Origin of the sequence: Modestobacter sp. DSM 44400 (assembly GCF_900107175.1) — a bacterium.
Lineage (GTDB): Bacteria > Actinomycetota > Actinomycetes > Mycobacteriales > Geodermatophilaceae > Modestobacter.
Genome location: NZ_FNOZ01000008.1, coordinates 57,672 through 142,609 on the forward strand (window position 1 = coordinate 57,672; position 84,938 = coordinate 142,609).

General features: G+C 72.2%; 94 protein-coding genes and 1 pseudogene (1 of these 95 only partly in view). 36 read left to right on the top strand and 59 right to left on the bottom strand.

Going from position 1 to position 84,938, the window contains the following annotated elements; all coding sequences use genetic code 11:
- The 4 genes in view from BLW04_RS07505 to BLW04_RS07520 are tightly spaced (at most 44 nt apart) and all read left to right on the top strand, a layout consistent with a single transcriptional unit that may run on beyond the window.
- Positions 1 to 879, top strand: the end of a protein-coding gene (locus BLW04_RS07505) for a thioredoxin domain-containing protein (RefSeq protein ID WP_091538172.1). 1,128 nt of this gene lie to the left of the window's left edge; 879 of the gene's 2,007 nt are visible here — the last part of the coding sequence; the start codon falls outside the window, past its left edge; the stop codon is at positions 877 to 879.
- A gap of 44 nt (positions 880 to 923) precedes the next feature.
- Positions 924 to 1,508, top strand: coding sequence for a hypothetical protein (locus BLW04_RS07510; RefSeq protein ID WP_091538174.1), 585 nt, complete (start codon positions 924 to 926; stop codon positions 1,506 to 1,508).
- Between the two features lie 20 nt (positions 1,509 to 1,528).
- Positions 1,529 to 2,188, top strand: coding sequence for a maleylpyruvate isomerase N-terminal domain-containing protein (locus BLW04_RS07515; RefSeq protein ID WP_091538176.1), 660 nt, complete (start codon positions 1,529 to 1,531; stop codon positions 2,186 to 2,188).
- Positions 2,189 to 2,230: 42 nt separating this feature from the next.
- Positions 2,231 to 3,475 carry a geranylgeranyl reductase family protein gene (locus BLW04_RS07520; RefSeq protein WP_175483938.1) on the top strand — a complete coding sequence of 415 codons (1,245 nt, stop codon included), beginning with the start codon at positions 2,231 to 2,233 and terminating at the stop codon, positions 3,473 to 3,475.
- 148 nt (positions 3,476 to 3,623) lie between these two features.
- Here the strand turns inward: BLW04_RS07520 and BLW04_RS07525 are convergent, their stop codons facing one another.
- Complete coding sequence (locus BLW04_RS07525) at positions 3,624 to 4,454, bottom strand: PAQR family membrane homeostasis protein TrhA (protein ID WP_091538181.1); 831 nt, start codon at positions 4,452 to 4,454, stop codon at positions 3,624 to 3,626.
- 115 nt (positions 4,455 to 4,569) lie between these two features.
- Here BLW04_RS07525 and BLW04_RS07530 point away from each other — a divergent pair, with 115 nt between their 5' ends.
- The 8 genes from BLW04_RS07530 to BLW04_RS07555 all read left to right on the top strand — a co-directional run bounded on the left by BLW04_RS07530 (position 4,570) and on the right by BLW04_RS07555 (position 10,105).
- Positions 4,570 to 5,349, top strand: coding sequence for an isoprenyl transferase (locus BLW04_RS07530; RefSeq protein ID WP_091538183.1), 780 nt, complete (start codon positions 4,570 to 4,572; stop codon positions 5,347 to 5,349).
- A 79-nt stretch (positions 5,350 to 5,428) separates the two neighbouring features.
- Complete coding sequence (locus tag BLW04_RS07535) at positions 5,429 to 6,646, top strand: DUF885 domain-containing protein (RefSeq protein WP_091538186.1); 1,218 nt, start codon at positions 5,429 to 5,431, stop codon at positions 6,644 to 6,646.
- Positions 6,646 to 6,843, top strand: coding sequence for a hypothetical protein (locus tag BLW04_RS07540; protein ID WP_091538189.1), 198 nt, complete (start codon positions 6,646 to 6,648; stop codon positions 6,841 to 6,843). Before BLW04_RS07535 ends, BLW04_RS07540 begins: the two co-directional genes overlap by 1 nt.
- A 50-nt stretch (positions 6,844 to 6,893) precedes the next feature.
- Positions 6,894 to 7,292 carry an ATP-binding cassette domain-containing protein gene (locus BLW04_RS27400; RefSeq protein WP_217630894.1) on the top strand — a complete coding sequence of 133 codons (399 nt, stop codon included), beginning with the start codon at positions 6,894 to 6,896 and terminating at the stop codon, positions 7,290 to 7,292.
- 146 nt (positions 7,293 to 7,438) lie between these two features.
- A complete protein-coding gene (locus BLW04_RS27405; protein WP_217630895.1) occupies positions 7,439 to 7,870 on the top strand; it encodes an ATP-binding protein DrrA1-3 family domain-containing protein in 432 nt (143 codons plus the stop codon).
- Positions 7,867 to 8,070, top strand: coding sequence for a hypothetical protein (locus BLW04_RS27410; protein ID WP_217630896.1), 204 nt, complete (start codon positions 7,867 to 7,869; stop codon positions 8,068 to 8,070). Before BLW04_RS27405 ends, BLW04_RS27410 begins: the two co-directional genes overlap by 4 nt.
- Complete coding sequence (locus tag BLW04_RS07550) at positions 8,010 to 8,522, top strand: ABC transporter permease (protein WP_217630897.1); 513 nt, start codon at positions 8,010 to 8,012, stop codon at positions 8,520 to 8,522. The genes BLW04_RS27410 and BLW04_RS07550 overlap by 61 nt, the downstream gene beginning before the upstream one ends.
- 287 nt (positions 8,523 to 8,809) lie before the next feature.
- Positions 8,810 to 10,105, top strand: a complete 1,296-nt coding sequence (locus tag BLW04_RS07555; RefSeq protein ID WP_091538191.1) for a PhoH family protein — start codon at positions 8,810 to 8,812, stop codon at positions 10,103 to 10,105.
- 78 nt (positions 10,106 to 10,183) lie between these two features.
- Here BLW04_RS07555 and BLW04_RS07560 read toward each other — a convergent pair whose 3' ends face one another.
- The 31 genes from BLW04_RS07560 to BLW04_RS07710 form a co-directional block, all read right to left on the bottom strand.
- A complete protein-coding gene (locus tag BLW04_RS07560) occupies positions 10,184 to 11,107 on the bottom strand; it encodes a type IV toxin-antitoxin system AbiEi family antitoxin domain-containing protein (RefSeq protein WP_139306766.1) in 924 nt (307 codons plus the stop codon).
- Between the two features lie 139 nt (positions 11,108 to 11,246).
- Positions 11,247 to 11,486 carry a hypothetical protein gene (locus BLW04_RS07565; protein ID WP_091538194.1) on the bottom strand — a complete coding sequence of 80 codons (240 nt, stop codon included), beginning with the start codon at positions 11,484 to 11,486 and terminating at the stop codon, positions 11,247 to 11,249.
- A gap of 22 nt (positions 11,487 to 11,508) precedes the next feature.
- The gene (locus tag BLW04_RS26570) at positions 11,509 to 14,196 is read right to left on the bottom strand and encodes a hypothetical protein (protein ID WP_091538196.1); all 2,688 of its coding nucleotides are present in this window, start codon (positions 14,194 to 14,196) and stop codon (positions 11,509 to 11,511) included.
- Positions 14,177 to 16,255, bottom strand: coding sequence for a flagellar biosynthesis protein FlhA (gene flhA / locus BLW04_RS07575; RefSeq protein WP_254781159.1), 2,079 nt, complete (start codon positions 16,253 to 16,255; stop codon positions 14,177 to 14,179). Before flhA ends, BLW04_RS26570 begins: the two co-directional genes overlap by 20 nt.
- A gap of 148 nt (positions 16,256 to 16,403) precedes the next feature.
- Positions 16,404 to 17,543 carry an EscU/YscU/HrcU family type III secretion system export apparatus switch protein gene (locus BLW04_RS07580; RefSeq protein WP_091538200.1) on the bottom strand — a complete coding sequence of 380 codons (1,140 nt, stop codon included), beginning with the start codon at positions 17,541 to 17,543 and terminating at the stop codon, positions 16,404 to 16,406.
- Positions 17,544 to 17,571: 28 nt separating this feature from the next.
- Positions 17,572 to 18,336, bottom strand: a complete 765-nt coding sequence (fliR, locus tag BLW04_RS07585; RefSeq protein ID WP_091538202.1) for a flagellar biosynthetic protein FliR — start codon at positions 18,334 to 18,336, stop codon at positions 17,572 to 17,574.
- Positions 18,337 to 18,343: 7 nt separating this feature from the next.
- A complete protein-coding gene (gene fliQ, locus BLW04_RS07590) occupies positions 18,344 to 18,619 on the bottom strand; it encodes a flagellar biosynthesis protein FliQ (RefSeq protein WP_091538204.1) in 276 nt (91 codons plus the stop codon).
- On the bottom strand, positions 18,616 to 19,473 hold the full coding sequence (fliP, locus tag BLW04_RS07595; RefSeq protein ID WP_254781160.1) for a flagellar type III secretion system pore protein FliP: 858 nt from the start codon (positions 19,471 to 19,473) through the stop codon (positions 18,616 to 18,618). The genes fliQ and fliP overlap by 4 nt, the downstream gene beginning before the upstream one ends.
- Positions 19,470 to 19,907: a FliO/MopB family protein gene (locus BLW04_RS07600; RefSeq protein WP_091538206.1), complete on the bottom strand. Its 438-nt coding sequence runs from the start codon at positions 19,905 to 19,907 to the stop codon at positions 19,470 to 19,472. Before BLW04_RS07600 ends, fliP begins: the two co-directional genes overlap by 4 nt.
- Positions 19,904 to 20,650: a flagellar motor switch protein FliN gene (fliN, locus tag BLW04_RS07605; protein ID WP_091538208.1), complete on the bottom strand. Its 747-nt coding sequence runs from the start codon at positions 20,648 to 20,650 to the stop codon at positions 19,904 to 19,906. The genes BLW04_RS07600 and fliN overlap by 4 nt, the downstream gene beginning before the upstream one ends.
- Positions 20,647 to 21,612, bottom strand: a complete 966-nt coding sequence (locus tag BLW04_RS07610) for a flagellar motor switch protein FliM (protein ID WP_091538211.1) — start codon at positions 21,610 to 21,612, stop codon at positions 20,647 to 20,649. Before BLW04_RS07610 ends, fliN begins: the two co-directional genes overlap by 4 nt.
- Positions 21,613 to 21,720: 108 nt before the next feature.
- Complete coding sequence (gene fliL, locus BLW04_RS07615) at positions 21,721 to 22,173, bottom strand: flagellar basal body-associated FliL family protein (RefSeq protein ID WP_091538214.1); 453 nt, start codon at positions 22,171 to 22,173, stop codon at positions 21,721 to 21,723.
- Complete coding sequence (locus BLW04_RS07620; RefSeq protein ID WP_091538216.1) at positions 22,170 to 23,096, bottom strand: OmpA/MotB family protein; 927 nt, start codon at positions 23,094 to 23,096, stop codon at positions 22,170 to 22,172. The genes fliL and BLW04_RS07620 overlap by 4 nt, the downstream gene beginning before the upstream one ends.
- On the bottom strand, positions 23,093 to 23,863 hold the full coding sequence (locus tag BLW04_RS07625; RefSeq protein WP_091538218.1) for a flagellar motor protein: 771 nt from the start codon (positions 23,861 to 23,863) through the stop codon (positions 23,093 to 23,095). Before BLW04_RS07625 ends, BLW04_RS07620 begins: the two co-directional genes overlap by 4 nt.
- 3 nt (positions 23,864 to 23,866) lie before the next feature.
- On the bottom strand, positions 23,867 to 24,154 hold the full coding sequence (locus BLW04_RS07630; protein ID WP_091538220.1) for a flagellar FlbD family protein: 288 nt from the start codon (positions 24,152 to 24,154) through the stop codon (positions 23,867 to 23,869).
- 154 nt (positions 24,155 to 24,308) lie between these two features.
- Positions 24,309 to 25,556 (bottom strand): flagellar hook protein FlgE, encoded by a 1,248-nt coding sequence (locus BLW04_RS07635; protein ID WP_091538222.1) that lies wholly within the window; start codon positions 25,554 to 25,556, stop codon positions 24,309 to 24,311.
- Between the two features lie 56 nt (positions 25,557 to 25,612).
- Positions 25,613 to 26,038: a flagellar hook assembly protein FlgD gene (locus BLW04_RS07640; RefSeq protein ID WP_091538224.1), complete on the bottom strand. Its 426-nt coding sequence runs from the start codon at positions 26,036 to 26,038 to the stop codon at positions 25,613 to 25,615.
- Between the two features lie 19 nt (positions 26,039 to 26,057).
- Positions 26,058 to 27,422, bottom strand: a complete 1,365-nt coding sequence (locus tag BLW04_RS07645) for a flagellar hook-length control protein FliK (protein WP_139306767.1) — start codon at positions 27,420 to 27,422, stop codon at positions 26,058 to 26,060.
- Complete coding sequence (locus tag BLW04_RS07650) at positions 27,419 to 28,381, bottom strand: NlpC/P60 family protein (RefSeq protein ID WP_091538228.1); 963 nt, start codon at positions 28,379 to 28,381, stop codon at positions 27,419 to 27,421. The genes BLW04_RS07645 and BLW04_RS07650 overlap by 4 nt, the downstream gene beginning before the upstream one ends.
- Positions 28,369 to 28,824: a flagellar FliJ family protein gene (locus BLW04_RS07655; RefSeq protein ID WP_091538229.1), complete on the bottom strand. Its 456-nt coding sequence runs from the start codon at positions 28,822 to 28,824 to the stop codon at positions 28,369 to 28,371. The genes BLW04_RS07650 and BLW04_RS07655 overlap by 13 nt, the downstream gene beginning before the upstream one ends.
- Positions 28,825 to 28,834: 10 nt before the next feature.
- Positions 28,835 to 30,151, bottom strand: a complete 1,317-nt coding sequence (locus BLW04_RS07660; RefSeq protein ID WP_091538231.1) for a FliI/YscN family ATPase — start codon at positions 30,149 to 30,151, stop codon at positions 28,835 to 28,837.
- Positions 30,148 to 31,065 (bottom strand): FliH/SctL family protein, encoded by a 918-nt coding sequence (locus BLW04_RS07665; protein WP_091538234.1) that lies wholly within the window; start codon positions 31,063 to 31,065, stop codon positions 30,148 to 30,150. The genes BLW04_RS07660 and BLW04_RS07665 overlap by 4 nt, the downstream gene beginning before the upstream one ends.
- The gene (gene fliG, locus BLW04_RS07670; RefSeq protein ID WP_091538236.1) at positions 31,049 to 32,125 is read right to left on the bottom strand and encodes a flagellar motor switch protein FliG; all 1,077 of its coding nucleotides are present in this window, start codon (positions 32,123 to 32,125) and stop codon (positions 31,049 to 31,051) included. Before fliG ends, BLW04_RS07665 begins: the two co-directional genes overlap by 17 nt.
- A 196-nt stretch (positions 32,126 to 32,321) precedes the next feature.
- The gene (gene fliF, locus BLW04_RS07675) at positions 32,322 to 33,887 is read right to left on the bottom strand and encodes a flagellar basal-body MS-ring/collar protein FliF (RefSeq protein ID WP_091538238.1); all 1,566 of its coding nucleotides are present in this window, start codon (positions 33,885 to 33,887) and stop codon (positions 32,322 to 32,324) included.
- Positions 33,887 to 34,225, bottom strand: coding sequence for a flagellar hook-basal body complex protein FliE (gene fliE, locus BLW04_RS07680; protein WP_091538240.1), 339 nt, complete (start codon positions 34,223 to 34,225; stop codon positions 33,887 to 33,889). The genes fliF and fliE overlap by 1 nt, the downstream gene beginning before the upstream one ends.
- Positions 34,226 to 34,227: 2 nt before the next feature.
- The gene (flgC, locus tag BLW04_RS07685; protein ID WP_091538242.1) at positions 34,228 to 34,632 is read right to left on the bottom strand and encodes a flagellar basal body rod protein FlgC; all 405 of its coding nucleotides are present in this window, start codon (positions 34,630 to 34,632) and stop codon (positions 34,228 to 34,230) included.
- Positions 34,633 to 34,735: 103 nt separating this feature from the next.
- Positions 34,736 to 35,065, bottom strand: a complete 330-nt coding sequence (flgB, locus tag BLW04_RS07690) for a flagellar basal body rod protein FlgB (protein ID WP_091538356.1) — start codon at positions 35,063 to 35,065, stop codon at positions 34,736 to 34,738.
- 234 nt (positions 35,066 to 35,299) lie between these two features.
- On the bottom strand, positions 35,300 to 35,674 hold the full coding sequence (locus tag BLW04_RS07695; protein WP_254781161.1) for a hypothetical protein: 375 nt from the start codon (positions 35,672 to 35,674) through the stop codon (positions 35,300 to 35,302).
- On the bottom strand, positions 35,671 to 36,057 hold the full coding sequence (gene fliS, locus BLW04_RS07700) for a flagellar export chaperone FliS (RefSeq protein WP_091538244.1): 387 nt from the start codon (positions 36,055 to 36,057) through the stop codon (positions 35,671 to 35,673). The genes BLW04_RS07695 and fliS overlap by 4 nt, the downstream gene beginning before the upstream one ends.
- Before the next feature lie 26 nt (positions 36,058 to 36,083).
- Positions 36,084 to 37,478, bottom strand: a complete 1,395-nt coding sequence (fliD, locus tag BLW04_RS07705; RefSeq protein ID WP_091538245.1) for a flagellar filament capping protein FliD — start codon at positions 37,476 to 37,478, stop codon at positions 36,084 to 36,086.
- A 107-nt stretch (positions 37,479 to 37,585) separates the two neighbouring features.
- A complete protein-coding gene (locus BLW04_RS07710) occupies positions 37,586 to 38,413 on the bottom strand; it encodes a flagellin N-terminal helical domain-containing protein (RefSeq protein ID WP_091538247.1) in 828 nt (275 codons plus the stop codon).
- Between the two features lie 301 nt (positions 38,414 to 38,714).
- On the opposite strand from BLW04_RS07710, the gene BLW04_RS07715 reads away from it, so the two are divergent.
- Entirely contained in the window at positions 38,715 to 39,779 is a 1,065-nt protein-coding gene (locus tag BLW04_RS07715; protein ID WP_091538249.1) for a glycosyltransferase family protein, read from the top strand.
- A 190-nt stretch (positions 39,780 to 39,969) separates the two neighbouring features.
- On the opposite strand, the gene BLW04_RS07720 is transcribed toward BLW04_RS07715, so the two are convergent.
- Positions 39,970 to 40,899 (bottom strand): sigma-70 family RNA polymerase sigma factor, encoded by a 930-nt coding sequence (locus BLW04_RS07720; protein ID WP_254781162.1) that lies wholly within the window; start codon positions 40,897 to 40,899, stop codon positions 39,970 to 39,972.
- 194 nt (positions 40,900 to 41,093) lie between these two features.
- Between BLW04_RS07720 and BLW04_RS07725 the strand changes: the two genes are divergently transcribed.
- The 8 genes from BLW04_RS07725 (at position 41,094) to BLW04_RS07760 (ending at position 47,604) form a co-directional block, all read left to right on the top strand.
- On the top strand, positions 41,094 to 41,579 hold the full coding sequence (locus BLW04_RS07725) for a flagellar protein FlgN (RefSeq protein ID WP_091538254.1): 486 nt from the start codon (positions 41,094 to 41,096) through the stop codon (positions 41,577 to 41,579).
- Between the two features lie 73 nt (positions 41,580 to 41,652).
- On the top strand, positions 41,653 to 43,071 hold the full coding sequence (flgK, locus tag BLW04_RS07730; protein ID WP_091538255.1) for a flagellar hook-associated protein FlgK: 1,419 nt from the start codon (positions 41,653 to 41,655) through the stop codon (positions 43,069 to 43,071).
- A gap of 5 nt (positions 43,072 to 43,076) precedes the next feature.
- A complete protein-coding gene (locus tag BLW04_RS07735; RefSeq protein WP_091538257.1) occupies positions 43,077 to 43,979 on the top strand; it encodes a flagellin N-terminal helical domain-containing protein in 903 nt (300 codons plus the stop codon).
- A gap of 146 nt (positions 43,980 to 44,125) precedes the next feature.
- Entirely contained in the window at positions 44,126 to 44,368 is a 243-nt protein-coding gene (gene csrA / locus BLW04_RS29135) for a carbon storage regulator CsrA (RefSeq protein ID WP_091538258.1), read from the top strand.
- A gap of 145 nt (positions 44,369 to 44,513) precedes the next feature.
- Positions 44,514 to 45,110, top strand: coding sequence for a hypothetical protein (locus tag BLW04_RS26575; RefSeq protein ID WP_175483940.1), 597 nt, complete (start codon positions 44,514 to 44,516; stop codon positions 45,108 to 45,110).
- An 88-nt stretch (positions 45,111 to 45,198) separates the two neighbouring features.
- Entirely contained in the window at positions 45,199 to 46,311 is a 1,113-nt protein-coding gene (locus BLW04_RS07750) for a sigma-70 family RNA polymerase sigma factor (protein WP_254781163.1), read from the top strand.
- Between the two features lie 202 nt (positions 46,312 to 46,513).
- Positions 46,514 to 46,858, top strand: coding sequence for a hypothetical protein (locus BLW04_RS07755; RefSeq protein WP_175483941.1), 345 nt, complete (start codon positions 46,514 to 46,516; stop codon positions 46,856 to 46,858).
- Positions 46,858 to 47,604 (top strand): hypothetical protein, encoded by a 747-nt coding sequence (locus BLW04_RS07760; RefSeq protein WP_091538262.1) that lies wholly within the window; start codon positions 46,858 to 46,860, stop codon positions 47,602 to 47,604. Before BLW04_RS07755 ends, BLW04_RS07760 begins: the two co-directional genes overlap by 1 nt.
- Positions 47,605 to 47,625: 21 nt before the next feature.
- Here BLW04_RS07760 and BLW04_RS07765 read toward each other — a convergent pair whose 3' ends face one another.
- From BLW04_RS07765 to BLW04_RS07775, 3 genes are all read right to left on the bottom strand, one after another.
- On the bottom strand, positions 47,626 to 49,569 hold the full coding sequence (locus BLW04_RS07765; RefSeq protein WP_091538264.1) for an NlpC/P60 family protein: 1,944 nt from the start codon (positions 49,567 to 49,569) through the stop codon (positions 47,626 to 47,628).
- 264 nt (positions 49,570 to 49,833) lie between these two features.
- On the bottom strand, positions 49,834 to 51,135 hold the full coding sequence (locus BLW04_RS07770) for a citrate synthase (RefSeq protein WP_091538266.1): 1,302 nt from the start codon (positions 51,133 to 51,135) through the stop codon (positions 49,834 to 49,836).
- Between the two features lie 131 nt (positions 51,136 to 51,266).
- The gene (locus tag BLW04_RS07775) at positions 51,267 to 52,661 is read right to left on the bottom strand and encodes a class II fumarate hydratase (RefSeq protein ID WP_091538268.1); all 1,395 of its coding nucleotides are present in this window, start codon (positions 52,659 to 52,661) and stop codon (positions 51,267 to 51,269) included.
- A gap of 145 nt (positions 52,662 to 52,806) precedes the next feature.
- On the opposite strand from BLW04_RS07775, the gene BLW04_RS07780 reads away from it, so the two are divergent.
- Positions 52,807 to 53,193 (top strand): hypothetical protein, encoded by a 387-nt coding sequence (locus tag BLW04_RS07780; RefSeq protein WP_139306768.1) that lies wholly within the window; start codon positions 52,807 to 52,809, stop codon positions 53,191 to 53,193.
- Between the two features lie 25 nt (positions 53,194 to 53,218).
- On the opposite strand, the gene glpX is transcribed toward BLW04_RS07780, so the two are convergent.
- On the bottom strand, positions 53,219 to 54,181 hold the full coding sequence (gene glpX / locus BLW04_RS07785) for a class II fructose-bisphosphatase (protein WP_217630901.1): 963 nt from the start codon (positions 54,179 to 54,181) through the stop codon (positions 53,219 to 53,221).
- A gap of 167 nt (positions 54,182 to 54,348) precedes the next feature.
- On the opposite strand from glpX, the gene BLW04_RS07790 reads away from it, so the two are divergent.
- Positions 54,349 to 55,008 (top strand): DUF4245 domain-containing protein, encoded by a 660-nt coding sequence (locus BLW04_RS07790; protein ID WP_091538272.1) that lies wholly within the window; start codon positions 54,349 to 54,351, stop codon positions 55,006 to 55,008.
- 67 nt (positions 55,009 to 55,075) lie between these two features.
- On the opposite strand, the gene BLW04_RS07795 is transcribed toward BLW04_RS07790, so the two are convergent.
- From BLW04_RS07795 to BLW04_RS26580, 3 genes are read right to left on the bottom strand one after another with little or no spacing between them, the layout of a single operon-like run.
- Positions 55,076 to 55,297, bottom strand: coding sequence for an exodeoxyribonuclease VII small subunit (locus BLW04_RS07795; protein ID WP_091538275.1), 222 nt, complete (start codon positions 55,295 to 55,297; stop codon positions 55,076 to 55,078).
- Positions 55,272 to 56,519, bottom strand: a complete 1,248-nt coding sequence (gene xseA / locus BLW04_RS07800) for an exodeoxyribonuclease VII large subunit (RefSeq protein WP_091538276.1) — start codon at positions 56,517 to 56,519, stop codon at positions 55,272 to 55,274. The genes BLW04_RS07795 and xseA overlap by 26 nt, the downstream gene beginning before the upstream one ends.
- Positions 56,520 to 56,568: 49 nt before the next feature.
- Entirely contained in the window at positions 56,569 to 57,819 is a 1,251-nt protein-coding gene (locus BLW04_RS26580; RefSeq protein WP_091538278.1) for a hypothetical protein, read from the bottom strand.
- 143 nt (positions 57,820 to 57,962) lie between these two features.
- Between BLW04_RS26580 and BLW04_RS07810 the strand changes: the two genes are divergently transcribed.
- Positions 57,963 to 58,934, top strand: coding sequence for a 4-hydroxy-3-methylbut-2-enyl diphosphate reductase (locus BLW04_RS07810; protein ID WP_091538280.1), 972 nt, complete (start codon positions 57,963 to 57,965; stop codon positions 58,932 to 58,934).
- A gap of 126 nt (positions 58,935 to 59,060) precedes the next feature.
- On the opposite strand, the gene BLW04_RS07815 is transcribed toward BLW04_RS07810, so the two are convergent.
- The 4 genes from BLW04_RS07815 to BLW04_RS07830 form a co-directional block, all read right to left on the bottom strand.
- The gene (locus tag BLW04_RS07815) at positions 59,061 to 59,549 is read right to left on the bottom strand and encodes a DUF6542 domain-containing protein (protein ID WP_139306769.1); all 489 of its coding nucleotides are present in this window, start codon (positions 59,547 to 59,549) and stop codon (positions 59,061 to 59,063) included.
- Between the two features lie 490 nt (positions 59,550 to 60,039).
- A complete protein-coding gene (locus BLW04_RS07820; protein ID WP_091538363.1) occupies positions 60,040 to 61,173 on the bottom strand; it encodes a DNA recombination protein RmuC in 1,134 nt (377 codons plus the stop codon).
- Between the two features lie 117 nt (positions 61,174 to 61,290).
- Positions 61,291 to 61,833, bottom strand: coding sequence for a methylated-DNA--[protein]-cysteine S-methyltransferase (locus BLW04_RS07825; RefSeq protein ID WP_091538284.1), 543 nt, complete (start codon positions 61,831 to 61,833; stop codon positions 61,291 to 61,293).
- Positions 61,830 to 63,311: an Ada metal-binding domain-containing protein gene (locus BLW04_RS07830; protein ID WP_091538286.1), complete on the bottom strand. Its 1,482-nt coding sequence runs from the start codon at positions 63,309 to 63,311 to the stop codon at positions 61,830 to 61,832. Before BLW04_RS07830 ends, BLW04_RS07825 begins: the two co-directional genes overlap by 4 nt.
- Before the next feature lie 140 nt (positions 63,312 to 63,451).
- Between BLW04_RS07830 and BLW04_RS07835 the strand changes: the two genes are divergently transcribed.
- From BLW04_RS07835 to BLW04_RS07865, 7 genes are all read left to right on the top strand, one after another.
- Positions 63,452 to 64,363, top strand: a complete 912-nt coding sequence (locus BLW04_RS07835) for an ABC transporter ATP-binding protein (RefSeq protein ID WP_091538288.1) — start codon at positions 63,452 to 63,454, stop codon at positions 64,361 to 64,363.
- The gene (locus tag BLW04_RS07840) at positions 64,360 to 65,184 is read left to right on the top strand and encodes an ABC transporter permease (protein WP_091538290.1); all 825 of its coding nucleotides are present in this window, start codon (positions 64,360 to 64,362) and stop codon (positions 65,182 to 65,184) included. Before BLW04_RS07835 ends, BLW04_RS07840 begins: the two co-directional genes overlap by 4 nt.
- Complete coding sequence (locus BLW04_RS07845) at positions 65,181 to 66,428, top strand: sensor histidine kinase (RefSeq protein ID WP_254781166.1); 1,248 nt, start codon at positions 65,181 to 65,183, stop codon at positions 66,426 to 66,428. Before BLW04_RS07840 ends, BLW04_RS07845 begins: the two co-directional genes overlap by 4 nt.
- The gene (locus BLW04_RS07850; RefSeq protein ID WP_091538299.1) at positions 66,425 to 67,060 is read left to right on the top strand and encodes a response regulator; all 636 of its coding nucleotides are present in this window, start codon (positions 66,425 to 66,427) and stop codon (positions 67,058 to 67,060) included. Before BLW04_RS07845 ends, BLW04_RS07850 begins: the two co-directional genes overlap by 4 nt.
- A 76-nt stretch (positions 67,061 to 67,136) precedes the next feature.
- Entirely contained in the window at positions 67,137 to 67,364 is a 228-nt protein-coding gene (locus BLW04_RS07855; RefSeq protein ID WP_091538364.1) for a type II toxin-antitoxin system Phd/YefM family antitoxin, read from the top strand.
- Positions 67,352 to 67,759 carry a type II toxin-antitoxin system VapC family toxin gene (locus tag BLW04_RS07860; RefSeq protein ID WP_254781167.1) on the top strand — a complete coding sequence of 136 codons (408 nt, stop codon included), beginning with the start codon at positions 67,352 to 67,354 and terminating at the stop codon, positions 67,757 to 67,759. The genes BLW04_RS07855 and BLW04_RS07860 overlap by 13 nt, the downstream gene beginning before the upstream one ends.
- 39 nt (positions 67,760 to 67,798) lie before the next feature.
- Positions 67,799 to 68,365 (top strand): MOSC domain-containing protein, encoded by a 567-nt coding sequence (locus tag BLW04_RS07865; protein ID WP_091538304.1) that lies wholly within the window; start codon positions 67,799 to 67,801, stop codon positions 68,363 to 68,365.
- On the opposite strand, the gene BLW04_RS07870 is transcribed toward BLW04_RS07865, so the two are convergent.
- Positions 68,366 to 68,725, bottom strand: a complete 360-nt coding sequence (locus tag BLW04_RS07870) for a cupin domain-containing protein (protein ID WP_091538307.1) — start codon at positions 68,723 to 68,725, stop codon at positions 68,366 to 68,368.
- A gap of 55 nt (positions 68,726 to 68,780) precedes the next feature.
- Here BLW04_RS07870 and ychF point away from each other — a divergent pair, with 55 nt between their 5' ends.
- A complete protein-coding gene (gene ychF / locus BLW04_RS07875; protein WP_091538310.1) occupies positions 68,781 to 69,854 on the top strand; it encodes a redox-regulated ATPase YchF in 1,074 nt (357 codons plus the stop codon).
- 6 nt (positions 69,855 to 69,860) lie between these two features.
- On the opposite strand, the gene BLW04_RS07880 is transcribed toward ychF, so the two are convergent.
- The 9 genes from BLW04_RS07880 to nthB form a co-directional block, all read right to left on the bottom strand.
- Positions 69,861 to 70,994, bottom strand: coding sequence for a tyrosine-type recombinase/integrase (locus tag BLW04_RS07880; protein ID WP_091538312.1), 1,134 nt, complete (start codon positions 70,992 to 70,994; stop codon positions 69,861 to 69,863).
- 115 nt (positions 70,995 to 71,109) lie between these two features.
- The gene (locus tag BLW04_RS07885) at positions 71,110 to 71,307 is read right to left on the bottom strand and encodes a helix-turn-helix transcriptional regulator (protein WP_091538314.1); all 198 of its coding nucleotides are present in this window, start codon (positions 71,305 to 71,307) and stop codon (positions 71,110 to 71,112) included.
- 193 nt (positions 71,308 to 71,500) lie between these two features.
- Entirely contained in the window at positions 71,501 to 71,695 is a 195-nt protein-coding gene (locus BLW04_RS07890) for a hypothetical protein (RefSeq protein ID WP_139306770.1), read from the bottom strand.
- Positions 71,696 to 72,299: 604 nt separating this feature from the next.
- On the bottom strand, positions 72,300 to 73,061 hold the full coding sequence (locus BLW04_RS07895; protein ID WP_091538318.1) for a hypothetical protein: 762 nt from the start codon (positions 73,059 to 73,061) through the stop codon (positions 72,300 to 72,302).
- 42 nt (positions 73,062 to 73,103) lie between these two features.
- Positions 73,104 to 73,244 carry an IS3 family transposase gene (locus BLW04_RS25805; protein ID WP_139306771.1) on the bottom strand — a complete coding sequence of 47 codons (141 nt, stop codon included), beginning with the start codon at positions 73,242 to 73,244 and terminating at the stop codon, positions 73,104 to 73,106.
- Positions 73,245 to 73,671: 427 nt separating this feature from the next.
- Positions 73,672 to 74,577: a HoxN/HupN/NixA family nickel/cobalt transporter gene (locus BLW04_RS07900; RefSeq protein ID WP_217630899.1), complete on the bottom strand. Its 906-nt coding sequence runs from the start codon at positions 74,575 to 74,577 to the stop codon at positions 73,672 to 73,674.
- Positions 74,574 to 75,011 carry a nitrile hydratase accessory protein gene (locus BLW04_RS07905; RefSeq protein ID WP_091538320.1) on the bottom strand — a complete coding sequence of 146 codons (438 nt, stop codon included), beginning with the start codon at positions 75,009 to 75,011 and terminating at the stop codon, positions 74,574 to 74,576. Before BLW04_RS07905 ends, BLW04_RS07900 begins: the two co-directional genes overlap by 4 nt.
- Positions 75,008 to 75,658 (bottom strand): nitrile hydratase subunit alpha, encoded by a 651-nt coding sequence (gene nthA, locus BLW04_RS07910; RefSeq protein ID WP_091538322.1) that lies wholly within the window; start codon positions 75,656 to 75,658, stop codon positions 75,008 to 75,010. Before nthA ends, BLW04_RS07905 begins: the two co-directional genes overlap by 4 nt.
- A 42-nt stretch (positions 75,659 to 75,700) precedes the next feature.
- A complete protein-coding gene (nthB, locus tag BLW04_RS07915; protein ID WP_091538324.1) occupies positions 75,701 to 76,381 on the bottom strand; it encodes a nitrile hydratase subunit beta in 681 nt (226 codons plus the stop codon).
- Positions 76,382 to 76,671: 290 nt separating this feature from the next.
- On the opposite strand from nthB, the gene BLW04_RS07920 reads away from it, so the two are divergent.
- Together BLW04_RS07920 and BLW04_RS07925 are read left to right on the top strand one after the other, a co-directional pair.
- Positions 76,672 to 77,187, top strand: a complete 516-nt coding sequence (locus BLW04_RS07920; protein WP_091538326.1) for a hypothetical protein — start codon at positions 76,672 to 76,674, stop codon at positions 77,185 to 77,187.
- A 267-nt stretch (positions 77,188 to 77,454) separates the two neighbouring features.
- Entirely contained in the window at positions 77,455 to 78,306 is an 852-nt protein-coding gene (locus BLW04_RS07925) for a hypothetical protein (RefSeq protein WP_175483942.1), read from the top strand.
- Here BLW04_RS07925 and BLW04_RS07930 read toward each other — a convergent pair.
- From BLW04_RS07930 to BLW04_RS26585, 3 genes are read right to left on the bottom strand one after another with little or no spacing between them, the layout of a single operon-like run.
- The gene (locus BLW04_RS07930) at positions 78,282 to 80,399 is read right to left on the bottom strand and encodes an acetate--CoA ligase family protein (protein WP_217630900.1); all 2,118 of its coding nucleotides are present in this window, start codon (positions 80,397 to 80,399) and stop codon (positions 78,282 to 78,284) included. The genes BLW04_RS07925 and BLW04_RS07930 overlap by 25 nt on opposite strands.
- On the bottom strand, positions 80,396 to 81,202 hold the full coding sequence (locus tag BLW04_RS07935) for an enoyl-CoA hydratase/isomerase family protein (RefSeq protein ID WP_091538330.1): 807 nt from the start codon (positions 81,200 to 81,202) through the stop codon (positions 80,396 to 80,398). Before BLW04_RS07935 ends, BLW04_RS07930 begins: the two co-directional genes overlap by 4 nt.
- Before the next feature lie 30 nt (positions 81,203 to 81,232).
- On the bottom strand, positions 81,233 to 81,385 hold the full coding sequence (locus tag BLW04_RS26585) for a hypothetical protein (protein ID WP_175483943.1): 153 nt from the start codon (positions 81,383 to 81,385) through the stop codon (positions 81,233 to 81,235).
- Between the two features lie 537 nt (positions 81,386 to 81,922).
- On the opposite strand from BLW04_RS26585, the gene BLW04_RS07945 reads away from it, so the two are divergent.
- On the top strand, positions 81,923 to 83,425 hold the full coding sequence (locus BLW04_RS07945) for a PucR family transcriptional regulator (protein WP_175483944.1): 1,503 nt from the start codon (positions 81,923 to 81,925) through the stop codon (positions 83,423 to 83,425).
- A gap of 420 nt (positions 83,426 to 83,845) precedes the next feature.
- Here BLW04_RS07945 and BLW04_RS07950 read toward each other — a convergent pair whose 3' ends face one another.
- Positions 83,846 to 84,457, bottom strand: coding sequence for an IS5 family transposase (locus BLW04_RS07950; protein ID WP_091538334.1), 612 nt, complete (start codon positions 84,455 to 84,457; stop codon positions 83,846 to 83,848).
- On the opposite strand from BLW04_RS07950, the gene BLW04_RS29140 reads away from it, so the two are divergent.
- Positions 84,417 to 84,572, top strand: a complete 156-nt coding sequence (locus BLW04_RS29140) for a VOC family protein (RefSeq protein ID WP_256375470.1) — start codon at positions 84,417 to 84,419, stop codon at positions 84,570 to 84,572. The two genes, BLW04_RS07950 and BLW04_RS29140, sit on opposite strands and share 41 nt — an antisense overlap.
- 114 nt (positions 84,573 to 84,686) lie before the next feature.
- Here the strand turns inward: BLW04_RS29140 and BLW04_RS07960 are convergent.
- Positions 84,687 to 84,938 (bottom strand): annotated as a pseudogene (locus tag BLW04_RS07960) (ISAzo13 family transposase); the annotation flags it as partial.

Sequence of the window (84,938 nt, forward strand, 5' to 3'; positions counted from 1 at the left end):
CTCGCCCGCGTTCGGGCGGAGCTCGCCGCGGCCCGGGCCCGGCGCCCCCAGCCCGCCCGCGACGACAAGGTGGTCACCGCCTGGAACGGCCTGGCCATCGCGGCGCTGGCCGACTTCGGAGCGCTGACCGGCAACGCCGACGCGGTGGCGGCCGCGCGGGCGGCCGCCGAGCTGCTGCACGGCACCCACTGGGTCGACGGCCGGCTCCGCCGGGCCTCCCGGGACGGCGTCGTGGGCGCCCACGCGGGGGTCCTGGAGGACTACGGCGACCTGGCCGAGGGACTGCTCGCGCTGCATGCGGCGACGGGTGAAGGACGGTGGCTGTCCTGGGCCGGCGAGCTGCTGGACGTCGTCGCCGAGCAGTTCGTCGACGCCGACGGCCAGTGGTACGACACCGCCGCGGACGCCGAGGCGCTGATCCACCGCCCGTTCGACCCGGCCGACGGGCCGACGCCGGCCGGCATCGCCGCAGCGGCCGGTGCGCTGGTCGGGTACTCGGCGCTCGTCGGGTCGCCGGAGCACCGGGAACGAGGTGCTGCGGCGCTGGCCTCGCTGGCGCGGCTGGGGACGCAGGCGCCGCGGGCGGCCGGCTGGGCCGCCGCGGTGGGGGAAGCGTTGCTGGCCGGACCGCTGGAGGTGGCGGTGAGCGGGCCGGCCGGTCCGGAGCGGGACGCCCTGGCTGCCGCGGCCCGCGGCTCTACCAGCCCGGGCGCGGTCGTCGTCGTGGGGGAGCCGGACGCCCCCGGCGTCCCGTTGCTGGCCGACCGTCCGGTACGCGACGGCCGCCCGGCTGCCTACGTCTGCCGGGGCTTCGTCTGCGCCGTGCCGGTCGGCGACGCGTCCGCTCTCAGCGCGGCGATGGCGCCCCCTGGCAACTGATTACACGCTTACAGTGTGCGCATCGTCGTCCCGAGGAGGACACCATGCACGCACACGACCGTTTCCCATCCGAGGGCTTTCCGGGCCGGGGCCGCGCCCGAGGCCGTGCCGCGGAGGCGCCGCCCCCGGTCGACCGTGCCGAGGTGGCCGGCTGGTTCGCCGGCCGGCTGCCCGACGAGTGGTTCACCGGCCCGGTCGAACTGCTCATCGACCGGGACGAGATCACCGTGGTCGGGGCCGTCCCGGAGCCCGACGCCGGCGAGGGGGACGCGTCCGCGGCCCGGGCCGGCCGGATCGCCCGGTTCCGTGAGCAGACCCGTGAGCAGCGGATGGGCATCGCCGACGCGGCCCAGGCCCGGTACGGTCGCTCTGTCGCGTGGGGAGCCCGCTGCGGCGACACCCGGGAGCTGTTCACCACGCTGTCCGTGCCGGTGATGACCCGGCTGCGCCAGCCCGAGCGCCAGGTCCTCGACACCCTCGTGGACGCCGGCGTCGCCCGGTCCCGGTCGGAGGCGCTGGCCTGGTCGGTACGGCTGGTCGGCGAGCACACCGAGCAGTGGCTCACCCAGCTGCGGGACGCGATGGCCTCGGTCGAGGAGGTCCGCGCCCGGGGGCCGCAGCTCGATTGACCTGCGAGGGTGGTGGGGTGATGGACCGCCTGGCCCTGCTCGAGGGCGCCTACGTCCCGCTCTCCTCGGTGCTCGGCACACTGGACACCGAGGAGGGCTGGCGGCCCACCGGCTGCGCCGGCTGGGCGGTGCTCGACCTCATCCAGCACCTGCTCTTCGACACCCAGCGCGCCCTGGTCGCGCTGGCCACGCCGGCCGACGTCCCGGCCGACGCCGACGCGGTCGGGTACTGGCGCGCCTGGCAGCCGACCGACGCCGAGAACGCCGCGGACCTCTGGCGGACCCGGGTGACCGCGAGCGCCTCGCGCGGTCTGGCGGCGCTGACCGGCTCCTACGCCGAGGCCACGGCGGCCGTGCTGGTCGCGGCGTCCCGGCTGGACCCGGCGGCCCGGGTGCGCACCCAGGGCCACGTGCTGCGGGTGGGTGACCTGCTGTCCACCCTCGCCGTCGAGGCCGCCGTCCACCACTTGGACCTCGTCGTGTCGCTGGACCGGCCGGGACCGGGCGGGGAGCCACTCGCTGAGGTGCGGATGGTGCTCACGGAGCTCGCCGGCGGGTCGCTGCCGCGCCGCTGGGACGACGCCACCGCGGCCCGGCGCGGCACCGGCCGGTCGCCGTTGACCGCCGCTGACCGGCTGGAACTGGGCCCCGTTGCCGCGCGCTTCCCGCTGTTCGGCTGAGCCGCGACCGGCTGTCCGCGCCGACCAGGGACACTGGGCTCCGTGCCACCCCCACCCGAGCCCGCCAGCACCGACGTCCTGGTGGTCGGGGCCGGTCCGGCCGGTTCGGCGGCCGCGGCCTGGGCGGCGCGCAGCGGAACGGACGTCGTCCTGGCCGACGCCGCGGTCTTCCCCCGGGACAAGACCTGCGGCGACGGGCTGACCCCCCGCGCGATCGCCGAGCTCGACCAGCTGGGGCTGGGGGACTGGGTCCGCTCGCACGGGCGCAACCGCGGGCTGCGGGCGGCCGGCTTCGGGCAGGAACTGCTCCTGCCCTGGCCCGGTGGCTCGCTGCCCGACCACGGGGGCGCCGTGCCGCGCACCGAGCTGGACGCCCGGATCCGGCAGGCTGCGCTGGCCGACGGCGCGGTGCCGCTGGAGGGCGCGAAGGCCGTCGACGTCGAGCGGGACGGCGACCGGGTGGCCGGCGTGGTGTTCCGCCGTCCGGACGGGACGACGAGCACCGTGGCCTGCCGCCGGCTGGTCGTCGCCGACGGCGCCCGCTCCCCGCTGGGCCGGGTGCTCGGGCGGGAGTGGCACCGGGACACCGCCTACGGCGTGGCCGCGCGCGGCTACGTGAGCTCGGGCCGTAGCGACGACGAGTGGATCTCCTCGCACCTGGAGCTGCGCGGCGCGGACGGCGAGCTGCTGTCCGGCTACGGCTGGGTCTTCCCGCTCGGCCACGGCGAGGTCAACATCGGGGTCGGGACGCTGGCCACCGCCCGCCGTCCGGCGGGGGTGCAGCTGAGGTCCCTGCTGGACGTCTACGCCGGCCAGCGCCGCGCCGAATGGCAGCTCGACGGGGCGATCCGCGCGCCGGCCAGCGCGCTGCTGCCGATGGGCGGGGCGGTTTCCGGGGTCGCCGGGCGCAACTGGGCGCTGGTCGGGGACGCCGCCGGGTGTGTCAACCCGCTCAACGGCGAGGGCATCGACTACGGGCTGGAGACCGGCCGGATGCTGGCGGGCCTTCTCGACGAGCCCGACTGGTCGCCGGCCTGGCCGGCGATGCTGCGCGGGCACTACGGCGAGGCCTTCTCCATCGCGCGCCGGCTGGCCGCACTGCTCACCCTGCCGCGCTTCCTGCCCGCGGCCGGCCCGGTGGGCATGCGCTCGCGGACGCTGATGACCGTCGCCCTGCGGGTGATGGGCAACCTGGTCACCGAGGCCGACCGCGACCTCACCGCCCGCCTGTGGCGAGCCGCCGGCCGGCTGTCGGCGAAGCTGGACAAGCGCCCGCCGTTCAGCTGACCTACGGCTGAGTCGGGGACGGAGTCGCTGCGGCCCGGAGGGTCGCTGTGGGAGGCCGGTGCGGCGGCCGGAGGCTGGCCGCCGGCGGCCCACGACGCGGCTCAGCGCCCGTCGGGGACGGCTCCTGGCTGCGGTGCGATCCGAAGGATCACGATGCATACGGACTGTTGTAGAGCGCGAAGTAGACGGCGATGTAGTGGCAGGTCGCCGCGACGATCGTCATGGCATGAAAGAGCTCGTGGTAGCCGAACGTGCCGGGCCAGGGGTTCGGCTTCTTCACCGCGTAGGAGATCGCGCCCAGGCTGTAGAGCAGCCCGCCGGCGGCCAGGAGGACGATGACGGTCACCCCGACCGTCTGCAGGATGTCCACGATGATGAACACCGCCACCCAGCCCAGCGCCAGGTAGATGGGGACGCCGAGCCAGCGCGGGGCGGTCGGCCAGACCATCTTCAGCGCGATCCCGGCGGCCGCACCTGTCCAGACGATGCCGAGGATCCAGTAGCCGGTTGGTTCGGGCACGGCCAGCAGCGCGAACGGCGTGTAGGTGCCGGCGATGAACAGGAAGATCATCGAGTGATCGGCGCGCTTCATCAGCTTCCAGCCGCGCGGTGACCAGCGCCGCCGGTGGTAGAGCGCGCTGACGCCGAAGAGCCCCAGGATGGTCAGGGAGTAGAGGGCGACGGAGAACCCGGCCCGGGCGCCCTGCACCGCGGCCAGTGGGATGAGCACCGCGCCGGCCACGATCGCCCCGAAAAAGGCGAACAGGTGCAGCCAGCCGCGCATCCGGGGGCGGGTGTCGGGGTGGTCGTAGTCCCGGTCGCCGTACTCGGTCAGGGCCCATTCGCCCTGCCTCTCGACGGCCTCGACGTGCTCGCCCTCGGCGTGGACGGCGTCGACGGCCGCGCGCAGCGGTGCCTCGAGCTGGGCCCCGTCGGCGCTGACCCGGACGGAGCCCTCGCGGTCTGAGGAGTCGGTCATGCACCGAGGCTACGGAGGCGTAGGGAGGGCGTCATCCCGAGTGGACTGTGACCCTCGTCGGCCTCGGGGGCGCGGCAGTCGGCCCGGGGGAGACGGTGGTCCTAGGCTGGCCGACGTGGGGGTGCGCGCGAGGGTCCGCGACGTGCTCACCGTCCTGTACGAACGGCGGCTGGCACGGGCGCTGCTGGGCGCCGACATCCCCCGGCACGTCGGTGTGATCATCGACGGCAACCGGCGCTGGGCCCGGGCCATCGGCCTGGCGGACGTCAACGACGGGCACCGCCGCGGGGCGGACAAGATCGTCGACCTGCTCGGCTGGTGCGACGACGCCGGGGTCGAGGTGGTGACCCTGTTCCTGCTCTCGACCGACAACCTGCGCCGTCCCGAGCCCGAGCTCACCCCGCTGCTGCGGATCATCGAGGACGTCGCCGGCGACCTGGCCCGCCCGGGTCGCCGCTGGCAGCTACGCGCGATGGGTGCCCTCGAGCTGCTCCCGGCCGAGACGGTCACCGCACTCAAGCAGGCCGAGGAGGACAGTCGCGACCGGCCGGGCGCCACGGTCAACCTGGCGGTCGGCTACGGCGGGCGACAGGAGATCGCCGACGCCGTCCGGTCACTGCTGGCCGAGCACGCCGAGCGCGGGACGACGCTGGCGGAGCTGGTCGAGACGCTGGAGGTCGACCACATCGCCGAGCACCTCTACACCCGCGGGCAGCCCGACCCTGACCTGGTGATCCGCACCAGCGGTGAGCAGCGGCTGTCGGGTTTCCTGCTGTGGCAGACGGCCAACGCCGAGTTCCACTTCACCGACGTCTACTGGCCGGAATTCCGACGCGCGGACTTCCTGCGCGCGCTGCGCGACTACGCGGCTCGGCACCGCCGCTACGGCGGCTGACCTCTTGGCCGAAGTGGCCACTTCGGCCAAACCGGGGCGGGGCGCGGGCGGGGCGGTCCCGGCTGAGAGGATGCCGTCCATGGCAGCCGGCGCGGTCGACGTCCCTCTCGAGTACGTCCGGCTGGGCCTCCGCTTCGACCGGCTCGAGGCCGGCTTCGTCGACGCCTACACCGGTGACCCGCGGGTCCGGGCGCAGGTCGCCGACGAACCGGCTCCCACGCCGCACCAGCTCCGCGACCGGGCCCGCGACCTGCTCGCCGAGCTAGAGGTGAGTGGCCTGCCCGCCGACCGGAGCGCCTACCTGCGCGGTCAGCTCACCGGGCTGGAGTGCACGGCGCGCAAGTTCGGCGGTGAGCCGGTGGGTTTCGTCGCGGAGGTGGCCGCCTACTTCCAGGTCGACGTCGCCCTCGCCGACCCGGCGACGTACGCCGCCGCGCACACCGAGTTGGACCGCCTGCTGCCCGGCAGCGGCACCCTGGCCGAGCGCTACGCGGTGCACCGCCGCCGTGAGGAGTGCCCGCCGGACCGGCTGGAGGTCGCGGTGCACGCACTGTCCTCCGCGCTGCGCGACCGGGTGCGCGGTCAGTACGGCCTGCCCGAGGCGGAGACCGTGCGCTACGAGGTGGTCACGGACAAGCCGTGGTCGGGGTTCAACTACTACGAGGGTGCCTTCCGCTCCCGGGTGGCGATCAACGCCGACCTCCCGCACCGGCTGGGCCAGCTGCCGCACCTGGTCGCCCACGAGGCCTACCCCGGCCACCACACCGAGCACTGCCGCAAGGAGCGCGGGCTGGTCGAGCGGGCGGCGCGCCTGGAGCACACGGTCTTCCTGGTCAACACTCCCGAGTGCCTGATGGCCGAGGGGCTCGCCGATCTGGGCGTGGAGGCGGCGATCGGGGAGGGCTGGGGGCCGTGGGCCGCCGACGTCCTGGGCGACCTGGGGCTGCACTTCGACGGCGAGCTGGCCGAGCGGATCGCCGCCGCCGCGGCTCCGCTCAACCGGGTGCGCCAGGACGCCGCAATCCTGCTGCACGACCGCGGCGCCGACCCCGACGAGGTGATCGCCCACCTGAAGCGCTGGGGGCTGGTCAGCCACGACCGCGCCGTCCAGCAGTTGCGCTTCCTGACCGACCCGCTGTGGCGCGCCTACATTTCCACCTACGTCGAGGGCTACGACCTGCTCAGCTCCTGGCTGGCCGCCCGGCCGGCCGAGCAGCCGGTCGCCGACCGGTTCCTGCGGCTGCTCGACGAGCCGCTGACCCCGGCGGTGGTCGCCGCCGAGCTCGCCACGGCCTGATGCCGCGCCGCACCGCGCGCGACCGTCGCCTGCTGGGCCTGTGGACGGCGGGCTGGCTTGCGCTGCTGCTCCTCGCCGGGCTGCTGTGGGTGGGTGATCTGTCGTTGCAGTGGCCGGTGCTGCTCGTGCCGGTGATCTGGGCGCTGCTCGCCGTCCGGCCCCGCGCCGATCGGGGCCGACCTCGCCGCGAGGAGTGAGCCCGCCGGGTACTGGCTCGGGACCCGCCGGACCCGGGACACTCGCGGGCGTGATCCACGCCCGCGGCCTCGCCCGCACGTTCCGGAAGAAGAAGCAGACGGTGCACGCCGTCGCCGGCGTGGACCTCGACGTCGAGGCCGGGGAGATCGTCGGCTTCCTCGGACCGAAGGGGGTCGGCAAGACCACCACCCTGCGCATGCTCACCACTCTGCTCGAGCCCACCGCCGGCACCGCCACGGTCGCCGGGTGCGACCTGGTCCGTGACCCGGTCGGGGTGCGCCGGCGGATCGGCTACGTCTCGCAGAGCGGGGCCACGGCTCCCGAGGCGCGCGCCGGTGAGGAGGTGGTCGACCACGCGCGGCTGTACGGCATCAGCACCGCCGAGGCCACCGCCCGCGGCAAGCTGCTGTTCCGCGAGCTGGACCTGGACGGGCTCTGGGAGCGGTAGCCCAAGGCCATGTCCGGCGGACAGCGGCGGCGGCTGGACACCGCCGTGTTCCTGGTGCACGTGCCCGGCCTGGTCTTCCTCGACGAGCCCACCACCGGACTGGACCCGGACGGCCCTGCTGCAGGGACCCGCGCCGAGCTTGCGAGGTGCGGGGGGCAGCAGGGTCCTTCTACTTCCTCACCACCCACTACCTCGACGAGGCCGACGCGCTGTGCGACCGCATCCTGGTCATCGACGCCGGCCGGATCGTGGCCAGCGGCACGCCGGACCAGCTGAAATCCGAGGTCGGCGGCGACGTCCTCACCGTGACCGCGGAGCGTTCCGAGCAGGCCGGCGAGGTCGCCCGGCTGATCGGCGCACTGCCCGGCGCCGAGGTGCTGGGGTCCCAGGTCATCGGCCGGGTGCCCGCCGGCGGTTCCGCGCTGGTGGCGCTCGTGCGGAAGCTGGACGCCGCGGGAATCGCGGTCGCCGGCATCGAGAGCCGCCGGCCCAGCCTGCGCGACGTGTTCCTGGGGCTCACCGGCCGGTCGCTGCGCGAGACCGGCGCCCCCGTCCAGCCCGAGGAGGCCCTCCGATGAACACGCTGGCCCGCGACACCTACACCGTCTTCGCCCGGGCGATGCGGATGTCGTTGCGCATGCCGGCCTGGCTGGTCATCAGCCTGATGCAGCCGGTGCTCTACATCGTGCTGTTCGGCCCGCTGCTGAAGCCGCTGACGTGCCCGGCATCCTGGTGCAGCTGGGCATCTTCGGCGCGCTGTTCGTCGGCTTCGGCCTGATCGCCGAGTACCGCGCCGGGGTCATCGAGAGCCAGCGGGTCCCCCCGGCCAGCCGGACGGCGCTGCTGCTGGGGCGGGTGCTGCGCGACGTCGTCGTCCTGCTGGTGCAGGGCACGCTGCTCGTGCTGGTCTCCATCCCGCTGGGTCTGCGCGCGCCGGTGCTCGGCGTCGTCCTGGCGCTGGTGGTCATCGCCCTGCTCGGCGCGGCGTTCGCGTCGGTGTCCTACGCGCTGGCGCTCACGCTCAAGAGCGAGGACGCGTTCGCACCGCTGCTCAACGCCGTCGTCCTGCCCGTGCTGCTGCTGTCGGGGATCCTCCTGCCGATGACGCCGGCCCCGGGCTGGCTGCAGGCGATCAGCGACGTCAACCCGCTCAAGCCGTGGTCTCCGGGGCGCGCGCGTTCTTCGACGGCGACTACGGCAGCAGCACCGCGTGGTGGGGTGCCGGGCTGACCGTCGCGATGGGCGTGCTCGGCTGGTGGTTCGGGGTGCGACGTTTCCGGCAGGAGTCCAGCTGACGAACTGATCCCACCTGTCACTCGAAAGCGTGTCGATCGGGTGCTTTCGTCGGTGGCGCGGCCTAGCGTCCGCGGTGGAGGACGAGTTCCACCTCGTCGTCCACGGGAGGTCCGGTTGGTGCGACTTGGTTCGTCGACCAGAGGGGCCGCGTCCTGGCCCCTGCGCCGGGGCCCGGCCACCTTCGAGCCGGGGCGCGCTGTGCGCCCCACGGGAGCCGACTCGTGATCATTCGCCGCACGTACGTCCTCGACACCTCCGTCCTGCTGTCCGACCCGGGGGCCCTGCTCCGCTTCGCGGACAGCGACCTGGTGCTCCCGCTCGTCGTCATCGGGGAGCTCGAGGACAAGCGGGACCACCCCGAACTCGGGTGGTTCGCCCGGCAGACGCTGCGCATGCTCGACGACCTGCGGGTGCAGCACGGCCGGCTCGACGCGGCGATCCCGGTCGGTGACCAGGGGTGCACCCTGCACGTCGAGCTCAACCACAGCGACTCCTCCGTGCTGCCGGCCGGTTTCCGCAACGACAGCAACGACAGCCGGATCATGGTCGTGGCGCTCAACCTGCGCGCCGAGGGCAGGGACGTCTGCTTGGTCACCAAGGACGTGCCGCTGCGCGTGAAGGCGGCGGCCGTGGGGCTGGCCACCGACGAGTACCGCGGGCAGGGTGCGGTCGAGACCGGCTGGAGCGGGATGCGCGAGCTGTCGCTGGACGAGGCGGAGATCAGTGCCCTGTACGAGTCCGGGTCGGTGTTCCTCCCGGCGGCCGCGGAGCTGCCCACCCACACCGGGCTGGTTCTGCTGTCCACCCGCGGGTCGGCGCTGGGGCGGGTCACGCCGGACAAGCAGGTGCGTCTGGTGCGCGGAGACCGGGATGTCTTCGGGCTGCACGGTCGCTCGGCCGAGCAGCGGATCGCGCTGGAGCTTCTGCTGGACCCCGAGGTCGGCATCGTGTCGATGGGCGGGCGTGCGGGCACCGGTAAGTCGGCGCTCGCGCTGTGTGCCGGCCTGGAGTCGGTGATGGAGCGGCGGGCACACAAGAAGGTGGTCATCTTCCGCCCGCTGTACGCCGTCGGCGGCCAGGATTTGGGCTACCTGCCCGGCAGCGAGGGCGAGAAGATGGCGCCGTGGGCCCAGGCGGTGTTCGACACCCTCGGCGCGCTGGTCTCCCCGGCCGTGCTCGACGAGGTCATCGGCCGCGGCCTGATCGAGGTGCTGCCGCTGACCCACATCCGCGGGCGCTCGCTGCACGACTCGTTCGTGATCGTCGACGAGGCGCAGTCCCTCGAGCGCGGGGTCTTGCTGACCGTGCTGTCGCGGCTGGGCACCAACTCCCGCGTCGTCCTCACCCATGACGTCGCGCAGCGGGACAACCTGCGCGTCGGCCGGCACGACGGCGTCACCGCGGTGATCGAGGCGCTGAAGGGACACCCGCTGTTCGCGCACGTGACCCTGACCCGGTCGGAGCGCTCGCCGATCGCCGCCCTGGTCACCGAGATGCTGGAGGACCTCCCGCTCTGAGACCGGCTCTTGCGCCGTTCTGTCCGTTCTCGCGCCGTTGCACGACAGCGAGAGCGGCAGCAACGGCGCAAGAGCAGGTCAGCGTCGGCCCCCGCGGGCGAAGGCGCGCTCCAGCCGGTCCCGGATCACCTCTGGGGTGTCGAGTTCGGGCCACGTCCAGCGCGCCATCTGCCAGCCGAGGTCGCGCATCTCGTCCTCGCGCAGCTTCTCCTCGTACACGGCGTCACCCGCTGACTGCCCCGGCCGCAGCAGCCGCCCGTACTTGATGCGACCGTCGAACTCACCGAGGGTCGCGACGTCCTCCCAGCCGAAGTCGCCACGCCCCACGAGCGTGCTGTCCACCCGGCGGACCTCGACCTGGAGGGCCGGTGCGGGCAACCCCAGCCGCCGGAAGAGCACCCGGCTACGGCTCTCGCCGACACTGCCGCTGCGCCCGTCGGCGAACGCCAGGACGCGAGCGGCGCGCCGTGATCCGGGCACGGGGCCCATGCGGTCGAGGCAGGCGGCCAGCCGAGCCGGCGTCGTCGTCCGGCGGCCCAGCGCCGCGTCGGCCACGACGACCGCGGACTCGAACGGCACCGTGCGCGCCAGGTCGATCACGGTGCGCGTGACGTCGGTCAGGACGACGCCGTCCATCACACAGGTCTCCTCCAGCGAAAGCCGCGCCACGTGCAGGCGCAACCGCCTGCTGCCGGTGCCGGCGGACGGCGGCTCCCGGGTCACGTGCACCCGCTCGAAGGGGACCCGCCACAACGGCAGGTCGTGCAGCAGCGCCGCGGAACCGTGGCTGAGCACACCGGGGACCCGGAGTCCGGCAAGGGTGGCGAGGACGACCGCACGGTGGCGGAGGTCCGGCGTCGCGGCCGGCCCGGACAGGTACGCACCGCGCTGCAACCGCTCGAGGTCGTTGCGGCGGACCAACCGAGCGAGCTCTGCGTCGGTGTACCCCTCGGCCAACGCGGCAGCCCGAAGCAGGACGACAGGTGCTGGAGGCCGGGTCACCCGGCGAGCGTGGCCCGATGGTGGGGGTCGAGGAGTGCGGGGCAGCTCACTGCTGTGGACAGCGCGCCTGCTCTTGCGCTGACGCGTGCGCGTTTGCGCCGATGCGATACCGCAAACGCGGGCACAACGGCGCAAGAGCTCAGGAGGTGGCGGGCTCGTCGTCGGCCGGTTCGACCCGGGCCGGCCGCTCCCGCGGCGCCGGCTGCCGGGGTGCGCTGGCGAAGCGGACCAGGGCGACCGCCGCCCAGCCGGCGCCGAGGCACCAGACCAGGCGGGTGGCCACCTCGTCGGCGGTGAGGTCGCCACGCAGGCCCAGCAGGAGCACCGGCACGGCGAGCAGGAATCCGCAGATCAGCACGTCCCAGCGAAACGGACTCACGAAACCGCACCGCCTGTCTGCATCAGTGCATCTCCTCCAGCCGCTCGCACAGCAGGGAGGCCCAGCAGTGCGCGGTGGCGCGGGCGCCGTCGACGCGGGCCACCGGGGCGGTCACGTGGCTCAGCACGGCGGCGGGGTCGGCGGTGCAGTCGGCGTCCTGCACGACCACGGCGTCCAGGCGGGGCAGACCGTCCAGCCAGGGGACGACGTCCTCCAGCTTGCGGGTGGCGTCCACGACGCCCCACACCGCGACCGGCGCCCAGATCGTCAGCATCTGCGCCAGCCAGCCGCCGCCACCGGTGCGCAGCGGCGCGTCGACGGCGACGATGGTGACCGACCCGGCGTCGGCGCTGTGCTCGGCGCGCTGGACAGCGGTCTCCATCGTGGTGATCCGGCTGTGCTCCGGAGCGAGGTAGGCCGCGTCGCTGGGCGTGGCCCACTGCACCCGCGCCGGGTCCAGCCGCAGCGAGACGGCGAGCGACCGGGCGGCGGCGAGGGTCTCCGGACCGGGCCCGACCACCAGCAGCACGTCTCCGGGCTCGGCCGGCACCTCCGGCAGTGCGGGCAGCCGCGCACCCAGCGTCCGGGTCAGCGCCGCGTAGGTGCCCCGGACGGCGGCGTCGGCGGCGAAGTCGGGGGCGATCAGGAACTCGGGCAGGCCCAGGGCCAGCAGCCGGACCACCAGCTCGTCGTCCCGGCTGAGGTGATAGGGCGCCATTTCCTTCGACGTCGAGCGGACCAGCCGGGTGACCGTGGCCAGCCCGCGCTCGGTGTCGCGGGGGGCCGCGGGCAGGCCCAGGGGCAGCCGCAGGTCGCGGTGGGTGTCGGTCACGTCCAGCGCGGTGCTGTCGATCGAGCCACCGGCCGACGCCGGCACCGCCGGGCGGACGGCGGTCGGGCGGCTGCCCGTGCTCGGGCCCCGGTCCAGGGGACGGCGCGGCGGCGGCACCGCCGGGCGGCCCTTGAGCATGGGCGGCTGCCCACCGATGGAGCCCATCCGCTGCGGAGGCAGCAGCGACAGGGGCGGCAGGATCGTGGTGGCGTCCATCGGCATGGGCGCCGGGTCGCTCGCGGTCCGCGCCATCGGCCAGGCGGCCATCGACGGCGTCATGACCAGCGGCTCGCGGTGGGCGAGGACCTCGTGCGCCCGCAGGTCCATGCGGAACTCCTGGGTGCGGAAGTCGTGCGCGTGGACGTCGGGCGTGCGGATGTCGTGCACACGGACCTCCTCCCGGCGGACGTCGGCGATCCAGCCCTCGGTGGCCGTGACCTGGGCGACCGCCGGCACCTGCTCGAACGCGACGTGCTCGACCCCCACCGGCTCGGCCAGCGACCCGGTCCCGAACAGCCCGGCGTCGAACACGGAGTCGTCGAACATCGAGTCGTCGAACAGGTCGTCGTCGAACAGGTCGTCGTCGAGCAGCGCGGCGTCGAGCTCGACGGGTCCGGCGCAGGCCAGGTCGACCGGCGCCTCCTCCTGGACGGTCTCCTCGGCGGTGGTCGCGTCTGCGGCGATCGGGTGCTCCGTCTCGTGGTGCAGGGTCTCGTGGTGCGGGGTCTCGTGGTGCGGGGTCTCGTGGTGCGGGGTCTCGTGCTGCGCGGTCACGAGGGAGGTCCTCGACTCCGGGAAGCGGTGTCGGCCGGTGGCCGTCAGGTCGTCGTCCTCGGCCGCGGGGGCATCGCTTGCGAGGACCCGCTCCATGACGCCTTCGAGCAGGCGCTCGGCGCCGGGATCGGCGGTACCCGGGCCGGCCGCGGTGAGCACCGACTTCAGCGCCGACTGCAGCGAGTCACCCTGGTCCATCGGCTGCTCGGCGACGGTCGCGACGGCCTCCTCGACGAACGGCTCGAACGTCTCCTCGACCTCGACCTCGTCTTCGAACCGCGGCTGGCGCAGCACCGCCGGCTCGACGGGCGCCGGCTCGGCGGAGCGCTCGATGGCATCGTCCACCGCGGCCGAGACCTCGCGGTCGGCCGACATCCGCGCCAGGGCGGCGGTGAACGCAGAGGGGCCGGCGGGCGCGACGGGCGCGGCGGCGACCGGCTCCGGTGTCACGTCGTAGCCGTCCAGCGTGGGCCGGTGGCGCTTGGGTGCGAAAGTGGTCGCCTCCGCCTGGGCGGCGGCGCGCGCCTCGGCGACGGTACGGGCGCGCGGGGTGGCGCCCGCGGGGGCCGCCGTCCGGGACGTGGAACGGGACGGGCCCCCGCCCCAGGGAGAAGCAGCGCTGCGCTTGGGGGTCGCACCCCACGGCGACTCGGCCGGGGCGGTGCTGCTCTTCGGTGTCGCCCCCCACGGGGAGGCAGCCGGCCGGGCAGCAGCCGGCGCGGCGGCGCGGGGACGGCGCTGGGCGACGAGGTCCTCGATCGCCGGGGCCTGCGCGACACCGGTGGAGGAGTACAGCCCGAGCGGCATCTCAGCGGAGGCCGGGCCCAGCAGGTCGGCGAGCTCGACCATCCGGTCGTCCTCGGACGCCCGCGCCCGGGGGGCCCGACGGCCGCCCTCGGCGCCCGGCGCCTTGCGGGCGGGCTCCTCGGCGCGGGCCGCGGGAAGGTCCACCTCGGCGACGAAGCGCTCGTTGGAGAAGAAGCCCATCACCCCGCCCGAGCGGATCCGGCGGACGCCGATGATCTTCACCGACGGCCCGTACTCCTCGCGTGCGGCCGCGATGGCCTCCTCACGCGTGGCGGCCTCAACGGATTGCGACGGCACCGCTCACCACTCCCAGCGACTCGATCTGTGCTGTGCGGGACACCTCGCTGTAGGAGATGACCGACAGCCGGGGCAGGACCTGGCGGACCAGGCGGGACAGGGGGGCGCGCACCTGGGGAGAGCACACCAGGACGGGGGAGAGGCTCATCCGCTCGGCTTCGTCGAGCAGTTCGGTGCAGCCGCGGACCAGGACGTCGACCGTGTGGCCGTCCAGCGCCAGCACCTGGCCGTCGGCGCCCTGGCGGATCGACTCCAGCAGGCGCTGCTCGAAGCCGGGCTCCAGCGTGATGACGTGCAGCCGCTCGTCGGGGGTGACGTAGGGATGGCTGATCGCCGAGCCCAGGGCGGAGCGGGCGGCCTCGACCAGGCCGTCGAGGTCGGTGGAGGTCTTGGCCCGCAGCGACAGCGCCTCGAAGATCCGGACCAGGTCGCGGATGGAGACGTCCTCGTCCAGCAGCGCCTGCAGCACCCGCTGCACCTCGCCGGTGGTCAGCAGCGCCGGGGTCAGCTCGTCGACCACGACCGGGTGCGACCGGCGGACCATCTCGATGAGCAGCCGGACGTCCTCGCGGCCCAGCAGGGCCGACGCGTTCTGCCGCACGACCTCGGCCAGGTGCGTGGTGATGACCGAGGAGCGGTCGACCACGGTGGCTCCGGCCATCTCGGCCTGGCGCTGCAGCTCGGCGGGCACCCACTTGGCGGCAAGCCCGAACACCGGCTCCCGGGTGGGCTTGCCCGGCAGGCCGTCGAGGTGGTCGCCGATGGCCAGCACGGTGCCGGCCGGCGAGGTGCCCTTGGCCGCCGGGACGCCGTTGAGCCAGATGACGTACTGCGAGGCGGGCAGGTCCAGGTTGTCGCGGGTGCGCACCAGCGGGATGACCAGGCCGGTGTCCATGGCGACCTTGCGTCGCAGCGCCTTCACCCGGTCCAGCAGGTCGCCGCCGCGGGCGGTGTCGACCAGCTCCACCAGGTCGAAGGCGACCTCGAGCTCCAGCGGGTCGACCCGCATCCGTTCGGCGATCGCCTCGGGGGAGTCGGGCTGGGCCTCCAGTGCGGCGCCGGGTGCGGCGTCGTCCTCGGTCTCGTCGACGTCGGAGGTCTCGGTCATCTTGAAGGACAGGAGCAGGAACAGCCCGCCGACGAGCAGGAACGGCAGCTTGGGCAGACCAGGGATCAGGCAGAGCGCCAGCGCCGCGCCGCCGGCGATGCGCACCGGCATCCTGTTGCGGCCCAGCTGCTTGAGCAGGTCCTGGCCCATGTCGCCCTCGGACGCCGACCGGGTCACGATCAGGCCGGTGGCCGTGGAGAGCAGCAGGGCGGGGATCTGGGAGACCAGCCCGTCGCCGACGGTCAGCAGCGAGTAGGTGGAGACCGCCTCCCCCGGAGCCAGGCCGCGCTGTATGACGCCGATCGCGAAGCCGCCGATCAGGTTGATCAGGGTCACGATGATGCTGGCGATGGCGTCGCCCTTGACGAACTTGCTGGCGCCGTCCATCGAGCCGTAGAAGTCGGCCTCGGAGGTGACCTCCTGGCGGCGCTTGCGCGCCTGCTTCTCGTTGATCAGCCCGGCGTTGAGGTCGGCGTCGATGGCCATCTGCTTGCCGGGCATGGCGTCGAGGGTGAACCGGGCGCCAACCTCGGCCACGCGACCGGCACCGTTGGTGATGACGACGAACTGGATGATCGTGAGGATCACGAAGATCACCAGGCCGACGATCAGCGATCCGCCGATGACGAAGTGCCCGAAGGCCTCGATCACCTTGCCGGCGTAGCCGTCGCTGAGCACCAACCGGGTCGAGGAGACGTTGAGCGCCAGCCGCATCAGTGTGGCGATGAGCACCAGCGACGGGAAGACGGAGAACTCCAGCGGCCGGCGGATCTGCATGGAGACCAGGAGGATCAGCAGCGAGCCGGTGATGTTGAACCCGAGGAGCAGGTCCAGCACGGCTGCCGGCAGGGGCACCACCAGCATCAGGATGATCGAGACGACCCCGATGGGCACGGCGACCTTGGTCATCTTCTTCACCCGGTCCCCCTTCCTGCTGGACGGGACGGCCACCGAGTGGTGGCTGTCCGCAGGGGAGCCGGCACGCTCCCCACAGCCGTTCTCGGCAGTTGGGCAGGGGCGCGGTACCGATGGCGCGCGCGGTCGTCCCGCGAACCCCACCGGCTCCGGTCGTCCCGGGCGCCCGTCCTGGGACGGCCGCTCAGGCGGCTGCGCGCCGTCCGGCGCGTGGCAGGCCCTCGACGTCCGGGGCATCGAACCCGGGCCGGTGCACCCCGCCGCGCACGCCGCGGGAATTTAGCTGCATGACGAAGGCGAGCACCCGGGCGACCGCGGTGAACAGCTGCGCGGGCACCTCCTGGCCCAGCTCGCAGGAGGCGTGCAGGGCCCGGGCCAGGGGGATGTCCTGCACCATCGGCACCCGCGCCTCGGCAGCCAGGGCGCGCAGCTTGGTCGCCACCTCGCCGGCGCCCTTGGCGACCACGCGCGGCGCACCCCTGTCCGCCTGGTACTTCAGCGCGACAGCCACGTGGGTGGGGTTGATGAGCAGGACGTCGGCGTCCTTGACGTCGGACATCATTCGGTTGCGGGACATCGCCATCTGGGTCGACCGCCGCTGGGCCTTCATCTGCGGGTCGCCCTCGGACTGCTTGTACTCCTGCTTGATCTCGTACTGGCTCATCTTGAGCTGGGCCATCATCTTCTTCCGCACGACCAGGTAGTCGGCGATCGCGATGACCAGCCCGGTGACGCCGACGACGCGGAACATCAGCACCGCGGAGTCCGCGAACACGCTGGTGATCCGGGACAGCGGGAGGGCGCCGGAGGAGCTGACGAGCTCCTGGGCCTTGCTCGAGGTGGTGATGATGACCACGGCCAGCGCGATCGTCTTGATCAGTGCCTTGATCGCCTCCCGCAGGCCCTGCGTGCCGAACATCCGCTTGAAGCCGGAGAAGGGGTTGAGCTTCTTCAGCGTCGGCTTCATCGGCTTGCCCGACAGGCTGACGCCGCCCTGGGCGGCCGAGGCCAGGGTGCCCACGAGCATCATGCCCAGCGCCATCGGCAGCACGGTGCTGAGGAAGGCCATCAGCGCCTGGCCCATCAGCCGGGAGATCGTGGCCGGCTCGGGGTCGTTGGCCACCGCGCCGACCTGCATGAACAGCTCCTGGGCGGCGTCGTAGGCGTTGCCCACCAGCATCGGCAGCAGCACGCTCGCCGCAGCCGCACCCAGCCACGTGCCCAGCTCCTGGGTTCGAGGGATCTGCCCGTCCTTGCGGGCCTTCTTCAGCTTCTGGGGTGTCGGCTTCTCTGTCTTCTCACCGCCGGGCCCGTCCTTAGCCACGTGGTCGCTCCCCTCCGCGGGCCATGGTTCAGCGGCCCCGGAAGGCGGTCATCGCGTGGATCGCCGTGCTCACGAGCGCGTCCAGGGCGGTGGGCAGCAGCGGGAAGGTCAGTCCGAGCAGCGTCAGGGTCAGCATGATCTTGACCGGGAAGCCGAGGGAGAAGATGTTCAGCGACGGCGCGGCCTTCGACAGCAGCGCGAGCGCCACGTCGGCCAGCAGCAGCACGGCGACCATCGGCCCGGCGATCTGCAGTGCGGCGAGGAACATCATCGCCAGCGCCGTCATCATCGCCTGGCCCAGCTGGGCGGTGTCGATCATGCCGCCCAGCGGCAGCCCCTCGTAGGAGGTGACGAAACCGCGCACCAGCAGCAGGTGGCCGCCGCTGGTGAAGAGCAGAGTCGTGGCCAGCAGGTAGTGCAGCCGGCCGATCGAGGAGCTCATGGTCAGCGACATCGGGTCGTAGGCCGGCTGCAAGGAGAACCCCCCCGCCACGTCGATGATGTCGCCGGCCATCTGCACAGCGGCGAACAGCACCTGGACGACGAAGCCCAGCGCCGCCCCGATCACCGCCTCGGTGATCGCCGCGACCACCAGGAACCCGGGGGTGACCGCCGGCATGTCCGCGGTCAGATGCGGGAACACGACCAGCGCGAGGGCGAGTGCGAAGGTGCCCTTGACCGGCATCGGGATGCTGGCGTTGTTGAACGGCGGGGCGAGGACGACGAAGCCGGTCGCCCGCGCGGTGCCCAGCAGCAGCGCCGCCAGGGTCGCCGACGGGACCGACAGGTCCATCGCGGCCTCAGCTCCTGCCGAGCAACCGGGGCAGGTCGGCGAACAGGCCGTTGGTGAACGACACCAGCTCGGAGAGCACCCAGTTGCCGGTCACCAGCAGCGCGATCGCGACGGCGACCATCTTCGGCACGAACGACAGCGTCTGCTCCTGGATCTGCGTCGCCGCCTGGAACAGCGAGATCAGGAAGCCGACCAGCAGGGCGGTGAGCAGAATGGGCGCGGCGATCTTGGCGGCGAGCAGCATCGTGTGCATCGCGATCTCGGTGACGTCGGCGTCGCTCATGAGTACGACCCCACCAACGCGGTGGTGATCAGCGACCACCCGTCGACCACCACGAACAGCAGCAGCTTGAAGGGCAGGGACACGATCACCGGCGGCACCATCATCATGCCCATCGCCATCAATGAGGCGCTGACCAGCATGTCCAGCACCAGGAACGGGATGAAGATGACCAGCCCGATGATGAAGGCGCTCTTGAGCTCCGAGAGCACGAACGCTGGGACCAGGGTCAGCATGCTCACCGACTCGCGGTCGGCCGGCTTCTCCTCGCCCGACAGACCGATCATCAGCTTGAGCTCGTCGTCGCGGGTGTTGCTGAGCAGGAACGTCTTCAGCGGCGCCTCGCCGGCGTCGTAGGCCTGCGAGGCGGTGATCGTCCCGTCCAGGTAGGGCTGAACGGCGACCTCGTTGATGTCGCCGAACACCGGGCCCATCACGAAGATCGTGAGAAACAGGGCGATGCCGGTCAGCACCTGGTTGGGCGGGGAGGACTGCAGGCCCAGCGCGTTGCGGGTCAGCGACAGCACCACGAGCATCTTGGTGAACGAGGTGACCAGCAGCAGTGCGGACGGCGCGATCGACAGCACCGTGATCGCCAGGATCAGGGTCACTGCGGTGGACGGGTTGTCGCCGCCGATCGAGACGTTCAGCCCGCCGTCGTCGACCACGGGGGAGACCGGCGCGGTGGGCGGGGTCGGGGCGGTCGGTGCCGCCGAGGCGGGCCCGGCCAGCACGAACAGTGCCGCCACCGCGACGAGCAGGGTGAGCAGGACCAGCAGCGCGGCGCGCCGGGCCCGTGCGTTCCCGGGGGACACGACGAGGGCGGCGCCGTTCGCGGGGGAGGGGACCAGGGTCACCTGCGCACCGTCCGCTCCCGCAGTTCCGCCACGATCGACGTCCAGGCGCCGCGGTCGAGCACGGAACCGGCGAGCGCACCGGAGCCGCTGCGGGCGGCCAGCGCCGTCGGGGGCGCGAGGGCCGAGCCGTCGCCCGCCGCGGCGGCCAGGGCCACGGCCCGGGGCGAGGCGGCGAGCGCGGTCTGCACCTCCTCCTCCTCCTCGACCTCGGCGAGCAGGGTGACCTGCTCGTCGGTCGAGCCGACGACCAGCACGCGGCCGGCGACCCGGAGCACCGAGACGCTGCTGGCCCGGCCCATCCGCTGGCGGGCGACGACCTCGATCAGCCCGTTGCCACCACCGAGTCCGCGCTTCTTGGCCAGCCGGGAGGCGAAGGCGAGCACCGCGGCGATGAAGGCCAGCGAGAAGACCAGCCGGACGATCATCCACGTCATGACTGGGCGTGCCCGAAGTCAGCCGCGTCGGTCACAATCTCGCTGATCCGCAGCCCGAAGTCCTCGTCGACCACGACGATCTCGCCGCGGGCGATGAGCGTGCCGTTGACCAGCAGGTCGGCCGGGGCGCTGGCCGCGCGGTCGAGCTCGATGACCTCGCCGGGGTGCAGGGACAGCAGTTCCTGCACCGTCATGCGGGTCCGGCCGATCTCGACGGTGACCTCCATGGCCACGTTGCGCAGCAGGTCCAGGCTGCCGCGCTGCTCGCGCTGTACCGGCAGGGTCACCTGCAGGGCGAAGGTGGCCTCGACGACGCCGCCGGCGACCAGCGGCACCGCGAGGTACATGCCCTTGTCGCGCAGCCCGTCGAGGGCGGCGACGGCCTCCTCGACCCGCTCGGCGGATACCCGGACCCGGCCGAGGGTCGCCGCGGCGGCCTCGAGCGCGGGCCGCAGCGCGGCCGCGACGTCCATCCGGCCCACGGGGGAGTTGGCCAGGGCGGCGACGACCTCGGCGGAGACCACCAGGACGACGTCGCCACTGACCTCACCGGCCAGCCGGGCGGTCACCGCCGAGGCCCCCTCGGGGGGCAGCGGCGTGGCCTCCGGGTCGGCGATGGGCTCGCCGGCGCTGAGCGGGGCGGCGGCCGGCAGCAGGCCGGCCGCCGCCTGCGCCGCGGCGACGACGGCTGCGGCGATGGTCTCGGACTCGGGCGAGCGCTCGATGCCGAAGGCGGTGGTCATGAGGGGTCCTTTCCGCCGGTGGGGTCGGGGACGATCTCGGCGGCCAGTCGGCGCCGGTGGTTGCTGGCGATCGCGTGGGCGAACGTCACGTCGTTGGTGGTGACCTCCAGCGGGCTGTCCCGCGGATGGCGCAGAAGCAGCACGTCGCCGACGGCCAGGGTCAGCAGGTCCGCGGAGGGCACCTCGAGCGGGGCGAACCGGACGCTGACGTCCACCGGCACGTGGCTGAGCCGCTCGGTCAGCGCCTCGGTGGCCTTCTGCCGCTTGCGCAGCGCGGACTCCGACAGCTGCGGGGAGGCGGCGTTGATCAGCGCTCCGGCGAAGGAGGAGAACGGCAGCACCAGGGTGGCCCTGGGCTCCCGGCTGCCGATCCGCATCTCGTAGGTGGCCACCATGACCGTCTCCGAGCCGGAGGCGACCTGGGCGAGCTGCGGGTTGTACTCGAGGCCGGCGAGCGCGGGCTGCAACGGCGTGATGTGCGCGAAGGCGCTCGCCAGCTCGTTCAGCAGCCGCTCGAGGAGGTGACCGGTGATGGTCGACTCCATCGCCGTCATCGGCCGGTCCGGCTGCTCGCCGGCGCCGGAGCCGCCCAGCATGTGGTCGACGATGGCCATCGCGGCGTCCAGCGGGTAGGCGATGAGGCCCTTGCCCGGCAGCGGCTCCAGCGAGAAGGTCGCGATGAAGACCGGCGTGGGGAGCGTGGCGATGTAGTCGTCGTAGGAGAACTGCTCGATCCCGAGGAGCTCCATGCGGGCACCGGTGCGCAGCATCGAGGTCAGGATGGTGGTCGCCTGGCGGGCGAAGCCCTCCTGCGCGATCTGCAGGATCCGCACGTGCTCGCGGGAGAGCTTGGTCGGCCGGCGGAAGTCGTAGGTGCGCGGCTCGCTGCGGCGGCGGCCCGACCCGGCGGGAGGCCGGGGGGCGCTGCTGGGCGCTTCGGCAACGGTGTCGGGCAGGCTCACGACCCACTCATCGGCGGGGGTGGGGCCGGTCCTGACCGGCCAGCACCCGACGAGCACCCGCGAGGGGCGCACGCCGGGTTCTGTGGGTACGGGAGTGGACTGCTGTGACTACTGGGTGACGTACTCCGTGTAGTAGATCGACATCACGGTGTCGTGGTACGCGTGCGCGATCGACTCCTGCAGCGCGGCCTTCATGGCCTCGCGGTTGGTCTGCACGTCCCCGAGTGCGGCGCCGGAGAACTGGGCGATGGCCAGGTCCAGCGCCTTGGCCCCGTTCGGCTCGGATCCGTCTCCCGCCGACGCGTCGGCGGTGAACTGCAGGGCGATGCCGAGCTTGAGGTAGCTGCCGCCGGCCAGGTTGATGGCGACCGGGTCGATCTCCAGGACCGCACCGGGCTCGGGCTCGGCCGCCTCGGCGCTGCCGCCGGAGAAGACGAGGAAGTACGCCCCGGCCCCGATGACCAACACGGCGGCCAGCGCGATGACGAGCAGCTTCTTCTTGCCGCCCTTGGTGCCCTCCTCGTCGGTGGCGGCGTCCTTGTCCTTCGTCTTCCTGTTCACGGTTGGCTCCCTTCTGAAGTGGCGTCGATGCCGGGCAACAGTGCGTTGGCCTCGGCCGAGGCGGTGGACAGCACGACGATGTCGACGCGCCGGTTGACGGACAGGGCGTTCGGGTCGGAGTCGGGCACCAGCGGCCGGGTGTCGCTGTATCCGGTTGCCGACATCCGGCCCTCCGGGACGCCGTCGGAGTCGGTCAGGTGCAGCAACACGGTGGTGGCCCGGACGGCGGAGAGGTCCCAGTTCGACCGCCACGGTCCGCCCCGGGTCACCGGCAGTGAGTTCGCGTGGCCCTCGACGCGCAGCTGCTCCTCGAGGGTGGCGAGCGTGGGCCCGAGGGCGTCGAGGACCCGGCCGCCTTCGGGGCGGAGGTCGGCCTCCTCGGCGTCGAAGAGCACCTCGTCGGCGACGACGTGCACGACCAGGCCCCGCTCGTCGATCTTGAAGGTGGCCGCGTCCGGGTAACCGGCCTGGGCCAGGGCCGCGGCGAGTGCGTCCCGGGCGGCGGCCAGTCGGTCGTACGCGGCCTGCGCCTCGGCCGCTGTCTGCTGGGCCTCCTGCTTGGCCACCTCGGCGGCGGCCTTTGCCTCGGCGTCGGTCTGCGCGGTCCCGTCGATAGCGGCCTGGGACTGCACCTGCACCGGCTGGAGCGGGTCGGTCGTGTCGGTCTCCAGCGCAGCGCCGTCGTTGAGGATGGTGACCGGGGCGCCGAAGCCCTGCTGCAGCCCCTGCGAGAACGCGCTGAACTTGGTGACGTCGACCTGACTGAGCGCGTACAGCACGATGAACAGGCACATCAGCAGCGTCACCATGTCGGCGTAGGAGACGAGCCACCTCTCGTGGTTCTCGTGCTCCTCCTCCTCGTGCTTCTTGGCCCGGCGTCCGCCGTGGCCACCATGGGCGCCGGCGGGCTTCTTCCCGCTCATGCCGCCTCGCGTTGCTGTTCACCCGGCGGCACGAGCGAGGTGAGCTTCTGCCGGACGGTGCGCGGGCTGGTGCCGGCCTGGATCTCGGCGATCCCCTCGACGAGCAGCTCCATCTGGGCCGCCTGGAGGTCGCTGGTCCGGGTGATCTTGGCGCCCATGGGCAGCCAGAAGACGTTGGCCGACAGCACGCCCCACAGGGTGGCGACGAAGGCGCCGGCGATGAGCGGCCCGAGGCTGTCGGGGTTGGACAGGTTCTCCAGCACGTGGATGAGTCCGACGACGGTGCCGATGATGCCGATCGTGGGGGCGTAGCCGCCCATGGCGTTGAAGAACTTGGCGGCGACCTTGTCCTCGGCCTTCTTGGCCGCGATCTCGCCCTCCATGATGGCCCGCAGGTCCTCGGGGTCGGTGCCGTCGATGCTCATCTGCAGGCCGCGCTTGAGGAAGGGGTCGTCGATCGACTTGACCTCGGCCTCCAGGGCCAACAACCCCTCCTTGCGGGCCTTCTCGGCCAGCTTCACCAGGGTCTGGATCCGCTCGGTGACCGGGGGGATCGCCGGCGGCAGCGCGGCCATCTTGAACCAGCCGCCGATCTTCTTGACGTCGGTCATGGTCGAGCCGGCTATCGCGGCACCGAAGGTGCCGCCGAAGACGAGGAGCATCGGGGGTAGCAAGATGATGGCCATGGGGGACGAGCCCTCCATGATCATGGTGACCAGCAGGGCGACGGTCGCCAGACCGAAACCGATCAGGGTGGCCGGGTCCATGGGTCAGCGCTCCTCACGGGTGGGGAACGGCACCACGGAGGAGGACTCGTTGTCCCCCACCGCGGTGCGGGACGACGGGCGGTACTCACCGCGGTCCATCTGGAAGGCGACCGCCTGCACGCTCGCGCGGTAGTCGCGGATCTCCCGGAGCACGACGTCCACGCTCTCGGCGACGACGTACTTCGTGTCGTCGACCAGCGCGATGACGGTGTCGGGGTGTCCCTCGACGCGGGCGATCAGGTCGGGGTTGAGCGCGAAGTGCTCCCCGTTCAGGCGCGTCACTCGGATCACGGCGGGGGTCCTCCGGGGTGGGGTCAGGGTTCGGGTCCAGTTCGGGACCACGTCCCACGTCTGGTGCATCGGCCTCCGGCGGAGACCGCTTGAGCGGGGGCGGCGCGGCCACCACCCGAGGGGGTGACCGCGCCGCCCGGTCAGGCGCACGGGATCACTGCTTGAGGTTGACCAGTTCCTGGAGGACCTGGTCGGAGGTGGTGATCACGCGGCTGTTGGCCTGGAAGCCGCGCTGGGCGACGATCAGGTTGGTGAACTCCTCGGCCAGGTCCACGTTGGACATCTCCAGCGCGCCGGCCGACAGCGAACCGCGCCCGCCGGTGCCGGCCACCCCGATGAGGGCCAGGCCGGAGTTGTCCCCGGTCGTGTAGGAGCTGTTGCCGGCCTTGGCCAGGCCGCCCGGGTTGCTGAAGCTCGCCAGCGCCAGCTGGCCGATCGGCTGCCGGAGGCCGTTGGAGTAGACGCCGGTGATGGTGCCGTCGTTGCTCAGCGCGAACGACTGCAGGGTGCCCATGGCCGCGCCGTCCTGCTCGGTCGCGGTCACGGTCGTCTTGCCGCCGTACTGGGTTACCCCGGTCATGTCCAGCGTCACCGGGCCGGGCCAGTCCGCGTTCCGGGGGGTGAACCTCAGCGTCGCGTCCGTGGGCGGGTCGAACCGGCCCTGGGCGTCGAAGGAGAGCGACTTGGTAGTCGTCGGGACGCCAGACCCGTCGTCCAGGGTCAGCGGACCGGTGTCATCGGAGACCTGCATGTCCCAGCCGGTGGCGGTGCGGGTGTAGGTGTAGGTGATCGCCTGGGCGTTGCCCTGCGGGTCGTACATCTCGATCTGCGCCTGGATGGCGGTCGGCGGCGTGGTCACCTTCGCCTCGCTGTCCAGGTTGCCGGCGATCTTCGCGCTGGTGGTGGCCACCGGTGCCAGGCTCTCGCCGTAGGGCACCGAGAGCGGGCCGATGGGGCCGTTGGTGTTGACCACGCCGTCCGCGTTCGCCGTCCAGCCCTGCAGGACGCCGCCGTCGGGGGTGACCAGCTTGCCGGTGCCGTCGAAGTCGAAGGAGCCGGCGCGGGTGTAGAGCTGCTGGTTGCCGCTCTGGGTGACGAAGAAGCCGTCGCCGTTGATCATGAAGTCCGTCGAGCGGCCGGTGTTCTGCGCCGCGCCCTGCCCGAAGTTCGTGGTGATGCCGGCCAGCTTCACGCCGAGGCCGACCTGGGCCGGGTTGGTGCCGCCGGTCTCACCGGTCGGCGAGGAGCCGTTGCGCAGCACCTGGGACAGGGTGTCCTCGAAGACGGTCTGGCTGCCTTTGTAACCGACGGTGTTGACGTTGGCGATGTTGTTGCCGGTCACGTCGAGCTTGGTCTGGTGGGCGCGCAGTCCGGCGATGGCGGAATACATGGAACGCAGCATGGGGAGGAGCTCCTCGCGGGGTGGGGGGTCGACCGGGATGAGGTAGGGGGCGCGGGTCAGCTGCCGGCGAAGACCTCGGTGATGCGGCCCAGCGGCACGGCGACGCCGCCGACCATGGCCTTCGCCTCGCTGGTGTCGGTGGCGATCACGACGGAGCTGACCTTGCCGGTGGCCGTCGTCCCGTCCTCGGCGGTGTAGGACACCGACTGGCCGACGAGCGTGCCGGCGCTGGTGGCCCGCTGCATGGCCAGCATGGCGGCGTTCTGGGTGGCGATCTGCTGCAGCTGCTCCACCTGGCTGAAGGTGGCGGTCTGCGCCATGAGCTCGCTGCTGCTGGCCGGGTTGCTCGGGTCCTGGTACTTCATCTGGGCCACCAGCAGCTTGAGGAAGGTGTCCTTGTCCATCTGGTCGGACCGGTCCACCATCGTGGCGGCGTTGCTCGTGGCCTGCGGGCCGGTGCTGCCGGCGATCGGGCTGCTCATCGTGTGCCTCGTCTCCGTCTCAGGCTCGGACGTCCACGCCGGGTGACGCAGACGAGGAGGAGGTGAGGACGGGGCCGCCCTCACCGAGGTGGGTGCCGGGCGGGGCCCAGGCGCTGGGGCGGTCCTGCGGGGGCGACTGCTGGCCGCCGGTACCGGAGCCGGTGCCGGCGCCGCGGGCGTCGGCGAGCAACTGCTGGGCCGACCGGGTGTCCGGACCGTTGCCGCGGGCGGCGTCGGCGTCGACCTGGAGGCGGGACAGCGTCAGACCGGCGCTCTCCAGGTCCCGGCGGAGCTCGGGGAGGGCGTCGGTGAGCGCGTGCCGGCCGTGCTCGGAGGCGCCGTGCAGTGTCATGTCCAGCGTGCCGTTGGAGATGGTCACCTGCACCGCCACCGGGCCCAGGGAGTCCGGGGTCACGACCAGGGTCATGGTCTGGGTGCCGTCCGGCGCGTTGCGCAGGACGGCGAGCTGCGGCGCCAGCTGGGCGGCCACGGGCGGCTGCGGAGCCGCCGCCGGGGCGGCCGGCGGAGCGGCGGTGGCCGCCGTGGCCGGTGCCGGAGCGCCCAGCCCGGCCGGGGTCAGGTCGGTGGCGGCACCGCTGTCGCCGGGAGCCGCCGGCGGTGCGGGCGGGCCCGGCGCGCCGTCGGGCGGCCCGCCGGCGTCGGAGGTGTCGGCCGAGCCGTCTGCCGGAACCGCCAACAGCGGGGCGGCCGTGTCGCTGCTGCCGCTGCCGCTGCCGCTGATGCTGCTCGCGCCGGTCGGCGGAACGGCGGCGCCCGCGGACCGGTCCGCCGGCACAGTGACCACGGGAAGACCGGTCGCCGCAGTCAACGCGCCCACGGTGCCCGATGCCGATGCCGATGCCGATGCGGTCGCCGCCGGCGGCTCGGGCAGCACGCCGGCCGGGGCCGTCGGCATGGCCTCGGCGGTCGGGTCGGAACCGGTGGGCAGTGCGATCAGGGTCAGGTCACTGCCGGTGGGCGCGGGCGCCGCGGATTCGCCGACGGGAGCGGCACCGGGGATGCCGGTGGCCACCGGGTCGACCGCGGTGGGGACCGGGGTGGCAGGCGGGGGAACGGGCAGGCCGAGGGAGGCCATGAGCAGCGCCCACGTCCCGCCGGGCAGGACCGTCGCGTCGGGGGTGGGCACCGGGTCCTCGGCGGGAGCGTCCAGGGCGCCGGGGGCCTCCGTCGTGCCGGTGGACGCCCCCGACGCGGCGGCCGCGGAGGCGCGCCCGCTGGCCGGCTGCCCTGACGAGCCGCCGAGGGCGTCGTCCAGGGCGCTGGCGAAGGCGGGGCCGCCGTCGGCGGACCCCGCCTGGGCGCTGCCGCCGGCGGTGCCGATCGCGGGCGCCGAGGGCCCCGCCATCGAGGTGGGAGCCGTCATGACCATGCCTCCGCTGCGTGGGTGACCTTGCGGACGTAGTCCTGCGTCTCGGGATAGGACGGGATGCCGCCGTGGCGCTGCACCGTGCCGGGCCCGGCGTTGTAGGCGGCCAGTGCCAGGTCGGTGGAGCCGAACTGCTCGCTGAGGCTGCTGAGGTAGCGGGCGGCGCCGTCGATGGCCGACGCCGGGTCGCCGGGGTCCACCCCGAGACCGCGCGCGGTGGCCGGCATGAACTGCATCAGCCCCCGGGCGCCGGCGGGGGAGACCGCCGAGCTGTTGAAGTTCGACTCGGTCTTGGCCACCGCGGCGAGCAGTGCGGGGGAGATGCCGTACTTGCTCCCGGCCTGGGTGAACAGGTCGGCGTAGGGCACCCCGGCCAGGCTGCCGCGGCCCGAGGCGGCCGGGACGCCGACCGCGGTGGCGCCGCTGTCGGGGAGCACGCGGCGGATGACGGTGGGGGTGCCGACGGACTGCACCTTCACCACCTCGCCCTCCTGCGGCGCGGCGATCATCTGCCCGTTGCCGATGTAGATGCCGACGTGGTCGACCCCGGTACGGGAGGACGAGTAGTCGAAGAACACCAGGTCACCGGGCTGGGCATCGGCGAGCGAGCCCACCGCGCGGCCGGCGGTGGCCTGCTGCGACGACGTCCGGGGCAGGTCGATGCCCAGGTCGGCGAAGACCCGCTGGGTCAGGCCCGAGCAGTCCAGGCCGGAGGCCGGGTCGGTACCGCCCCACTGGTAGGGCACGCCGACGTACTTGGCGGCGGCGGTGATCACGGCGGAGCCGTTGCCGACAGAGCCGGCGCCGAGCGAGCCGGCGGAGCTGGTGGCGCCGGCGCCGTTGAGGCCGGCGGAGGCCGCCGCGCTGGCCCACTGTGTCCGGGGGGCCACCGGCGAGGTGAGGAAGCGCGTGTGGATCTCACTGATCCGGCTGTGCACCGCGGTCAGACCGTCCACGTCTCCTCCTCCTCTCTGCGCCGGGTCTCGCCGTGCTGGCGGGTGACCAGGTCGTCCACCGTGCGTGCCTCGGCGGCGTCGGCTGCGGTCTGCAGCCGGGCCACGTGCCGTTCCCGCAGTCGCTCCAGGCCCTTGGAGCGCTGGGCGGCCGCGGTCCACTGGCCCCGAACCACCTCCGCCTGCTCGGCGTGGGCGATCGCGAGAGCGCGTGCAGCCGCTACATCGGCAGCCGCGGTGCGCGATGCGACCATCGCGGCGACGAAGTCCCCGGACGACGCCGTCGCCGGCAGCCGGGAGGAGGCGAGCGCGAGGGCCTGTTCGTCGGCCCGCCGGGACGCCTCGGTGGCCTTCCGGGCGGCAGCGGCGGCCGCCATCGAGGCGGCGCGTTCCTGCGAGCGGCGCAGGCGGAGCACCGGTTCCAGCCGGAAGACCGGCTGTTTCACGCCGCGACCCTCACGCGCGGGTCACGATCTGGTGCAGCCGGGCCCAGGCCTCCACCGGACTGGTGCGGTCGTCGGTGGCCTGACGTAGGAAGGCATCGATGTCGGGGACGAGCCGGCGGGCCCGGTCGACCAGCGGGTCGCTGCCGTCGGAGTAGGCGCCGATCTCGATGAGTTCCCGGACGTCGCGCAGCGCTCCCAGCAACCGGCGGATCTCGCGCGCGTCGGTCATCTGCGCACCCGGCACCACCGCGGTGGCCACCCGGGAGATCGACTCCAGGACGTCGATGGCCGGGAAGTGCCCAGTGGTGGCCAGCTTGCGGGTGAGCACCACGTGCCCGTCCAGGATCGACCGGGCGGTGTCGGCGATCGGCTCGTTGTGGTCGTCGCCCTCCACCAGCACCGTGTACAGGCCGGTGATCGACCCGGTGGTGCTCGTGCCGGCCTTCTCCAGCAGCTTGGGCAGCATCGCGAAGACGCTCGGCGGATAGCCGCGGGTGGCCGGTGGCTCGCCCGCGGACAGGCCGACCTCGCGCTGGGCCATCGCCGTCCGGGTGATCGAGTCCATCAGCAGCAGTACGTCGCGGCCCTGGTCGCGGAAGGCCTCGGCGATGCGCGTGACCACGAAGGCGGCCTTGAGCCGGACCAGCGGCGGCTCGTCGGACGTGGCGACGACGACCACGGTGTTGGCCATCCCCTCCGCACCGAGGTCCTCCTCGAGGAACTCGCGCACCTCACGGCCGCGCTCACCGATCAGGCCGATGACCCGGATGTCGGCGTCGGTGCCCCGGGTTATCTGGCTCAGCAGCGTGGACTTGCCGACGCCTGACCCGGCGAAGATGCCCAGCCGCTGGCCGCGGCCGACCGGGACCAGGGTGTCCAGCGCACGCACGCCGGTGGCCAGTGGCTGGTCCACCCGGGCGCGGGTGAGCGCGTTGGGCGTCTCGCTGGTGAGGTCGACGTAGGAGACCAGGGAGCCCAGCGGGGGACCCCCGTCCAGGGGCCGGCCGAGTCCGTCGAGCACCCGGCCCAGCAGGGCCTGGCCGACGGGCACCTGCAGCGGCATGCCCGTCGGGCGGACCGGTGCGCCGGCGTGCACGCCGGACAGGTCACCCAGCGGCATGCAGGTCAGCCGGTCCCGGCCCAGCGCCACGACCTCGGCCAGCAGCGGGCGGGTGCCCGGGTTGACCTCGACCAGGTCGCCGACGGCGGCGGTGATCCCCTCGACGGTGAGGGTGAGCCCCATGGCGCCGGTGACGACGCCGGTGACGACGGGGCGGGCCGCGATCCGGGCCCGGTCCAGCAGGCCCGGCTGGCCGGCCAGTGTCATGAGCGGAGCACCGTGCGGACGCGCTCGAGCGCCACGCCGAGCTGGGCGTCCACCCGGGTGGTGCCAGCCTCGGCGAGCGCCCCGGCGCGTTCGACGGTGAGGTCGCCGAGGACGGTGACCGACGCCGGCAGCTTCGCCAGCTCGTCGGACGCCACCTCGGCGAGGTCGTCGGGGTGGAGCCGGACCACGACCGGGACGTCGGTGGGGCACAGCGTCAGCGCGCGGCGCACGGCGTCCAGGCCGGCGGTGCCGGTGGTGGCCAGCTCCCGGCCGAGCAGGTCGCCGACCAGGGTGACGACGGCGTCCAGCACGGTGTCGCGCAGCTCGTCGACGACCGGCGCGACCGTCGCCTCGAGCCCTGCTGCGGCCGCGCCGAGGGCGGCGGTGGCCGTGGCCAGCCGGCGTTCCCAGCGGGCCTGCGCCTCCGCCAGCTGCACTTCGGCGGCGGCCTCGGCGGCGGCGACGACCCCGGCTGCGGCGGTGACGCCCTCGGCGTGACCGGCCGCCCAGCCCTGGCTGCGTGCCTGCTCGCGGAGCTGGTCCAGCTGCTCGGCGTAGACGTCACTGAGTCGGGCGCGACTGCGCAGCCGGCGGTCCTCGCCGGACCGGCGCTCGGCACCGGTGTACGGGGTGGCTTCCGCCGGGGACTCCGACCAGGTCGCCGACACCGCCGCCGGAGGCGCGGCCGGGGCCGGCCGGGTGGCCGTCGGGGTGGTGTCGGCACCGGTCAGCGGGCTGATGGGCTCGACGGTCGCGACCGGCGCGCTGGGCACCACCGGGCGGCCGGACTGCGCGGCCGGAGCGGGGCGGTGCTCCCGCTGCCAGGGCGTGGCCGATGCGGCCGACGCCCCGCGCAGCAGCACCGACTCACGCGAGGTCCGGGGGACCGGCAGCGCGTCAGGCGACGAAGTCATCCTCGCCTCCCCGTGAGATCGTCAGCGCGCCCTGCTCCTCGAGGGTGCGGATGACGGCGACGACCTTGGCCTGGGCCTCCTCGACGGTGCGCGCACGCACCGGCCCGAGCAGCTCCATCTCCTCGAGCAGGTTCTCGCCGGCCCGTTCGGAGAGGTTCCGGACGACCTTGTCCCGGACGTCGGCGCGCACGCCCTTGAGGGCGGTGGCCAGGTCGTTGCCCTCGACGTCGCGGAGCACCAGCTGCAGGGAACGGTCATCGATGGTGACGATGTCCTCGAAGACGAACATCTGCGAGCGGATCTTCTCGGCGAGCTCCGGGTCGCTGTTCTCCAGCCACTCCAGGATGGAGCGCTCGGTCGGTCGGGCGGACCGGTTGATGATCTCCACCAGAGTCTCGACCCCGCCGACGGTGGCCATGTCCTGGTAGGCGAGCAGGGAGCCCATCCGGCGGCCCAGCTCCTCCTCGACCATACGCACCATCTCCGGCGCGGTGCGGTCCATCAGCGCGATCCGGTAGGCGACGTCGGCCTGCTGGTCGGGGGTGAATCCGGACAGCACCTCGGCGGACTGCACGGCCGGCAGGTGGGCCAGCACCAGGGCGATGACCTGCGGGTGCTCGTCCTTGAGGAAGGTCACCAGCTGGCGGACGTCGCTGTTGCGCAGCGAGGCGAACGGCAGCTCGGTGTAGACGACGTTGAGCCGGGAGAGGATGCCGTCGGCCTTCTCCTCGCCCAGGCCGGCGGCGAGCACCTCGCGGGCGAAGTCCACGCCGCCGGTGCCGACGAAGCGCCGGGCCTGCATGAGGGTGTGGAACTCGGTGAGGACCTCGTCGACATCCGTGGCGTCCACGCCCTGCAGGCGCATCAGCTCGGTGGTCAGCTTCTCCACCTCCGACGGCCGCAGTTCCTTGAGGACCGCGCCGGCCTCCTCCTTCGACAGCTGGGCGAGGAAGACCGCGGCCTTGCGCAGGCCCGGCAGCTCCTTGCGGGACACCACGATCGGGGCCGGGGCGGGTGCCCCCGCGATGCCGACCAACTGCTCGACACTGGCGATGCTCATCGACACACCTCCGGTGAGGTAAAGGAGCGGCTGCGCCGCGCTGTCGGACACATGGGAGCGGGCCTTCGGCCCCTCCGGTGAATGGCTTCGCGATTCACCGGAGGTACCTCCGGTGAGGAATAGGTGCGGCTATGCCGCACTGTCAGGCACATCAGGGCTGGCCTCCGGCCCAAGTGACGAATGGCTTCGCGATTCGTCACTTGGCATCGGCGAACCAGCCGCGCAGCATGGTCGCGACCTCGTCGGGACGGTCGCTGACCATCTCGGCGATCTCTCCGCGGACCTTCTCGCGCTTGGCCAGCTCCACCCGGGCCTGCATGTCGTCCAGCTCCGGGTCGCGGATGCTCGACACCTGGATGCGGTCGAGCTCCAGGTCGTCGTCGTCGAGCTCGAGCTCCTCGTAGTCCTCACCGCGGCGGCGACGCGAGCGCAGCCACACGATGAGCCCCAGGAGCAGGATGCCGGCGCCGATCCCGCCGGTGCGGATCAGCGACCACATCTGCTGGCTCTTCTCGGCAGCCGCAGCCGCCGCCAGATCGGCCTTGGCCTGTGCGGCGGCGCTCTGGTCGAAGGCCATCGCGGCGACCGAGATGGCATCGCCCCGGGCGGGGACCAGGCCGACGGCGTTGCTGACGGCGTCCTGGATCTGCTGCTGGTTGAGGCCGCCGGCGATGGCGTTGTCCATGACGACCGAGACGGTCAGCCGGTTGATCGCCCCGGGCGCACCCTCGACGGTCTCGGTGGTCTTGTCGACGGCGTTGTTCGACGTCGTCGACTCCTTGTTGTACGTGGAGTCGCCGGTGCCGCCGGTCCCGGTGCTCTCGGAACCCAGCACCCCGCCGACCGCCCCACCCGTGCCGGTGTAGTCCTCCTTCGTGGTCGTGTCCGACAACGCCGGGGTGCCCGGGGTGTAGCTGTAGCTCTCGCTGGTCGTGTCCCGCTGGGAGAAGTCCAGGTCCGCGCGCACGGACACGACGGCGTTGCCCGGGCCGGCCACCCGGTCCAGGATCTGCTGGGCGTTGGCCGCCAGCCGCGCCTCGAACTCCTGCTCCTGCTGCGCCTGCGCGTCCCCGGCGGCGCTGCTGACGCCCTCGCCGGCGGCAGAGAGCACTGCGCCGGTGGAGTCGGCGACGGTCACGTCCGCGGCGTCCATCTTCTCGATGCTGGAGGACACCAGGTGGGTGACCGCCTGGACCTGCTCCCCGGAAAGGTTGGTGCCTGGGGCGAGCTCGAGAAGCACCGAAGCGGTCGGCTTGCCCTCGTCGGTGGCGAACACCTCCTCCTTGGGCAGGGCGATGTGCACAACCGCGGAGTTCACCCCGTCGATCGCCTTGAGGGTGCTCGCCAGCTCGCCCTCCAGTGCCCGCTGGTAGGAGACCTGCTGCTGGAACTCGCTGGTCGTGATGCCCTGCTGGTCCAGCAGGGCGTAGCCGGTCTCGTTGCCGGCCGGCAGGCCCTTGCCGCTCATGGTCAGGCGCAGGCCGTAGACCCGGTCCTGGGCGACCATGATCGTCTGGCCGCCGTCGGCGAGCTCGTACGCGACGCCCTCGGCGGTGAGCTCCTCGACGATGGCCGAGGCATCGGTGCTGGCCAGGTTGGAGAACAGCGGCGACAGCGTCGGCGCGGTGATCCACCGGGTGAACATGAAGCCACCCAGCAGGAGACCGGCGACCAGGAGACCGATCACGATCTTCTGGCCGACGCTGATGGTCTCCAACAGCGTCTTGATGCGGTTCAGCGGGCCGGCGAGGGCGGCGGGCATCAGACCGGCATCCGCATGATCTCAGTGAAGGCCGAGACCGCGGAGTTCTTCAGCGTTACCACGGTGTCGGTGGCCAGCTTGGCCTCGGTGCTGGCGATCATGTAGTCGTGCGCGTCCCGCAGGTCGCCGGTGGCGGCCTGGGTGGCGAGCACGTCGGCGTTGGCCTGCACGCCGTTGAGCTGGTCCACGGTGCCGGCGAGCACGGAGGCGAAGCTGCCCTCGCCGCTGACCGGCGACATCGAGGACGACGCGACGGTGCTGGTCACGCTGGGGGCACCGGTGACGCCCGAGAAGCTGGGGACGGCGAAGCCGCTGATTCCGCCGATGGCCGAGGTCATGGTCAGCCCTTCCCGAGCTGGAGTGCCTGCTGGTACGCGGTGGTGGCGCGCTCGACGGTGGCCAGGTTCGCCTGGTAGCTGCGCTGGGCCATCATCATCTGGGTCATCTGCTCGCCCAGGTCGATGTCGGGGTACTTCACGTAGCCGGACTCGTCAGCGAGCGCGTTGTCCGGCTCGTACACCAGCCGGCCCTCGGTGCTGCCCAGCCGGGTGGCCGCGACGCGCACGCCGCCTTGGCCCGATCCGTAGTCGACGGCCTCGGCGACGATCATGCGTTCCTGGAACGCGTCGTCGCCGGGGGCTTTGGCCGTGTTGATGTTGGCGATGTTGTCGGAGACCGCGTCCATCCACTTGCGGTTGGCGTAGAGCCCGGAGCCGGCGATGCGCACGGCGTCGAAAGTGCTCATCGAGCCGCCGCCCCCCGTGTGGGAACGGAACGGCTGCGCCGTGCTGTCATGGGAGCCGGCCTTCGGCCACTCTGATGGATGGCTTCGCGATTCATCAGGCTCATCATGACGTCCGCAGGGCCGAGCGCAGCAGCGAGTACTTGCCGTCGAGGGCGTTGATGGCCAGCTGATACCGCAGGCCCGTCTCCGTGGCGATCATCGTCTCGGTGTCGAGGTTGACGTTGTTGCCGTCGGTGCGAGTCGGGTCCAGCGACTGGCTGACCGCGCTCTGGCCCACGACGGCGGTCTCGCCGCCGGCGATCTCGTTCTTGAGCGCGGACTCGAAGTCGGTGCGCCCGGCCAGGAAGCCGGGAGTGTCGATGTTGGCGACGTTGTCGGCGGTGACCCGCTGCCGCTGCGCGAGGCCGGCGAGGGCGGCGTGCAGCGTGGTCATGGTCGAGTCGGTGATCACCGGACGCCCGAAAGGGGACGACGGAGCACGAGGTACCTCCGGGTACGGCAGGACGCGCGCACAGGTGCTCGACCCGTGCGCGGAGGGGCCGCCGATCCGTGGCGAGTGGTGCTCTCCGTGCCCTCTCTTCATCGGCAGCCCGGAAAACGAACATGACCACCTGCACCCGATCGGGCGCAAATGGTCATGTGACGAAAAGGCGTGTCGGCGGAGGGGTTACAGTCCCCGGTCGAAGAAGGAGGCCACCGGGCGAGTGGGGGCGTAGGACATCCGGGCGGCGACGTCGCGCTGCTTCTGCGACTGGGTGATCCGCTCGACGAGCTCCTCGGCCACCGCCAGCTGGTGCTGTAGCAGCCGCGCCGCGCGCTCCCGCAGCTCGTCGGGGAACGGGCCCAGTCCGCTGGGTGGCACCCAGTCGGTCGAGCGGCGTCCCCAGGTGGCGATCTCCTCTGCGCGATTGCGCGCGAAGACCTCCTCCGCCTCGTGGACGTCGCCCTCGAGCGCGTCGAGCACGACGGGCCAGCTGCTCTCAGCCGGGCCGGGGGAGTCCGGTCCAGGGGGCGTCCCGCCGGTGCGACGCTCGGCGGTCATTCCGGACTCGAGCCCAGGGAGGCCGCAGCCTCCCGCCAGGCGTCGCGCAGCGGCTCGACGACCTTGCGGCAGTCAGCGACCCGGCGCACGTCGCCCTTGACGTTGGCCTTGATCAGCTCGCCGTGGAGCCAGGTGTAGATGGCGGACAGGCGGGGCGCGCCCTCCCAGGCATCGATCTGCAGGCTTGAGTGCAGCTCCAGGACGATCTCCTGGGCGTGCTGCAGCTGGTCGTTCGCCTCCGCGCGGTCGCCTGCGGTGAGGGCGGTGTGCGCGCGGTCGAGGTCCAGGGCCAGCCGGTCGTAGAGCATGACGAGCAGTCGCTGCGGCGAGGCAGTGGCGACCGTGTCGCTCAGGTAGCGGGCGCGCAGGGCGGCAGCACTCATCAGGGGTTCCTCCGGGTACGGGTTGGTCAGGACGATGAGGACGAGGACCAGCGGGGCAGGGAGGAGATCTGCGAGGACAACCACGACGACTTGTTCTGCAGGGTCCCCAGGGCCGACTCCATCGCGGCGAACTGCCGTTCGAGGGTGTTCCGACGGGTCGCCAGCCGCAGATCCCAGTCGTCGATGCGCTTCTGCAGGTCGGTGGCCAGGGTGTCCTGGCCCTTGGCCAGCAGCGTCAGGGTGCCGGTGGTGGAGTCGGTCGCCGTAGTGGCCAGGGTGAACAGGCGCTGGGCGACGCCGGGCACGGCGGGGGTGGTGACGCCGTTCGTGGTGGTGGCCGGGCTACCGTCGACCAGCTTGCGCGCCAGGGCGGGGTCGGACTGCAGCGTCTTGGCGAAGGTGTCCGCGGTGAAGGTGAGCTTGCCCTCCCGGGTGAGCTGGATCCCGGCGGCGGACGCGGACGCCGTGCCGCCGATGGCATTGGCGACCGACTCGAGCACCGAGCTCGCCAGGCGCCGCAGCGAGCTGTCGCCCTTGAGGACGGCGGTGGTGCTCGTGCCGCTGGAGTCCGTGAAGCCCTTGATGCTGGACAGCACGTCGTTGGCGGCGGTGACCATCGCCGCCACGGCGGCCGTCAGGCTTTCCGGGTCGCTGCTCACCGCGATCGTGGTCGGCGTTCCGTCGGCCGTCGAGACGGTGATCGAGACCCCGGGCATCAGGTCGCGGAACGTGTTGCTCGACGAGGTAGCGGTGACGCCCCCGCCCAGGTCCAGCGTGGCGTCGCGCCCGTTCGTGGCGACGACCAGGCCGCGCGTCTGCGTCGGGTCGGCCTCGACGGGGAAGTTGCTGTCGAGGGTGAAGGCACCGTCCAGGCCGGAGGCCGTGGACGTGACCTGCAACCGATAGCCCGAGCCGGTGTTCACTGCGGCAGCGGTGACGCCGGCGTTGCTGGCGTTGATCGCGGCGACGGCGTCGGCCAGCGTCGCGTCCGCGGCCAGGGTGATGCCGACCGGCGCGGTGTCGCCGTCGGCGTCGGCGATGGTGAGGGACGTCGCGCCGAAGGCTGCGGTGGCGGAGTCGAACGCGGGGCCGTTGCTGAAGATGGTGTGCGTGGCGGCCAGCTGGGTGACCCCGAAGGTCAGCGAGCCGGCGGACGCGCTGGCCGAGGCGGTGGCGGTCACGGACGTCGAGGAGCTGGTGGCCTTGGCCGCCGACCACGTCGCGGCCTTGGTGAGTGCCTCGGCGGCGCTCCGGAGCGCGTCGAACTTGGTGTTGACCGCGCGGTAGGCCTTTGCGTCGGATCTGGTGTCGACCAGCTTGTTCTTGAGCAGGGTCTGCGGGTTGGCCTCGACCTGTATCAGCTGGCCGATGAGGGAGGCGGTGTCTAAGCCGGAGATGAGGCCGACGTTCAGACCTGCCATGTGGAGTCCTCCGGTACTGGAACGGGGTGAGGGGCGACGTGCAGTGAGGGGGGAGGCCGGGGGCCTCCCCCCTCACTGGGTGGTGCTCAGGTGGTGGTGTGGCTCGATCAGCCCAGCAGCTTCAGGATGCCCTGAGACGACTGGTTGGCCTGGGCCAGCATGGCGGTGCCGGCCTGGGTCAGGATCTGGGTCCGGGAGAAGTTGGTCATCTCCTGGGCCATGTCCGTGTCGCGGATCCGGGACTCCGACGCAGACAGGTTCTCCACCGACGTGTTCAGGTTGTTGATGGTGTGCTCGAACCGGTTCTGGATGGCACCCAGGCCGGCGCGAGCGGCGGACACGGTGGTGATGGCGGCCTGCACCGAGTTGCTGCCGCCGGTGACGGCACCGGTCGTCGGATCGGTGGTGGTCGCGATCGTGATGGCGCTGAGGGCCGTCGCGTCGAGAGCGGCGCCCAGGTTGACGCCGATCGTGTCCCCGCCCTTGTAGCCGACCTGGAAGGTCGCCGTCGCAGCGGCCTTGAGCAGGTCGACACCGTTGAACGTGGTGTTGTCCTGGATCCGGCCGATCTCGGTCTTGAGCGCGTCGAACTCGCCGGTGAGAGCGGCCTTCGAGTCGGCGTTCTGGGTGCCGTTGTTGTACTGCACCGCCAGGTCGTTCATGCGCTGCAGCATCGAGGTGACCTCGGTGAGGGCACCTTCCGCCGTCTGGACGACCGAGATGCCGTCCTGCGCGTTGCGGGCGGCGACCTTGAGGCCACCGACCTGCGAACGCAGACCCTCGGAGATGGCCAGCCCGGCCGCGTCGTCGGCGGCGCGGTTGATCCGGAAGCCGGAGGAGAGCTTCTCCAGCGACTTGTTCATCTGGCCGTCGGTGACGGACAGGTTGCGGTACGAGTTCATCGCCGCGATGTTGGTGTTGACACTGAGACCCATGGTGTTCCTCCGTGGAAGTGGGCTTTCGGGTGGACCCGCTGCATCCGTGCTGCGGGGCGTTGCACTACCGGTAACGGCTCGGGTCCGCCGCTCCTTGACCCGAACCGGAGAACTTCTTCGGTCTCCCTCGGGTGAGTGGGGCGGCTGCTGGACGGCCGGTGCCGGCACGTGCTCGCGTTGCCGAAACCTGGCCCGATGCCCCCGGCGCCCCCGGTGCCGCCCACCTCAAGAGCAGGTCGCACCTGCGCCGGCGACACGACGGGCAAGGGGAGGCCGAACTCCGGAAGGATCCACGTCGAGGATGAACGTCCTGCTCGCCCCCTCAGTCTTCACCGGCTCGCAGGACTACCGCATGGCCGAGCCGGCTCGCGCCGTGCAGGAGGCGGACCCCGGTATCGCGGTCACGGTCACCCATGGGCTGGTGACCCGGATGATCCAGCGCCCGGGCGACACCGAGCTCAGCGTTGCCTCGGTGGACGGCCGGGGTGCGGACGTGGTCGTCCTCCAACTGCCGAAGACCGAGGCGATGCTGCAGTGCCTGCGGCTGCTGCAGGCTCAGGGCATTGCTGTCGTGGTGGAGGTCGACGACCTGCTGTCGGCGGTCCCGTACGGCCACTCCGGGCACGACGCCCTGGTCCGAGGCGGGGTGCACCGGTACGCCGTGGCGTGCGCGCGCGAGGCCGACCTGGTCACCGTGTCCACCCCCGCGCTGCTGAAGAAGTACGCCCCGCACGGGCGCGGGGCGGTCGTGCCCAACGCGGTCCCGCGCCGCATCGCCGAGCTGCCGCCGGCCTACGAACGGGATTCGGAGACGGTGACGATCGGGTGGACCGGTTCGGTGGCGACCCACCCCTATGACCTACAGGTGATGGAATCGGGGTTGCAGCAGGCACTGGACCGGAGCCGGGGGCAGAGCCGGTTCATGATCCTCGGCGAGGAGTGCGACGCCCGGGACCGGCTCCGGCTGTCCGAGGACCCGGTGGTCGTGCCCTGGGTCCGGGACGTCGACGAGTACGTCACGACCCTCGGAGAGCTGTTCGACATCGGGCTGGCCCCGCTCCGGGAGGACCGATTCAACACCTGCAAGAGCTGGCTGAAGGTCCTGGAGTACGCCGCACGCGGCGTCTACGCCGTCCGCTCGCCGACCGTGGAGTACGAGCGGCTCGCACTCGGGCGGTCCGCTCGCCGGCCCCGGGACTGGGCGGCCCTGATCGCGGCGGGGGTCCAAAAGGCCGACCAACGGCGGGAGATCGCGGCGGCTGACCGCGAGAGGGTCCTGGCCGGTCACCTCGTGGAGCAGCGGTGGGCCGACGCCTGGCGGCTGGCGCGGGAGAACCGCAGCCGCACCCAGCGGATCGTGGCCTGAACGGCTTCCGGAAGACACCGCAGCTCCTCCACTCGTGTGCGGAGAGGAGGCTGCGGTCCTCGGGTGCGTGGATCAGGCAGCTGGTCCTGCCCTGCTCCCGGGTCGGTCGCCGTGATGTCAGCGGCGGCAGCGGACCCGGCGGGCGGGCGGTCGACCGGATGGCCGAGAAACCCCGTCGTCGCGGAGGCCCTCAGACGGGTTGGGAGGCAGGTCCGCGCCCGGCGACCGGCCAACTGTGCCGGGGTCGGGGGCGTGGAACCGGAACCGGAACCAGGAGCGGCGGAGCCGGCGGCGTCCGCCGATCCGGGGCCTGTCGTGCCGCCACCCGGTCGACGTAGGCGCGCTGCTGGTTCCGGGCCCGGACGCCGCCGTCGGCGGGGACGGATCGGCCCTCCCAGATCTCGCTCATCGCCGCGTGCAGCAGTGTGAGCGCCCGGGCCCGCATCTGCGAGACCCGGGAAAGAGTGACACCCAGGTCGTCGGCGATGTCGGTCAACGACTCGTCACCGAAGAAGTTCCGGTCCACGACCTCGTCGAGGCGGTCGGGCAGCGCCTGGATCGCCTCGTGCAAGGCGCGGGCGCGCTCGCCGCGGAGGAGGGCGCGCTCGGGGGAGTCGCCGGTGTCGGGCAGGTCCAGGGAGTTGCCGTCGTTGCCGGGATCAGCGTCGATGCTGACCATCACCGCCCGGTGCAGATCGACCTGCAGCGAGTCCAGCTGCGACCGTCCCACGCCGAGGCTGACGGCGAGCTCCTGCTTGGTGGGGGGGCGCCCCAGGGAGATGGTGAGGGCGTCGGTCGCGGCGTCCGTGCGTCGGGCGGCGGCCCGGACCGAGCGGCTGGCCCAGTCCCCGGAGCGCAGCTCGTCGAGCACGGCGCCCTGCAGGCGGGGGATGGCATAGGTCGCGAAGGTGGCGCCGGCGCCGGGGTCGAAACGACGGGCCACCTCGACCAAGGCCACGTGTGCACAGGAGAGCAGGTCGTCGCGGCTCACGTGACTCGGCAAGGAGATCCGGGAGGCCACCGCGTTGACCGCGAACTGGGCAAGGGGCAGGTGAGTGGTCACCAGCGCGTCGACGTCGGGCTGGAGGCGCTCGCTCGCCGGTGGGCTGACTGTGGTCACGCTGTCCTTCTCGGCGGACCCGAGCGCGCATCGGACCGGCATCGGGGACTTTCGTCCCCGGCTTGAGCGATATCGGTGGACTCCGCTGAACTCGGCTTGATCCGCTTCCGGCGCATGCCGATGGGACTGGCAACGAGCACTCGTCGACCGGCGGGTGCCTGCAGTCACCACACGACGAGGGAGGGGCGGCCGCCATGGACCACCAGCACCTGTCGACGTTGCTCTGGCGTGAGCAGGAGCTGCTCGACCTGCTCCTGTTCAAGGCCGAGGAGAAGCAGTACCTGATCCTCACCGGGAAGACCCGGTGGCTGGCCCGGATCGCGCACGAGATCGAGGTCGTCCTGGACCAGCTGCGCACCCTGGAGGTCGAGCGCGCGGCGGCCACCGAGCAGATCGCCGGCCGGTTGGGTCTGACGGCGAACCCGTCGCTGCGTCAGCTCGCCGAGGTCGCACCGGTGCCGTGGAGTGACCTCTACGTCAAGCACCACGAGAACCTGCTCACGCTCGTCACCGAGCTGCGCACCCTCTCCGACGCCAACAAGGGTCTGATCGAGGGCGGCCTGGCCGCCATCGGCGACGCACTGCTGTCGACCCGGGGCACCGCCGCGGGCACGTACACCAACCATGGGCGGGCGGCGGGCAACGCCTACCGCGCCGTGACGCTGGACGGTGCCCTGTGAGCGAGCTCGCGAGCTCACCGATCAGCACAGCAGCTCGGCGAACGCCGGCGACGAGCGCCAGCGAGGAGTCCAAGTGAGCACCTTCTCCGGTCTGAACACCGCGGTGACCGCGCTCTGGGCGCAGCAGCGCGGGATGGACGTCACCGGCCAGAACATCGCCAACGTCAACACCGCCGGGTACTCCCGGCAGCGGGCCGACCTGCAGTCGGTCGCCGGCAGTACCGTCCCGGCCGTCTTCTCGGTGGGCAACGGCATCGGCCAGGGCGTCAGCGCCGACACGATCACCCGCATCCGGGACGCCTTCCTGGAGCGCCGGGCGCAGACCGAGCACGCGGTCACCGCCAGCCTCACCGTCCAGGACACCACGTTCACCCAGATGGAGGACGCCTTCCGCGAGCCCGGCACCACGGGCATCGCACAGCAGCTGACGAAGATGTGGGCGGGCTGGAGCGACGTGATGAACAACCCGACCGAGCTCGGTGCCCGCAGCCAGGTCCTGCAGTCCACCCGCACGCTCGTGGACGGACTGCACACCGCGAGCGCCACGCTGGACCAGCAGTGGGAGCAGAACCACGCCAGCCTCGAGTCGCTGGCCGCGGACGTGAATGCGACGGCGGCCTCCATCGCCGACCTGAACGTGGCGATCGCGCGGGCGTCGAACGCCGGCATGCCGAGCAACGAGCTGGCCGACAAGCGGGACACGCTGGTCCTCAAGCTGTCCGACCAGGTCGGCGCCACGGCCGCGGTGGGCGAGGACGGCAGCATGACCGTCACCGTGGGCGGGTCCACGCTGGTCAGCGGCTCCAGCGTGCTGGCGCTGCGACTGGCCGGCAGCACCGACCCCGCCGACGCGGCCACCGACCCGCCCCGCCTGGTCACCGCCCCCGGTGGCACGACCGTCCGCCCCGGCGGGACGGCGGACGGCCAGCTCGCCTCGATGACCCGGATCATTCCGAAGTACCGGACGCAGCTGGACGGGATCGCCCAGCAGCTCGCCGACCAGTTCAACGCGGTCCACACCAGCGGGTACGACCTGAAGGGGAACCCCGGCAAGCCGCTGTTCGACGACGGGGCAGGGGGCCTCACCGGGATCACCGCGGCCACCCTCGACCTGGCGATCAGCAGCACCGACGAGCTCGCCGCCGCGAGCCTGTCCCCGGCCACGGCCGGAGCCGTCTCGGGCGAAAACGGCAATGCCGACCGGATCTACCAGCTGCGGTTGGCATCGGCCGGAGCCGACGCCAACTACCGGAAGCTGATCGTGACGCTGGGCGTCGAGGCGTCGACCACCACGAACGACCTCGCCACACAGAGCGTGATCGCTACTCAGGTGGACGCCTCCCGCGAGTCGGTCGCCGGCGTCAACCTCGATGAGGAGATGACCAACATGCTTCAGTTCCAGCACGGCTACCAGGCGGCCGGCCGGCTGATCACCGCCATAGACGAGATGCTCGACGTGCTGATCAACCGCACCGGGCTCGTGGGGCGCTGACCCTGATGCGGATCACCCAGCGTGCGATCACGACGACCAGCCTGCAGGGGCTCAACAGCAACCTGGCGGCGGTCAACAAGATCCAGCAGCAGCTGACGTCGGGGACGACGATCAGCCGGCCCTCGGACTCGCCGACCGGCACCAACACCTCGCTGCTCACCCGCAGGGACATGGCCGGTGTCGACCAGCAGGCCCGCAACATCACCGACGGCGTCACCGTCCTGAACTCGACCGACTCGACGCTGCAGGACATGCTCGACCAGGTCCTGGTGGTCCGGAACCTGACCCTCCAGGCCCTGAACCAGGGCACGATGTCCGCCGAGTCCCAGCAGGCGATCGCGGCCCAGGTCTCCGGGCTGCGGGAGAGCCTGCTGGGCGCGGCCAACACCGTCGTGCAGGGGCGGCCGCTGTTCGGCGGTGTAACCACCGGCAGGGCGGCCTATGCCTCCGACGGCACGTACACCGGCCTCGGCGGCTCGGGGGGGATCCCCGTGGTGCCGGTGAACCGGCGGATCTCCGACGTCGAGAGCGTCCGGGTGGACATCACCGGCGCGGAGGCCTTCGGCGACCCGGTCGCCGGCAAGGACCTGTTCGCCGTCGTCGCCAACATCGTCGCCAACGTCGGGGACGTCGCGGCGCTCAGGAGCGACCTGGCCGACCTGGACGTAGTGCGGGGCAAGATGCTCACCGCCACTGCGGACATCGGCACCCGGCAGGCCCGCTTCGACACCGCCAAGGAGGTCAACACCAACCGGTCGCTGATCTTGCAGGCGCAGCTGTCGGCCAACGAGGACGTCGACATGCCACGGACGATCATGGAGCTGCAGATGCAGCAGACCGGTTACCAGGCCGCTCTGCAGGCGACCGCACAGGTAATCCAGCCGACCCTGCTGGACTTCTTGCGCTGATCCGACCGACAGTCCCCGACCCGTTCGGCGGTCGGCCTGCCGAGAACTGAACAGGGCGTCGGACCACTGCGGTGGCCCGGCACCCCTCGTCCGCCGATGATCGGGGGACGGCCACGGAGGCCACACACCCATGGAGGGGTCAACTCATGCTCACACTCACCCGCAGCGTCGGCGAAAGCATCCGGATCGGCGAGGACATCGAGGTCTACGTCGTCGAGGTCCGCGGCGGCACGGTCCGGCTGGGCTTCAAGGCGCCGCGCGAGGTCACCATCCACCGCGAAGAGGTCTACAAGCAGATCGCCGAGGCGAATGCCCTGGCCGCCGAGGTGGCTGCGGATGCCATGGCTGCGCTTGCGGCCTTTGCACCTGGGACGGATCGGTCCGCGTAGATTAACTTGCCAACATGGACGCTAGTTCGCCCCAACTATTGCTTTTCCCGCCTGCCCCACTAGTAACAGGACGGCGAGTCTCGCCGTTGGTTCATCGTTCCGTGCGCAAGTCTTCCCCCACAGCACGACACAGGGGGCAACGTTCATGGAACTCAGCGCAACCACTCGTCCGGCCCACGCCGGCAGCCAGTTCGCCGGTGCGGGCACGGCGGACCTCGGCCTCGAGCCGGGCATCGACCTGAGCACCCTCGGTGCCGACCTCGGCATCCACCCGGGTGCCGGGGTCGAGACCGACGGCGAGCCGGAGTTCACCGACTCGGTCGTGGTCCACGTGCAGCTGCGCCCCCGCCGGCCCGCGGTGCGCAAGTGCCTGGCCGCGCTCGTCGCGCTGGCCGCCGAGCACCCGTTGGTCGCCTTCGAGCTGACCGGGCTGAGCAAGGACGACCGCGTCGCCCGCGTCACCGTCGGCATCGACCTGGGCGCGCGGGCCGAGGTCGCCAAGTTCTCCGCGTCGGCCCAGGCCGCATACCTTTTCGTCGACGGCCTGTTCACCTCGCTGTACGACTACATGCCGGTCTACGTCGCCGAGCCCAGCGATGCCGAGCGCAGCGCCACCGTCGGCGTCCTCGACGCGGTCGCCGCGCCGCGCCCCTTCATCCCGGCCCCCCGCCGCAGCGAGTCCGCCCCCGCGACCGGCTCCCCGGCGCAGGACGCCCGCCGCGCGGTGCCCGTCCACGCCTGAGGCGTTCCGCGCCCCCGCCGGCGCGCAGGCCGGCCCGCATTTCTCTCTTCCCCACCACGCCCACCTTGACTTCCCCTCAGGAGGACCGGTGTCCCACCCCGCTCTGCCCACTACCGCCCTGCCCACGACGGCGATCGACGACCGTCCGCGCACCCGCGAGCCCCTCGTCTTCGGGGGCATCAGTGAGGCCGAGGGCTGGGCGCTGGCGCCGATCACCCCGCGCGACCGGGTGCACTTCCGAGCCGACCGCGAGCTGCCGCTGGCCACCTTCCGGGCCACGCTGCCGGCCGGCGTCATTGTCACCTACGACGAGGGCGAGGGCCTGTACCGGGTCGACGGCGCATGCGGGGAGGGCGACTCCATGGCGACCCTCATCCGGGCCTGGTGCGCCGAGCACGGCTACGCCACGGTCGGCCTGCGCGCCGAGGCCGACGTGCGCCGGCGGGCTCCGCGGGACCTGCCGTCGGACTTCCTCGCCGACCTGTGCCGGCACTACTGCCGGATCAGCCTCAAGCGGCTGCAGCGGAACATGAGCACCATCCGGCTGCACCTGCCCGACAACGACGACGTCGACCAGCAGGTCGCCGAATGGGTGCTGAAGGCCGTCGGACAGTACGACGAGGGCAAGGGCGTCCCTTTCGGGGCCTTCCTGGCCACCCAGCTGTCCAAGTGGGTGCACGACCTGGGCCGCAACGCCTACGGCCGCACCGCTGCGGACACCGAGAACAAGCAGCAGAAGGCGATCGCCGCCTTCACCGCGGAGCACCAGCGCCGGCCGAGCGAGAAGGAGCTGGCCGCCTACATGGGGCAGAGTGTCGCCACCCTGCGCCGCAACTCCCAGACGGTGGCCACCCTCAACGGTCTGCGCAACCTGCACTCCCTGGACGGCGGCCCGGACTCGGTCGAGTACGTGCTGCCCGACAGCGCCGAGGTGCCCGACGAGCTCATGGGCGAGGCGGAGCAGACGCTGCTGTCGCACGCGCTCACCGCTGCCTGCGCTCCCGACCCGACCGCCCGGCGTGACCAGCGCGCCGCCCAGCCGAACGTGCTGGGTTGGGCGACCTGGTACCTCACCACCTGGGGCGGCAAGACCAAGACCCAGCTCTCCAACGAGCTGGTCACCTCGGTGCGCAACATGAACGTGCACGCCGACCGGGCAGAGCGCGCCCTCAAGGAGCGGCTCACCGAGTTGGCCGGCTGACCTGCGGCCGCTCCGGCCATCCGCCGTCCCCGCTGTGGGCCGGTCGACCTCCGGGTGGACCGGCCCATCGACGTTCGGGGGCGGGTGGCCTGGGGTGGAAACGTCCGGCCGGGGGTCCGATGGACCGCGGAGCTGCCGATGTATGTGTCGTGACGGTCCCTGCCTGCAACGGTCGCCCCGCGGTGGCCGGGGAGGGGTGGTCGTGAGCGCCCCGCTGGAGGACCCGACCCAGGCTGTCCTCGTCCCGCACTGGCTCGCCGCCGTGGACCGGGCCGACGTGCAGCGGGCCGTGCAGGCTGCCCTGGACGCCCCGGGGCTGCACCCCGTGGTCGCCATCCACCTCGGCGACGTGCTCACCGAACTGCACGTCGCGGCCGCCCGCGAGCTGGTCTGGCCCGCCCCGATCCTGCGGGTGCGTCAGGCCACCGGCTGGGGCACCGACGTCGTTCCGGTCCGGCTGTCCGCAGCCGAGCTGGCCGGTGTGCTGTCCCTGGCGGAGTTGTCCCCGGTCGCGCGAGCGGCGCTGACCGGGAGGCGGAGCGCCTGATGGAGCAGCCGTTCGGCGCCCCGGCGGGGCTGCTGCACCGCCTGACCCGCGCCCAGGTGCGCACCGGTGACCTCATCGCCGCCGTCGAGGACGTGCGCGCGACGCTGGACGCCCCCGGGCTCGAGCTGGCCGTCGTTGACGGCCCGGTCCTGGTCGTCGAGGAGGGCGGGCGCCGGACCCGGGTGCCGTTGGTCGAGCTGGCCGGGGAGATGAGCCGCGCGCGCGTGCTGCCCACGCCGGAGGGGGTGACCGCGGCCCTGCGCTCGTGGCTCGCCCGCCGTCCGGTGCCCGACGTGGTGGCGAGGAAGGCCGGGATCGCCGTCCTCGACTGGGCCGACACCCGGCAGTCCGTGCTGGGCTGGCGCGTCGTCGTGGCCCGGGAGGGCACGATCGTGACCTGGCGTCCCTCCCGGACGGCGACCCTCCCGGCGGTCCACCAGGTCCGGTCGGCGGCCCTGGGCCGAGCCTCCGTGCTGCCCGGGGAGCTGCACCTGGCGGGGCCCGTGGCCCTGTGGTCGCACCCCGATATGCCGGGCCTGGACACCGCGCTGCTGACCCGCCCGGAGGACCTGCTGGCGGAGTCGGCGTCCGCGGGGCTGAGCCTGCCGGACGCCCACGTCGTGGTCACCCCCCGGCGGCCGGTCGCCTGCGCCGAGCCCGGCGTGGCCCGCCGGCTGGCCGCCGAGGCGACCGAGGCCAGCCGGACGATGCCCTGGCGGGACCTCGCCGACCTCGGCTGGGCCTGACCACCCCTACGCGAGGCGGGGTCAGAGCAGGGCGCCGTACTCCCAGTGCCATGCCTCGGGGTTGGAGCCGGACCGGTCGGCCCAGCCCGGGTGCAGCCAGCCGAAGCGGGCCGCGTTCGCCGTCATCCAGGCCGTCTGTGGCGTACCGAAGACGTTCACCCCACCGCACAGGTCGACGGCGAGCCCCCACCCGTGGTTGGACGTGCCGGGGACGGCGGTGATGCGCGGCTTGCGCTCGTGGGCGTCGACCTGCGCGCCCAGCGACCGGTAGGAGTCGGTGATGCACAGTGGGCTGCCGAAGGCCATCTCGTAGGCCGCCGACATCGCCGTGTACGCCGCCGCCGCGTCGCAGCGCAGCCGGTGGGAGCCCCCGGCGACCCGGCACAGCTGGTCGGCCGGGATCTGCCCGTTGGCCCAGCCGCCCCACGCCCCGCTGGTCGCCGTCAGCCCGCCGACCGGGAGCGGCGGCGCACTGCAGCTGGCCGGCAGCACACCGGCCACCGGGACGGGCGTCGGCTGGGCCGGGACCACGGTGACCCGGACGGCGGTGGTCAGGTCGGGCACCTCGCGCACGCCCACCTGGTAGTTGTCCGCGGACGCCGACAGCACCCGGTTGCCGCCCAGGAACAGTCCGACGTCGTCCAGCCCGCTCATCGGGTCGGTGGTGAAGACCAGGTCCCCGACCTGCAGGTCGGCGCTGGGCACTGGGGTGCCCTGTGCCCACTGACCGGCCAGGTCCGCGGGCAGGCCGAAGCCGGCGCTGGTCCACGCGGTCGCGGTGAGACCGCCGCAGTCGTAGCCGTCGGGTCCGCTCCGGCCGGCCAGGTAGGGCTTGCCGAGCTGGGAGAAGCCCGCGCTGACCGCGGCGACGGTCTCCGCCGACACCACGGCGACGGTGCGCCCGCCGGCGTAGGTGACGGCGACGCCGGGCACCGTGGTGCCGGCGGCGTCCCGGAGCGGGGCCAGGCCGTCGGGCAGGTGCGCGGGGTCGGTCAGCTCGGCGGCCGGCGGCGGGGTCACCCCGGATGTGGCCAGGTCCCCGAGGTAGGTCTGCCAGTCGTGGAGGGCGGTGGCATTGCGGGTCTGCTGGGCGGCCGAGGTGGGTGTCGTGCCGAGCGCGGCCCAGCCGGCAGTCACCGCTGGGCCGAGCTGCCCCACCAGCTCCCGGACGTCGGCGAGCACGCCGGCGGCCCGGGCACGGGCAGCGTCAGCGGCGTCCTGCGCAGCGGCGGCCCGGTCGATGGACTGGGCGGCGTGGAGGGCGGACAACGCCGCCCGGCCGACCGCGCGATCCTGCCGGGTGCTGAGCTGCTCGGCCAGGTCCTGCGCGTGCAGGACGTCGGGGGTGGCAGCGGCGTGGTCCAGCGACAGCGCGCTCAGCGGGTAGCGCTGTGTGGTGGTGCGCTGATAGGCCGCCTGGGCGTACCCGCCGACCTCGGCCCGGTCGACCGCGTTCTCCGCACTGGCGGCGGCGGCGTCGTCCCGGTTCTGTTGCGCCTGGGCGTCGTGGCGGGCGGCGGCGGCGAGGTCCGCACGGTAGCGGGTGGTCAGGTCGGAGATCGTCGTCGCGGCCGCCTGCGGGCTGGACGTCAGGCCCGCGGGGAGCACCTGGCCGGCCTCTGTGGGCGGCTGGGGGAGCGCGGCCAGCACCGTCGCCAGCACCATCGTCGCGCCGGCTACGACGGCCAGCCGGATGAGCCACGACGCACCGGTGCGCGGCGTGCGGGCGCGGGGAGCGGGGTGGCGGCGGCGGGCGGGCGGCCGGCTGCGCGAACCGGAGGGAACGCGGCGGACGGGGGCGCCGGTGCGGGGAGTGCCGGCGCGTGGGGTGCCGGTCCGGGCGGCGGCGGTGCGTGGGGCGCCGGTGCGGGGCGCCCCGCTGCGGGTCGACGGGGTAGCGGTGCGGCCGGCCGGGGTCTGCGCACGGAGGCGCGGAGCAGCGCTCTCCGTGCGCGGTGCAGCCATGGCCCGTGTCCCCGTCGACTCGTCCGATCCCGGCCCGCCCGGCCGGTCGGCAGGCGGGGTACCGGTCTCTCATCGACGCGTCCGGAGGGCAGGAGGAGAGGCGGCCACCGGGTCGGGGGGTGAGGTTCACCCCGGAGGGTGAGAGGGGGAGATAGCACGAGGCCCCGCCGTCCGGATGGACGACGGGGCCTGGTGACGTGCTGGAGCGGCCCCCTTCCAGGGGCCCGCGCTGAGCTTGCGAAGCGTGGGGAGGAAGGGGGTCCTCTAACGGTCGCCGATCCCCACGAAGGAACGCTCGGCTTCGCCGGTGTAGACCTGCCGCGGCCGACCGATCTTGGTGGTCGGGTCCTCGATCATCTCCCGCCACTGGGCGATCCAGCCGGGCAGTCGGCCGAGGGCGAACAGGACGGTGAACATCTTGGTCGGGAAGCCCATCGCCCGGTAGATGAGGCCGGTGTAGAAGTCGACGTTCGGATAGAGCTTGCGCGCGGTGAAGTAGTCGTCGGAGAGGGCGACTTCCTCCAGCTGGCGGGCCAGGTCGAGGAGCTCGTTGTTGCCGCCCAACTTGTCCAGCACGGTGTCGGCCGTCGACTTCACGATCTGCGCGCGCGGGTCGTAGTTCTTGTAGACCCGGTGCCCGAAGCCCATGAGCTTGACGCCGGGTTCCTTGTCCTTGACCCGGGCGACGAAGTGGCCGATGTCGCCACCATCGGCCCGGATCGTCTCGAGCATCTCCAGCACCGACTGGTTGGCCCCGCCGTGCAGCGGGCCGAACAGGGCGTTGATGCCCGCTGAAACCGAGGCGAACATGTTCGCCTGCGAAGAGCCGACCAGCCGAACGGTGGAGGTCGAGCAGTTCTGCTCGTGGTCGGCGTGCAGGACGAACAGCATGTCCAGCGCCCTGACCAGTTCCGGGTCGGCCTCGTAGGGCTCGGAGGGCGTCCCGAAGGTCATCCGGAGGAAGTTCTCCACCAGGCCCAGGGAGTTGTCGGGGTAAAGGAACGGCTGGCCGACCGACTTCTTGTACGCGTAGGCCGCGATGGTCGGCAGCTTCGCCAGCAGTCGCAGCGTGGAGATCTCCACGTGCCGGGCGTCGAAGGGGTCCAGCGAGTCCTGGTAGAAGGTCGACAGGGCGCTGACCGCCGAGGAGAGCACCGGCATCGGGTGCGCATCGCGGGGAAAGCCCTTGAAGAACTGCTTGAGGTCCTCGTGCAGCAGGGTGTGGTGCCGCAGCCGCTCGTCGAACTCGGCCAGCTGGTCGGCGGTGGGCAGCTCGCCGTAGATCAGCAGGTAGGAGACCTCGATGAAGCTGGCCTTCCCGGCGAGCTGGTCGATCGGGTAGCCGCGGTAGCGCAGGATCCCGGCGTCACCGTCGATGTAGGTGATCGCCGAGGTGCAGGCCGCGGTGTTCACGAACCCGATGTCCAGCGCCACCTGCCCGGTCGTCGCCAGCAGCTTGCCGGTGTCGATGCCCGCGGCGCCCTCGGTGGCCGGGACCACCGTCAGGGGTAGTTCGCCGCCCGGCCAGCGCAGGGCTACGTCTGGGGTGCTCGCTGTCTCGCTCATCACTCGGGACGCTACTCAGTTCTCCGCCATCCGCGACACGGCCCCGCCGTCCGGCCCCGTCCAGCCCGTCCTACGGCCCCCTGCAGGGTCCCGCCGCGAGCTTGCGAGTGGTGGGGGGCAGGGGGTCCTTTTCAGGGATGGGTCATGGAGAGGACGTCCAGGGCGCCGTCCAGCTGCTGCTCGGTGAGCTTGCCCGCCTGGACGTAGCCCCGCTCCACCACGACCTGGCGAATCGTCTTCTGCTCTGCCAGGGACTGCTTTGCCACCTTGGCAGCCTCCTCATAGCCGATGTACTTGTTCAGCGGCGTCACGATCGAGGGGGAGGACTCGGCCAGCTCACGGCAGCGCTCGACGTTGGCGGTGATCCCGTCCACGCAGCGGTCGGCCAGCAGCCGGCTGACGTTGGCCAGCAGGCGGATGGACTCCAGCACGTTGCGGGCCATCAGCGGCAGCGTCACGTTCAGCTCGAAGGAGCCGGTCGTACCGGCGAAGGTCACCGCGGCGTCGTTGCCGATCACCTGGGCAGCGACCTGGATGGTCGCCTCGGGGATGACCGGGTTCACCTTGCCCGGCATGATCGAGCTGCCCGGCTGCAGGTCGGGCAGGGCGATCTCGCCGAGACCGGTGCGCGGGCCCGAGCCCATCCAGCGCAGGTCGTTGGCGATTTTCACGAGGCCGACGGCGATGGTCTTCAGCTGACCCGAGCCCTCCACAAGGGCGTCCCGGGAGCTCTGCGCCTCGAAGTGGTCGCGGGCCTCGGACAGCGGCAGGTCCAGGTCGGCGGCCAGCTTCTCGATGATGGCGGCGGCGAAGCCGGGCGGGGTGTTGATGCCGGTGCCGACCGCAGTGCCGCCCAGCGGGAGTTCCCCGATGCGGGGGAGGGAAGCCTGCAGCCGTTCGACGCCGTAGCGCATGGCCGCGGCGTAGCCGCCGAACTCCTGCCCGAGGGTCACCGGGGTGGCGTCCATCAAGTGGGTGCGGCCGCTCTTGACCACGTCGGCGAACTCCTCCGCCTTGCGCGACAGCGAGGCGGCCAGGTGCTCCAGGGCCGGGATCAGCTCACGGACGATCGCCCGGGTCGCGGCGACGTGGATCGCCGAGGGGAACACGTCGTTGGAGGACTGCGAGGCGTTGACGTGGTCGTTCGGGTGTACCGGGGAGCCCAGCGCCTCGGTGGCCAGGCTGGCGATGACCTCGTTGGTGTTCATGTTGCTCGACGTCCCCGAACCGGTCTGGAAGACGTCGATCGGAAAGTGGGCGTCCCAGTCGCCGCGGGCCACGGTCTGGGCGGTGGTGGAGACGGCGTCGGCGATCTCCTGCGGCAGGACGCCGAGGGAGGCGTTCACCGTCGCGGCCGCGCCCTTGATGGACGCCAGGGCGGCGATGAGCTCGCGCTCGATCGGGGTGCCCGAGATGGGGAAGTTCTCGACCGCGCGCTGGGTCTGGGCCCGCCACTTGGCCCACGCGGGGACCCGGACCTCTCCCATGGAGTCGTGCTCGACGCGGTACTCCGGCTCGGTGGCCACGGTGCGCTCCCGGTGTGGTGTGGTGTTCGGTGCTCGACCCAGGACCCTAGACACCGCCCGGACGGCGTCCAGCCGAGGTGTCGCGAGGCGTGCCGGGCCGCCCGCGCTAATACGTGTGGTCGGCGCCGCCGGGGCAGCCGGCGCGGTGAGCAGCGTCTTCGTCGACGTCCGTCTGGCCCAGATGCCCGGCGTGCCGGAGCGGGTCAGCACGGTCTTCGGCGACGTCCGGGTCGACCTGCGACAGCTGGCGACCTCGGCCGAGACGGTGCACCTGCAGGTGGGCACCGTCTTCGGTGACGTGGAGGTGCTGGTGGCGAGGGCATCGACGCGGAGATCGAGGGCTGGACGGTGTTCCACGATTGGAAGACCCAGCTGGCACCGGTCCCGCGGCTGGCGGGCACGCCGCGGGTCGTCGTCCGGGCGTGGACGGTCTTCGGCGACCTCCAGCTGTGCAGTCTCCCCGGGGGAGGACCCGCGTCGCTGGCGGGCGGTGCTCGACCGGTTCAACGTCCCGCGGCCGCCGCCGCGCTGACCGCCCGGCCGGGCACCGCGATGGGTCAGCCGTCGTGCCCGAAGGGGACGGCGGAGTACTGGCTAAGCTTCTGCAGGGAGTGCAGGCTCTCGATGGAGCGGATCGTGCCCGACCGCGACCGCATGACCAGCGACTGCGTGGTCGCGCCACCGGAGCGGTACTGCACCCCGCGCAGCAGCTCGCCGTCGGTGATGCCGGTGGCCACGAAGAACACGTCGCCGGAGACCAGGTCGTCGATGTCGAGCACCCGGTCCAGGTCGTGGCCGGCGTCCAGCGCCTTCTGCCGCTCTTCGTCGTTGCGCGGCCACAGCCGGCCCTGTAGGGCGCCGCCCATGCACTTGAGGGCACAGGCGGTGATGATCCCCTCGGGGGTGCCGCCGATGCCCATCAGCAGGTCGACCCCGGTGCCCTCACGGGCCGCGGCGATGGCTCCGGCCACGTCGCCGTCGGTGATGAACTTGATCCGGGCGCCGGCGTCTCGCACCTCCTGGACCAGCTGCTGGTGGCGCGGCCGGTCGAGGATGCAGACGGTGACGTCGCCGACCGAGCTCTTCTTGGCCTTGGCGACCCGGCGGATGTTCTCTGCGGTCGGTGCGGTGATGTCGATCGCGTCGGCGGCCGCGGGACCGGTGGCGATCTTGTCCATGTAGAAGACCGCCGACGGGTCGTACATGGCGCCCCGGTCGGCGACCGCCATGACCGCGATCGCGTTGGGCATGCCCTTGGCCATCAGCGTGGTGCCGTCGACGGGGTCGACGGCGACGTCGCACTCGGGGCCCTGCCCGTCGCCGACCTCCTCGCCGTTGAACAGCATCGGGGCCTCGTCCTTCTCGCCCTCCCCGATGACGACGACGCCACGCATGCTGACGGTGCCGATCAGGGCCCGCATCGCGTCGACGGCCGCGCCGTCGCCGCCGTTCTTGTCACCGCGGCCGACCCACCGCCCGGCGGCCATCGCGCCGGCCTCGGTGACCCGGACCAACTCCATCGCGAGGTTGCGGTCGGGGGCCGGCCGGTCCCCGCCGGACCAGGCGGTACCAGGCGTGGTGGTGCTGGGCAGCGGGCTCTCGGGCAGGGACACGCGAACCTCCTCGGACGACCACCGGCCGACGCTGGCCGACGGGGTGGGGGAGCTGTGCTGCGATCCTAGGGGGCATGGCAGAACCCGGCCCGCGCGGTCATCGTCCCGACGAGCAGGCCCCGCCCGTCGTCCCCCCGGCCGCCGAGGTCGGGGCCGCGCCGTCCGCGGGCTCCACGAAGCTGTCGCCGGCCGAGCTGCGGGCGCTGAAGTTCACCGCCCGCAACATGCTGTGGTCGCTGCTGCCGTTGACCGTGCTCGTCGTCGTCATGGTCTGGTGGACCCAGCTGCGCCAGCCCGACCAGGTGGTGCGGCCGGTCGAGATTGACGGTTCGGTGTTCCTGGCCTCGCAGCGGGCGGCCTATCCACTGCTGATCCCACAGGGGTTGTCTGACGGGTGGCAGCCGACGAGCGTGCGCACCGATGCCGGCGCGGCCGCCGACCCCGGCGATCCGGTGACCCTGCAGATCGGCTGGTACACCCCTGACGGCGAGTACGCCGGCTACGTGGTCAGTGACGACGCCGAGGTCGACGCGCTCACCGACGTGCTGGGCGACGCGACCGCCGACGGCACAGCGCAGGTGGACGGCGTCCCGTGGCAGCGGCTGACCACGGGGCGCGGTGAGACCGCGCTGACCCGCACCGAGGGGACGGTGACGCTGCTGGTCACCGGCTCGGCGGTTGAGGAGGAGTTGGAGGAGCTGGCGGGTGCCGTCAGCCCCTACCGCGCCTCCTGAGGAAGGACCCCCCTGCCCCCCACCGCTCGCAGGCTCGCGGCGGGCCCCTGCAGGAGGGCCGCTGGCGTCAGTCGGTGGGCTGGGCGGCGGCCAGGCGCTCGCGGGCCCGGTCCAGCCAGTGCCGGCACAGCTCGGCGAGCTCCTCGCCGCGCTCCCACAGCGACAGCGACTCCTCGAGTGGGAGCCCGCCCGCCTCCAGCCGACGGACCACGTCGGCGAGTTCCTCGCGCGCCTGCTCGTAGGTCTGCGTCGGCTCCTGCTTCTCAGGGGTGTCGCTCACGAAGCCCATCCTCTCCGGTGGCCGTCCGGTCGACGCGGACCGGGAGCCTGCCGCCGGCGACGCGGACCTGCAGCCGCTCGTCGTCGGCGACCTCAGTCGGGTTGCGGACGAGTGAGCCGTCGGCCCGCTGCACCACCGCATAGCCACGCTGCAGGGTCGCGGCGGGAGAGAGGGCGGCCACCCGGGCCCGGGCGTGCCCGAGGTCCCGCTCGGCGGAGTCGACCCGGTGGGTGAGCGTCCGGGTGGCGCGCCCGCGCAGGGCCAGGACGTCGTCGGCCCGGCCGGCGAGCAGCCGCTGCGGCTCGGCGAGCACCGGGCGGGAGCGCACCGACTCCAGCCAGCGCTCCTGCTGCTCCAGCCGGCCGGTCACCAACGAGCGGGCGCGGGCACGTAGCCCGTCGACCAGCCGGCGCTCCTCACCGATCTCGGGCACCACCCGGTGCGCGGCGTCGGTGGGGGTGGCCGCGCGGACGTCGGCCACGTGGTCGACGAGCGTGGTGTCGGTCTCGTGGCCGACGGCGGTGACCACCGGCGTACGGGTGGCGGCGATCGCCCGCACCAGGCCCTCGTCGGAAAAGGGCAGCAGGTCCTCGACCGACCCGCCGCCACGGGCGATCACGATCACCTCGACCGCCGGGTCGGCGTCCAGCTGCCGTAGCCCGTCGATGACGCCGGCGGCCGCGGTCGGCCCCTGGACGGCGCAGTTGTGCATCGCGAACCGGACCGCCGGCCAGCGCCGCCGGGCAGTGACCAGAACGTCGCGCTCGGCGGCGCTGTCCCGCCCGGTGATCATCCCGACGACGGCCGGGGCGAACGGCAGCGGCCGCTTCCGGACGACGTCGAAGAGTCCCTCGGCGGCCAGCAGCTGGCGGATCCGCTCGATCCGGGCAAGCAGCTCGCCCAGCCCGACGGCGCGGATCTCGGTGGCCCGCAGGCTGAAGGAGCCGCGGGCGACGTAGTAGTCCGGGCGGGCGCGGACGATGACCCGGGCACCCTCGGTGAGCACGAGACCGGGACGGTCGGCGACGTCGCGGTGGCACGTCACCGGTACCGAGAGGTCCGCCGCAGGGTCGCGCAGGGTGAGGAAGACGGTCGCGGCGTTGCCCCGCCGGGACAACTGCGCGACCTGGCCCTCGACCCAGACCTCGCCCAGCCGGCCGATCCACTCGGCGACCTTGCGGGCGACGGTGCGCACCGGCCACGGCGACTCGGGCGAGGACGGGCTGCTCACCTTCCCGAGCCTGCCAGGTGTGCCGGCTGGACACCGCCTTGCCCCGCTGTCAGGCCGGCGACGAGGTGAGCTTGGTCAGCCGGTTCGACAACAGCGTCACGTACGACGCGCGGGCGCGGGTGGCCTGCTCGTACTCCAGCAGTGCCTGGACCGTCTCGGCGTCGAAGCTGCGCAGCCGCCCGCGCAGCGTCGGGATGCTGTAGCCGTCGTAGCCCTCGACCGGCGCGGCGCCGGCGGCCTGCGAGCCCGCGAGGTCGCTGCCGCCCTCGGGCTCATCGGTGACCGCCTCCGGCGCCTGCTCCGGCGCCCGCTCGGACTCGTCGGCGGTCGTGGTGTTCGCCCCGGTCACCCCGGGGAGGGCGTCGGCGCCGGCCACGTCCGGCTGCACGACAACGGGCTCGGCGGCGCCCAGGTCGATCACCTCGGCGGCCGCGTCGTCCAGCGCCTCGACATCCGGGGCGACGTCGCCGAGAGCCACCTCCGAGGGTGCCTCCGCGGGGCCCTGGCCCGAGGTCGTCGCCTCGGCCGCGGCCTCGGCCTCGGCCACCTCTTCGTCGGCGACGGTCGCGACAGTGTCGGCGGCCAGGTCGTCGGCCAGGTCGTCGGCGACCGTCTCCGGCAGCTCGGCGGCGAGCTCGGCGTCCACCTCGGCGGCCAGTTCGTCGACCGCCTCGGTCACGGCGTCGGCCGGTGGGTCGGCGGGCAGGTCGGCGACCTCGGCGTCGCTGAGGCCCGCACCCTCGGCCGCCAGGGTCTCGAATGCGAGGACGTCGGTGAGCGGCGCGGCGTCCGCGATGTCGTCCGCGCCGTCTGCCAGCTCCTCGAGCGCGGCGTCCAGCAGCGCGCCCTCGACCGGGGCGGCGTCGGCCAGCTCCTCGATCGCAGTCTCGACCTCCACGTCGATCACCTCGACGTCGGCCATCGCGTCCCCGAGGTCGACGATCTCGTCGCTGAGCTCGACGGTCAGGTCGTCGGCGGGGCTCTCGGCCAGGTCGACGACCCGGTCAAAGGCCGAGCTGCGCGGCGCGGGCCGGTCGCCGGGGACGGTCACCGGCGGCTCGTCCTCGTCGAAGGTGGCCATGCCGGGCTCGGACTCGCCCCACAGCCCGGTGAACACCTCGTCGCCCCGGGCGACGAGCCCGGAGTACTGCTGCTGGAGGCGCAGCGAGGTCTGCAGGGCCAGTCCGATGAGCCGCACCGGCAGGCCGGGGAGGGTCGCGGGCAGCTTGCAGGTCTCGTCCAGGACGGTGGCGACCAGTCCGGCCGCAGCACGGACGGCCTCGGGGATCTCTCGAGCCATGGACCCCAGCGTGCCGTACGGCGGCCCGACCGGCAGCCTGACGTGTGCCCTCGTCCCCCGGATCTCACTCGGCCCGCCTGCAGGGGCCCGCCGCGAGCTTGCGAGCGATGGGGGCAGGCGGGTCCTGTCTCTACCATGGGCGCATGGCTGAACCGCGCGGACGCGTCCTGCTCGCCGACCCCCGGGGGTACTGCGCCGGGGTGGACCGGGCGGTGGTCGCGGTCGAGCGTGCACTGGAGATCCACGGGGCGCCGGTGTACGTGCGCAAGCAGATCGTCCACAACAAGCACGTCGTGGCCACCCTGGAGCGCAAGGGCGCGGTGTTCGTCGAGGAGACCGACGAGGTGCCCGAGGGCGCGGTCGTCGTCTTCAGCGCCCACGGGGTGTCCCCGGCGGTGCACGAGCAGGCGCGGGAGCGGTCGCTGCGGACGATCGACGCCACCTGCCCGCTGGTGAGCAAGGTGCACATGGAGGCCAAGCGCTTCGCCAAGGACGACTACGACATCCTGCTGATCGGCCACCGCGGGCACGAGGAGGTCGAGGGCACCGCCGGCGAGGCGCCGGCCCACATCCAGCTCGTCGACGGCGCAGAGGACATCGCCAACGTCCAGGTCCGCGACCCGGAGAAGGTGGTCTGGCTCTCGCAGACCACCCTGTCGGTCGATGAGACGCTGGCGACGGTCGACTCGCTGAAGAACCGGTTCCCCGGGCTGCAGAGCCCGCCGAGTGACGACATCTGCTATGCCACCCAGAACCGGCAGCAGGCCGTCAAGCAGATGGCCGGCGAGTGTGACCTGGTCCTGGTCGTCGGGTCGACGAACTCGTCGAACTCGGTGCGGCTGGTCGAGGTGGCCCTGGAAGCCGGTGCCCGTGACTCCCACCTGGTCGACTTCGCCAGCGAGATCGACGAGGCCTGGCTGGCGGGGGTCGGCACGGTCGGGGTGACCAGCGGCGCGTCGGTGCCGGAGATCCTGGTCTCGGAGGTGCTGGACTGGCTGGCCGAGCGCGGCTACCCGGACGTGGAGACCGTCAAGGCCGCCGAGGAGCGCCTGGTGTTCGCGCTTCCGCACGAGCTCAAGCCCCGCCGCAGCGCGCTCGCCGTCGAGCCGGGCTGACCGCCGCCCGAGCGCGCGGCATGCGAAACATTCCGCGCCTGCTCGGGCGGAACGGAGGAACGCTCGGCGTAGCCGAGTCGTCGCAGTCCGGGCTCGGCGTAGCCGAGTCGTCGCAGTCCTGGTGCGTCAGCGGCGGGCCACGAGCCGTCCGACGGCGACGACCAGCGCCGCGCCGACGCCCAGACCCATGGCCGGGAAGCCGCGGATCAGCAGCGTGGCCAGCGTGGTCAGACTGAGGGTGGCCGAGGGGGCCAGCACGATGTTGACCAGCGCGACGCCGACGAAAACCAGCGGCGGGGCGACGACCACGCTCAGCAGGTCGCGACGGCGCACCAGCAGCGCGGCGGCCACGGAGGACGCGAACAGGGCGAGCAGTGTGATGGTGCCCAGCCCGACGCCGATGTAGGAGTCGGCGGCCGCGGCGAGCAGCGTCACCGCGAACATGCCGAACACTGCGATCGCTCCGCGGGTGCGGGGGCCGGGGACGGGGACTTCCCGGCGCGCCGGGGGGCGGGCCGAGGGACGGTCGTCGCGCTGGCCGGCCGCGGCCGACTGCGGACGGCGTGCGCCCGGAGCCCGCTCGGGACCCCGGACGGCGTCCGGGCCAGCCGGCATGCGGGGCGGTGTGGGACGGGCGGCCGGTCGGGCCTGGCCGGCCCGGTCCGTCGCCCGGCCGCGCGGCGCACTGCCGCCGGACCGTGGGGACGGGTAACCGCGCCCGGAAGCCGAACCGGCATCGCTGCGCTCTGCGCGCACGGCGTCCTCCCGCCTCGCCTCGACAGCACTGCTCGGAGCGATGGTGCACCTCCTGGTGGCTGGTGGGGAGCGTGAGCGCACCACCGATCGCGCCACGGTAACGGCCAGCGCTGGCAGGTAGCTGCAGGTTGCCGGGAGTGGCGAGCCACTTCTGCTGCGCGAACCGCGCAGCCGGGACGCGTGGGACTGAGGACGTCCAGTGAGGGAAGTGCGCCCGGCGGGCGGCCGTCCCGGAATCGTGAGCCGGAGCTGCGCCGGGGAGGACCACCACACCCTTGCGAGCAGTCGGTCCAGGGCGGCGACGACCTCGGTCACGGTCACCTGGGCCACGGCGGTGCCGGAAAACGGCTCACCCGGTGGCGCCGTCCCGTCCGGGTGCCGCGTCGTCGGCTCCGTGGCCTCCGGCTGCGTTGGCCCCCGCACCATGGCCGCCTGCTCCGTGGACCGCGGCGCCATCGGGCACCGACCGCAGCATGCGCACCGCACCCTCCGCCGGCGCGGGCGTCGGGACCGGCGACTCTGCCACCCCGAGGTCGTCGAACCGCCGGGCGGCGACCAGCACCGAGTTCTCGTAGGAGCCGACCGTCTCGTTGTAGCGAGTCAGCGTCGAGCCCAGCGCCGCGCCGAGCCGGGTCAGGTGCCCGGACAGCGTGGTGAGCCGGGTGTGCACCGTGCGCCCCACCTCGAGCACCGCGGTGGCGTCGCGGGCGAGCCGCTCCTGCCGCCACGAGTAGGCGACGGTGCGTAGCAGTGCCAGCAGCGTGCTCGGCGTCGCGATGACCACGTCGCGGGCGAAGCCGTGCTCCAGCAGCCCCGGCTCGGCCTCCAGCGCGGTGATGAGGAAGCCGTCGGAGGGGACGAACAGCACGGTGAAGGGCGCCGCCGATCCGAACGCGGTGGGGTAGTGGCGGGCGGCGAGGGCGTCGACGTGGGTGCGCAGCTGGCGGGCGTGCTCGGCGATGCGCTGGAGCCGCACCGCCTCGTCGGTGGCCTGGACGGCCTCGATGTAGCCGGCGAAAGGGACCTTGGCGTCGACGACCACCTGCCGGCCGTCGGAGAGGGTGACCACCAGGTCAGGGCGCACCCGGGCGCCGTCGGCGGTGGTGCCACTCGGCTGCTCGACGAAGTCGCAGTGCTCGACCAGGCCGGCCACCTCGACCACCCGGCGCAGCTGGACCTCTCCCCACCGGCCCCGCACGTGCGGGGTGCGCAGCGCGGTCACCAGCGCGGCGGTCTCCTGGCGGAGCAGTGCCGAGGTCTGGCCGACGGTGCCGACCTGCTCACGCAGCTCGCCGTGGGCGGTGGCCCGGTCGCGCTCGATGCCGGCCAGCACCCGGTGCAGGTGGTCCAGTGACTCGTGCACCGGTTCCAGCGCGTCGAGCGGGGGCCGCCGGCGGCCCGACAGCGCGACGACGCCGAGGGTGACGGCGGTGGCCAGCAGCGCGCCGATGAGGAGCCCGAGCAGCAGGGAAGCGGCGTCCATGTCCGGCAGGGTGCCGGACGGGTCCGACAGTTCCGTCACGCCGTCCCGGCCCAGGCATTGGAAGCTTTGCCCCCAGTTTTCGGTCGGCGAAGTGGGAGTAAAGCTTCCAATACCTGTTCAGGCCTCGACCGAGACCGGGACGGCGGCGTGCTCGGCCTCGTGGTCGAGCAGCCACCGCTTGACCGGCGTCCCCCAGCGGAAACCGCCCAGGCCGCCGCCGGTGGCCAGCACCCGGTGGCAGGGGACGAACAGCGCCGCGGCGTTGCGCGCGCAGGCGCCGGCGGCGGCCCGTACCGCCGCCGGGCGCCCGCACCGGGCGGCGAAGGCGGTGTAGGTGTCCGGTTGGCCGGCCGGGACGGTGCGCAGCACCTCCCAGGCGTCCTCGAGGAACGGCCCGGACCGCTGCCGCACCTCGACCTGGTCGATGGCGGTGACGTCGCCGACGACGAAGGCCTCCACCGTCTCCAGGACGGGCAGGGTGTCGGCCCGCTCCACCCAGGTGGGCCGGAGCTGGCGGTGGATCACCGGCAGCAGTTCGTCGACCTCGGCGGTCCAGCCGCTGGCGAGCACCACGTCCCTCCCCTCGGAGGTGGTCACGACGACGGTGAACGGGCCGGGCGGGGTGGGGACGGTGGCGTAACGGGCCGGCGGGTGGTTCATGGTGCGCTCCGATCGGAGGACGGGCGGCGGGTGAACAGGTCGGGGACGGCCAGCGCCCACAGGTGCATCACGGCGTAGGAGCGCCACGGCCGCCAGCGGGTCGCGGCGTCTACGTCCGAGCTGCCCAGGGTCCTCAGACTGCGGCGCAGCGCAAGGTCCCCGGGCAGCCAGACGTCGGGATCGGCGAGTCCGCGCAGCCCGACCAGCGCCGCGGTCCACGGCCCGATGCCGGGCACCGCGAGGAGGGCGCGGGTGGCCGCCTCCCGGTCGGCGCCGGGGCCGAGGTCCACCGAGCCGTCTGCCAGCGCCGCGGCCAGGGCGTGCACGGTCCGCCGCCGGGAACCGGTCAGGCCGACGGCGGTGAGGTCGGCGTCGGCCAGCGCGGCCGGCCGGGGAAAGGCGTGCGTCAGGCTGCCGATCGGCTCGGGCAGCGGCTGCCCGGCGGCGGTGACCAGCCGGGCGGTCAGGGTGCGGGCACCGGCGACCGAGACCTGCTGCCCGAGTACCGCGCGGACGGCCAGCTCCGGGGCGTCGGGGGAGGTCGGCACCCGCCGTCCGGGGGCGCCGGCGACCAGTGCGGACAGCGCCGGGTCGGCGCCGAGCACCTCGTCGACGGCGGTCGGGTCGGCGTCCAGGTCGAGCAGCCGGCGGCACCGTGCGACCGCCGTTCCGAGGTCGCGCAGCTCGGGAAGCTGCAGGCGGGCGGTGACCGCGCTGCCGGCGCCGGCGGAGAGCCGGACGACGGCCGGTCCGTGCGGCAGGTCGAGCACCCGGGAGAACGTCGTCCCGTCCCACTCCTCCAGACCCGGGGTGGCGTGCGCGCCGAGGAAGAGGAGCACCTCGTCGGCGGCGAACGGGGCGCGGGCGGCCAGCCGCAGGGTCAGCCAGCCGGGGCTGCCGCCGTCCGGGCGGAGGGACGTCGGCCGCAACGCCGACGGCGTGGTGGCGAAGACCGCCTGCACGGTCTCGTTGAACTGCCGGATGCTGGCGAAGCCGGCGGCGAAGGCGATCTCGGCCATCGACAGCCGGGTGGTCTCGATGAGCAGCCGCGCGGTCTGCGCGCGCTGCGCCCGGGCCAGCGCCAGGGCGCCGACGCCGAGCTCGGCAACGAGCAGCCGGTGCAGCTGGCGCTCGGAGTACCCCAGCCGCGCGGCCAGTCCGGGGACACCGGTGCGCTCCACCTCACCGTCGGCGATGAGCCGCATGGCGCGGGCGACGGCGTCGGCGCGCACGTCCCACTCCGGTGATCCGGGGACGGCGTCGGGGCGGCAGCGGCGGCAGGCGCGGAACCCGGCGGCCTGGGCGCCGGCCGCGGTGGGAAAGAAGGTGATGTTGTGCGCCAGCGGCGTGCGAGCCGGGCAGGAGGGGCGGCAGTAGATGCCGGTGGTGTGCACGCCGGTGAAGAACCAGCCGTCGAAGCGCGCGTCGCGGCTGGCGACCGCCCGGTACCGGCGCTCGACGTCCACGATGTCCGGCATGCACCCAGGATGACAGCACCCGGAGTGACCGACTGGCGGTTTTCGGACGTCGCCGTGCGGTGCCCCGTCCACCGATCGGTGGACGGCGGACCCACGGTTCGATGGTTCCGCCGCCGATGCCGCCCGGACAGGCTCGTCTCATGACGACGACAGAGGTGGTGCCCCGGCCGGCGACGGCGGCCGGCGCAGACGGGCCGGCCGTGCGGGTGCGCGGACTGGAAAAGCGGTACGGGGGCCGGGCCGTGCTCGAGGGCCTGGACCTCGAGGTGCGGCGCGGGGAGGTGTTCGCGCTGCTCGGCCCCAACGGGGCCGGCAAGACCACCACCATCGAGGTGCTGGAGGGCGTCCGCCGCCGCGACGGCGGGGCGGTCACCGTGCTGGGTGAGGACCCGGCCCGGGCCGGTCGTGCGTGGCGGGCCCGGATCGGGGTGGTGAGCCAGGGAGAGCCGGCCGGTCAGGCGCTGAGCGTCCGGGAGACCCTGGACCACTTCGCCGCCTACACCGCGACCCCGCGCAGCACCGCCGATCTGTTGGACGCCGTGGGGCTGACCGATCAGGCCGGCACCCGGGTCGGCCGGCTCTCCGGTGGCCAGCAGCGCAGGCTCGCCGTGGCCCTCGGCGTGCAGGGCCGCCCGGACCTGGTGTTCCTCGACGAGCCGACGACCGGCATGGACCCGGTCGCCCGTCGGCAGTTCTGGGAGCTGGTCCGGAACCTGCGCGCCGGAGGCACCACGGTGCTGCTCACCACCCACTACCTGGACGAGGCCGCGGAGCTCGCCGACCGGGTCGGCGTGGTCTCCGGCGGCCGGCTGGTCGAGGTCGGCGCACCGGATGAGCTCGGTGCCGCGCTGCGCAGGGTCGCCACGGTCAGCTGGACCGAGGCCGGCGCCCGCCGCCAGGTGCGCACCGATGCGCCGGCCGCGGTGCTCCGCGACCTGCTCGCCGTCGCGCCCTCCGAGGTCCCCGGCCTCACCGTCACCAGCCCCGGCCTGGAGGACGTTTACCTCCAGCTCGTCGGCGCCGTCCCCACCACCGCAGGAGGAACCCGATGACCGCCGTCCTGACCACCCGCCCGGGTCCGCCGTCCGCGGCCCGCATCGCGCTGGCCCGCACCCGGCTGGAGCTGCGCCTGTTCGCCCGGGAACGGCAGCAGGTGGTGTTCGCCTTTGCCTATCCGCTGGTGATGATGGTGATCTTCGGGTCGCTGCTGGGCGGCGACGAGACACCGGGCGGCTTCTCCTTTCCGCGGTACTTCCTGGCCGGCATCGCCGCCACCGGCATCATGCTGGTCAGCTTCCAGGCGGTCGCGACGTCGATCGCCGCTGAGCGGGAGACCGGGCAGCTGGAGCGGCTGCAGCTGCTGGGCACCCCGCCGGTGGCCTACTTCGCCGGCAAGGCCGGGCAGGTGCTGGTCACCACCGCGGTCCAGCTGGCCCTGCTGCTGCCGCTGGCCCGCTACAGCTTCGACGTGCCGATGCCGGTCGACGCCGCGCACTGGCTGACCTTCGCCTGGGTGACCGCCCTGGGAGCGCTGGCCGGCACGGTGCTGGGCATCGCCGTCTCGGGGCTGGGCGGCAGCGCCGCCTCCGTCTCGACCAGCGTGATGGGCTTCGCGATCGTGCTGCAGTTCTTCTCCGGCGTGTTCTTCGCCTTCCCCGAGCTGCCGGGCTGGATGCAGCAGGGAGCGGCGCTGTTCCCGTTGAAGTGGCTGACCCAGGGAATGCGGTCGGCGTTCCTGTCCGACGGTGCCTCCGCGTTCGAAATCGTTGGGGGATGGGAGCACGGCAGGACTGTCCTGGTGCTGGTCGGATGGGTGATCATCGGCGGCGTGGTGTGCGTGCGCACGTCCCGGTGGCGGCGGGGCGAGGGGTGACCATCGCGCCCTGGCTGCGGTCCGTCGTCGTCCCCTCGGACCGCGGGGACGACGACGAACCGCCGCTGTCCGAGCGGGGATGGCGGGTCACCGTCGGAGTCCTGCACCTGGCCTTCGTCGTCGTCGGGGCGACCGCCGTCGTGGACACGCTGGTCAGCCAGAGCGGCGGGCGCCGGATCGTGCTGCTGGCCGCCCTCGCCGTGCTGGCGGTGGTCTACGCGGTCGTCGGTGCCGGGGCGCTCGCCGGCCGGGACCACCGGCGGTCGGTGCTTTACCTGGTCGTGCTCGTGGCCGTGGTCGGCGTCCTTGCCTGGGTCTTCCCCGAACTGCTGTTCCTGATGTTCGTGGCCTTTCCGCAGGTGTGGTTCATGGTCGGCTCGGTGCGTGCGGGTCTGCTGTGGACGCTGGCTCTCGGCGCCGCGAGCACCGTCGGGCCGGTGGTGCACTGGACGCAGGGCACCGAACCCCTGTCCGGACCCGGTCAGACGCTGGTCGGGCTGGCGTTCAGCGTCGCGATGGGCATCTGGGTCACCCGGGTGCTGGACCAGAGCCGGCAGCGGGCCACGCTCATCCGTGAGCTCGAACAGACCCGCGCGGAGCTCGCCGTCGCGCACCGGGAGCAGGGCATCGTCGCCGAGCGCGAGCGGCTGGCCCGCGAGGTGCACGACACCCTGGCGCAGGGCTACACGAGCATCGTCGTCCTGGCGCAGACGGCAACCGCCCAGCTGGCGGCCGACCCGGGTGGCGCGGCCGAGCGGCTCGGGCTGATCGAAGAGGTCGCCCGGGAGAACCTGGCCGAGGCCCGCGCGATGGTGGGCGCGTTCGCCCCGGTGGGGCTGGAGTCGGCCACCCTGGTGGAGGCGTTGCAGCGGCTGGCGGAGCGGTTCGGCCGGGAGACCGGCGTTGCCACCCGGCTGGACACCACGGCGCTGGGTGAGGGGCCGCCGCTGCCCCGCAGCCAGGAGATCGTGCTGCTGCGCGGTGCGCAGGAGGCGCTGACCAACGTGCGCCGGCACGCGGCGGCGAGCGCGGTGGTGCTGCGGGTCGGCCGCGTGGGCGCGGGGGAGGCGGTGCAGCTGTCGGTGCACGTGGAGGACGACGGCGTCGGCTTCGACCCGGCGGGGACGGCGGGTGCCGGGCTGGGCGGGTTGCGCGACCGTGCGGAGCAGGTCGGTGGGGCAGTGGAGGTCGCCTCGGCGCCGGGGCAGGGAACGCGGGTGACGGTCCGGGTGCCGGCGCGATGACCCGCATCCTGGTCGTGGACGACCACCCGGTGGTGCGCGGCGGGCTGGTCGGCTGGCTGGCCGCGCAGCCGGACCTCGAGGTCGTCGGGGAGGCAGCCGACGGGCTGGCCGCGTTGGCGGCGGTGGCCGAGCACGAGCCGGACGTCGTCCTGATGGACCTGCGGATGCCGCGGATGGACGGCGTAACGGCCACTGGCCGGATCACCGCGGTCCATCCCGACGTGCGGGTACTGGTGCTGACCACCTACGACACCGACGCCGACATCGTGCGGGCGGTGGAGGCCGGCGCGGCCGGCTACCTGCTCAAGGACACCCCGCTGCCGCAGCTGGCCGACGCGGTCCGCGCCGCGGCCCGCGGCGAGACGGTGCTCGCGCCGCCGGTCGCGGCCAAGCTGGTGTCCCGGATGCGCGCGCCGGCGGTCGAGGCGCCGACGGCGCGGGAGCTGCAGGTGCTGGCCGGCGTGGCGCGCGGCCTGACCAACGCCGACATCGGGCGGGAGCTGTTCATCGGCGAGGCGACGGTGAAGACCCACCTGCTGCGGGTCTTCGCCAAGCTAGGGGTCGACGACCGCACCCGGGCGGTGCTGGTGGCGGTGGAGCGGGGGCTGCTCGCGGTGCCAGGTGGGTCGTGATGACTCCGCATCATGATCCTGATCCCAGGTGCTGTGGACGTTGACCAGCCCAGGTTGGTCAGCCCAGACTGACATCATGGCCAAGACCGTGAAGGTGCAGGACGCGAAGACTCATCTGTCCGCGCTCCTGGCCGAGGTGGAGCGTGGGGCAGAGGTGGTCATCGCCCGCGGTGACGTTCCCGTGGCAACATTGGTCCCGTACGCCGGCGCCGGGGACAGGGAGCTCGGTTTCGTCGCCTACCGGCTGCCGACTTCGTTCTTCGAGGCCCTGCCGGAGGTTGAACTCGAAGCGTGGGAGCAGTGACGCCGCGTCGGCTCTTGCTGGACACCCACGCGTTGCTGTGGATGCTCACCGAGCCGGCCCGGCTTTCGCAGTCCGTCCGCGAGCTCGTGACGACGCGTCGGACCGAGCTGTTCGCGTCGGCGGCATCGGCATGGGAAATTGCCACGAAGCGGCGGTTGGGGAAGCTGCCGCAGGCCGACCTGCTGGTGCACGGGTATGAGCAGCACCTTGCGCGGCTCGGAGTTGAGTCGCTGGACGTGACGGCTCGCCACAGTCTCCTGGCCGGGTCGTTGGACTGGCAGCATCGTGATCCCTTCGACCGGATGATCGCTGCTCAGTGCATGCTCGAGTCGCTTTCACTGGCGACGGCGGACGACGCGTTCACGACGCTGCCAGGGGTCGAGGTCCTGTGGTGAACCAACGAGGGCGCAGCCGCTCGAGGAACTCGGCCGGCCGTGACCACGAACGAAGGCCTTGGGACGCCTGGCCCGGTCCTCACAGTCAGCCGTAGCGACGTGCACCGGTTCGGCAAGCGCAACCAGGACGACATCGAGCTCATCGCCGGTCTCGGTGTGGACGGCGACGCCCACGCCGGGGCGACCGTCCAGCACCGGTCCCGGGTAGCGGTCGACCCGTCCCAGCCCAACCTGCGCCAGCTGCACCTCATTCACGCCGAGCTGTACGACGAGCTCAACGGTCGTGGCTTCGGGATTGCGCCGGGGCAGTTGGGCGAGAACGTGACCACCCGCGGCGTCGACCTGCTGGGCCTGCCGCGTGGCACTCACCTGCATCTCGGTCGGAACGCGGTGATCGAGGTGACCGGGCGGCGGAACCCGTGTCGTCAGCTCGACGACTTCCGTCCCGGCCTGATGCAGGCGGTCCTCGACCGGGACGAGAAGGGACACCTGGTCCGCAGAGCGGGGGTCATGGGGGTCGTTGTCGCCGACGGTTCCGTCCGACCTGCGGACGGCGTCCGGGTCGAGCTGCCCGGTCTGCCTCACGTGGCGCTCGCGCCGGTCTGATCAGACGACCCGGCGCTCGGCGGTGAGCTCGCTGGGTGTGTCGCCGGTGTTCACGGTCGCGCTCGGCTCGATGAGCAGCACCTCCGCGCCGTCCGGCGAGTACGGCTGGTGCGGGGTGCCCTTCGGGACGACGTGCAGCTGGCCGGGGCCGAGGGTGACGTCGCCGTCGTCCAGCCGGATGGTGAGCGAGCCGGACAGGACGAGGAAGACCTCGTCGGTCTCCGGGTGGCTGTGCCGGGTGAACTCGCCGTGGGTGCGGACCACGCGCAGGTCGTAGTCGTTGAGGAGGGCGACCGTGCGGGGCTGCCAGGGCTGGGTGATCCCGGCCAGGACGGCGGCCAGGTCGACGGGTGTGGGCATCGGGCCATCGTCGCCCGCCCGGGGTGCCGCCGCCAGCGCCGTAGGCTGTACTCCCGTGAGTCTCACCATCGGCATCGTCGGGCTGCCCAACGTCGGCAAGTCCACGCTGTTCAACGCCCTGACCAAGAACGACGTGCTGGCGGCGAACTACCCGTTCGCCACGATCGAGCCCAACGTCGGCGTGGTGGGGGTTCCCGACCCGCGGTTGGAGAAGCTCGCGGGGGTGTTCGGCTCGCAGAAGATCATCCCGGCGACGGTGTCGTTCGTGGACATCGCCGGCATCGTGCGCGGCGCCAGTGAGGGCGCCGGGCTGGGCAACAAGTTCCTGGCCAACATCCGCGAGAGCGACGCCATCTGCCAGGTCATCCGGGTGTTCACCGACCCCGACGTGGTGCACGTCGAGGGCAAGGTCGACCCGGCCGACGACATCGAGACGATCAACACCGAGCTCGTGCTGGCCGACATGCAGACGCTGGAGAAGGCGATCCCGCGGCTGGAGAAGGAGTCGCGCAAGGACAAGGATCGCAAGGTCCTGCACGATGCTGCGGTCGCCGCCCAGGCGGTGCTGAACTCCGGGACGACGCTGTTCGCCGCCGGGGTGGACCCCGAGCCGCTGCGCGAGCTGTCGCTGCTGACGACCAAGCCGTTCCTGTACGTCTTCAACGTCGACACCGACGAGCTCTCCAACACCGAGCTGCTCGATTCACTGCGGGCGATGGTCGCGCCGGCCGAGGCCATCGTGCTGGACGCGCAGACCGAGTCCGAACTGATCGAACTGCCTGCGGAGGAGGCCGCCGAGCTGTTGGCCTCCATCGGACAGGACGAGGCGGGTCTGGACCAGCTGGCCCGCGTCGGCTTCGCCACCCTCGGCCTGCAGACGTACCTGACCGCCGGCCCCAAGGAGTCGCGGGCCTGGACGATCCCGATCGGCGCCACCGCACCGCAGGCCGCCGGGATAATCCACACCGACTTCCAGCGCGGCTTCATCAAGGCCGAGATCGTGTCGTTCGACCACCTCATGGAGGCTGGGTCGATGGGCGAGGCGAAGTCCCGCGGCTGGGTGCGCATCGAGGGCAAGGAGTACGTCATGGCCGACGGCGACGTGGTGGAGTTCCGCTTCAACGTCTGATCTGCCCTAAAGTCGCAGGGCAGCGGCTTGCGGGCGACGTTCGGTCCGCAGATAGTCCGCAAGATTGTCGAGTGACGCGGCCATCAGCCCCTCGGTAGCGGCTCGGGTGCGGTCCTCCGCGTCGGGCCACAGGTGCCCGTAGGTGTTCAGGGTCGTGGTCGCCGAGGCGTGCCCGAGGGCCCGCTGCACGGTTACGACGTCGCAGCCGGAGGCGATGAGACCGGAGGCGAAGAAGTGCCGGAGGTCATGCAATCGGAGACCGGTCAGGCCAGTCGCTGACGTCGCCTTGCGCCACTGATGCCCGACGGTGTTCTGGTGCGGCGGGGTACCGGTCGGGGTGGGGAAGAGCCAGCGTTCCGGACCGCCGGTGGCCAGGTGCTGCTCCACGTGCCCGGCGAGCAGGGTGAGCAGCCGGTCGGGGACGACGATGGTGCGCTCCGAGCCGTGCTTGGGTGCCCGCAGGTCCACCGAGCCGCCGGGTCCTCGCTGGACCTGGCGGCTGACCACCAACCGGCGCCGGAGGAAGTCGACGTCGCCGACCTGCAGCGCAGCGGCCTCTCCGAGCCGGAGACCGCCGAAGGCGCAGATGGCGATGAAGGCGGCGAATCGCTCGTCGGCGGCCCCGAGCAGTGCGCCGACCTGGGGTGGCGTGGGGATGCTCATGGCGTGCTCGCGACGCCGTCGGCGGGGGAGTGTCACCCCGTCGGATGGGTCGGCCGCGATCACCCGGTCGCGGACGGCTCCGCGCAGGACGGCCCGCACGTTCTGCACCCGGGTGTGCACGGTGCCCGGCGCGAGGCCTGCTGCTGTCATCTGCTTGACCCACGACTCCACGTGCGAGCGGCGGAGCAGCCGCAGCTCCACGTCGGTGAACGTCGCTGTCCGCACCGCCAGGCTCATCGCCAGTTCGGTGCCCGGAGCCCAGACCTGGCGGGCAGCCCAGGCTGCGTAGAACGCCGAGAGGGTGACGCGACCGGCCTTCGGGTCGACGTACATGCCGGTGACGACGGTGGCGGTGACCTCGTCCAGCCATCGTTGAGCGTCGGTCTTCCGGCCGAAGTGCCGGGCGTGCTCCTTGCCGGCGTTGTCCCGGTAGCGGGCGCGCCACCGACCGTCCTCCCGGCGGGCGATGTTCGCCACGGGCGCGCCTCCTCGGCTGCTGGGGTGCCGGGCTCGTTCGCCGGCGTAGGTCAGCCTGCCGCGCGGGGGTGTCACCGCGCCATGCCCGAGGTGGCGGCCTGTGGGCGTACCGGGATCAGCGACCGCCCTTGGCGAGTTGACCGGCGACCTTCGTCTGCCACCAGCAGTCACACTCTGCCTCGTCGTAGAGGACGCGGCGGCCGACGCGGACGCCGTCGGGCCCGATGCCAATGTGGCGCCAGTAGCGGACGGTGGCGGGGCTGGTGCGGAAGCGCGTGGCTACTTCCTCGGTGGTCAGTAGTCGGACGGTCATGACTCCTCCTGACGACGAGCGGCTGGGCGGGCGGAGCGACAGCCCGTCACCCTGGAGAAGGCGCCCATCGCGTTGGATTGCTGTCAGCAGTGACCGAAGAACTTTGAGATCTGCCTGCCAGCGCGAGGGCGGGGGAGTGTCACCCCACGTCACCCCTGTGTCACCCCTGACGGGGCACGGGAGAAGTTGGGCGTCACCGCGGCCGGGTGCGGCGGCGCAATGAGGCGAGCGCCTCGTCCAGTGCGCTGGCCACGCCGGGCAGGTCGCGGTCGTAGAGCAGTCCTCGGTCGAGTTGCCTGCTCAGCTCGCGAAGTACGTCGATCCAGCCGTCGTGCCGTGGAGTCGTCCCAGCGGGTTGCACTGCCGGGGTGAGAACGATCCGCTCCACCACCTGGACGGCGGCTCGACCGGATGCGGCAGCTCGTGCTTGTTCCCAAGCTCGGTGCCGGCAGGTCGCCGAGCACCACTTGGGGATCGGTCCACTTGTCCGAGGGTTAATCGGGCCGTCGCACCACCCGCAGACGACTGCGGCAGCCCGTCGTGCACTACCACTCATCGGGGCCGTCACGGGCTCACGGGCCGGTGTGCGCTCGGGTCGCGCTGCGGCGCGCTCCTCCTGCTGACGACGTTGGCGCTCCCGCTCCCGCCGACGAGCCTTGTAGTCGGCGGTTCCCCTGTTGCCCATGCCCTCAGGGTCCGTAGCCAGGTGTATCAACTCGTCACCACGAATCGGGCAGACCGTGGGTGCAAGAGGTGTGACCGACCGCGATCTTGATCGCTGTACCTGGGGATGAGAACCTGTCAGGTGTCCGGCGACGCCGCCTTACATTGGTGCGGGCGAGCCCGTTGAGGACCTTCGCTCCCGTGCGTCCGTCGAGGAGTTCGTGAAGGACTTCTTCCGGCGCCTCGTCGCGGCATAGCCGGGGGTCCCTCGGCACCGTCCACCTCGACCGCCGATTCCTCGGCCACGCCGTCGGAAGGCCTCGCTCGGATCAGGCTCCCGGCTTGGCCGTACCCATCCCCTTCAGGGTTGCGGTGACCACGCCGAGCGCGTCCTTGTCGAAGCCTTTCTCGATGACCCGCAGCTGATGCGGAAGGGGCCGCATGCCCTCGCGCTGGCCCTCGAACGTGCCGTCTGAACGGCGGTTGTTGTCCGGGATGACCTCGAGGATGCCGCAGGCGGCGAGGTACTTGTAGGCGCTGTACGTGTCCAGCGAGAGGCCGTGGAAGCGGATGCGTGTTGCCCCGGTCAGCTGCACGGTGAGCTCCGGCGGCCAGGGGCTGGCGATGCCGACGTGCGCGAGAATGCTTAGGAGGAGGGACATCTCCGAGTCGGACAGCACCATGTGCCACCCGCTCAGGAAGAACGACCGCGGCAGGCCGAAGACCGCCTCGCTGGGCTTGGGCACCCGGTAGGGCAACGCTGTCGCCCGGACGATGTCGCCGGCCTCATCCAGCAGCATGAAGCCCTCGTACTTGGCCTTGGTTGCGCCAGCGTTGGGCAGTTGCACGAGGCGGATGTCGTCGCCGGCGAGACGCTTGAGAGTTCCGCCCAGCTGACGGATGCGGTTGTCCTCGGGACTGGCGTACGTGCTCCCCGTCCCCGAGTTGCTGCCCGCGGGCATGGCGATGAGGTCCGACCAACGCCGGCGGCCGGTGCGGTCGCTGACCAGCGGGAGCACCGGCCGGTCGTTCACTGGGCGCTGCCCGGCCTTGGTGGTGCAGTGCCCGGTGGACAGCGCGGTCAGGTACATCTCCTGAGGAGCCCGAAGCTTTCCGGACAGGGAATCTGTTGGTTATGCCGCGGAGTCTTGCTCGTGCCAGTTGCGTTCGTACTCGTTCGGGCTCATGTAGCCGAGCGCCGAGTGGAGCCGAATGTTGTTGTACCGGAGTTCGATGGCCTCGATCAGCGCGGCATGGACTCTCGACAAGCCCATCCTCGCAGGTAAGGAGCCCTTTCCGTGTGATCAACTTCCCGCCGAGCCGGTCCTGCATGAAAGCGCCAGGTTAGCGACCGCCGCGTCGGCCCTCCGTTGACAGTCGGCCCGGCACACGTGCGTCACCGGAGGCGTCATTTCCGCCTGGACATTGGAGCGGTCGTCCTCGAGGAATCAAGCGAACCTTGGCTCCTACCTAGTCGTCTTGCACCGCGCCTGCTCGTCAATCGCGCGACGTCCCCGGCCAACCGGGTCGACCGATCCACTGAGACCGGCGGAGCGAGCCGGCGCTCAAGGCCGGCGTAGCGCCATACGAGCAGTGCACCACCCCAGGTGAGCACGAAGACCGCGACGATGCCGTAGCCGAGCAGTTCGAAGGAGTCGGCCACGGCGGCGTATCCGCTCAGCAGGGGCACGTCCGCGTAGTTCACCAGGACACCGGCCAGGTACACGCTGGAGGGGAAGCCGGCCACCAACACGGTCGCCCCGGTCGTCGCGATGTTGTAGTCAGCCGGCGCGCCGGGTGGCCGGCCGACCACGAGTAGGCCAGCGACATCAGGACGCCGTCACAGGTGTCGAAGGCGCTCATCCCGGCGGCGAAGAGCAGGGGCAAGGACAGCACCGCCAACAGCGACAGTCCACCGGCCTGCGCAGTGCTGGCCGAGAGCGTTAGCAGGGTTACCTCGGAGGCGGTCTCCAGGCCGAGCCCGAACAGGATCCCGAGCGGGTACATGTGCCACGAGGAGCGGATGAGCGAGCGGGCTCGGCCACCGAGGATGCGGTTGACCAGCCCGCGGTTGAGCAGCAGCAGTTCCACCTGCTCCTCGTCGAGCCGGCCGCGTCGCATGTCCCGCCAGGCCCCGACGATGCCCCGCAGCACTAGCGCGTTCAGGATCGCCACCAGCGCCAGGAACGACATGGCCACGATGGCCGACACCGCGCCTCCGACGTGCCGCCAGCGGTCGAGCCCCGGGGTGGCCGTCGCGCCGGCTGCGACTGCCACCACGAGAGCCAGTGCGATCACTACGGAGGAGTCACCCATCGCGAAGAAGAACCCGACACCGACCGGACGCCGCCCACGTTGCACCATCAGTCGGGTGGTGTCGTCGATCGCCGCGATGTGATCGGCGTCGAAGGCGTGGCGGATCCCGAGCACGTACGCGAGGACCCCGGCGCCGGCGAAGGCGCCGGCGCCCGCAGGCCCCTGCTTCACGGCCAGGTAGCCGGTCCACCCCACCACGTGCAGTAGCAGCACCGCGGCCACGATGCCCGATAGCTGCAGCCGCTGCCCCCGCGTCCAGACGGGGTTAGCGGCGTTCGGAACCGCCGTCACGGCACCGGCGGGGAGCGATCTATCCGGGCGGCGTCAACGGCGACCGGCTCCCGTCGCGCCCGCTGGTGGTGGGCGTTCCGCGGGGTCCTCAGCACGGCTCGGGTCCGCTCGTCCAGCGCCGCCGGGTCGAGAACTCCTCTCTCCGCGAGGAGGGTCTGCAGGGCCTCCAGCCACCGGTCGTAGTAGCGCCACTCCTCGCCGGTGCCGGCGTCCTCCCAGGACCGGATCGCGGCGATGAGCGCCTGCTGGAACTGCGGCCAGTCGTATTGACCGCTCTGGTGGGCGGCGACCCCGAGGGCGAACGCGCGGATCTCCCAGGCGGTCTGGAAGGCGACCTCCCCGTCAGCCGGCCGGATCTGCTCCTGGTGCGGCAGCTCCAAGAGCAGGTGCTCGACCCGCCGCCGGGCGGCTTCCCGGTCGTCCATCGCGGTCATCGGCGCGAGGAGCCCGGGTGCAGCGGCTCGCCGACGCCGATCAGCGAGTCACGGGTCACCAACTGGGCCAGCTCCTCCTCACTGAGGTCGGCGGTTCCCGCCGGGCGCTGCGGCAGGACGAAGTAGCGCAGCTCGGCGCTGGAGTCCCACACCCGAATCTCCACCGACTCGGGGATGTCGAGCTGGAAGTCGTCCCGCAGCACCTCCCGGGGGGCACGCACCACTCGCGAGCGGTAGGGCGGCGCCTTGTACCACTTCGGCGGCAGGCCGAGCACCGGCCACGGGTAGCAGGAGCAGAGCGTGCACACGATGACGTGGTGGACCGTGTCGGTGTTCTCCACAGCGATCATGTCCTCGCCCTGCATCCCGCCGATGCCCAGCTCCGCGCACGCGGCGCTGGCGTCGGCCAGGAGGCGTTCCTTGAAGGCGGGGTCGGTCCAGGCCTTGGCGACGACCTTGGCGCCGAGGTGCGGGCCCACCTCGTTCTCGTAGATCTCCGCGAGGCGGTCCACCGCGTCGGTCGTCATGATCCCCCTCTCGATCATGAGCGCCTCGAGCGCTTTGACCCGCGCGGCGATCTCCTCCTCGGAGCGCTGCACGGGCCTGGGGATCGGAAGCGGGGTCTCGGGGCTTTCGACGGTCGACATCCGGGTCCTCCTCAGCAGCGAACGGGACAGAACGGGTGCGGGTCAGGCCGGCTGGAGATAGGGCTCCCAGACGTCGAACGACACGGTCGCGTTTGGGTCGGCCACCTGCTCGCCCCATAGGTCGGCCGCGCGGAACACAACTGTGTAGACGTGCTGGGGGTCGTCACCCAGCCCGTTGCCGGCGCTGTCGGGATAGACGAAGGTGCCATGCGCCTTCTCGATGACGCCGGTCCTGCCCCGGACGTAGCGCGCGCGGCGGGTGTGGCCGAGCGGGCTGTCGTCGACCACGCGGACCCGGTCGCCAACGGCGAACCGCGCGGGCCGGTCGGAGTCGCGACGGGCCGGGGCCCCTTGGCGGACCATGGTCTCCATCAGCGCGACGAGCTCGGGGTCCTTGCGGTCGGGGACCGGTGCGTCCGGGTGCTGAAGGTAGTACCGAGTGCGCTGCTCGAGCTCCTCCGGGTCGATGGCCCCGGCTTTCACCGTGTAGTGCTCGATGGCGTGCGCCCAGTGCTCGTAGTAGGGCGACAGTAAATACTCTGCCGCCGGCATCTGCTCGATGCCGTAACGGAACTCGTCGACGCCGAAGTAGCCCTTCACGGCGTTCGTGGGGAACATCGCGAAGGCGGCTTTCTCCCAGTCGGCGTGCCAGACCGGTTCTTCCTTCTCTACCTCGACCGAGCCCAGCCCGTCGGTTCCTCCGAGATCGTGGACGCCGTTCATGCGCCTCTCCTCTGCTGGGGGTGGGAGCCCAGGAACGGAACGGATCGGCCAATCAAACCCCCTCGCGGGGAAGGTGTCCAGAATCCTGGCGCAGTCGGCGACCCTGTCTCGGTGGCGTACGAGGAGGCTCACCGGTGGCCGCGCCCCGCGGGCTGGGCCCGGCCTCCGTCTTTCACCGGGATGCCCACATCGCGGACGTGATCTTGACCTGAACGTGGCGAGGTGTACCGGACCAGCCAGAATGCGATTTGTCGAAGATCGGATTCCGAGCGGGGCGGTGCACCTCTTCCGTGCAAGCTACGTCATGGGCCGACCGGCTGGAGCTGGTCGCCGACGATGATCGTCTGGTCGGGTTCGCCGGGGCGTTGCCGTTGCGGCTGCTGGCCGAGCGGGCCGGGCTGTCTGCGGTGATGCGCCGGGCCGGCTTCGACCCGGTCTATGACCGCGGCCAGTTGCTGGTCGACCTGGCCGTGGCGCAGCTCCTGGGCGCGGAGGCGATCAGCGACTTCCAGGGCATGCGGCACCTGGCGCCGGTGACCGGACCGGTGCCCTCGACGCCGACGGTGTGGCGGGCGCTGGCCGAGATCGGCGAGCTGCAGCTGACCCGGAACCATGCGGCGATCGCCTCGTTCCGCCGGCACTGGTGGGGACTGCTGGCTGCCGGCCCGGACGGCTTCCCGTGGCTGAGCGTCGCCGGGCGGGAGCTGACCGGGACCACGGTGGTGGACCTGGATGCCTCGGTCGTTTCGCCGCCTCGGAGAAGGAGAACGCTGCCGCGACCTACTCCTGTTGGACTGAGCTATTGAGGCAGCGATCATAGCGTCGAGCGTCGAGTGGGCTGCGGAGCGTTACGTTCCCGGCCATGATCGACGGGCTCGGGGAAGACCGTGAGTTGTCCTCACTGGTCGTGCCGGCGGTGGGCGCCGTCGCGGCGGGCAGCGATCTGCGGAGCCGGTTCGGCTGATCGACGGCGACGGCGGACCGGTCGTGCCGGTGACGGCGTTCCTGAGAGAGCTGCAGGCAGCGGGCCGTTCGGCTGCGACGCAGCGGTCGTATGCGATGGACCTGCTGCGGTGGACCTGCTGCGGTGGTTCCGGCTCGGGTGGGCCATCGACGTCGGGTGGGACCAGGCCACCCGGGTGGAGGCTCGGGACTTCTGCCGCTGGTTGGCGTTGCGCGACAAGCCGACCCGGGCCGATGTCAGCAGGAGGCGTGTGGCGTCGAACGCGGTGACCGGCAAGCCCGGCCCGGGAACGAAGTACGTCACGTCGACCAGGGCGCACTCGGAGACGGTGTTGCGGGGGTTCTACGACTTCCACCGCGACGCCGGGACGGGCCCGATAGTCAACCCGTTCCCGCTCTCCCGGGAGCGGCGCGGAGGTCGGGCGAACGCCCATCACAACCCGATGGAGCCTTTCGGCAACGAGCGGATGGGACTGTATCGGCCGCGGAACGCCCAGCGGATCCCGCGCGCCATCCCCGACGAGTTGTTCAACCGGGTGTTCGCCGAACTAGGCTCGCATCGGGACCGGGCGCTGATCGCGATGTGGGTGTCGACCGGAGCCCGGGCGGCGGAGCTGCTCGGCGCGCGCTGCGGTGACGCCGACCCCGGCCAGCAGCTGGTCACCGTGATCCGCAAAGGGACGCGCGCGCTGCAGCAGGTCCCGGCGTCACCGGATGCGTTCGTGTGGCTGCGGCTCTACCGGTCCGGGCTCGACCAGACGGTGCCGACCGGCCGTGACGACCCGCTGTGGTGGACCCGGCGACGCCCGTTCCGGGCGCTGACCTATCAGAACCACACGCTCATTGCGAGGAACGTGCTGGTCGCGATCAGACCGAGGGCGAGGGCGGCGCGCCGCCCCTCGTGCGAAGGGATGCTGTCTGGCGCCGCCACCACCCGTCAGCCAACCTGCGCGTGCTGCTGATGCAGGTTTGCCGCCCTCACCCTGCCGAGCGCGGCAATCGCCCGATCGACGGACTCCAGCACCGGCACGCCGTGAACCGCGGCCTCGGCGCGGAGGGTACGGACCAGCGCCTCCTGATCCGCGCTGAAGCTGCTGCGAAGCACCAGCGCCAGCGGGACTCCGGCCCGGTCCGCGGTCAGCAGGTCTCTTGTGAGAGCGCGGACGAGATCGGCCGCCTCGGGCCCGTCCATGATGTCGTACACCGTGCCGAGGTCGAGGTAGGCGCAGAGAAAGTCGATGGCCGGATCGGCGGCCAAGCCCTCGACAAGCGCCCCGGTGAACGATCCGCTGTCGTCGTAGAGCGACCAGACCGGGATGTCCACCGGGTTGCTCAGGCTGCTGCCGGGAGCTTCGTACTGAGCAAGCGCCGCGGCGGTGGCCGACGAGAGAGGGGGCAGCCCGAGATCCTGCTCGAACGCCGTGTCGCAACCGACGACCGCGACGCCCCCGCCGCTGCCCACCAGGCCGAGGCCCCGCCCGGTGAGCTCTGGCGCGTACTGGGCCACCAGCAGCGTGTCGAGCAGCTCGTCGAGGCTCTTCACGACCACCACGCCGGCTGCGGACCCGACGTCACGCAGCAGTACCGGGTCACTGGCCAGCGCCCCGGTGTGGGAGGCCGCGGCCGCTCCGCCGGCGGCACTGCGACCGCCCTTGAACAAGACGACAGGGGTCGTGATTCGCGACGCCAGCCGGAAGAAGCGGCGGGCGTCGCTGTCGTCCTCGAGATAGAAGGCCACCAGGGAGGTGTTCGGGTCCGCCTCGCAAAAGCCGAGCAACTCCGAAGGTGACACGTCATCGCAGTTGCCGACCGAGCTCACGAAGCTGAACCGCAAGCCGAGCTCGTTGCCGCGCCGGACGACGTCGCCGGCGTAGGTCCCGGACTGCGAGACCACCGCGATCGATCCCCGCTCGTCCGACGACGCCTGCTTGCCGATCATCGTCAGGTTGGAGTATGGGGTGTAGTGCCCGATGCAGTTCGGGCCCAGCACCCTCATCCCGGTGCCGGCCACCGCCTCGCGCAGGTCCGAGGTGCCTGCGGTATAGACGTGGGCGGTCCGCGTGCCCCGCGCGGCGAGATCCCGCAGCGTGTCGGGCACGACCGCGGCCGGCAGGGCAACGACTGCGCGATCGACGCCCTTCGGCAGCTCGTCGATTGACCGCACCGCCGCGAGGCCGAGGATCTCCGTCGCCGATCGGCTCACCGGATACAGGGCACCGGTGAAGCCCTGCTCTACCGCACTGCGCACGGCCCGGTGTCCCATCTTTCTGGGATCCGTCGACGCGCCAATGACCGCCATCGAGGTCGGATAGATCGCCGGCCGCAGCTGCTCGTACAGCTCTTGCGGGTCAGGGAGATCGACTGCTACCTCGACGTCCGCACCGCGGACCACGGCACGCGCGTCGACGGCGACGATCCGGTCGGCGCCAACGACAACCGGGTTCAGGTCGATCTGGTCGACCGGTTCGGACAGCAGCATGCCGTTGACCCCCCCTACGCACACGAGGAGGTCGGCCAGCTGGGCGTGACCGGTGGGGAAGCGGTGGCGAAGGACCTTGCCGATCCTGGTTCGGTCGATCAGCGCGGCCGCGGCGTCCCGGTCCAGCGGCACCTGGGCGAAGGCCACGTCGCCAAGCGTCTCGACGTCGACACCGCCGGAGCCGACCATGACTATGGGACCGAACCCCGGGTCGTGCAGGGCCCCCACGACTACCTCGGGGCCTGGCTGGATCATCGGCTCGACGGTCACGCCACGGACCTGGACGGAACGGGCCTCCTGCTCGGCGAATAGCCGCTCGACCGCCTGCTGCACCTCGTCGGGACCGACGTCGAGCAGGACGCCACCTGCCTTGCTCTTGTGAATGACACCGTCTGCCACGAGCTTCACGGCCACAGGGCGCCCGGCCGCGCGCGCAGCCTCCGCGGCGGTCTCGGGCGTCGAGGCGAAGGTGACGGGGTTGGCGGGAACCCCATAGCGGATGGCTAGGTTACGGATGACATCCTCACGGAGGCGCTCGCCGGAGGCGGCGCTGGGGCCCATCCTGATTGCGGTCACGCGAGCACCTGCGCAATGCGGTCTTGCAGGTCCTTCGGCCGGTTGGGGTAAGCGGGCGGCCTGCGCTCGAGGAAGGAGTTGACCCCTTCGGACCCGTCCGGGAGGTCCCTGACGAGTGCGGCGAGGAGCGGCTCAGCCCCGCGTCCGGCGTCGGTGCCGTGGCGCACCGTGTGGGTCAACCCCGCTTTGACGGCGGCGACTACGGCGGGTGACACGGCGGCGATCGACTCCGCCAGCGCAATGGCACCGTCCAGCGCCTCTGGCCGGTCTGCGATCCGCATCACGAACCCGCACTGCAGCGCTTCCTCGGCCCCGAAAGGTACCGCCGTCGCCAACCATCGATAGGCGACGGGGTAGCCGACGAGATCGAGCAGTCTGCTCAACTGCCCTCCGACGGGAACCAGGCCGATGGCCGCGCCGACCGCGCAGAAGCGGGCACCGGGGGTGGCGACGCGCAGGTCGCAGTTCAGCGCCAGGATGAAGCCAGCTGCATACGCCGGGCCGTCGATGGCGCCGATGACCGGGGTGAGGATCTCCGACGGTCGGGAGAATGCCGCGTTCGCTAGCGGGTCGCCCGCCGTCTCCGGGGTCTCCATAACCTCCTGCAGGTCGTGACCTGACGAGAAGCAGCCCCCACTTCCCGTTACGACGATCGCCCGCACCGCGGGATCGGCGTCGGCCCGGTCGAGCTCCTCCAGCAGCGTGGGCGCCATCGCTCCGGAGAAGGCGTTGCGCTTTGCAGGATTGTCGATGGTCAGGACGCGGATCGCGCCCCGGTCGGACACTCGGATTCCAGGTCCCATGACTGCTCCGTTCGGTCGAAGTCACATGTTTCAGGCCTGCGGGATGCCGGCGGCCGGAACGGGCACCGCGACGCCGGCGACGGCGATGACGAGCTGGCACGCCTGGGCGCCCCGCCCCCAGTGCGCCCCGGACAATGACGAGGTCACCGTCGGAGTGGTGTCGCCCTCCGACCGGAACCGCATCGGGTCGGTCGTGGTGCCGAGCAGAGCCGGCAGTGGCCTAGGACGACACGGGGCTCCAAGGGTCCGTTGGCGCTGTCGTCCCTCCGGGCCGCGCGCGGGGCGTCGGAAAGCCCGCCCATCAGCTCTGACCGAGAGGGCGTTGAGCCTCTCGGGCCGGTCGATGGTCAGCCAGGCGGTTTCGCTGCGCGCCTCGACGTCGATCGACTCACGCTGGGACATGCTCATGCGACTACCTCACTGTGCCGGCTCTGCCGGGATCGCATCCCGCGACCGAAGCCGTAGACCGCCCGCAGGCGAGGCGGCCGGGGGGCGGATCTGGGCGCCTAGGAGTAACTCGAGCGCTGCAGTACCTCGCACGTCGTCGTCTCTGCGGCGTCCCCGATTCTTCACCTCCTCATCACCTGGCTGAGCTCCTCGAGCTGCTCGTCACTGCGCGATCGGAAATCGGCGTGCACGGCTGAGATCCCCGGACTCAGTGACTGTTGCGTCCAGCCCTCGGTGTCACGCGGGGACGACCGGATGCACGGGAGGGAGACCGTGACATCGCGGAACGCTATGCCTGCCATGCGAGCCGCGTCATGCGACGATCCGACAACTCGTCGCCCATCCGTTCTCTTTTCAATGACATGCACCGGCCGACTTCGGGGCGGTGGAGCTGAGGAGGCGCCCGATGATGGCTGGCATCAGAAGATCCGCTACCAGGCGCTGCCCGCGGAAACGCGGGGCGGGCGTACTTCCGGACAGAGGATCTCGACACCTGCGGCGGTGTCGCGTCGGGACGGAGGCCCTGCGGTGACAGCGGCGACGAATGCGTCCCTCACCTACGACCAGCGCCGGCGAAGGGTGCTCGAGCGGATCCATGCCCGTCGCCACGAGCTCGCCCGCGAGCTCGTCGAGGAGTATCGGACGATCATCGCCGAGTACCGAGAGCTACCGGAGTCGGTGCTGATGCGAGACGTCGCCGAGGTCGCGGTGCAGAACATCGAACATCTTGTACGCATGTTCGACGGCGGCTTCGACTTGTCGGGCGACGGGGGCGAGTGGTTACGTCGGAGCGCGGCGCGCCGCGTCCACCAGCACGTAAGCCTGCCCTCCCTCCTGCGCACCTTCCGGCTGTGGGGCAACCACCTCTGGCGGACGATGACCGAGCTGGCCGGCGACGACGAGATCGGGCGCCGACTGGCCGTAGACGCGGCGGACGCGATGATGCGTTACGTCGACCAGGTCTCGACTGATGTCACGGAGGCCTACATCCGCGAGTCCACCAGCGTGGCCACCGACGGGCAGGCGCTGCACGCGGACGTCCTGGAGACACTGCTGGTCGGTGAGCCCGTCAGTGAGCGGGCTCGTCGGCAGGTCGCCGTGCTCGGGTCCACGCTCCGCGACCGGCTCATGGTGATCGTCGTGCAGCCCCAATCGCGCGACGATCCGTTCACTGGTGCCCAGGCCGCGGTACGGGCCGCGCGCAACCTGATCGGCCCGTTGGCAAGAAGGTTCCTGGTCGGGGCCCGCGGTACGGAAGTCGTCTGCATCTGCGGATTGGACACCGACGACGAGGCCCGCCATCTGGAAACAGCGGCCGACCAGGTCGTCTCCTCGAAACCGGGGTGGACGGTGGGCATCGGACGGGTGACCGAGGGGCTGGAAGGTGTTCGCCGGTCGTACGCGGAAGCCAGGGAAGCCGCGGACCTCGGCTTCTCCACCCAGCGTTCCGGTCGTGCCGTCCGATTCGCCGACGTCCTGCTCGACCAGCTCCTGCGCTCCGCCCGGCACACCGAGGCACTCCTCGACGAAACGGTGCGCCCGCTCGCCGACTACGACAGCCGCAAGCAGGCGGAGTTGCTTCCGACCCTGCGAGCTTATGTCGCGTGCAACTTCAACCTCACGAAGGCAGCCGACCACCTGGCGGTCAATCCCAACACGGTCGCATACCGCCTTCGACGCATCCGCGACCTGACCTGCCGGGACCCGTCCACGGCGGACGGTCTGCTCCTCCTCGCCTTGGGCCTGCGACTGCTGGATTCCGCTCCGGTTCTGTGATCTGCCTGCAGTCAACGACACAGACCCCGGAGAACTTTTCGGTTTCCCCAGTGGTACAGGTCACACGGCGGGCATAGATTCCCGGCACGTCCTGCGGCGCGGTGACCAGCGGAGGGGTCGTCGCTCCGGGCACCACAGACGCGCTCGCGCGAACCTGTCGCGGCCCGCTGCGGGGGGCGGCAGGCACAGGCACGCACCGCGACTCATAGGAGAATCCATGAGGGCCGGACCATGAGTCACCCGGGTTCTGCAGGGCCCTCCGCCTGGAAGGGGCGGCCGCCGAGGTGCTCGCTCGGCTACCTGTGGCCGCGTGGAGCCGTGCAATGGGTCCCGGCCTCGACCGATCACCGGCCGTGCGCGGCAGTCCTGCCACTGGCGCCTCCTCATGCACGGCGACACGACTAGGGCCTGTCTCCCCGATCATGTGGTGAGCCAGATGATCATGCTCGCGAAGACGATCCCGCCTCGGTAGTTCACTGCTTTCTTGTCGTAGCGGGTGGCGATGCCGCGCCACTGCTTGAGCCGGTTGAAGGCCCGCTCGACGACGTTGCGGCCCTTGTAGGCGTCTTTGTCGAATGCGTACGGGCGGCCTCCGGTGCTGCCACGGCGGACCCGATTGGCGAGCTGATCGGCGCGCTCGGGGATCGTGACGACGATCCCGCGCTCGGCCAGCAGGGCCCGGTTGGCCTTGGATGAGTAGCCCTTGTCGCCGAGCATCTGATCTGGGGTGGTGCGCGGTCGACCCGGTCCTGGGCGCGCTACCCGGATCTCGGCCAAGGCGGCGCCCAGCATGGTGGTGTCGTTGACGTTTCCGCCGGTCAGGCCGATAGACAGCGCCCTGCCGCGGCCGTCGCAGATCAGATGCAGCTTGCTGGTCCAGCCGCCCCGCGAGCGTCCCAACCCGTGGTCGACCGGCTCGGGTGAGCCTCGGCCGACCCAGCCGACATGGGCGTCGACGGCCGGTTTCTTGTCATTCGACTCAGCCCCCTGTGTGGCCCGGCAGGTCCGGGACAGCGATCTTCCGGTTATCAGTCTGGGCGCGTATCGCGTTCAGGTCGGGCAGGGACCGGACGTGAGCTGGGTGGTTCTCGCCGATCCAGAGGGCAACGAGTTCTGCGTACTCACGCGGTCGGTCCAGGAGGTGTAGAAGGCCAATCGAGGGCCGCTGGCCAATCCCGTAAGCGGATCGCCGGGTGGGTCGAGCCGGTGGAGCCGGTGAAGGCCAAGCGGAAGCGGCCTTAGAGCTTGGAAGGGAATTACATCAATGTAATTCGTCGTCGATGGTTCGCGGTGTGATCGTGTAGTTCCACTCTGGGTGGAACGGATCGCCGTCGAGCCGGACGTCGGCGAGTTCGGCATCGGTGACCTTGATCTTGTCGGGATAGGAGCCCTCGTCCAGGCGGGCGTAGACCTTCAGCCCGGTGCGGGTGGTGGTCGAGGCGATCAGGTCGATGATCACCTGGCGGCTCTCCAGCGGTTTGCCGCGCCAGTTGATGGTGATAAAGCTGAACAG

Bases quoted from the DNA above. Each gene is read 5' to 3' on its own strand.
- BLW04_RS07620 (WP_091538216.1), bottom strand. From the start codon at position 23,096: ATGAGCGGGAAGAAGCCCGCCGGCGCCCATGGTGGCCACGGCGGACGC.
- BLW04_RS07885 (WP_091538314.1), bottom strand. From the start codon at position 71,307: ATGACCGTCCGACTACTGACCACCGAGGAAGTAGCCACGCGCTTCCGC.
- BLW04_RS07640 (WP_091538224.1), bottom strand. From the start codon at position 26,038: ATGAGCAGCCCGATCGCCGGCAGCACCGGCCCGCAGGCCACGAGCAAC.
- BLW04_RS07835 (WP_091538288.1), top strand. From the start codon at position 63,452: ATGACGACGACAGAGGTGGTGCCCCGGCCGGCGACGGCGGCCGGCGCA.
- BLW04_RS07935 (WP_091538330.1), bottom strand. From the start codon at position 81,202: ATGGGACCTGGAATCCGAGTGTCCGACCGGGGCGCGATCCGCGTCCTG.
- fliD (WP_091538245.1), bottom strand. From the start codon at position 37,478: ATGGCAGGTCTGAACGTCGGCCTCATCTCCGGCTTAGACACCGCCTCC.
- BLW04_RS07665 (WP_091538234.1), bottom strand. From the start codon at position 31,065: ATGACTTCGTCGCCTGACGCGCTGCCGGTCCCCCGGACCTCGCGTGAG.
- BLW04_RS07725 (WP_091538254.1), top strand. From the start codon at position 41,094: ATGGACCACCAGCACCTGTCGACGTTGCTCTGGCGTGAGCAGGAGCTG.
- fliE (WP_091538240.1), bottom strand. From the start codon at position 34,225: ATGACCTCGGCCATCGGCGGAATCAGCGGCTTCGCCGTCCCCAGCTTC.
- BLW04_RS07635 (WP_091538222.1), bottom strand. From the start codon at position 25,556: ATGCTGCGTTCCATGTATTCCGCCATCGCCGGACTGCGCGCCCACCAG.
- BLW04_RS07820 (WP_091538363.1), bottom strand. From the start codon at position 61,173: ATGGACGCCGCTTCCCTGCTGCTCGGGCTCCTCATCGGCGCGCTGCTG.
- fliN (WP_091538208.1), bottom strand. From the start codon at position 20,650: ATGACCACCGCCTTCGGCATCGAGCGCTCGCCCGAGTCCGAGACCATC.
- BLW04_RS07735 (WP_091538257.1), top strand. From the start codon at position 43,077: ATGCGGATCACCCAGCGTGCGATCACGACGACCAGCCTGCAGGGGCTC.
- BLW04_RS07825 (WP_091538284.1), bottom strand. From the start codon at position 61,833: ATGAACCACCCGCCGGCCCGTTACGCCACCGTCCCCACCCCGCCCGGC.
- fliF (WP_091538238.1), bottom strand. From the start codon at position 33,887: ATGCCCGCCGCCCTCGCCGGCCCGCTGAACCGCATCAAGACGCTGTTG.
- BLW04_RS07770 (WP_091538266.1), bottom strand. From the start codon at position 51,135: ATGAGCGAGACAGCGAGCACCCCAGACGTAGCCCTGCGCTGGCCGGGC.
- flgB (WP_091538356.1), bottom strand. From the start codon at position 35,065: ATGACCACGCTGCACGCCGCCCTCGCCGGCCTCGCGCAGCGGCAGCGG.
- BLW04_RS07790 (WP_091538272.1), top strand. From the start codon at position 54,349: ATGGCAGAACCCGGCCCGCGCGGTCATCGTCCCGACGAGCAGGCCCCG.
- BLW04_RS07625 (WP_091538218.1), bottom strand. From the start codon at position 23,863: ATGGACCCGGCCACCCTGATCGGTTTCGGTCTGGCGACCGTCGCCCTG.
- fliR (WP_091538202.1), bottom strand. From the start codon at position 18,336: ATGGACCTGTCGGTCCCGTCGGCGACCCTGGCGGCGCTGCTGCTGGGC.
- BLW04_RS07535 (WP_091538186.1), top strand. From the start codon at position 5,429: ATGGCAGCCGGCGCGGTCGACGTCCCTCTCGAGTACGTCCGGCTGGGC.
- BLW04_RS07810 (WP_091538280.1), top strand. From the start codon at position 57,963: ATGGCTGAACCGCGCGGACGCGTCCTGCTCGCCGACCCCCGGGGGTAC.
- BLW04_RS26580 (WP_091538278.1), bottom strand. From the start codon at position 57,819: ATGGCTCGAGAGATCCCCGAGGCCGTCCGTGCTGCGGCCGGACTGGTC.
- BLW04_RS07765 (WP_091538264.1), bottom strand. From the start codon at position 49,569: ATGGCTGCACCGCGCACGGAGAGCGCTGCTCCGCGCCTCCGTGCGCAG.
- flgC (WP_091538242.1), bottom strand. From the start codon at position 34,632: ATGAGCACTTTCGACGCCGTGCGCATCGCCGGCTCCGGGCTCTACGCC.
- BLW04_RS07525 (WP_091538181.1), bottom strand. From the start codon at position 4,454: ATGACCGACTCCTCAGACCGCGAGGGCTCCGTCCGGGTCAGCGCCGAC.
- BLW04_RS07515 (WP_091538176.1), top strand. From the start codon at position 1,529: ATGGACCGCCTGGCCCTGCTCGAGGGCGCCTACGTCCCGCTCTCCTCG.
- BLW04_RS07840 (WP_091538290.1), top strand. From the start codon at position 64,360: ATGACCGCCGTCCTGACCACCCGCCCGGGTCCGCCGTCCGCGGCCCGC.
- BLW04_RS07830 (WP_091538286.1), bottom strand. From the start codon at position 63,311: ATGCCGGACATCGTGGACGTCGAGCGCCGGTACCGGGCGGTCGCCAGC.
- BLW04_RS07710 (WP_091538247.1), bottom strand. From the start codon at position 38,413: ATGGGTCTCAGTGTCAACACCAACATCGCGGCGATGAACTCGTACCGC.
- BLW04_RS07905 (WP_091538320.1), bottom strand. From the start codon at position 75,011: ATGACCGCGATGGACGACCGGGAAGCCGCCCGGCGGCGGGTCGAGCAC.
- BLW04_RS07855 (WP_091538364.1), top strand. From the start codon at position 67,137: ATGGCCAAGACCGTGAAGGTGCAGGACGCGAAGACTCATCTGTCCGCG.
- BLW04_RS07540 (WP_091538189.1), top strand. From the start codon at position 6,646: ATGCCGCGCCGCACCGCGCGCGACCGTCGCCTGCTGGGCCTGTGGACG.
- BLW04_RS07795 (WP_091538275.1), bottom strand. From the start codon at position 55,297: ATGGGCTTCGTGAGCGACACCCCTGAGAAGCAGGAGCCGACGCAGACC.
- BLW04_RS07660 (WP_091538231.1), bottom strand. From the start codon at position 30,151: ATGACACTGGCCGGCCAGCCGGGCCTGCTGGACCGGGCCCGGATCGCG.
- BLW04_RS26575 (WP_175483940.1), top strand. From the start codon at position 44,514: ATGGAACTCAGCGCAACCACTCGTCCGGCCCACGCCGGCAGCCAGTTC.
- BLW04_RS07850 (WP_091538299.1), top strand. From the start codon at position 66,425: ATGACCCGCATCCTGGTCGTGGACGACCACCCGGTGGTGCGCGGCGGG.
- BLW04_RS26585 (WP_175483943.1), bottom strand. From the start codon at position 81,385: ATGCGGTTCCGGTCGGAGGGCGACACCACTCCGACGGTGACCTCGTCA.
- BLW04_RS07715 (WP_091538249.1), top strand. From the start codon at position 38,715: ATGAACGTCCTGCTCGCCCCCTCAGTCTTCACCGGCTCGCAGGACTAC.
- BLW04_RS07815 (WP_139306769.1), bottom strand. From the start codon at position 59,549: ATGCCGGCTGGCCCGGACGCCGTCCGGGGTCCCGAGCGGGCTCCGGGC.
- BLW04_RS07645 (WP_139306767.1), bottom strand. From the start codon at position 27,422: ATGACGGCTCCCACCTCGATGGCGGGGCCCTCGGCGCCCGCGATCGGC.
- BLW04_RS07870 (WP_091538307.1), bottom strand. From the start codon at position 68,725: ATGCCCACACCCGTCGACCTGGCCGCCGTCCTGGCCGGGATCACCCAG.
- BLW04_RS07510 (WP_091538174.1), top strand. From the start codon at position 924: ATGCACGCACACGACCGTTTCCCATCCGAGGGCTTTCCGGGCCGGGGC.
- nthA (WP_091538322.1), bottom strand. From the start codon at position 75,658: ATGTCGACCGTCGAAAGCCCCGAGACCCCGCTTCCGATCCCCAGGCCC.
- fliS (WP_091538244.1), bottom strand. From the start codon at position 36,057: ATGAGTGCTGCCGCCCTGCGCGCCCGCTACCTGAGCGACACGGTCGCC.
- BLW04_RS07895 (WP_091538318.1), bottom strand. From the start codon at position 73,061: ATGTACCTGACCGCGCTGTCCACCGGGCACTGCACCACCAAGGCCGGG.
- BLW04_RS27410 (WP_217630896.1), top strand. From the start codon at position 7,867: ATGAACACGCTGGCCCGCGACACCTACACCGTCTTCGCCCGGGCGATG.
- glpX (WP_217630901.1), bottom strand. From the start codon at position 54,181: ATGGAGTTGGTCCGGGTCACCGAGGCCGGCGCGATGGCCGCCGGGCGG.
- BLW04_RS25805 (WP_139306771.1), bottom strand. From the start codon at position 73,244: ATGGGCTTGTCGAGAGTCCATGCCGCGCTGATCGAGGCCATCGAACTC.
- nthB (WP_091538324.1), bottom strand. From the start codon at position 76,381: ATGAACGGCGTCCACGATCTCGGAGGAACCGACGGGCTGGGCTCGGTC.
- fliG (WP_091538236.1), bottom strand. From the start codon at position 32,125: ATGAGCATCGCCAGTGTCGAGCAGTTGGTCGGCATCGCGGGGGCACCC.
- csrA (WP_091538258.1), top strand. From the start codon at position 44,126: ATGCTCACACTCACCCGCAGCGTCGGCGAAAGCATCCGGATCGGCGAG.
- fliQ (WP_091538204.1), bottom strand. From the start codon at position 18,619: ATGAGCGACGCCGACGTCACCGAGATCGCGATGCACACGATGCTGCTC.
- BLW04_RS07760 (WP_091538262.1), top strand. From the start codon at position 46,858: ATGGAGCAGCCGTTCGGCGCCCCGGCGGGGCTGCTGCACCGCCTGACC.
- BLW04_RS07600 (WP_091538206.1), bottom strand. From the start codon at position 19,907: ATGACGTGGATGATCGTCCGGCTGGTCTTCTCGCTGGCCTTCATCGCC.
- BLW04_RS07695 (WP_254781161.1), bottom strand. From the start codon at position 35,674: ATGACCGCCGAGCGTCGCACCGGCGGGACGCCCCCTGGACCGGACTCC.